The organism is Halomarina litorea (assembly GCF_024227715.1).
In the GTDB taxonomy this organism is placed as follows: domain Archaea; phylum Halobacteriota; class Halobacteria; order Halobacteriales; family Haloarculaceae; genus Halomarina; species Halomarina litorea.
In genome coordinates this window covers 169481-281363 of the sequence record NZ_CP100449.1, presented here as the reverse complement: position 1 = coordinate 281363, position 111883 = coordinate 169481, and the positions used below count along the sequence as shown (strand labels likewise).

The following is a 111883-nucleotide window of genomic DNA, read 5'->3' as shown; positions in this document are numbered from 1 at the left end:
GCCGATGATGAGGGCGGTGAACGCGATGATGTCCCACCCGATGAACGGGAGGGCGGTGTAGCCGCTGGCGACCCACCGCGAGAACATCATCACGATGTAGGCGACGCCGAGGCCGGTCAGGGCGAGTCCGAAGGCCGCGCCGTGTTCGAGGCTGAAGCGTTCGAGGATGCCGTCGACGATGGGTGACTCGGCGCGGCGGATAGGGTCGGTGGCGACGGCGCTGAACAGACCGAGGCTCCCCACCTGGAAGCCGATGACACAGAGGAACCCGCCGGCGACGAGCGTGTGCGTCCCGAAGTTGAGGCCGGCGAACCGCTGGCCCGTCAGCGACACCACGATGGTGAGGACGCCGAGGAGCGCGAACCCCACTGCGGGTGCCAGAAAGAGGTACCCCGGGGAGTTCTTGAGCATGAACTTCACGTGTCGCCAGCCGTCGTGGAAGCTGTCGAGGGTGGCGTCGCCCTCCCGTCGCGAGTAGGTGATGGGTGTCTCGGCGATGGTGAGGCCCTTCGTGCTGGCGTCCATCACCATCTCGCTCGCGAACTCCATCCCGTTGCTCGTCAGGTCGAGGCGGTCGAGGGCGTCGCGGGTGAACACGCGGAACCCGCTGTGGGCGTCGGAGACGTCGGCGTCGTAGAAGGTGTTGAGAAAGCGCGTCAGCATCGGGTTGCCGACGTAGCGGTGGAGCGCCGGCATCGCCCCGGGTTGGATCTCCCCCTTCAGGCGACTTCCCATCGCGATGTCGGCGTCACCGTCAGCCACGAGGGCGAACAGCGCCGGGAGTTCCCTGAAGTCGTATGTCGTGTCGGCGTCGCCCATCACGATGTACTCGCCCCGGGCGTGCTCGAAGGCGTAGCGGTAGGCGTAGCCGTAGCCCGCGCCGTCGGGTTCGACGACCCGCGCCCCCATCGCCCGTGCGATGGCGGGGGTGTCGTCGGTCGAACTGTCCGAGACGATGATCTCGCCCGTCACGTCCAGTTCCCTGAGCGCCGACTGCACGGACGCGATGCACTCCCGGATGCCCCGCTCCTCGTTGAGTGTCGGGAGGACGACGCTGACGAGCGGGGCCTGGGCGCTCTCGGGGGGGAGTAACGGCCAGTCCGTGTCGCTCGTCTCCTCGACCACTCGGTCGCCGAGCGGGACGTCCACGGGTTTCGGTGTTGGGTTCTCTGTCGCCATGTGTGTAGTGTGGGTAAACGAGACGCAGTCCGACCGGCCGGCGGAGCCTTCTACCGCCCTCTCAGCGCGTGATAGCGGCACGGTGCCGCCTCCGCCACACCGCGTCGTCTGGAATCGTCGGTCAGCCAACACCATCTCCGCACACCATATGAACGTTGTGACGGTTGCACACGAAGGACCGGCAGACGGGGACGAAAAGCGACACTGCCTCCGGTCACCGCCGCCCCGAGGTGGGAAATCCCCGGTTGAGACGCCCCGGTGCGGCCGAATGTCACGGGGAGCGGCCGCCGAGAGCGCGAACCGGGGCCGGCAGTCGCCCGGCCGGTACTGTCACGTGCTAACACATATTTCCCCGGGGAAAGGGGTCATTTCGCTCGTCCGTCACGTTCTCGCCCGAATCCCTCGTCGACCGGGAGCGTCGTATAGAGGGCTTGCACGCCGTCGTTCCGGTCGGACGGGCGGGAGACGACAGCACGGACGAACGGGAGCACCGTCGCGTGCGGGGTGTACGAGGGTCGTGAACCACCTCATACCGACGGAAGTGTGAGTCGACTGCGCACGCGCGCGAGGAACCCACCAGTCTGCCGGGGCGAACGACGGCCCCCGACCGGGAGTCCCGGGGCGGGTCAAACCGGACGGGTCGGTGCCACGCTCGCTGGACGGCCGGCGACCGCCCGTTCGGACTCGGACCCGTGCCCCACTGCGAGTATCGACGACGGGCGCCGTCGTCTGAAGTCCGGAGCGTCGGTGGTCGGCCGCTCCGTGACAAGCATAGCGCTGTAATCTCTGGGACCGCCGGAGGGTGACGTATCGACCGTCCGCTGCGAGCGCGTGTCAGATCGTAACGCACCCGTTACACCGCCGAGACGCACAATAACCGCCCCTCGTCCGTCGATTCGGGTGAGCCGGATCCGTTTCCACGGGCCGGCGTTTAGTGTAATATTTCTAACAAAGTCTGCCGGTCGGACGGACCGACGCACCGTCCGCCGCCGCGGACAGTTCGGTGAAATCGCAGGTTACTCGGCGTGCTCGGCGGACGACGCCGTCGACGGGCGGCGGAGGGAGGAGAGGAGGGGGACCGTACGGGTGTTCGTCCGAAGTGCCGGCGTCAGCGGGAGAGGTGGGGGCGGGCGGAGTAGAGGCTGGTGACGAAAATGGCCAGCAGGCAGGCGAAGAGGGGCCAGCGAACGTCGATGGAGCCGACGACCGGCGGTCCCAGCGCGATGAGGACGACGAACACCATCCCGGCACCGCTCAGCAGGGGCGGGACGACGGTGTACCGGTCCAGGCTCGCGTCGTCGACGTACCGCGCGAGTTCCTCGAAGTTGTGACCGGGGGCGACGCGTTTCGCCTCCTCGTCGTACCGGATGACCTCGAAGTCGACGAGTTTCGGGATGTGGTGTTGCTGGAGGGAGACGTAGATGGGCCGGTAGCGGTCTTCCGCCGAGCGGTCGTCGCCCGTCGCCGTCTCGGCGATGTGCTGTGCCACCGTCGAGACGGGGAGTCCCTCGTCCGCTGACGCGAGCAGGTGAATCAGCTTCCGCCGACGGCAGTTGCCGAGTATCCCGTAGGCCTCGTCTTTCGTCAACCCCGGAGGCTCCCGACCGCGAGGCTCTACACCACTCTCCTCCCGTGAATGAACTGCCGCAGTCACCCGCATGGGAGAGTTGTTAGAACATCATCATATGTCTGTTCACCTTTGCATCGGAACGAGTTTATCTACTCTCCGCTTCGAGAGCGGCGGCGGAACCCCCGTCTCACCGCCGGACGCCTTCGATTTCGAGCCCTCCGTCACGCCGAGTCGGTCGCCGTTCGGCCCGCCCGAACCGCTCCGTTCGTCACCCCCGGTCGTGGGGCGACCAGTCGTTCACCGTGTAGTAGACGACGACGGCGACGACGAGCAACGAGAGCGCCACGGCCAGTTCCAGTCGGGCCTCGGGGCCCTCGTTGGCGTCGAGGACCTGGTGGAACCAGAAGACGTTCGCGAGGACCGACCCGTGGACGGCGTGGCCGAGGGAGACGCTCACCAGGCCGAGTTCGTAGGCGACCCACCAGCCGTCGGGGAGGAGCGCCCAGAACCCGCTCGCGAACGTCGCCAGGAACGACCGTCGTTCGTCGACCCCCACCGCGGCCAGCACGAAGAGCGCACCGGCGACGCCCACCGCGAAGTGGACCATCGCCTTCATCGCATCACTGTCGAGGGAATCATCAGTCGACTGGTGGTTTTCCGCGGAGCCGCAAAGCACTTGCTGCCGAGACGGACGCCCCTCGCCAGTAGTGCTATGTGAGTGGGGCACATTGCTCCTCGCGGAGATAGTTCTTTGTGTCGCGTTACGGCCACCGATCCGTCCGGAAGCGCAACGACTTCCGACGCCGGGCCCGTCCTCCCGGGTGATGGACGCACGCTCGCCACCGACCGACCGCCCCGCCAACCACCGTGAGGTGGCCCGCAGTGGGTGAGGGCGTTGACCCGCCGACGGCGGACGAACTGTTCGAAGCGGCGGTCCCCGAGGCCGACGACCCGCGACCCCTGCCGGACCTCGTCGCGGGACTGATGCAGACGCAGGGTGTCTCGGCCCCGGAGGCCGAGCGACTCCTCGAGGAACGGTGGACGCCGGGGCAGGCCGAGACCGTCATCCGACGGCACTGGACCGAGCGCTCCCGGTGGGAGTGAGGGGTACTCGACGACGACCCGCCCGTCGAACTCAACGACGCCGTCGCGGTCCGACAGGGAGGAACCGTACCGTCACGTCGAGGGCGGGGTCGGTGCCGGCGAACAGGCCGTCCGGCGCGTCCCGGTCGACCGGCCCGAAGCCGACGTCACCGGCGTGCGCGCCCGGGTCGACGTCTCCGAGGACGACGATGCTCACGGGCGTCCCACTCACAGGGTCGTCCGCCGATGTCCGAAACGAGGCATCACTGTCGGCCCGTGGGGGCGGCGGCCCGCCAAGTGCGGGTCGTGAAGGTATCCGAGCGTCACCAGCTATATCCGGACGGGGGGTGTACAGCCGTTCGACACGTTAGATGGCGATACACCCGAAAGACGGACCACCGGGAGAGGAGGAACGTCCACGCACGGGAGGAGGCGACGGACCGGCGGTCGTCCACTGCGACCTCGGGGCGGTCGACGAGCCGTCGGCCTCGGTCGTGAAGGCAGTAGCGACGGCGGTGGCCGTCGACCCGCTCGACCTGCTGGGTCCACTGTCGGACACTGTCGACCCCGACGCGCTCAACGACCTGTTCGTCCCCGAGCGGTCGGTCGCGGAGTGCGTCCGGTTCGCCTTCGCCGGCACGACCGTCGAGGTCCGGAGCGACGGGCGAGTCACCGCGAGCCCCCACCGGAGCGAGTGACGGACCGTCGGTGCCGCGCCGGGTGAGGCGGGCGGGAGTCGGACGGCGCGCTCGCGCGGGTCAGCGGAGGTTCGAGACGGACCCGACCACGCTGGCGGCCGTCGACGCGACCGCGCGGCCGGTCCGTCGCTGTGCGGCCCAGAGGTAGTGTTTCGCCGACCGCGGGATGGGTTTGCGCCGCCCGTGGATGCGCGTCGAACCGTTCTTGATGGCGCGGACGACGTGCTCGCTCGTCAACTCGCCGTTCGACAGGTCGGTGTCGAGTTCGATGTCGGTGTACGCCCGCCCGATGAACGCCGCGTCGTGGGCGTCGCTGGCGGCCACGTCGGGGTAGCCGCGAGCGCGGGCGAACGTCCGCGCCCGGCGATTGCGGTAGCCAGTGAACAGCCAGGAGTTGTACACCTCGACGGCGTCGCAGTCGCCGATGTGGCGCTTCCTGACCCCGTGGCGCGTGCGCTGGAAGGGATGAGGGACCACCGCCGCCCCGCCCAGGTCGCGGACCCGTTCGACCGTCTCGTCGAGTGGCTGGTAGGACGCCGGGCGCTCCTCGACGCCGACGGCGAGGAGGTGACCCTGCGCCGTCGACACCTCCACGCCGGGGATGCCGACGAGGTCGTACTCCGGGGCGATGCGGGCCGCCCGGAGCGACTCCGTGATGCTGTCGTGGTCCGTGACGACGATGGCGTCGAGGCCGATGTCCGCCGCCTGTTCGAGGAGGAGTTCGACCGGGTCCCCCGCGTCGTACGAGCCCTCGCTGTGGACGTGCATGTCGACGCTGACGGTCCGGGCCATGTGTTGTTCAGGAACAACGGTCCTGCGAGTATAAAGGCGGCGTCAACAGACTGAACGGGCGTGTCGGCTGTGAGCGCGCCTCACTCCAGCAGGACCGTAAAGCCCCACGTCCCCGAGGTGCCGCTCTTCGCCTCGGGCGTCGTCTCCCCGCGCATCGCCTCGTAGGTCGTCTCGAAGCGGAACTCGCCGACCGGGAGGCAAGCGTCCTCGCCAGGCGTCGCGTACAGGTCGAGCGACTGCTCGACGGTCTGGCCGGGGGCGAGGCGCGTGATGCGGTACTCCTCGGTGACGGCGATGGGTTCGGTGAGCCGCCAGCACCCCGCCTCCGCCGGGTACTCGCCGTCTGCGGGCAGGAGCACCAGGTGGCCGTCGGTGTCCTCCCGGTAGGCGAACACCACGGCGCGACCCTCGCCCACGTGGAGCGTCGAGTCCGTCGTGTTCGTCACCGACACGCGGACCTGCGGGGGCGCGTCGTCGGTTGCCGCCTCGCGGAGCACCTCGACGCGGTGCTCGATGGGTCCCGTCACGTCGTCGGTGCCGGCGACGAAGACGCCCGGGCCGCCGGTGCCGCGGGGTCGGGTCTCACCGGATCCGTTGGACCCGTTGCCGCCGGCCCCCGGGAGTCCGTCGTCGGTGGGCGAGGCGGTGGGTGTCGGGGTCGGCGTGGGGGACCCGGTCCCGTTCGCCGCGCCCGGACCGGGGCTGTCTGACTGGGGGTCCTCGCCGATACACCCTGCGAGACCGGTCGCGGTGGCGAGGGCGGCGAACTTCAGGAGGGTGCGTCGTGTCGGGTTCACGGGAGAGAGGAGGACCGCTCGGGTATTAGCGACAGCGGAGCGTCAAATACCCGTTTGCTGCTTCGCGGGAGTCCGTCATGGTTGTCGGAAGCACCCGAACCGGTATGTCGCTGGCGACTGACCCCCCGTCATGGGACTCGTACGTACACCAGAGGAACGCCTCGACGACCTGCCCGGCTACCCCTACGACCCCGCGTTCGTCGAGGTTGGCGAGGACGACGCGCGGATGGCCTACGTGGACGAGGACGGCGGCGCCGAGGAGACGTTCCTCTGTCTCCACGGCGAACCGACGTGGGGCTACCTCTACCGGAAGATGCTCCCGACGCTGGCCGACGAGGGACGCGTCGTCGTCCCCGACTTTGTGGGGTTCGGCCGCTCGGACAAGTACGACGAGGTCGAGGAGTACACCTTCGAGATGCACTACGAGTCGCTCGTGGCGTTCGTCGAGGCACTCGACTTACAGAACGTCACCCTCGTCTGTCAGGACTGGGGGAGCATCCTCGGCCTGCCCGTCGCGGCCAACGAGTTCCCCGAGCGGTTCTCCCGCATCGTGGCGATGAACGCCGTCCTCGCCGACGGCACCGTGGACATGCCCGAGGTGTGGTACCGGTTCAAGGAACTCGTCGAGACCACCGACGACTTCCAGGTGTCCCGCCTCGTCCAGAGCGGCTGTGAAACCCCGCTCTCGCCCGGGGTGCGGGCGGCCTACGACGCCCCGTACCACGACGACGCCTCGAAGGCCGGCGCGTACGCGTGGCCGCCGATGGTCCCCCGCGACCCGGACGCGCCGGGCGCGGCCCACCTCCGGGAGGCCCGCGAGGCCCTCGGCGAGTGGGAGAAGCCCTTCTTCGCGCTGTTCGGCGACGCGGACCCCATCACGCGCGAGTTCCGTACCCTCCTGCGTGACCTCGTCCCCTCGGCGACCGAGCAACCCGACGTGTGGGTCGAGGGGGCAGGACACTTCATCCAGGAGGACGCCGGCGGCCGGACCGCAGAACAGATCGTTGAGTTCGTCCGACGGACCCGCTGACGGGAGGCGAGGAACCGTTCCGGGACCACAACCTTCCTGTCCTCGCCGCACCACCCGTCGGCGATGCCCCCACTGGACGAACTCGACCACGAGTCCCACGTCGCGGAGACCATCGACCTCGCCCGCGAGGCGGGCGAACGCGGTGACGGCCCCTTCGGGTCGCTCCTCGTCGTCGACGGCGAGGTGGTGATGGCGGAGACGAACCGCGAGTACACCGACGACGACATCACCAGCCACCCGGAACTCACCATCGCGCGCCGCGCGGCGCGAGAACTCACCGCCGAGGAACGCGCACGGGCGATCATGTACACTAGCACCGAACCGTGCCCGATGTGCTCGGGCGGTATCGCCATCTCCCCCCTCGGTGCCGTCGTCTACAGCGTCTCGGGCGAACGGGCGGCCGAGGAACTGGGCGGCGCGCCGGGCGTCCCCTGTGACGAGGTGTTCGAGCGTTGGGGCGTCGAAATCGAGGTGGTCGGCGGCGTCCTCGAAGACCGGGGCCTCGACGTCAGACGGGCGTTCCAGTAGGACACACTCACCCCGAGTCAGTACGACAGGACATCGCCCTCGGGGATGCGCTCGATACGAGTGAACAAGAACCCGCCGCCCGTTCGCCCCCGTCACGCCACCTCCACTAGCGCCTCGTCTCTCGGACGGACCCGCATCGGTTCCGTCTCGACCGCGAACGCCGCGGCTTCCTCCAGTTTCGAGCGCTTCTCGGCGTGGACGGTGAACAGGTCGTCACCCGCGTTCACCGTGTCGCCGACCCGGTGGTGGAGCGAGAGGCCCGCGCCGTGGTCCTTCGGGGCACCGGCCCGGCGGGCGAGTTCGCTCACGAGGCGGTTGTCGATGTGGGTGACGACGCCCTCTCGGTCGGCGGTGACCGTCGCGGTGTGCGGTCCGGGAACGAGGTCGTCGACGGTGACGGCCGGGTCTCCACCTTGCGCCCCGACGATGGCCCGGAAGGCGTCGAGGGCGCGCCCGGAGTCGAGGACGTCGACAGCGTCCTCGTCCACCCCGCAGGCGTCGAGGAGCACCTGTGCGAGCGTGAGGCTCTTGAGGCGCAGCGAGGTGGGGCCGCCGCCCTCGAGGACCGCGAGGACGTCCCGCGCCTCGAGGACGGGACCGATGCCCCGGCCGATGGGTTGCTCACCTCGGGTGATGGTACAGTCGATGGCCATCCCGAGGTCGGCCCCCACGCGCCCGAAGTCCTCGGCCATCTCGCGGGCGGCGCGGAGACTCGCCACCTTCGCCCCCTCGCCGTAGGGGATGTCGATGACGACGTGGGTCGCCCCGGCGCTCTTCTTCTTCGAGAGGACGGAGGCGATGACCTGCCCCGGCGGGTCGAGCGAGAGGGGTGTCTCGACCCGGATGATCTTGTCGTCGACCGGCGAGAGGTTCACCGCGCCGCCCCACACCATACATCCGCCCGTCGCGTCCACGATCTCGCGGATCTCCGCCAGCGAGAACTCCACGTCGCAGAACACCTCCATCGTGTCGGCGGTGCCCGCCGCGGAGGTGACCGCCCGGGAGGAGGTCTTGGGGACGGTCAGACCCGCGGCGACGGCGATGGGGACGACGACGGGCGTCACGCGGTTGCCCGCGACGCCGCCGATGGAGTGCTTGTCTGCGATGGGCGCGTGCCCCCAGTCGATGGTCTCGCCCACGTCGACCATCGCCCGCGTGAGACAGCGAATCTCCTCGCGCGAGAGGCCGTGGGCCTGCACGGCGCTGACGAACGCGCTCGTCTCCACGTCGTTGAGTCGGTCCCGGTCGATGTCGGCGACGATGGCGACCATCTCGGCGTGTTCGAGTTCCAGCCCGTCGAGTTTCTTCGTGACGAACGAGACGGAGGCCGGTTTCGGGGCGATGGTCACCTCGACCGACCCCGTGAGGTGGTCCAGCGGTCGAGTCACGCCGAGGACGCCGCGCTCGACCAGTTCGTCGGTTATCTCGACGATGCCGGTCGCCACCCGGTCGGCGTGGTGGAGTTGGACGCGGTCCAGCGGGTGGACGCCGAGTTCGCTCGCGTCCGCTACGTTGAGGAGTACCGTGGGTGTGTGCGTCCCGATGTCCACCGCCCGAGCGACGAGTTCCATACCCCACCGTTCGTTCCGGGAGACTATCAGCAGGCGGTCGGTCGCGGAGTCCCCGGTGAGGAACCCGGAACGCGGCCCGTCCCCTTCGTAGCGTCGTCCGACTTCGAAGTGTACATAGATTTTATAGACTACCAAATATCCGTATGCTACGCAGACTCCGGGCTGTGTCGCCGTACCACGACTCTTGGCCATTGCGCCTACTCGTGTGGCGGGACCCCGTGTGAGTCGGGCGCGCGGCGACCCTGTCGTGCCCGGCGTGTCGACCGGGGTGTCACGACGACGGAGCTATCGTCCCTCCGTCGCCCGTCGGTCGCCGCCCTCGCCCGTCGGTCGGGAAGTCACGTCACGATGACAGACGAACGGAGGGGAGAGCAACGCACGGGCGACCGTCCCGATTCACGTCACCCGAATCGGGACCATCTGTAACCTCGGCAAAAATATTTATTCAGGATGTGACGAAAGGAGCGGGCGAGCGACCCCCCACCGCTCGTGGTACGATATGGCATCAAGACACCCCGACATCACCGTCACCTGTTACGTCAGACCGTCGTTGCTGCTGGAACCAGTCGACTCGCACATCAGGACGCTCCGGGAGGCAGAGGCCGACGGACAGATCGACGCGCTCCTCTTGCGCTCGTGGTCCGACCAGATAACGCTCACGCGCGCCGGCCCGGCGAGCGAGGGCGTCGAGGCGTTCGAACGGTTCACCGAGTGGGCCTACGCGGAGGGCGTGAGCATCCAACCGCCGTTCGACGTCCGGCGGCGCGACTCCCTCATCACCGGGGAGTGCCGGGAGGTGCTCGTCACGCCCCTCTGTTGTCTCGCCGTCTACGTCGGGAGCACCCTCGTCGGCGTCTACCCGCACGTGGACGACGGCGAACCGCGGAGCGTCACCGACGCCATCGCCGCGCTCAGAACCGGCGAGTTACGCGAGGAGGCCGCCGCACTCCCGGCCACCTCCACCGAGGACTGCCCACGCTGTGGCGGCGTCCTCCTCAACGGCCAGGGGGTCTTCGGCTGTTCCGAGGCGGACTGCGAGTGGGTCGGCCTCCGCGACGAGGAGGGCGCGTTCGTCGACATGACGCCACTCCGCGACGACGCGTCCCCGACCGACCGAGAGTCCGCGCGCCGTCCACGACGGACGCTCACACAGCGGCGTTGACCGCCGTCTCGGACCCCGTCCGGGACGCGCCCGCCGTCCGGCCGAGAGAGCCCGCCTCCTTGCTGAGATGACTGGTTCCGGTTCGCTTATCGTGATTCCGGGGGGCGAACGAGTATCGTGGAGTGGCGTACAGCAGGGGCCGGAACGAGGCCCGACGTTGCACGCGAAGCCCTGTCGACGGGGCCGTACACACCTGGAGGTCGGAGGAATCCATGAGCTACCGACCGACGGGTTCTGCTTCCCGGTCGACACCGCCGCCACCCTCGACACCGCTGCCGTCCGCATCGGCCAGTACGTCAACGTCATCGTCCGCGACGAGTCGGCGAGCGTCGTCGCGGAGGCTCCCAACCGCGAGTCCGTCACCGTCCCCGCGGGGTCGGGGCCCTACACCGTGGAGGTGGAGAGCCAGCCGGTGAAGCTCTACCGGAGTATCGACGGCGCCCTCACGACGAGTCATCTTAACATATGAGATATTATATTAGTGCAATTTACCCTATCGGCAAGTTCGAGAAAGTCCCATACACTACACACATACACCGAAGGTTAAATCTAGGACGTTCGTTATCGATTTCGATGATGTTTCGAGTGGGCGGTGCGAACGACGCCACCGCGGTCGGTGTGCGCGCGGCGGGCGGCTAGTTCGGTTGGGAACAGGGCGGCCGCGGAAGCGAGTGGTACTCAGAGTGCGCGACGGGCGTCCTCCAGGTCTTTCAGGGCCTCCTCCAGTTCGTCCTCGGCGTCGCTGAACGCCCCGTCCTCGACGTCGTTCTCCGCACGCGATATGGCGCTCTGGACGCGCCGGACCGCGTCGCGGGCGTCGTCGAGGGCCTCTTCCTCCTCGTTCTCCAGGTCGTCGGCCCGGAAGGCGTCGCCCACGGCGTCGCGAGCGTCGTCCGCGCTCTGGTCCGCGTCCGCGAGGCCTTCGAGGGCGTCCGCGACGGCCTCGTCCGTCCGTTCGCCGGACTCGTCGAGCGCCACCAGCGCCTCCTCCAGTTCCCGGATGGCGTTCCGGATGGCGCGCGCGCCGTCGTCGACGGCGTCGTCGCGTTCGTCCGGGTCGCTGCCGTCCGCGTCGTCGAGTGCGTCGTCGGCCTCGTCGATGAACTCCTCAGCGTCGGCGAGACGGTCGAACGCCTCGTCGACGTCGACGTCCTCTTCCTCCAGTTCGACGCCGTCTTGGACCGCCGACAGCGCCCGCCGCACGTCGCGTTCGAGCGCGGAGAGTTCGCTCCGGGCGCGTCGGAGGGCGCGGCTGGCGCTCACGTCGTCGTCATCGTCGTCATCGTCGCTCTGAGCGACGGCCCCCCCAATCGGCAGGAGGAGCAACGCGCCCCCCGCCGACACCGCCTGCAGGAACCGCCGCCGGTCGAAGGCGAGTTTCCTGATTCCCGTCGCGACGGTCGGTGCCGCCGGGATGTCGTCGTCCCCGCGTTCTACGAGAGCCATGGGCGTTCGTACGACGCGCGAGGGAATATCGGTTGTTGGATACTTTCTAACCCCGTGGGAACGCGGTTTCGACCGGGTTACCCGTCGCCTCAGAGCGAGAGGTGCGAGGTGGAACTGGGCCCGTCGTCGTCCTCGATGCCACCCTCGTGGAGGAACTCGACGGTGCGGTCGGGGAGGTAGACCACACCGTCCTCTACGGCCACGTTGACGCCGACCAGCGTGGACCCCGCCGCCTTCCCGTTGTCGCAGTGCCCCGAACAGGCGTCGAGCATCGACCCGTGTTTCGGACAGACGATCTCGCCGCCACCAGAACCCTTGGTTCTGGTTGGCTCACGAGACTTCACCAGAGTCTCGAGAACGTCGCGCACTACCGCCCCGAACCCGCGGTCCAGTCGCTGGTCGGTCTCGTACTGGCAGTAGTTCCGCCACGCCGCCACCGGCCGGGGGTCCTCCCCCTCCGGGTCGCAGAGCGGGTCCGTTCGGGTGACGAGGATGACCACCTCCTCGGAGCCGTCGGCCTCGCGTACGGTGAACCGGTACGACCTGTTCTCGGGGACGCCCTCGACCGCCGTCAGTCGCGTCGTCCATACCAGACGCTCCACGCCCCGGGGGAGTTCGTTATCGGTCTCCGCTCGGAGCCCAGATTCCGTGACACCCCTCGCGTACGCGCGCGAACCGAAGACCGCAGCGCCGGGGTCGCACCCCGTGTACCCTTCGTGGCCTACGTAATCTTTGTAGTCTCAATAGACTACACAATCTACAGAGCGCGGAGAGCGTGGGAACCCGCTCGCGGGCCGCGATTCGTGAAGCGTCCAGTCGGGCTCGGCCGCCTCAGGGCATGAACGCCTCGCCGTGTTCCAGCGGGAGGCCGACCCGGTCGGCGACGTCGCCGTAGGTGGCCTCCGCCTCGGCGAGCAACTCCTCGGGTTCGGCCTCGATGGCGAACGCCGCGAGCATCTCGTCGGTGACGAGGTCGGTCATCTCCTCCCACCGCTGTTCCTTCGAGAGTTCGTGGAGTTCCTCGCCGACCGCCTTCCAGCCGTGGTGGTCGAGGACGTCGTGGTAGGTGCGCGTCGACCCGTAGAAGGCGATGCGGCGTTTCGCCTCCCGCCGACTCGCCTCCCACTCCGCCTCGGTCTCGCCCGTGACGACGAACGGACTGGCCGAGAGCGTCACCTCGTCCATCGACCGGCCCGCCCGGTCTGCACCCTCGCGGACCAGCGGCGCGACGACCTCCTCGGTGTACGAGGGGGTGTTGAACGCGTGCATGTCGAGGCCGTCGCAGAGTTCGCCCGCCAGTCGGACGTTGTACTCGTTGACGCCCGCGACGAAGATGGGGATGTCCGGGTGGTCGATTGGACCGGGGTCGAACGTCTCGGTCATCAGCGAGAAGGAGTAGAACTCCCCGTCGTAGTCGAGGGGCGTCGGCTCCTCTGCCTGGAACACGTCCCAGATGTGCCGGATGGACTCCACCACCTCGCGCAGTCGGGGGCCGGGCGACCCCCACTCCACGCTGAAGCGACGTTCGTTGTGGCCCTTCACCTGCGTCCCCATCCCGAGGACGAACCGCCCGCCGGAGAACTGCTGGAGGGCCCACGCCTGATAGGCGAGGACCATCGGCGACCGGGTGAACGAGAGCGTGATTCGCGTGCCGAGGTCCACGGACTCCGTGTGGTCCGCGACGACGGGCAACGGGAGGACGGCGTCCTCGACGGTCTCGGAGGTCCAGACGGCGTCGAAGCCCAGTTTCTCGGCGCGCCGGGCGGCGTCGGCCGCCCCGTCGTGCAGCCCGGGGACGTGCGTGTCGATAGATAGCTCTGACATGGTTCACCAGTCGTGCGACGGAGTATCAATGTTCGCCCGCGCTCACTCCAGTCGCGCCTTGATGACCTTGCCGGTGGGATTACGGGGGAGTTCGTCGCGGAACACGACCTCGCGGGGCTTCTTGAAGTCCGCGAGGCGCGCCTCCACGAATGTCGTCACCTCCTCGGTGGTGACCTCGTGGCCCTCTCGGGGGACGACGACGGCCTTGACGCGTTCGCCCCACTTCTCGTCGGGCACACCCACCACCGCCACCTCCGAGATGGCCTCGTGTTCGTGGAGAACCTCCTCGATTTCGGCGGGATGGATGTTCTCGCCGCCGGAGATGATCATGTCGTCGTAGCGCCCCACGAAGTAGACGAACCCCTCCTCGTCTCTGCGCACGAGGTCCGAGGAGACGAAGTACCCCTCGTCGTCGAACACTTCTTCAGTTTTCTCGGGCATCCCCAGATACTCCCGGAAGGCGGTGGGACCCTTGTACGCCGCCCGCCCGATTTCGCCCTGTTCGACCTCCTCGCCCGCGTCGTCGACCACCTTCAGCGTCACGTTGATGACGGGTTTGCCGACGCTGTCGGGTTTGTCGAGGGCGTCCTCGGGGAGTAACAGAGTGGTGACGGGCGACATCTCCGTCTGCCCGAAGGCGTCGTAGAGGTCCGCGCCGAACGACTCCATGATGGTCTCCTTGAGTTCGCGCCCCGAGGGGGCCGCGCCCGTCATGTAGTGGCGGAACGACGAGAGGTCGTAGGACTCGAAGTCCTCGACGTCGAGGAGGGCGCGACTCATCGTCGGCACGAAGAACGAACCCGTGATCCCGGCCTCCTCGATGACCTCCATCACCCGGACCGGGTCGAACTCGTCCACGAGGTAGACCGCGGACCCGGTGTAGAACGTATCGCAGAACAGCGCGAACGCCGCGACGTGGAACAGGGGCGTGACGACGAGGAAGTTGTCGGCGTTCTCCTCGAAGCCCGAACTGTACACGGTGTTGACCGCGTTCTGGACGACGTTGTCGTGCGTGAGGACACACCCCTTCGGCTTGCCCGTCGTCCCGGAGGTGTACATGAGGGCGGCGTCGTCCAGTCGGTCCGGGACCACCTCGACTCGCTCCGCCGACGCCGCCTCGCGTGCCTCCCGGAAGTCCTCGGCGTACTCGGGGACGTCCTCGCCGACGAAGAAGAACCGGTCGAGGGGCGTCTCACCCCCCTCGCGGACGGCCTCGACCGTCGGGGCGGCCTCGCGGTCGAACACCATCGTCCCCGCGCCGCTGTCGCGGACGACGTAGCCCACCTCCTCGTCCTTGAAGCGGTGGTTGACCGGAACCGGGAGCGCCCCAAGTTTCATCGCGCCGAGGTACGTCTCCAGCGTCTCCGCGTTGTTCTGTGAGTACACCGCCACCCGGTCGCCCTCTCCCACCCCCCGGTCCCGGAGGAGGTGGGCGACCCGGTTCACCCGCCCGTCGAACTCCGAGAACGTGAGGTGTTCCTCGCCCACCGCCGTCTCCGTGACCAGACAGGTGTCGTCGGGGTACTTGCGCGCGTTCGCCTCCGCGACGTGACCGAAGGTCAGCCCTCGCATGTCACGTGATGACAGGTCACGACACATAACTGTGTGCGGTGGTCCGGGGACTCGGCCGAGGGGCCGGTGCGGACCCCGGGTTACCCGAGGTAGCCGAACAGGTGGCCCGCGACGCGCCGTTTCTGTATCTCCTCGGACCCCTCCGTGATGCGGTAGCGGCGGTGGTGGCGGTAGATGTGTTCGAAGGGCTTGGCCCGACTGTACCCCATCCCCCCGTGGACCTGGATGGCCTGGTCGGCGGCCCGGCAGACGAGGTTGTTCGCGGTGTAGTTGACCATCGACACCTTGTCGCTCCCGGAGAACTTCCCCTCCTGGTCCAGCATCCACGCGGTGCGGTAGACGGTGTTGCGCAGCATCTCCGCCTCCGTGTGCAGGTCCGCGAGGGGGAACTGGATACCCTGCCGGTCGGCCAGCGGTTGGCCCCACGTCTCGCGTTCGTTGGCGTACTCGACGGCCTCGTCGATGCAGAACTGCGCCGCGCCGAGACTGGAGGCGGCCTGCCGGATGCGGTTCTCGTAGAGGAACGCCTGCGCGAGTCGGAGGCCCTGACCCTCCTCGCCGACGATGGCGCTGTCGGGGACGCGCACGCCGTCGATGTCCACCTCGGCGTGGTCGGTGGGCATGTTGAACGTCCAGTGGTAGAACTCCACCTCGAAGCCGTCGGCGTCCGTCGGGACGAGGAAACCGGTGATGCCCTCGTGGTCGCCGTCCTCCCCACTGGTGCGGGCGAACACGAGGTCGTACTCCGCGACGTGCATCCCGCTGTTCCAACGTTTCGCGCCGTCGATGACCCACTCGTCGCCCTCCCTCTCCGCCGTCGTGTCCATCCACGTCGCGTCGCTCCCGTGGTCGGGTTCCGTGAGGCCGAACGCGACGGGCGTCTCGCGCGTGATGATGTCCTCCAGCATCTCCTTGTGATGGTCGGCCCCGAACCGGTGGATGGCCTGCGCGATGGGGAAGTTGCCCACGATGGACGCCTCCTGCTGGAGGACGTTGTGCAACCCGATACCCCGGTGGGCGAGGTGTTCGCGGACGTGCGCCATCGCGAGGTTCGACCCCCCCTGCCCCCCCAACTCCTCGGGGAGCGCGAACCGGTAGAAGCCCGCCTCGTCGGCCCGCCTGCGTTGTTCGTCCAGCAACGCCTCCCACTCCTCGCGGGGGACGCCGCCGTTCTCCCAGTCCGTGCGGGCGTACTCGCGTCGTTCGTCGAAGTACTCCGGGTGCTCTTCCTCCAGCGGGCGTATCTCCGACTCGATGAACTCGTCCAGGTCGTCGAGCAACGTGGCTATCTCCGGGGGCGTCTCGAAGTCCATACACCCCACATCGGGCGGCGGAGCAAATACCTAGGGGACTGCTGACACTCTCCGTGCCGAACTGTGCCGCGAGATCACTACCCATACGTATTTGGGCGGACGCCCCACATCGGGTGGTATGCCCTATCTCGAACCGGCGGCGGTTCTCAGGCGGTTCTCGGCGTTCGCGCTGGAGGAGGTCAGACCGGCCGTCCCCGAGGACGAGCGTTTCGTCCGCGGACAGGTCGGGTCGATGGCGAGCACCCTGCGCTTCCTCGCGGGCGAACTCGACGCGGGCGAGGCGTCGGTGGAGCGACAGGCCGACGCCTTCCGCGAGGCACTCGACGGTGCCGAAGCGATACTCGACGCGCACGACGGCACCGCACCCGGCGTCCGCGACGCGGTGGAGGACGCCCGCGCCGCCCTCGACGCGGATGGGACGACGCGGGAGCGCGAGACCGCACTGCTCGAATCGTGCGAGGGCCTGCTCGCGACGGTGGACGACGAACTGGACGGCGAGGCGGCCCGTGCCGTTCGCCGCCCGCTCTACGGCTTCCTCGACGCGCGCCTCGACGCGCAACTGGCGATGCTCGGCCGGCGGAGTGGTCCCGATGAGTGACGTCACCGAGGGAGCGCTAGCGACGTTCCTCTCGGACCGACTCGACGCGGACGTCTCGGTCGATGACCTCCACGAGCACGTCGAGGGGTGGTCGCGCGACACGGCGTCGTTCACCGCGCGGTGGGAGGAGTCCGGCGAGACGCACGAGCGCAGACTCGTCGTCCGCGCCGAGAGCGACGCGCAGGTCGAGGGCGACGCCACCGGCGAGGGCAACGACGTCGAGACGGAGTTCCGGACGATGGACGCCGCACAGGACGCCCCCGTCCCCGTCCCCGAGACCCACTGGTTCGAGGGCGACCGGTCCGTTCTGGGCGGGCGCTTCTTCGTCGTCGACTACGTCCCCGGCGACGCGCCCGTGACGTGGGACCGCGACCAGCGTCAGCGACTCTACGACGCGTGGGACGAACGCGACGGCGAGTCGAGTCTCCCCTCGCAGTTCGTCGACTGCGCCGTCGGCGTCCACACCCTCGGCCCGGGGGACGTCCCGGAACTGGACGACTGCCCGCCCGAGGACGTCGTCGAGCGAGAACTGGACCGCTGGGTGGGCCAGTACCGCGACAGCGTGGTGCGGCCCGAACCCGCCGTCGAGGAGTGCATCCGCTGGTTTCGGGCGAACGCGCCCGAGGTACCCGAGACGACGGTGGTCCACGGCGACTTTCGCATCGGGAACATGCTCGTCGACGGCGACGACGTCACCGCGCTGCTGGACTGGGAACTCGCCCGCATCGGCGACCCGATGTACGACCTCGGCTACGCCTCGACGTACTACTTCGCCGGGAAACTCGTCGACCCCATCGAGCGGCCCGAACTCGCCTGTTCCCTCCTCGACCGGGAGTGGTTCTACGACGAGTACGAACGTCGGTCCGGCCGGACGGTGGACCGCGAGCGGGTGCGCTACTGGCGGGCGTTCTCCGCGTTCGTCATGATGACCATCGGCCTCTCCGGGGTGGACCGCTTCCGGTCCGGCGAGACCGACGACGTGCGCGCCGCGTGGTTCCAGTACATCGTCCCCGGCCTCGTCGAGGACATGCTGGGGGTCGTCCGCGAGGACCGACTCTAGCTACCTGCCCTCGAACTCCGGCGTCCGCTTCTCGCCGAACGCCCGGACGCCCTCCTTGAAGTCCTCGGTCTTCGCCGTCCGCGCGATGGTGTTCGTCTCCGCCGCGAGTTGCTCCTCGATGCCCCGCGAGGTGCTCTCGGTGAGGAGTCGCTGGGTGCGCCCGAGGGCGACGGTCGGTCCCTCCGCCACCTGCCCGACGACCTCGTCCAGTCGGTCCGCGAAGTCGGCCTCGGGGACGGCCTCGGTCGCCAGTCCCAGTTCGACGGCTTCGTCGGGCGCGATACGTTCGTTCAGGAGGGCGATGCGCTTGGCCTGTCGGAGTCCCACGACGCGCGGGAGGAAGTACGTCGAGGAGCCGTCGCCCGTCGCGCCGATGCCGGGGTAGCCGAACTGGAAGTACGACTCGTCGCTGGCGAGGACGTAGTCGCCGAAGATGCCGAGGCTGAACCCGGCACCGACCGCAGCGCCGTTGACGCCCGTGACGATGGGTACCTCCGCCTGGTGGAACTGGACGACGGCGTCGTGGAGCATCGACGCCCCCTTGCGCATCCCGGCGGACGCCGACTCGTTCACGAAGTTGCCCACGTCGCCCCCGGCACAGAACACGCCGTCGGAGCCGGTGAGGACGAAACACCGGACGTGGTCCTCGTGGAGGCGCACGGCGAGTTCCAGCAGTTCCTCGGACATCGTCCGGTTGAGCGCGTTCATCTTCGAGGTGCTGTGTATCTCCGCGCGGAGCACGCCGTCCTCGAACGTCGTCACGAAGTTCTCGTAGTCGGGGTCGACCATGGTCCGCACTCCGGGGGAGGGGGCAAAAGCGTTCTCCCGGACCGAGGTGAGAGACCGGGTCAGTCGTCGGTGCTGCCCTCGCCGTCGTCCGAGCGCAGGTCCCCGACGACGTCCCAGACCGAGCGCGCCTCGCCCTTACCCGTGAGCAGGCCCGCGATGCCGTGCGGGACGAACAGGACGAACAGGACGTAGACGACGCCGAGGACGATGGGCCAGCCCTCGACGATGCCCGTCAGGAGTTCGCGCGCGCCGAGCAGGAAGGCGGCACCGACCGCCGCGCCCCAGAGCGTACCCATCCCGCCGATGAGCGTCACCAGCAGGGCGTCACCGCCCGTCGACCAGTACAGCAGGTCGGGGGTGACGATCTGCAGGTACAGCCCCTGCAAGAGGCCCGCGATGCCCGCGAACAGGCCCGCGACGACGAACACGCCGAGTTTGTACCGGAAGGTGTCGTAGCCGAGGAAGCGGGCGCGCTCCTCGTTCTCGCGGATGCAGACGAGCACGCGGCCGAACGGCGAGTTCGTGAGCCGCCGCATGGCGAGAAAGGAGACGAGGACGACCCAGAACACGAGGTAGTAGAACGTCACGTAGTCGCCGAGGGGGAGGCCGAGCAGGTCCGGCCGGAAGACGAGCAGGCCGTTGTCGCCGCCGGTGATACCCGTCGACTCGAAGACGACGAAGTAGCCCACCATCGAGAACGCCAGCGTGAGCATGGCGAAGTACACTCCCGAGAGCTGGAAGGCGAGCCAGCCCGTGATGAGCGAGACGAGGACCACCGCCACCAGCGCCAGCACGACGGCCACCGGGAGGGAGAGCCCCGCCTCCGGGATGCCCGGCAGGGGCCGTCCCGACATGGCGATGCCCATGAAGTACGCCCCCACGCCGTAGGGGAGCGCGTGGCCGAAGGAGACGACGCCCGTGAAGCCGATGAGCAGGTCGTAGCTCGCGGCGAACAGCAACAGGATGAGGAACTCCACGACGAGGCCCGTCTCGAAGTTCGAGAGTACCTGCGGGAGGAGGGCGAACGCCGCGACGCCGAGGAGCGCGAGGCCGAGGCGGAGCGCGGCGGTCCGGTCCTCGAACCGGTCGGCCAGTCCGACCGCCATCAGTGTTCCACCTCCGGGTCACCGAAGAGGCCGCCCGGACGCACCAGCAACACCACGACCATCAGCGCGAAGATGATGATAGAGGACGCCGCCGGGACGTAGTAGCTCCCGAACGACTGGGCGAGGCCGGCGAGCAACGCACCGACCACCGATCCTCGGAAGCTCCCGAGGCCGCCGATGACGACGACGACGAACGCCTCGATGACCATCTCCAGCCCCATCGCGGGGTGGACGCTCAGCATCGGCCCGGCGACGACGCCGCCGACGGCGGCCATCCCCGCCCCGACGGCGAACATGATGGTGAACGCCCGCTTGACGTTGATGCCGCTCGCCTCCACCATCGTCCGGTTGGCCGTCCCCGCGCGGACGACCAGTCCGTACCGGGTCCGCTGGAGGAAGGCGTAGAGACCGACCGCGACCACCGCCCCGAGGACGATGACGAACAGGCGGTAGGCGGGGAACGCCGCGCCCGCCACGTCGAGGACGCCCTGCGCCCACGCCGGAGTGGTGAAGTCGAGGGCGTTCGGCCCCCAGACGAGCACCACCAGTTCGTCGAGGATGAGCGCGATGCCGAACGTGAGGAGGATCTGATAGAGCGGGTCGCGCCCGTACAGCGGTCTGAGCGTGAGGTACTCCATGACCATCCCGATGCCCGCGACGAGGAACGGGGCGGCCAGCAGGGCGAGCAAGAACACCCCGGTCCGGTCGAACAGGACGAGGCCGAAGTACGACCCGAACATGTACAGCGACCCGTGTGCGAAGTTGACCACGCCCATCAGCCCGAAGATGAGTGAGAGGCCCGATGCGACGAGCAACAGCAACATCCCGATGGCCAACCCGTTGAGTACGATACCGACGATTGTGCTAACGTCCGCCATATTGTCCTGACACGAGCACGGGAGGCGAGAGGGTTAAACTTATGCATCGGGACACCACACCTCGTGGTACTCGCTAGCATGAATAGACGGGCCACCGGTAGGGCGGGCGCGGGGCACAGATGTCGATACTAGAGACAGACGGTCTCACGAAGCACTTCGGAGGGGTGACGGCCGTCGACGACGTCGACCTCTCGGTCGAGGAGGGCGAGATAACGTCACTCATCGGGCCGAACGGCGCGGGCAAGACGACGCTGTTCAACATGCTCGCCGGGGCGCTCGAACCCTCCACCGGCGTCATCACCTTCCGCGGCGAGGACGTCACCGGCCTCGCGCCGGAGGCCATCGCGCGCAAGGGCATCGCCAAGTCCTTCCAGATTACGAACGTCTTCGGCGGCATCTCGGTACTGGAGAACGTCCGCGTGGCGGTGCAGGCGCGCCACCGCGGCGGGTGGAACGTCCACCAGCACGCCGACAGCAAGGCCGAGTACACCGAGGAGGCCGAGGACATCCTCTCCTTCGTCGGCCTCTCGGAGGAGCGCGACCGACCGGCGAACGTCCTCTCGCACGGGGACAAGCGCTCGCTCGAAATCGGCCTCGCGCTGGCCATCGACCCGGACCTCCTCCTCCTCGACGAACCCGCGGCGGGGATGAGCCAGATCGAGATCGAGTCGATGCTCGACCTCATCGAGGAACTCGCGGGCGAGTACACCATCATGCTCGTCGAACACAACATGGACATCGTGATGAACATCTCCGACCACGTCGTCGTGTTGCACAACGGGGCCGTCATCGCCTCGGGCCCGCCGTCGTCGGTACAGGCCGACGAGTCGGTACAGGAGGCGTACCTCGGGGGAATGGCCTGATGGCGCTCCTCGACGTGGAGAACGTGGACACATTCTACGGGCAGAGTCAGGCGCTCCACGATGTCTCGCTATCCGTCGAGCAGGGCGAGGTCGTGACGCTCCTCGGGCGCAACGGCGCGGGCAAGACCACCACCCTGCGGACCGTCGCTGGGATCACCCCGCCTCGGAGCGGGACGATCCGCTACGACGGCGAGGACATCACGGGCGAGTCGACCTACAAGATCATCCAGCGCGGACTCGGCTACGTCCCCGAGGACCGGCAGGTGTGGCCACAGCTCACCGTCGCCGAGAACCTCGAGGTTCCGGCGGGGCGCGGCGGCGACTGGACCGTCGACGACGCCTACGACCTCTTCCCGAAACTACACGATCTCTCGAACGCACAGGCGGGCGACCTCTCGGGAGGCGAACAGCAGATGCTCGTCATCGCGCGGGGGCTCCTCGGCGGGACGCGCCTCCTCCTGCTCGACGAACCGAGCGAGGGGCTGGCGCCGCAGATCGTCGCCGACGTGCGCGACGCCATCCTCGAACTGAAAGACGACCTCACCATCGTCCTCGTCGAGCAGAACGTCCGCCTCGCGCTGGACGTTGCCGACCGCGTCTACGTCCTCGCCAACGGCCGCGTCGTCCACGAGGACGACGCCGAGGGGCTGACGCCGGACGACCCGACGCTCCGCGAACACGTGGCCGTCTGAGGCGGGTCGACGCGTCGAAAAACTGATTCTCCCGTCGCCGGTCAGAGGTTACAGCCGGTCTCCTCGCAGGGCCGGGAGTTCGTCCCCGAGTCGTGCTTCTTGAATATCTTCGGGATGGGGTAGTCGAACTCGGTCCCCTCCGGCGAGACGAGTTGCGACGACCAGACCGCGTTCGTCGCCTGGTGGTCGCAGGCACGGATCTCCATCGGTCCCTTCGGCCCGTCGTGGGAGATGCCCTCCAGTGCGTCGACCATCGCCGCGCCGTCGGTCGACCCCGCCTCGACGACGGCCTTCCCGAGGAACCACATCCCCATGTACGACGAACAGGAGTAGGTGCTCGGGTCCGAGCCGTCGCCTATCTCGCGGTAGTCGGCCACGAACTTCTCGTTCTGGTCGTTGCCCGTCTGCTCGCTCGTGAGCGCGGCGTGGTACGGGACGCCGCCGTAGTTGCCGACGGCCGCGTCGCCCGCCCCCTGCGCGACGATGGTCGTCTGGTTGGTGATGATGTCCATCTGCTCTTTGAGGCCGAAGGAGGCGATCTGCTTCGCCGATTTGACCCCGTCCGCGCCCGAACAGCGCACGAGGAGGAACTCGGCGTCGGAGTCCGCCACCTTCTGAATCTCGGAGGAGTAGTCGCTGGCGCCGAGTTTGGGCCAGACCTGTTCGACGACCTCACCGCCGTTTGCTTCCGCGACCTCCACGAACGCCTTGACGCTGGCGCGCCCCCACGAGTAGTCCGCGCCCATCGTGGCGAACGTCGTCCCGAGGTTCTCCATCGCGTACTCGGCGTTCGGCTTCTGGTTCTGGTAGGTGTGGGTGTTCGACCGGAAGGTGAACTTGTTGCACTTCTCGCCGGTCAGTGCCTCGTCGGTGGCGACGGTGAGCATCAGCGGCACCTGATTCTGGTTCGCGTAGTTGGCGACCGCTGCCGCCACCGACGAACTCGCGATGCCGATGAGCGCGTCCACGCTCTCGCGTTCGACCAGTTCCCGGGCGCGACGCAGCCCCTCCTCCGGGTTCAACTGCGTGTCGGCGAACGTCTCCTCGACCGTGAGGTCGACGCCCTCCTCTTCTATGTGCTGGAGGGCGACCTTCACCCCGTCGCGCTGGTCGACGCCGAGCGCCGAGTACGGCCCGCTCGTGGCGAACAGGCCGCCGAGTTTGAGCGTCTGGGACCCGCCACCGCCGCCGGTCGTCCCGCCACCGGAGCCGTTCCCGTCGCCGTTGCCGCCACCACCGCCGCCGCCACCGTCGCCGCTGTTCTCCCCGCTGGTACAGCCGGCGAGGCCCGCCACCCCGCCAGCGAGGACGCCCGCACCGACCTGCTGTACGAACCCTCGTCGTGTCTCGCGTGACTTCCGCCCTGTCATGAGCTACCAAAGGACGGGGGAGCGAACCCTTAAGCCTTACTGCACGACGCGGCGTCACGACCGACCGCGCGCCGCGACCGGCGCAAACGGTATCCGGTACCAGTGCGCACGGTGGGACGTATGTCTACGGACACGGCGACTGGTGAATGGAACCGAACGCGGAACGGACGGGCGACGGGGACGGCGTGAGCGGCGACATCGACGATACCGACGACACCGGCGACGCGGTCCGGCCCTTCGAGGTGTCGGTGGCCGACGACGACGTGGCGGACCTGCGGCGACGGCTCGCGGCCACCCGCTGGCCCGACGACCCCCCGGCGGACGACTGGTCGTACGGGACCGACCCGGAGTACCTCCGGACGCTCTGTGAGTACTGGCGCGAGTCCTACGACTGGGACGCCTTCGAGCGACGGCTCAACCGCTTCGACCAGTACGTGACGACCATCGACGGCCAGCGGGTCCACTGTTACCACGTCCGGTCGCCCGAACCGGACGCCACGCCCCTGCTCCTGAGCCACGGGTGGCCGGGGTCGATCGTGGAGTTCCTCGACGTCCTCGGGCCGCTGTCGGACCCGGCGGCCCACGGCGGCGACCCGGACGACGCCTTCCACGTCGTCGCCCCGTCGCTCCCGGGCTACGGCTTCTCGGGGCCGACGACGGGGGCGGGGTGGGACGCCCGACGTATCGCAGAGGCGTTCGCCGAGTTGATGACCCGCCTCGGGTACGACCGTTTCCTCGCGCAGGGCGGCGACTGGGGCGCACTCGTCACCGCGATTCTCGGGGCGGAGTACCCCGACCGGGTGGCGGCCATCCACACCAACCTCCTGTTCTTGCGCCCCTCGGCGTTCGAGGACCCGATGGGGATGCTCGACGAGGAGGGGCGGGCCGACTACGAGGCGACGAAGGCCGCCCGCGAGGGGGAGACGGGCTACCAGGCCATCCAGTCGACGAAGCCCCAGACGCTCGCCTACGGCCTCACCGACTCGCCGGCGGGCCTCGCGGCGTGGGTCGTCGAGAAGTTCCGGACGTGGAGCGACTGCGACGGCGACGTGGAGTCGCGCTTCGACCGCGAGCGACTGCTCGACAACCTCGGCGTCTACTGGCTCACAGGGACCGTCAACGCCTCCATGCGCCTGTACTACGAGACGACGTTCGAGGACGTCGTCCCCGACTCCGTCGACGTCCCGACCGGCCACGCGCGCTACCCCGTGGAGGTGTCGCGCACCCCCCGCGCGTGGGCAGAGGCGGTGTACGACATCGAACACTGGGTGGAGATGCCCGAGGGGGGCCACTTCGCGGCGATGGAGGTCCCCGACCTGTTCGTCGAGGACCTGCGGACCTTCTTCGGGAACTACCGCGGCGCCGGGACCGACGCGGGTGGGACACCCCACGCCTGAGTCGGCGGCGACGGCCCGGCCACCGCACGGAGCCGTCACCTACGGGGCCGCCGTCCGCCGCCCCGCGACGGTCCCCCGCCACCCGGTCCAACCCTGTCGAACGGCGAGCCGAGGCGTGGAGCGGACGCGGAGTCCGTCTCCCGGTTCGTCACGGCTGTTCGTCGCCCCGTCTCACCGTTCGACCCGATTAGACGAACGGACGTGGAATCGTGTGAGCGAAGGACGTTTGCCAAATATCTGACCGAAAACGCCGTGGTATGACAACGCTATCGTTGTCATCACGTCACGGCTCACGGGGCGGTCATGTTGACCTCTATCTGGTTCGCCGCGCCGAGCAACTGGTTCGGGAGGTCCGACCCGGAACGATCGCCGCTGAGGCGCATCGCCGTGCCGAAGACGGTGATGGCACCCTGTATCTCCCCGGACTCGCCGAGGACGGGGACGCCGACGGAGGCCACGCCGCGGGCGTACTCCTCGTTGCTGTAGAACACCCCCTCCTCGCGCATCGTCCGCAACTCCTCACACAGTCGCCCGCGGTCGACGATGGTGTTCTCCGTAAAGCGCGGTTGTCCCCACCGGTCGAGAATCTCGTCGACGCGTTCCCTGGAGAGGTGCGCGAGGATGGCCTTTCCGGCCGACGAGGCGTGCATGTAGGTGTGGGTCCCGACGCGGACGCTCGTCTGGACCGCCCGGCGGCCCGCCCCGGAACAGATGGCCGTCGCCAGCCCCTCCTGTTCGACCATGCAGAACGCCAGTTCGCCCGTCTCCGCGGCGAGGTCCTCGACCGTGGGGTGGGCCACGTCGTACAGCGGTTGTGCTCGCTTGACGTACTCGCCGAAGTTGAGAAAGCGCAAGCCGAGTTCGTAGCGGCCGTCCGTCGAGACGACGTACCCCTTCCGTTCGAGCGTCAGCAGGTGGACGTGGACGGTGCTCTTCGAGAGGCCGAGGAACTCGGCGAGTTCGGTGACGCCGGCGCCGTCGAGTTTCCAGAGCGCCTCGACCACCTTCAGGGTCTTCTCGACGGAGGCGATGGTCTTCGGTTCGTCCGACATGCACGCTACTGTGGGACACGGTACCATAAGTCTGTTCGATGGTGTCGAACGTCTCGCTCGCCTGCGGCGCACCCGCGTCGACCACCGGACGGGGCGATTCGGGCACTCACTCCGCCGGAACGTTCACTACCCCGAGCGCACACGTCGTACCATGACGGGGTTCGTGCGAACCGCAGCGGAGGTCGCGGAGATTCGAGACCGGATGGCGGAGAACCGCTTTCTCGACGCGCGGTCGGTGTCGGTCAGGTACCTGACCCGACCCGGAGTCGTCGAAGCCGTCCTCCCGCCGGGGCTGGAACCGACCGACGACCCGGTGGTCGAGGCAGAGGTCGTGGTGGTGGGCGAGAGCAACTGCGTCGGGTCGTTCGCGGGCGGCGGCCTGTACGTGCAGGCCCGCCACGGGGACGTCGTCGGGCAGTACTGCCTGGCCATGCCGATGTCGACGGACGCCGCGGTCCGCTGGGGGCGAGACCTGTTCGGCGAACCGAAGAAGCGGGCCGCGGTCCGACTGGAGCGCGAGGGACCGACCGTCGCCGGGTCCGTCGCCCGCCACGGCGAGGACCTCCTGACAGTCGAGGCGACGCTGGAGCGCGAACGAGACGTCGACCCCGCGACCCGGACGGTGTTCCACTACAAGGCGCTGCCCGACGTGACCGGTCGGGGCTTCCAGTTCGACCCGGTGCTGGTGCGCGTCGACTTCGAGAGCGACCTGCACCGCTTCGAGACCGGCCCCGGATCGGTGACGCTCGGACGGACCGCCCACGACCCGTGGGCGGACCTCGCCGTCGAGGAGGTCCGCGGCGCCGCGTACGTCGAGGCGGACCTCGCGTCGAACCAGACGGAACTCGCGACGGTCGACCCCGAGGCGTTCGCGCCGTACGGCCTCGCGCGCGGGGCCGACGACTGGCTGTCGCCAGACACCCTCCCCGCCGACGCTGCCTCGTCCGGTAGAACTATGGACCGGATGTGACATCATCAGCCATGGAAGAGTTCGAGACGGTCACCGCGGAGTTCGACGCCGAGACGCACGTGGGCCACCTGACGCTGAACCGCCCGGACGCGCTGAACGCGCTCAGCGACCAGTTGCGACGGGACGTCGTCAGCGGCCTGCAGTGGCTGGAATCGCAGGGCGAGGACGACGAGGGAATCGCGCTCCGCGCCGTCATCGTGGAAGGGGCGGACGGGAACTTCTGTGCGGGGGCGGACATCACCGAGTTCAGCGACGCCGCGCCCGGCGAGACCTCTGAACGCCAGCACTACGACTTCATTCGGCAGTTCCCCGTCCCGGTCATCGCGAAGATACGGGGCTACTGCCTCGGCGGCGGCCTCGAGACGGCAATGTCCTGTGACTTCCGGTTCGCCCACGAGGACGCCCGACTGGGCCTCCCGGAGGTGAACCTCGGCATCATCCCCGGCGCCGGCGGCGTCCAGTTCATCAGCCGCCTCGCCAACCCCTCCGCGGCGATGGAGGTGGCGATGACCGGCGACCACATCTCCGCCGAGCGAGCCCACGAACTGCGCATCGTCAACCGGGTCCACAGCGACGACCTCGACGACGCCACGCAGGCGTTCGCCGAGAAGATCGCCGCGAAACCGCCCCTCGCCATCCAGGCCATCAAGGACGCCGCCCGCATCTCGACCGAGACGGGCCTCGACGAGGGCCGCAAGTACGACCGGCGGCGCTTCGAACCGCTCCTCGACACCGAGGACCACGAGGAGGGCGCGCGGGCGTTCGCGGAGGACGACTACACCCCCGAGTTCGAGGGTCGCTAGGCGCCTACTCCTCGCCCTCGACGATGCGCTTCGCCCGCCGTGCGAGCAGGGGCACCCGCTCTTCCATCAGCGGGTAGGTGTCGTCGTCCGCGTTCCCCTGCAGGTGCCGGCGGAAGAACATCTCGCCTAGTGCGCCGAGTTTGTACACCGCCAGCGCGCGGTAGAACCGCCCGTGCTCGAACGTGAACCCGGTGGCGTCCTCGTAGCGCGCGACGAGTTCCTCACGGGTGGGGTAGCCCTCCCGCGTCAGGTAGGCGGCGTCGCCCGCCGTCCCCACCGACGTGGAGCGGTCGCCGGCGTCGGGCCAGTACGACAGGAGCCACCCGAGGTCCGCAAGCGGGTCCCCGAGCGTGGACATCTCCCAGTCGAACACCGCCTCGACCGCCGGGGGTGCCGCCGCCGAGAACATGACGTTGTCCAGTTTGTAGTCGCCGTGGACGAGGGTCGCGGGCGAGTCCTCGGGGACGTTCTCGCGGAGCCAATCGGTCAGGTCGTGGACGACGGGCACCTCGCGTTCCTCGGCGGTGACCTCGAAGGCCCACTCGTACTGGCGGTGCCAGCGGTCGACCTGTCGCTCGACGTACCCGTCGGGGCGGCCGAACTCGCCCAGTCCGACCGCCTCGTAGTCCACCCGGTGGACGTCCGCGAGCGTGTCCACCAGTTCCTCGCCGAGACGCCGGCGGTGGGCAGGGTCCGCGAACTGCTCCGGTTCCTCGCCCCGGACGACCACGCCGCGTTCGCGCTCCATCACGTAGAAGTCGCTCCCGATAACGTCGTGGTCCTCGCAGGCGAGCACCGTCGTCGGGACGCTGACCGCGGTGTCCTGAAGCGCCTCCAGGACGGTGTACTCCCGAATCACGTCGTGGGCGGTGTCGGCCGTCTCGCCCGGCGGGGGTCGACGGACCACTAGTTCCCGGTCGTCCCACGCGACGAACAGCGTCTCGTTGGAGTGACCGCCCGCGTGGCGTTCCACCTCGAACTCCTCGGCCGACCCGAGGTGGGCTTCGAGGTACGATTCCAGCGCCTCGACGTCCACGAGGCGGTCGAAGTACGATTCGTCCGATTCACTCATTGCGAACCTCCGGTCGGTGCATACGGGCCGTGTGTGAGCCACCCACATAAACGTGGACGCCGAACGGGGCGCCATCCGTCGTCCGCCGCCCGGCGCTCCGTGCTCGGAACGCCGAACCCGACCCCCTCAGCCGAACCCCGCACCCGTCCACCCGCCGACAGACCTATTACCCGATGCCCGGGTTGACACGGTATGTCGTGGCAGGACCGGTACGAGTTCTACGAGCGGGAGTGGGAGCGCTACGAGGACCTCCGGGAGTGGTTCGAGTGGGAGGTCCCCGAGCGGTTCAACATGGCCCACTACGTCTGCGACCGGTGGGCCGAGGACGGGGACGAGCGCGTCGCGTTCTACGCCGAGTCCGCGTCGGGCGAGCGCCGCGACCTGACGTTCCGCGACCTGCGAGCGCGCGCGAACCGCCTCGCGAACGCCCTGTCGGCGGCGGGCGTAGAGCGCGGGGACAGAGTGGGCGTCTGCCTCCGCCAGCGCCCGGAGGCGGCCGTCGCCCACGTCGCGGCGTGGAAACTCGGCGCCGTCTCGGTCCCCCTCAGCACCCAGTTCGGCGAGGACGCACTCGCCTACCGCCTCGGGGACTGCAGGGCGACGGCGTGTGTCGTCGGCGAGGCGAGTGTGGACACCCTCAGAGCCGTCCGTCCCAGTCTCGACGCACTGGAGGCGACGGTTACGGTCGGGACGGCCGCCGACCAGAGCGCGGGCGAGACTGACTGGGACGACGTTCGAGACCGCTCCCCTGAGTTCGAGACAGAGGGGACGGACGCCGAGGAAGACGCGCTCATCATCTACACCTCGGGGACGACGGGCGATCCGAAGGGCGTCCTGCACGCTCACCGGACGCTGCTGGGCCACCTCCCCTCGTTCGCCGAGAACTTCCTCGCGAGCGGGACCGAGGGGACGGTGTTCTGGACTCCCGTAGAGTGGTCGTGGATCGGGTCGCTGTTCTCGGTGGTGATGCCCGCGCTCTACTACGGGCGACCCGTCGTCGCCCGCGAGGCGGCGCGCTTCGACCCAGAGGAGGCGTTCTCCCTCCTCGAGCGCTACGAGGTGACGAACCTCGCCACGCCGCCGACGGCCCTCCGGATGATGATGCAGGTGGAGTCGCCGGCCGACCGCTACGACCTCGGCGCGATGCGGTCGGTCGGCGCGGGCGGCGAACCCGTCGGCGAGAGCGTCGGCGAGTGGGTGGCGGAGACGTTCGACGCGCCCCTCGAGGAGGCTTACGGCCAGACCGAGGCGAACCTCGTCGTCGGCGACTGCGCGGCGCTGGCGGACCCGCGACCCGGGATGATGGGCCTCCCCGTGCCGGGCCACGACGTGGCCATCGTCGACCCGCAGACAGCGGAGGCGACGGTCGAGACCGGCGAGGTCGGCGAGATAGCGGTCCGCTACGAGGGGAACCCGGTCTGCTTCGTCGAGTACTGGAACGAGCCCGAGCGGACGGCCGAGAAGGTCCGCGACGGCTGGTTGCTCACCGGGGACCTCGGGTCGATGGACGAGGACGGGTACGTCACCTTCGAGGGACGAACGGACGACGTCATCCTCACGTCGGGCTACCGGGTTAGCCCCGAGGAGATAGAGGAGACGCTGGCGAGCCACGAGGACGTGGTCGCAGCCGGGGTCGTCGGGATTCCCGACGACGAACGCGGCGAGGTCCCGAAGGCGTTCGTCGTCGCGAGCGGGGGGCGGGCGGCTACCGACCTTCGGTCGGCGCTGATGGACCGCGTCAAGCAACGACTCGCCCCCTACGAGTACCCCCGCGAGGTGGAGTTCCTCGACGAACTGCCGACCACCTCGACGGGGAAGGTGCGCCGCGAGTCCCTCCGGGAGCGGGAGGGGGCGGGCGGGACCTGACAACTGGCGGGGTGATGCAAAGAGTTTAGTCGCGCTGCCATTTGGTATGTCACGACCATGCAGACACGGGACAGTTCGAGACGGTCGGTACTGCGACGAATCGGCGCGGGGGTAGCGGGTGGCGGGCTGGTCGGACTCGCCGGGTGTACGAGCGGCGAGGACGGCGACGGCGGCGGTGGAGGAGGAGGGGGCGGCGGAGGAGGAGGTGGGCCGAACGGCTCGGGCGGCAACGGGAGCGGGGGCGGGCCGGCGACGCTCCGCGTGGGCTTTCTCTACCCGACGAGCGGCCCCTACTCCGTCCTCGGCGAGTACCAGGTGGGCGGGACCGAGGTGGCACTCGACCGCATCGCCTCGGAGATGGACATCGAGATAGAGAACGTCGGCATCCTCGATACGAAACTCGACCCGCAGGAGGGACTCCGGCGGGCGCGCGAACTCACCGACAAGGAGAACGTGGACCTGATGGTCGGGGTGAACAGTTCGGCCGTGGCGACGGCGGTGGCCGAACACGCGAAACAGACGAAGACGCCGCTCGTCGTCACCGGGGCGGCGGCGGAGTCCGTCACCGGCGAGAACTGCAACCGGTACACGTTCCGCACCATCGGCAACACCTACCAGAACACGAAGGGGCTGGCGGAGTACGCGATGGAGAACCTCGGGACGACGGTCGCCACGATGGGCGCGGACTACTCGTGGGGGCGCGCCAGCGTCGGCGGCTTCGTGGAAGTCGCGGAAGCCAACGGCGGCGAGGTGGTCGAACAGGTCTGGCCCAAACTCGGCGCCAGCGACTACTCCTCCCAGATCCAGAAGCTCTCCGACGCCGACGCGGACATCGTCTGCGTCCGCACGGCCGGCGCCGACGCGGTGAAGTCGACCAAGCAGATCGAGAGCTTCGGGCTGATGGACGAGACGAACGTCCTCGTCCTCAACTCGGTGGACGTGATGAAGGGCGCGGGCGAGGCCGCCGTCGGCACGTACGGGGCCGGCTACTACTTCGAACAGGACACCGAGGCGAACCGGCAGTTCGTGGAGAACTACATGGAGAAGCAGGACGGGGCGGTGCCCGACCTGTGGTCGATGACCGCCTACAACGCGACGCTGGCGGCGGCACAGGCGGGGACGGAGGCGGACGCGTCGGCGGGGTCGGGCGACAGCGCGGCGCTCGTCTCCGCGCTCAGCGGGATGTCCGTCGAGGGCCCCACCGGCGAGTCAACGCTCCGCGAATGCGACCACCAGGCGACGCACAACATCGCCGTCACGGAGACCGTCGAGAGCCGGGAGGGCTGGTGGGGGAAGAAGGACTTCCCCACCCGCGAGATTCTCGCCGTCTCGGACGCCGGGACGAACGCCCGCCCGTGCGGCGAGAACGGGTGTGACCTCTCCGGGTGATGGAAGTACCACCCGGCGACGGTCGGGAGCGATTCCTGTCGGTGTCAGTCCTCCCGCTCGTAGCCGTACACCTCGCGGGCGCGCTCCTCGGAGACGAGACCGCGCACGACGTCGGCCTCGACGCGTTCGGGGTCGCGCTCAGTCGGGTCGCCGAACCCGCCCGGTGACGCGGAGATCAGCGTGAGCGTCTCGCCGGGCGCCAGTACACCGGGGCCGTTGGGCGTGACGTCCTCCCCTGAGGACTCGACGGTCGCCCGCTTCCCCGGCGACCCGCCGCGGAACCCCGAGGGGTCGCGGTCGGCCCGGCCGGACGTGAGCGAGAAGTACACCGGCCGGTCCGTCGGGTTGGTGTAGGTGGTGCGCATCGCCGGGCCGGAGCGGTGTTCGCCGGCCCCCTCGCTGTCCGGGACGAGCGCCGTCTCCTCCCACCGGAGCGGGCTGTAGCGCTCGAACATCTCGATTGGCGTGTTCTGCCCGTTGTACGGGAAGAACACGCCGGGGATGCCGTCGGTGGAGGCACTCGGCGGGAAGCCGCCCGCAGTGCCCCCGACGGCGATGAACTCCTCGCCGCTCTCGTCGGCCCCGGAGAACGGCGCCAACTGGATGCCTGCCATCTCGGCGAGCGCCGACTCCGGCACCACCTCGCCCAGCGCGCGGATGAGTGCGTCCTCCGCGTGCGAGTAGGTGATGTGGCGGGCCATCGTCGCCGCCGGCCGCTCGCAGTTGAGCACGGACCCCTCGGGCGCGGTCACCTCGATGGGGCGGAAGAAGCCGTCCGTGTTCGGCAGGTCGGGGACGAGCATGCACTTCACGATGTACTCGGTGACGGTGACGACGTTCCCGAACGGGCAGTTGACGCCGCCGTCGACCGCCGCCGAGGTCCCCGCGAAGTCGACGCGGAGGGAGTCGCCGTCGACGGTCGTGGCCACCTCGATGCGGATGTCGTCGTCCCCGACGGTGAACTCGATTTTCCCCTCGGTGGTCTCGTCGGGCAGGTCGGCGAGTCGCTCGCGGAGCGCGCGCTCCGAGCGGTCGAGGATCTCCTCGGAGACGCGGTCGAACGTCCCGACCCCGTAGTCGTCGATGGTCTCGACCAGTCGGCGCTCCCCGACGGTGTTGCCCGAGCGAAGCGCCTCGAGGTCCCCGAGCGCCTGCTGGGGGATGCGGACGTTCCCCCGGACGATGTCGTCGACGACGCCGTTGCGCTCGCCGGCTTCGTAGAGCTTCACCGGGGGAATCAACAGCCCCTCCTCGTAGACCTGCCCGGCGTCGGTCGACCACCCGCCGCGGTTGCCGCCCACGTCGTCGGTGTGGCCCAGGCTCCCCGTGATGCCGACGAGGTCGCCGTCGTGGAACACGGGGTTCAGAACGACGACGTCCGAGAGGTGGCCGCCGCCGATCCACGGGTCGTTCGTGATGACCGTGTCGCCCGGCTCCAGTGACTCCGGCGGGAAGTGCTCTTCGAGGACGATGCGCGTCGTGCGGGACAGCGCCCCCGAGAGGACCGGGACTGACTGATTCGAGAGGCCGACCGCGTGGCCGTCGGCGGTCATGACTGCCGTCGAGGCGTCGGCCGCCTCCCGGATGGAGAAGGAGTAGGCCAGTCGCTCGGCGGCGTCGTACATCTCGTCTGCGGTCGCCTGCAGGCGATTCCACAGCACCTGGGTCTCGAGACCCACGGCGTCGTCGGTCGTGTCGTCGTGGTTCATAGCTGGATGGTGAGGTCGAAGTCGTCGGTCACGGTCACGGTCGCGTCGGGGTCGGCGACGACGGTGGTCTGGTCGGCCTCGACGACGACCGGCCCCTCGACGGTCGCTCCGGCGTCGAGGTCGTCCCATCGGTGGACGGCCGTCGCCACCTCGCCGTGGTCGGGTCCGAAGTAGACGTCGCGGGTGGTCGGACCGCCCGAGTCGCCGTCCGGCGTCGCCAGCCGGGCGGTCCCGTCGTCCCGCTCCCCCTCGCTGAGTTCGAGGCGGTAGGTGAGGACCTCGACGGGGAACTCCAGGGTCTCGCGGTTGAACGTCTCCTCGTAGGTTCGCTCGAACGCCTCGCGCACCACGTCGGGCGTCACGTCGGCCACGTCGCAGTCGCCGAGGCCGACTTTTATCTCGTGGCCCTGGTCGACGTGGCGCATGTCGAGGCCGAGGCTCGTCTCAGCGTCGGCGGGGTCGATATCCGCCCGGTCGAGGACGCCGGCGGCCTCCTCGCGCAGCGCCGCGAACTGCTCGCGGAGCGCCTCCGCGGAGAGCGTCGAGAGGACGGCCTGACTCGTCGAACTCGCCTCGTACATCCGCGGTGCCTCGATGAGACCGATGGCGGAGCCGACGCCCGCCCCGCGGGGACAGACCACCTCCTCGATGCCGAGTTTCCGGGCGACGCGGAAGGCGTGTGACGGGCCGGCACCGCCGAGCGCGGTCATCGAGAGGCCGCGCGTGTCGATGCCCCGCGAGGCGGCGTAGCGGCGGAACGCGGTCGCCATGTTCTCGTTGACCACCTCGAAGACGCGCCAGGCCGCCTCGGTGACGGAGACGCCGAGCGGCTCGGCGAGCGAGTCCCGAAAGACCTCGCGGGTCCGGTCGGCCGCGAGGTCCATCCGCCCGCCGTAGAACGTCTCCGGGTCGAGGTAGCCGAGCAACAGGGAGGCGTCCGTCACCGTCGGGCGCTCACCGCCCTGATTGTAACAGACCGGGCCGGGATCGGACCCCGCCGACTCGGGACCGACCTCGACAAGACCGACGTCGCTGACCGACGCGACCGACCCGCCGCCCGCACCGATCTCGGTCAGGTCGATGTGCGGCGAGACGAGGTCGTAGCCGCTGCCCTCCTTGAACCGGTGGACGCGGGCGACGTCGGTGGCGTACTTCATCCGGACCGCGCCGTCTTCGACGACGGACCCCTTCGCCGTCGTACCGCCCATGTCGAAGGTGAACACGTCGTCGTGGCCGTGCGCCCCGGCAAAGATGCGCGAGGCGAGGACCCCCGCCGCGGGACCGGACTCGACCAGTCGAATCGGTTCGGCCGTCGCCGTGGCGACGTCCACGACGCCGCCGGAGGACGTCATCATGTAGACGTCACCCTCGAACCCCGCGGCGCGGAGTTCCGACCGGAGGTACCCGAGGTAGTCCGCGACCACCGGGGCCACGTAGGCGTTGATCGCCACCGTCGACGTGCGCTCGTACTCCCTGATGACGGGCGCGACCCGGGAGGACAGCGAGACGTTCAGGTCGGGGTACTCCTCGGCGATTACGTCGGCGACGCGTCGCTCGTGTCTGTCCGACTCGTAGGCGTGGAGGAGCGAGACGGCCACGCTCTCGACGCCGTGGTCTTCCACGAGCGTACGGACCCGCTCTCTGATTTGGTTCTCGTCCAGCGGTTCGACGACGCTCCCGTCGTCGGCCAGTCGCTCGTCGAGTTCCAGCCGGCGCTGGCGGGGGACGAGCGGGTCGGGGTACGACATCTCCCAGTCGAACATGTCGTAGCGCGACCCGCGGCGGAGTCGGAGGACGTCTCGCACCCCCCGGGTCGTGAGCAGTCCCGTCGTCGCGCCCGTTCCCTCGATGAGGGTGTTCGAGACGAGCGTCGTCCCGTGGATGACCGTCTCCAGGTCCCCGAACGCGACCCCGGTGTCGCCGAGGAGGCGACGGGCACCGGTCAGCGCCCCCTCCGCGGGGTTCGACGGCGTCGTCGGTTCCTTGTCGGTGGTGACCGTCCCCGACCCCCGGTCGACGAGCGTGAAGTCGGTGAACGTCCCACCGATGTCCATGCCAAGTGTGTACATGCGTCGTTCGGAATCCACGACCCTCCCGAAAATAGATTGTGGTCGTCGCTGACAGTTTCCCGAGCGGGTGACCGTCGCGGACCGCCCCCACTCAGACGTACCCCGCGTCCACCTTCATCGCCCGCCCGGTGACGTAGGAGGCGTCCTCGCTGGCGAGGAAGGCGACGCAGGCGGCGATCTCCCCCGGGTCGGCCCACCGCCCGAGCGCCGTGTGTCGCCGCATCTCCTCGCGTTCCTCCGCGGAGTACCACTCGTCGGTCATCGCGGTGCTGACGAGGCCCGGGCAGACCGCGTTGACGCGGACGCCCGACCGGGCGAACTCCCCCGCCACGGAGCGCGTGAAGTGGAGCACCGCGGCCTTCGTCATCGCGTAGGTGGTGATGGGCGCCGGGTGCCACCCGGCCATCGACGACGTGTTGATTATCGCGCCGCCGTCGCCCTCCTCGAGAATCGGGAGCGCCGCGTGACAGCCGTTCCAGACCCCGTACAGGTTCACCTCGACGAGGTCGTCCCGGTGGTCGGGCGTCGTCTCGCGGAAGGAGCGCGCTTCGCCGACGCCGGCGTTGTTGAAGAGGACGTCCAGTCCGCCGTGGCGGTCCGCGGCCTCGAACAGGACGTCCTCGAACTCGCCGTACTCCGAGACGTCGAGGTGGCGGAACTCGGCCGTCGCGCCGACGGCGTCGTCCGCCTCGATTCGACGGACCGTCTCCTCGCCGCCCGCCGCGTCCACGTCCGTCACGACGACGTCGCACCCCTCCTCGGCGAGTCGGTGACAGGTCGCGCGACCGATACCGGACGCCCCGCCCGTGACCACTGCCGTCTTCCCCTGAAGTCCCCGCATATCGTCGGCCGACGGGGGCCACCGACATGAAAGTACGTGTATCGTGAGCGATCCCCACGCGCAGTTCGTTCACCTCCCGGGACCGGTCGGCGTACCTTTATATCGACCACCCCGCCACTGTGAGACGTGTACGCATGACACGAGACATCACCGTCGACGACGCGACGGCGAAGCGCCTCTTCGAGGAGATGCTCCGCATCGACGTCTTCGAGGAGGAGACGAAAGCCCGCTTCGGCGAGGGGGAGATACCCGGGTTCGTTCACCTCAGCGGGGGCCACGAGGGGTCGCACGTCGGCATGGGCGCGGCGATGCGCGAGGACGACTGGCTGGCCGTCGGCGGCGCGCGCCTCATCGGCCAGTACATCGCGAAGGGCGTCCCGCTGACCGAGATCATGGCCGAACTGTACGGTCGCGTGGGCGGGTCGAACAAGGGGTACGGCGGGCAGATGCACGTCGCCGACGTCGACCGGAAGCTGTACGGCCACGCCGCGACCATCGGGTCGGGCCAGAACCCGGCGGTCGGCCTCGCACTCGCCGAGGAGATGCAGGGGACGGACAACGTCGCCGTGACGACCATCGGCGACGGCGGGACGAGTCGGGGGTCGTTCCACACGGCACTCGTCTTCGCGTCCTACTGGGACCTCCCGGTGGTGTTCGTCATCGAGAACAACGAGTGGGCCATCTCGACGCCGTCCACGTCGCTCTCCCCCGACCACCTCTCGGACTACGGGAAGCCACACAAGCTACCGACGGAGAGCGTCGACGGGAGCGACGTGGAGGCGGTGTACCACGCCGTCTCCGAGGCCATCGACCGCGCCCGCGACGGCGGGGGACCGACGGTCATCGAGAGCCGAGTCGCCCGCCTCGTCCCGCACTTCGAGGGGGACAAGCAGACCTACCGCGACAGCGAGGAGTACGAACGGCTGAAAGCCGAGAAGGACCCCATCGCGAACTACCGGGAGCGCCTCCTCGACGCGGGGGTGTTGACCGAGGCCGACGTCGAGGAGCTGACCGCGGAGATACTCGCGGAGGTCGAGGAGGCCGTCGAGTTCGCCCGCGAGAGTCCGGAACCGAACCCGGAGGCGGCCTACGAGAACGTCTACCAGCTGCCCCTCTACGGGCAGGGTGAGTGACCATGACGAGAGAGATCACCTACGTAGAAGCCATCGCGGAGGCGCTCGACGAGGAACTGGCGCGCGACGACGACGTCGTCCTGTTCGGCGAGGACGTCGAGGAGTTCGGCGGTAACTTCGGCGAGACGGAGGGGCTGTACGAGAAACACGGGCGCGACCGGGTTCGGAACACGCCGCTGTCGGAGATCGGCATCGCGGGCATGGCCCTCGGCGCGGCCGTCGGTGGGATGCGCCCCGTCGCGGAACTGCAGTTCGCCGACTTCGCCGCGACGGCCGGCGACGAGGTGTTCAACCAGATTCCCAAACAGCCCTACGTGAGCGGCGGGCGGCTCACCGCCCCGCTGACCATCTTCGCACCGTCGGGCGCGGGCATCGGCGCTGGCGCACAGCACTCCCAGTCCGTTCACTCGTGGCTCGGGAACGTCCCCGGGTGGGTCGTCGTCACCGCGACGACGCCCTACGACGCGAAGGGGCTGTTCAAGAGCGCCATCCGCGACGACAACCCCGTCTTCTTCCTCCCGCACAAGTTCCTGAGCGAACAGCGCGGGGAGGTGCCCGAGGAGGAGTACACCCTCCCGCTCGGCGAGGCGGCCGTCGAGGTGGAAGGCGAGGACGTCACCGTCGTGGCGACACAGCTCATGTTCCACCGAGCGAAGGAGGCCGCCGAGCAGGTGGACGCGGACGTCGAAATCGTCAACCCGCGGACGTTCGCCCCCCTCGACACCGAGACCATCGCGGCGAGCGTCCGCAAGACCGGGCGGCTGGTCGTCGTCGACGAGACGGTCGAGCGCTACGGGACGCAGGGTCACATCGCCAACGAGGTCGTCGAGAGCGACTTCTTCAGCCTCGACGCGCCGCCGAAGACCATCGGCGTGAAAGACACCCCCATCCCGCTCAGCCCCGTCCTCGAACAGGAGGTGCTGCCGTCGGCCGACCGCATCGCGGCGGGCATCGAGTCGCTGTTCTGAGCGACCGGTGGGCACGGCACCGACCCGCCACCTCCCGCCCCGGGGCGCTCGCCCCGAGGTGATTTATACCAGTGGTCCGAGGCACCACCACACAATGGCAGAGGCAGTCAGGATTCCGAAGCTCGGGCTGAGCGACTACGGCGACCTCGTCTCGTGGGAGGTCGCCGTCGGCGAACGCGTCGAGGCCGGGGACGTGGTGGCGGTCATCGAATCCGACAAGGCGAGCGCGGAGATCGAGGCGCCCGTGAGCGGGACGCTCCTCGAACAGTACGTCGCCGAGGGCGAGGAACTCGCCATCGAGGTGGGCAAGCCGCTGGCGGCAATCGGGGAGGCAGGGGAGTCGGTCCCCGCGCTGTCGGAACTGGAAGACGGAGGCGCGCCGGCCGCCCCGGACGTGACCGGGGGCGACGGGTCGAAGTCCGCGGTCACGCGGGCCGACGACGCGGGTGACGGCGCAGCCGAGGGAGGCATTACGGCCACCCCGCGCGCGAAGCGTCTGGCCAACCGGGAGGGCGTCGACCTCGGCCCCATCGACGGGACCGGTCCCCGGGGGGCGATCAGCGAGGCCGACGTGGAGGCGTATCTCGACGACGGTGACCCGTCGAAGGCCTCGAGAGCGGGCGACGAGGCGGACGTGAAGGCGATGCCCCGCGCGAGGCGTCGCGCCGAGGAGGCGGGCGTCGGCCTCTCGGGAATCGAGGGGACCGGCCCGCAGGGCGCTATCACCGAGTCGGACGTGGAGGCATTCCTCGACGCGGAGAACTCGGGCGGGAGTGCGAGAACGGATGAGTCGGACACGTCCTCGTCGGGCGGAGACGGCCTCACCGTCACGGAGTCCCGGCCGCTCACCGGGACGCGAAAGACCATCGCCGAGCGCCTGAGCGAAAGCGCACGCGAGAAGCCACACGTGATGGGGACCCGCGACATTGGTATCGAGCGACTGGAGGAGGTGCGGGACCGACTCGCGGCGAAACGGGACCTCGACCTCTCGCTCAACGACCTCGTCCTCCACTTCGTCGGACGGGTGCTGGAGGACCTCCCTGCGTTCAACGCGCACTTCGATGACGGCGAACACCGCCTGCTGGAGGAAGTGAACGTCGGGTACGCCGTCGAGGGCGAGCGAGGACTGGTCGTCCCGGTCCTGCGCGACGTGCCGGGGCGCAGTCTGGCGGACCTCTCGGCGGAGCGACGGCGACTCGTCGACGCCGTCCTGGGGAACGACCACACCGCCGCCGACCTGCAGGGGGGCACCTTCACCGTCACGAACGTCGGCGTCTTCGACATGGACGTCTCGTACTCCATCATCAACCCGCCGGAGGTAGCCATCCTCGCGATGGGCCGGCGCAAGCCGGTCCCCGTCGAGCGGAACGGCGAGGTGGGCTTCGAGCGAGCCATCACGTTCAGCCTCACCATCGACCACCGCGTCCTCGACGGCGCGGACTCGGGGGCCTTCCTCGACCGACTCGCGGAGTACCTGGAGTTCCCTGGGCGGGCCTTCGATGCCGTCTGAGTACCGGTACCGCCGAGGACTTTACGACCCTCGGCCGATACGAGCCGACAGGATGATGCACGCCATCTACCTGCACGGTCCCGGCGACCTGCGCATCGAGGACGTGGACCCGTACCCCGACTCGGCGGGAACGGTGGCGGTCGACGTCGCGTACACGGGCATCTGCGGGTCGGATCTCCACGAGTACGAGGTCGGACCGATCCCGATACGCGCCGAGGCGACGGACCACGCGATTCCCGAGTCGGCGTGAGACGGCGAGGGCGTCGACGGGGTGAGCGAGGGCGACCACCTGCTGGCCGACGGACGAATCGACCCCGAACCGCTGGTCACCGACACGGTGTCGCTCGAGGGCGTCGAGGCGGCCTTCGAGTCGCTCCGCGACCCGGAGAGCGACCAGATAAAGGTGCTCGTCGAACCCTGACCCGCCGGGTCAGGACACCGAGCGACGGACGCCGCCTACTCCGGGCGCGAGAACTCGGGGTCGAACATCTGCGCGGAGGTGGGCGCGGGGTCGCCGGGCGTGCAGTTGTACTCCGAGAAGTCCTCGACGCCCGCCGCGCGCAGGACCTCCTCGTCGTAGACGGCGTTGCCCGTGAACTCGTCGGGGTCGCGCTTCAGGAGTTCCATGACGGTGTCCGAGAGGATTTCGGGCTTGCGCCAGTCGTCCTCCGTCCCGAGGCCGAAGTACCGCGTCGCGCGGGTGTCGATCGCCGTCACGGGCCAGAAGGCGTTGGCCGCGACGCCCTCGCCGCGCAGTTCCTCCGCCAGCGAGCGGGTGACGAACGTCATGCCCATCTTCGACCACGAGTAGGCGGCCTTGCCGGGCGCACTCCCCATCTTCACCGGCGGCGCGTTCGTCAGGATGTGTCCCTCGCCGAGTTCCTTCAGGTGGGGGACGAACGCGCGGGAGGTGGCGTACGTCCCGCGGACGTTCACGTCCGTCACGAGGTCGAAGCGGTCGACGGGCATGTCCTCGACGGACGCGAGTTGGATGGCGCTCGCGTTGTTGACGACGATGGGAATCTCGTCGAACACGTCGAGGGCCTCCTCGACGGCGGCCTCGACCTGTTGCTCGTCGCGGAGGTTCACCTGGATGGCGTGGGCGTCCACGCCGCGGTCCTCGCAGGCCTCGGCGGTCTTGTGGATGGTCCCGTCGAGGTCGGAGTCGCTGTCGTCGACCGTCTTGCCCGTCGAGACGATGTCGCAGCCCGCGTCGGCGAGTGCGAGGGCTATCTGCTTGCCGATGCCGCGCGTCGTGCCGGTGATGAACGCCGCCTTCCCGCTGAGGTCGGGGGGGTCTCGGGCCATACCCCACGCTCGGACAGGTGGGATTTCAAGCTTGTCCTCCCAGCGACCCGGGAGCGGGCGTCGTGCGGGCCGACGGTCCCCTCACCCGCGGATGTACCCCCCGTTGACGCTCAGCACCTGCCCGGTGACCCAGTCGGCGGCGTCGCTACAGAGGAAGACGACGGCGTCGGCGATGTCCGAGGGGTCGCCGATGCGCGAGAGAGCGTACGAGCGGAGGATGCCCTCCTCGTGTTCGTCGATCCAGTCCTCGGTGGCGGGGGTGCGCGTCGTCCCCGGCGAGACGCAGTTGACGCGGACCCCGTCGTCGCCCACCTCGTTCGAGAGCGTCTTCGTGAACGAGACGTTCGCGGCCTTCGCCGCGCCGTAGACGGCCAGTCCCGGGTCGTTACCTTTGAACGAGTCGCTGGCGAAGTTGACGATGACGCCCGACCCGCGTCCGGTCATGTGGTCGAGGGCGGCGTGCGAGCAGTTGAGCGTCCCGTAGTGACAGACGCCGATGGTCCGGTCCCAGTCGTCGGGGTCGGTCTCGGCGAAGGGTTTGCTCTCGCCGATGCCGGCGTTGTTGACGAGGCAGTCCAGTCGGCCCAGTTCGTCGACCACCGTCTCGACCATCGCCGCCGCGTCCTCGTACTCCGAGACGTCCGTCTCGACGGCCACCGCGTCGACGCCGAAGTCGGATTCGAGGTCGGTGGCGACCGACTCGGCGGCGTCCGCCGCCACGTCCACGACGGCCATGTCCGCGCCGAGGGCCGCGAACGCCTCGCAGACGCCCTTCCCGATTCCGCTCGCGCCGCCGGTCACCGCGGCGACCCGGCCGGTGAAATCCATCCGCGCTGCCGTACTCGCGTCTGACATACGTGCTACCATCCGTCAGGGGATACAATAGTCTATGGATTCGGGCGGAACGAGTGAGCGTCGGACGCTGACGGGTCCCCCTAGCGCCCCTCGAACTCCGGTTCGCGGCCCTCGATGCGCGCGCTGAACCCCTCCTTCCGGTCGTGGGTCTCGTAGAGGGGCGAGGCGAGGTAGCCCTCCACGTCGAGGCCGTCGTCGAGGGGGACGTCAAGCGCGTGGTCGAACGCCCGGAGCGCCCGTTCCATGCCGAGAGGCGCGTTCTCGGTCAGTGTGTCCGCGAAGTCGCGCGCACGGCCGTCGACTTCCTCGTCGGGACACACCTCGTTGACGAGGCCGATGCGTTCTGCCTCCTCGGGGTCGATGTACTCGCCGGTCAGGACGAGTTCCTTCGCCCGCGCGAGGCCGACGAGTCGCGGGAGGCGCTGGGTGGACCCGCCGCTGGGGAAGACGCCGAGTTTCACCTCGACGACCCCGTACGAAGCGTCGGAGCCGATGATGCGGAAGTCGGCCGGCAGGGTGAGTTCGAACCCGCCCGCGACGGCGGCGCGCTTGATGCCCACCACCACCGGGCAACGAAACCCGTCGATTCGGTCGAACAGCGCCCGGAGTTCCTCGCCGACCTCCTCGTGAGTCTCCCGGTCGCCGTCGCGCATCATCGGGAGGTCCATCCCGGCGCAGAACACCGGGCCCTCCCCGAGGAGCGCCACCGCACGCACCTCCTCGTGGTCGTCCACGCGGTCGAACGCCTCCGTCAGGTCGGCGATGACGGCGCGACTCATCGCGTTTCGCTTGTCCGGGCGGGAGAGAATCACGTCCGCGCGGTGGCCGTCGATTTCGACGCGGGCGAAGCCGTTCGACATCGCAATCTTGTCGTCAGGTGACATAGCTCACATCACGGGCGACCGACGGGAAAAGTGCTCCGCCGCGTTCGACGTCCGACGGTGTCGAACGGGCGTGACGACGGTTCGACGAAAGCGGGTCGGGACGCCCCTCGGACCCTCAGACCCGTTCGACGAGCGTCGCGATGCCCTGACCGAACCCGATGCACATGGTGCAGACGCCGTAGCGCCCGCCGCACTCCTCGAGCTGGTAGGGGAGCTTGCCGAGCAGTGCCGCACCCGTCGCGCCCAGCGGGTGGCCGTGAGCGATGGCCCCGCCCCAGACGTTCGTCTTCTCCCAGTCGGCGCCCGTCTCGGCGAGCCACGCCGCGACGACGGAAGCGAACGCCTCGTTGACCTCGAAGCGATCGACGTCGTCGACGGTGAGGTCGTTCTGGTCGAGCAGTTCGTTCGTCGCCGGAATCGGCCCACGGAGCATCGTCAGCGGGTCGACGCCGACGACGTGGGTGTCGACGATTCTGGCCTTCGGCTCCCAGCCGTGCTCCTCGCAGGCATCGCCGGAGGCGACGAGCGTGGCGGCCGACCCGTCGACGATGCCCGAGGCGTTCCCGGCGTGGATGACACCCTCGCCCTCCTCGCGGAAGGCCAGCGGGATGCCCGAGAGCGTCTCTAGGTCGGTCTGTGGGCGGGGGTGTTCGTCCTGCTCGACGGTGACCGACTCGCCGTCGAGTTCCACGTCGACGGGCACGACCTGTTCGTCGTACTTCCCGGCGTCGGCCGCCTCGCCCCAGCGGTGCTGGGAGTCGACGGCGATGCCGTCGAGGTACTCCCGGGAGAACCCGCCGTTCTCGGCGATGCGCTCCGCGCCCTCGCCCTGGTTCGTCAGTTCGTCGAAGTGCTCGAAGTAGGTGTCCGTGATGCTGCTCCCGGCCGACCCCATCGGGACACGCGTCATGTGTTCGACGCCGCCCGCGACGAGGACGTCGTGGAAGCCCGCGCGGACCTGCCCCGCGGCGAAGTTGATGGCCTGCTGGCCCGACCCGCACATCCGGTCGAGTTGGACGCCGGGGACGTCGTCGCCCCACCCGGCGACCATCGGTGCGAGGCGGGCGATGTTGTTCGCCTGCTCGTCGGTCGGCGTCACACAGCCGTAGACGACGTCCTCGATGTCTTCGCGCCCCAAGAAGCCGTTCCGTTCCTCCAGCGCGAGCAACGGTTCCGCTGCGAGGTCCTGCGGGTGGGTGTCCCGGAACGAACCCTCCCGCTTCCCGAACGGGGTGCGGATGGCGTCGACGATGTACGCGTCCTGCATGCCCCACCCTTCCTGTGGACGGACTTCAGTGTTCGTGTTCCACGTGGTGACTGTCACCGCCCAACATCCGACGGCGACTCGGGATGCCGGGTGACTCGACTCACCACCGACCCGACCGCAGAGCACAGAGTTATGTATGCGGTAATACAACACGACTCACAGCCATGGCAGACGCAGCAGGTGACGCCTCCGGCGTCGCGTTCGACACCGACGAGGAGACCCGCCTCATCCTGGACAGCCTCGACGACTTCGTCGACCGCGAGGTCGAACCGATCGCGGACGACCTCGGCGAGACGCTGACGAACCCGAGAAAGCGCCACGAGGACGACGGGCGAATCGTCGAGGAGGTCCGCGAGGCAATAGGTGAGGTGCGACGGAAGAGTGCCGAGGCGGGCTTCTACGCGATGAACCTTCCCGAGGAGGTCGGCGGCGAGGGCGTCTCGTACGTGACGTGGTATCGGGCGAACAAGCACCTCGCGCGGCGGGACACCCCGCTCTCCAACCAGGTGCTCGCCGGCCCCGCCGGCCCGAAACCGTTGCTCGCACAGGCCGAGGGCGAGCAAGTCGAGCGATTCCTCGAACCGACGATGCGCGCCGAGAAGACGACGGGGTTCGGGCAGACCGAACCGGGCGTCGGGTCGGACTCGCCGAACATGGAGACCACCGCGGAGCGGGTCGACGGCCCCGCAGGCGACGAGTGGGTCATCAACGGCACCAAACAGTGGATCACGAACGCGCCGTACGCCGACTTTCTGCAGGTGTTCGCGCGCACCACGCCACAGGCGGAGGCGGGGCGTTACGGCGGCATCACCTGTTTCCTCGTCGAGGCCGACGAGTACGAGGTCGGGAGCTTCAACAACGCCGTCGGGTCGGTCGGCCGGCAGGCGGAGGTCCACCTCGACGACGTCCGTGTGGGTGGGGACAGAGTCCTCGGGGAGGTTGACGAGGCGTTCTACGAGGCGATGGGCTTTCTCGGTCTCGGGCGCGTCGAAATCGGCGCGCAGGCGGTCGGGAGCGCCGAGTACCTCCTCGAGAAGGCGACCGAGTACGCGAACGACCGCGAGGCGTTCGGGCACTCCATCGGGTCGTTCCAGGGGGTCTCCCACAAAATCGCCGAGGGGCGAGCGAGGACCTACGCCGCCGACACGGTCGGTCTCCGGTGTGCGTGGGCGCTCGACCAGGGCGAACGGGCCATCGCGGACTCATCTATCCTCAAGTACTTCGCGACGAACGTGTTCTGGGACGTGGCCGACGACGTGGTCCAGATTCACGGCGGGAACGGCCTCGCCGAGGAGAACCGCCTCATGGACCGCCTCCACCAGGCGCGCATCTTCCGCGTCGTGGAGGGCACCGACGAGATTCAGCTCAACACTATCGCCAAGCAGTACGGCGTCGAACAGTAGGCGTCGTGACGGTCAGTACGAGCGGGGGAGGCCGAGATGGTGTTCGGCGATGTAGTTCTTCGCCATCTCGTTGGAGACGGGCACCGTCTGGGTGACGCGGGCGTTCTGCCAGATGTCGTACACCTCGTACTCGCGGGTGAAGCCGTTGCCGCCGTGGGTCTGGACGGCCCGCGAGGCGGCCTCCGTGCTGAACTCGCTCGCCAGCAGTTTTGCCGCGTTCGCCTCCATGCCGCAGTTCTCGCCGCGGTCCCACTTGTCGGCGGCGTCGTACACCAGTTGGCGGGCGGCCAGCAGTTTCGCGTAGGAGTCGGCGAGGGGGTGCTGTATCCCCTGGTGCGCGCCGATGGGCTGGTCGAACACCCGCCGGTCCTTCGCGTACTCCACCGCGAGGTCGACCGCGCGCAGGCCGCCACCGAGTGCGCTCGCCGCGCCCGCGATGCGTTCGGTGTTGAGCGTGTCGAACAGGAGGCGCAGTCCCTCGTCGACGGGACCGAGCGTCCGGTCGGCCGGGACGCGCAACCCGTCGAAGGTGACGTGGTACTGGTCTTCGAACCACGGGACGGCGGTGTCGAGCACCGACGTGGACACCCCGTCTCGCTCCGACGGGTCCGGGACGAGGAACATCGTGACGCCGTGGGTGGGGTTCGACGGGTCGAACTCGGAGGTGCGGGCGACGAGCAACATCTCGTCGGCCGTCTCGACGCTGCTGATGAACGTCTTCTCGCCGTCGACGACGAACGAATCACCGTCGCGCTCGGCGGACGTGTCGATGTTCAGCGTGTTCGTCCCCGCACGCGGTTCGGTCAGCCCCATGCAGAAGCGCACGTTCCCGTTCGCGATGGCCGGGAGGTAGTGTTCCTTCTGTTCTTCGGTGCCGTGACGGGTGATGCCGATGCCGCCGAAGACGGGCGTGAGGATGTAGATGATGCCGCCCTGGCCGCCGCCGCGGGCGAGTTCCTCGATGACCATCGACATCTCCAGCATCCCCATCCCCTCGCCGCCGTACTCCTCCGGGATGGCGACACCGAGCCAGCCGTTGTCGGCGAGTTCCCGCCAGTACTCCTCGGGGAAGCGCTTCTCGTCGACGTGTTCGCGCCAGTACGCCCGGTCGAACTCCGCTGAGATGTCCCGGACCGCCCCCCGAATCATGTCGTGTACCTCCGTCTCGGCAGCGACCATGGCACGGCCTTACGACGAACGGGTATAAATCATGCGCGCAGGGGGAGCCTGCGGGCCACGCAACCGCCGCCGGCATCCGTTCGACCGTGTAGAACAGAACGGCGACGGACTCTCCACCCTCACGATGGAGTCCAGACGATTCAGAGACGGCTGTCGACCCGATTTCGCCGTTCGTCTCGCTCGAACGATTCACCCGAGGAGGGGCCGGACACTCGCGGGTGGACACGATGGGACGGCCGCCCGACGGCACGACGGCACGACGGGCCGAACGTGTCGACTGGTCGAATCGTCGGCCCGCACGGTCGTCGCGTTACACGACTATGGCTGTCATCCACGGACACTGCCACCCTGCGGCGCCGCGGGCGACAGTGGACTCTCACGGAGGCAAACGCCCGCTCGAAGCGGCTACGGACCCGACGGAGGCCGACGGACCGTCGCGGGCACCGAACGGCGGGTGAGACGGGGACCCCTCTCGACGCCGTTCAATCACATCGAACAGCGTCGTCGGCCGCGGCGAGCGACGGGACGTCTTGAGAGAGTGCGCTTCGGGACTCACTCGACGAGGAGCCAGCCCCAGCGGCGCTCCCAGAAGTCCGCGTCCGGGTGCTTCTTGGTCCGGGCGTAGGTGCGGTCCTCGCGCAGGCGTCGGCGGAGCGCATCGCCCGCGTCGCCGAGGGCGGCGCGGGCACCGTAACCCTCGCCGGAGACGACGTAGAGCCCTCGGTCGGTCTCCAGTCGGATGCGAGCGAGGAGGAGGGGCGTCCCCCGGTGGCGCTCGTCGTGTTCGTGCAGGTGGATGCGCGCGCCGAGGACCGCCGTGTCCCCGTTCGCGGTATCGAAGCCGTCGACCATCGCGACCACGTCGTCGTAGCTCGCGTCGTCGAGGTGGTCGACGCCGTACACCTGGACCGCGCGGTTGCCGCGCACCTCGCGCGTCAGCGCGCGCAACACGTCCGACTTCGTCACGATGCCCGTCGGGTGCTCGTCGCCGTCGACGACCACGAGCGACGACCCGCCGATGGCGAACATCTCCTCGAGGGCGTCGGCGAGCGACTGATCGGGCAGGGTCGTGCGCGCCGGCGAGACCATCACGTCGCGGACCGGCAGGTCGAGCAACCGGTCGCGGTCGCCCTCGCGGGCGCCGAACCCGCCGTGCGAGCGGTAGCCGCCGCCCGACCCGGCCCCCCCGTGGCCGTCGAAGCCCGACGGAACGCCCCCACGGCTCCGTCTGACCGCGCGCGTCGTGACGCCCGTCAGGTCGTGGAGGCTGAGGACGCCCACCGCCCGGCCCCCCTCAACGACCGGCAGGTGGGTGATGCGGTGCTCACGGAGCGTGTTGAGCGCCGTCCCGACCGTCGTCTCCGGCTCGACGGTCAGCAGGTCGTCACTGGCGGCGTCCCCGACCGTCACCTCGGTGAGGGCGTCCTGAACGGCGCGCAGGAGGTCGTCGGCCGTGACGACCCCCCGGAGGTGCGGACCCTCCGCGACGGGCAGGAGGCGCGCGTCGCTCGCGAGCATGAGCCTGGCGACTTCGCGGACGTCGGTCGTGGGTTCGACCGTCGGCACGTGCCAGACGAGCGACCCCACCTTCGCGTCGGGGTGACGGTGCGAGGCGGCGAGTTGCCGGCGGGTCACGACACCGGTCGGGATTCCGTCGTCGACCACGACGACGCCCGGAACCGAGGGGTCGTCGAGGGCACCGGCGAGTTTCGAGACCGGCATATCTGGCGAGAAGTCCACGTAGTCAGTCGAGACGATGTTTCGTACGTCCATTGTCCTGTGCTGTCTGGTCCACGGTAGCCGGACGCCCGGACCGTCCTGCCGCCACCGGCGCAGTACATCGGCAGAGGGTAGGACGCGAGAGGAGAAAGCGATTGAGCCTTCGCGGCCACCGTCGAGTCAGTCCTCGAGGACGCGGGCGATGACCTCCTCCGGGTCGGAGGGATCCCCGCGGAGCGAGAGCCAGGACCCGACCGCCTCGCCCGCCAGCCCCACCCCGACGACGCCGAGCAGGGCCGCCGCCGTCAGCGCGAGCGCCGTGTAGCCGGCGTCCTCGAACAGCGCGGAGGGATAGACCCCCCGGAGGAGACCGTACAGCGTCGTTCCGAGGAGTGCCGCCCCGCCGAGGAAAAAGAGGGCGACGTGGAGGTGTCGCCGGCGCGCCGCCCGGAGCGAGCGCGACGTGGCGAGGCCGGCCGTCCACGCGGCGAGCGCGACGGCGCCACAGCCACCCGCGAGAAGGGCGTCTCCGGCGGTCGCGGCGAGTGCGGTCGCCCCCGTCCCGGCCAGCGAGACGGCGAGGGACCCGAGGAGCCGACGGTGGGTCGCGTCCCCCGTGTCGACCCACGAGACGAGTTCGCGCAGGCGCATCGGTTCGGTCATACCCGACGTGGCGGGGGGCCGCCGAAGGTCGCTGCCACAACACTCCTAGCGTCGAGGGACCGCCGGGACGATGTGTATAGCTCCGGACGGGACCGTCGCTCTGCGGTCGGTCGCGAAGAAGGGAGCAGCCCCGTCGCTCAGGGCCGTTGCAGGACGTTGACGCAACTCACTGCGCCGGTGGCGTTGCGCCCGATGCCGATGTTGTGCTGGAGGCCGACCTGCGGGTCGTCGACCTGCACGTCGCCCGCCTCGCCGCGCAGTTGCTCGTATATCTCCGCCACCTGCGCGACGCCCGTCGCGCCGATGGGATGGCCCTTCGATAGCAGGCCGCCCGAGGGGTTGACGGGCGTGTCGCCGTCGAGCGCCGAGCGGCCCTCTTCGACGAACTGCCCGCCCTGCCCCTCCTCGCAGAACCCGAGGTCCTCGTAGGTGACGAGTTCCGTGATGGAGAAACAGTCGTGGACCTCCGCGACGTCGACGTCGCCGGGCGCGATGCCCGCCATCTCGTAGGCCGCCCGCGAGGCGTGCCGGGAGGCCGGGAAGTTCGTCAGCGCCGCGTCGCCGCCACGCTGGAAACTGTCCGAGGACAGGCCGAAGCCGGCGTGTCGGATGGGGTCGTCGGTGAACTCCCGGGCGCGGTCCTCGTTCGCGACGAGGACGGCACACGCCCCGTCGGTGACGGGACAGCAGTCGTAGAGGTTGAGCGGGTAGCTCACCGTCGGTGACTCCGTGACGTCCTTGACGGAGCACTCGAACTGCTGGTGGGCGTGGGGGTACTTCGTCCCGTTCTCGTGGTTCTTGACCGAGACCTGTGCGATCTGCTCGCGCGTGGTGTCGTACTGGTCCATGTGGCGCGTGGCGCGCATCCCGAAGTAGGCGGGCATCGTCACGCCGCGCCCGCGCCAGAGGCGTTCGAGCGCCGCGCTCCCGATGAGGCCGGCGGTGTCGTCGAGCATCTTCTCCGCGCCGATGACGAGGGCGACGTCCGCGGCGCCCGCGCGCACCGCGAGCGAGGCGTTGCGGAAAGCGTCGCTCCCGGTCGCACACGCGTTCTCGACGCGCGTGATGGGCTTCTCGAAGAGGCCCGTCGCGTGGGCGACGGACGCCCCCGAGGACCCCTCGCCCGCGATGTCGATGGTGCCGTACCACGCGGCGTCGATGTCCGCCTGCGGGTCGATGCCGTGGTCGACGTCGTCCAGCAAGGCGAGGTACGCCGACTCCAGCAGGTCGTCGAACGACTGGTCGTAGTGCTCGCCGAAGTCGATCATGCCCGCGCCGACGACGTAGGCGTCGTTCACTCGCCGTCACCCCCGTCGCCGGCCTTGTCGGCACGTGGGACGCTGAACTTGAAGGAGTTGACCGGGCGCGTCCCGTCCGCGAACATCTCGCGGAAGCGGGCGTCCACCTCAGTCCCGACGTCTATTTCCTCCAGTGACGACTCGGTGAGCAGACCGTACACCCGCGCTGCCTCCCCTTCGCCGTCGACCTGTGGCAGGTCCACGACGGCGACCGGTTGTGGCGTCTCGATGTCGTCGGGGAGGTACTGCTGGACGACGAACGTCTGAATCTCGCCGCGCGTGGCGAGGGCCACCTCCTCGAACTCGGCGGGGGCCGCCCCGCAGGATTTGCAGGTACGCCGTTCGTCGGGGTAGGCGACCCACCCGCAGTCGGTGCACTCGAAGCCGACGAGTCGCTGGTCCTGCGCTCTGGTCCGGTGGTAGCGCGGGCCGCTCATGCCCCGCTCACCCCCTGGTACTCGACGGGTTCGCGGTACTCCAGATGCTTCGCGTAGGTGACGTACTCCTTGGCGTCGAGGAGGTCGGCGACGGTCAGCCCCTCGGTTCGCTCGACGCCCCTTCCCGTCTCCAGGGCGAGGGCGTCCGCACCGCCAGCGCCGTAGTTCACGGCGAGGACGGACTCGCCCTCCCCCGCGGTTTCGAGGAGGTGGACGAGGTCGAGTGCCACGCCCGCGCACCCGGCGAACCCGATCGAGTCGAACGTCGAGACCGTCTCGGCGTCCACGCCGCGGAGCGCGGTCCGTGCGAGGCGCGTCGAGGGTGCGCCCGCGACGGCCTTCTCCGGGGCCTCGCTCCCGTCGAGGGCGCGGTCGATAGCCGGGGCGACGGCGTCGGGGACGCCGTGTCGGCGCTCGAAGCGGGCGTCACCCTCCTCGGCAACCGCGCCGTGTTCGCGGTGGCGCTCGACGAACCCGGTCGTCTCGCTGCCGGCACCCGTGACGGTCGCCACGGGGTCGGTCGCGTCCTCGCTGAGAACGAACGCCGCCGCGCCCGCCCCTGCCTCCGGCGACCCGTCGGCGACCGGGTCGGCGGGGAGGACGTCCACCGCGACGGCCATCACCGTCTCGCCTGCGTCCGCGAGCGTCCGGGCCGCGCCCAACGCGTCCGTCGTCGCCCGCGTCGTCGCGCGGAAGTCGCCCGTCCGCAGGTCGCCCGTCGCCGCCAGTCGGTAGGCCACCTGCGCCGCGATGCCGTGTTCGGCGAACCGGTCGGTGATGCTCGCGGAGAACACCGCGTCGAGGTCGGCCGCCGACGCCGACGAACGGGCGAGCGCCGTCTCCGCCGCCTCGCAGGCCATCGTGACGTGGTTCTCGTCGCGTGCGGGCACCGCACTCTCGCCGCTGGCGGACCCGCCGAACTGTTCTGCGACCGCCGAGCGCTCGACGCGGTACAGCGGGACGTACCCGCCGTGACCGTCGATTACCGCCACTCGTCCGCCCTCCGATACCGTCGCGTGTGTCGTGGTACCATTGTGACCGATGCTCTGTCCCCGCGTGCTAATAGGTATCGGTCGGCGCAACCCCTTCCACAACCGGATTCCCACCGCCGGGCAGGTGCGCGGCCGGACCGGCCGGGACGTCAGTGAGTCTCACCCGTGGTCAGTGACAACTCGTCACAAATTCTCATCAGCATCCATTAGTAAACACGCGCCAGTATCAGGAATCCGTATATTATCACCTGTCGGTTAGGACGAGCGCGGATCCACCGCCATCGGGGGGATTTCCGCCACGCGGTACGTGATAACTTCGTCGGATGTGGCAGGAAAGTTTGCACCGTTCGACGTAATTATCGACCATCTGGTCACAATTGGTTCGGAAACGTTCTGATACCTGTCGAATATCGGGCGAGCACGCTCCGACGTACGGTGTTACAACCGTATCGCTGTAAGACCCGGCAGTATTCCCCCGAATAAACTGACGGTGAGTTGGAGTGTGGAGAGGCGACCGACGGACGGCCCCGTCGGTGGGGGGAGGACAGGAGAGAACGGCGGGACGCCCCGCGACTTCACACGTCGTCGTGGGTGAGGAGCGTTCGCTCGTGGGCCGGGTCGGGCGCGTCGTACGTGACGACTTCGAGGAGGTTGCCGTCCGGGTCGAGGAAGTAGAACCCCTCGAAGTCGCCCCAGTCGTAGGGACCCTGCTTGGGGAACTGCCCGTCGAGTTCGGCGACGAGGGACTCGTAGTCCTCGCGGTCCGTCGCGAACGCGACGTGGGCCTTGTCGAGGGGGTGGTCGAGTCCCCGTTCGTCCCACCCTTCGGCGCGGCCCGTCTCCGCGAGGGTGACGACGGTGTCGCCCGCCTCGAACATGGCGTGGTCGCCCTCGAAGTCCGAGGGGGGGCGGAGCAGTTCGAGGCCGAGCACCTCGTCGTAGAACTCGTAACAGTCGTCGAGGCGGTCGACGTCGAGGTTGATGTGGTCGACGGCGTCCATGCACCCCCCTCGGCGGGAGGACAGTTGAAGCTTCGCCGACACGCGGAAGCGTTATTCGCGTGTGGTCACTCGCCTGACTCGATGTTGCACGCGACGGGACCACTGCTGACTGTCGACGTGGGGACCGGGGAGACACACGAGTCCGACGTGGACCACGTCCTCGAACGGTTCGTCGGGGGACGCGGCGTCGGCACGCGCCTCGCCCACGAGCGCATCCCGTTCGACGCCGACCCGTTCGGTGCCGAGAACCGCCTCGTCTTCGCGACGGGACCGCTCCAGTCCTCGCGGACGAGTTTCACCGGCCGGCTCTCGTGTACCGGCCTCTCGCCGCTGACCGGCGGCCTCTGCTCCTCGAACGCGGGCGGGTTCCTCTCGCGGAACTTCGGCGCGACGGGCTACAGCGCCGTCGAACTCGTCGGCGCGAGCGACGAACTCGTGGCGGTCCACGTCCGCGACGACGGGGTCCGGGTCGAACCGGTCCCTGACCTGCGGGGGGCGCTCACCTCCGAGGTGACCGACCACGTCGAGGAGCGCCACGGACAGGGGGCCGAACACGTCGCGTGCGTCGGCCCCGCCGGCGAGAACCGCGTCCGCTTCGCCGCCGTCATGACCAGCGAGTCCCGCGCGTTCGGGCGCGGGGGACTGGGCGCCGTCCTCGGCGCGAAGAACGTCAAACTCCTCACCTTCGACGGCGACTCGACGCCGGACGTCGACGTCGGCGGGGAGGTGAGCGAGGACGATGAGAGCGGCGAGGCGGTAGCCGATGCCGTCCACCGGGGGGCCGCGACCAGCGACAGCGTGATGCGTCGGCAGGGGACGGCCGGGTTGACGACGTACGCCGACGAGGTGGGTGCGCTCCCGACGCGCTACTTCTCGGAACTGGCCTTCGAGGGGGCCGCGGACGTGGGGGGAGACGCCGTCGAGGCCAAGAAGTACAGGAAGGGCACCTGCTCGCAGTGCGCGTTCGCCTGCAAACTCCCCACGAGAGACGAAGAACGCGGCGTCGAGACGGAGGGGCCGGAGTTCGAGACGGTGATGGCGTTCGGGTCGAACGCCGGCGTGGACGACGTCGTGGACGTGATGCACGCCAACGACCTGTGCGACGAATTCGGGATGGACACCATCTCTTGCGGTGACACCGTCTCCGCCTACCTCGCCAGCGAGGGGGCGTTCGGGGACGTCGACCTCGTCACGGACCTCGTCGGCAAGATCGCCCGTCGCGAGGGGGTCGGCGACCTGTTGGCGGAGGGTGTCGACCGCGCGCACGGGCGACTGGACGTGGAGAACTGGACGGCGAAGGGGATGGAATTCGCCGCCCACGACGGGCGCACCCTGAACGGGCAGGCGCTCGCGTTCGCCACGTCGAACCGGGGTGCGGACCACCTCTACGGGAGCATGTACGTCTACGAGTACCCGCTGGTCGGCCCCGACGACGCCCTCGACCCGACGGGGTTCGCGGGGAAGGCCGAGCGACTGGTCGAGACGGAGAACCGGAACGCCGTCCTCGACTCGGCCATCTGCTGTCGGTTCTCGCGGGACGTGGTTGGCGAGGACCGACTCGCCGCCCTCCTCGATACGGACGTGGACTCGCTGCAGGCCGTGGGCGCGCGGGTCGTCGACCTCGAACGGCACTTCAACAACCGGCGCGGGTTCGACCGGCGCGACGACGCCCTCCCCTACGACCTGCCGGGGTTCGAGGCGGCTCTCGACGAGTACTACGAGAAACGCGGGTGGGACGACGACGGCACCGTCCCCCGGTCGCGCGTGGAGTGAGTGAGGAGAGCGCTCAGTCGTCGGACCCGGCGATGGGCGGTTCGCGCTCCCCCTTTCCCCAGTCCGGTTCCTCGCGCGGGGGGCTGAGGACGCCGATGCCGACGGCCGGTTCGTCGCCGCGGTTCTCCGCGCCGTGACGCTCCCCGCCCGGGAAGACGTAGGAGTCGCCGGGCCGGAGCGGTCGTTCCTCGCCCTCGACGAGAGCGGTCAGCGTGCCGCTGATGACGAACCCGACCTGCTCGTTCTCGTGGTCGTGGACCGGGAGGCGCGCTCCCGGTTCGACCCGCCAGAACTTCATCGACGCCCGTTCGCCCCCCGCGAGGTCGGACAGGAAGACGTCCTGTGCCACCTCGGTCGGGTCGCGATCGTCCTCCGTGACGATATTCATGGTAGCACCTGCCACACAGATGTCTCAATGTCATAAAGGTTCCTGCAGAACCGTTAAGTGGCGCTAGTGGTAGCTAGTAACTCGCATGACATCCAGTGGCACAGTTCGACTGTTCCACCTCCCGTTCTCGTTCATGCTCCCTCAGCGGGTGGCGAGCGAGCGGGGGTACTTCGAGCGTGAGGGCCTCGACGTGGAACTGGTCGAACGCGAACGGGAGGAGGTGGACTGGAAGTACATCCCGGCGGACGAGACGCTGACCGGCGACTACGACGTGGACGTCTACCCCGTCTGCAAGTGGGAGTCGCTCAAGCGGACGTGGGAGATGGGCGACGGCCGCATCGTCGCCAAGGGGACGTTCGCCGACCAGCCCTACGCGGTGTTTACCCGGCGCGAGGACATCGAGGGGCCCGAGGACCTCGCGGACGTCCCGGTGGGCATCAACGAACGGACCGGACAGGAGTACACCGCGATGCGGGCGCTGGAAGAGCACGTCCCCGAAGACCGCATCGACCTCGTCCACGAGGGGATGCCGACCGACCGCCTGCGCGCCCTGCGCGGGGGGGAGGTGGACGCCGTCACCCTCCTCGAACCCCAGAGCACCCTCGCCGAACACCTCGGGTTCCGTCGCATCATGGAGTTCGAGAACCACATGGGCGTCGTCGGGGGCGACGGCCTCTCGGACGAGGAACTCGCCGCCTTCCTCCGGGGGTACGCACGGGCCGTCGAGGACATCAACGCCGACCCCGCCGCCTTCCGCGAGGAGTACCTCTCGATGCTCCGGGCCGACGAGTCCGTCGCTCCGGACCTCTTCGAGGGCGTGGACGTCGACGCCCTGCGCGAGGACATCGAGGTGCCGACCTACGAGACGCCGGAACTCGCCGACCGGAACGAACTGGACACCCACCTGCGGTGGATGCAAGCGCGTGGCCTCGTCGCCGAGGACGCCGACATCCGGGCCATCGTCGCGGGGGGCGAGCGATGAACGTCGAGACACAGCAGACCGCCCTCGACGCCCACCACGGGAGTCGGGGGGACCTGCCGGTGATGCGGGCACGCTTCGAGCACAACGGCAGCCCCCGGTACATGCTCTACACCATGAAGCGCCTCGGCCTCGACCACGAGCACGGCTTCCACCTCGACGTGCAGTTGGTCTCTGACGCGCTGGAGGGGGGGATGGAGACCGTGGAAGCCCGCCTGCAGGACGGCGAGGCCGACCTCATCGACATCGACTACATCTCGACGGCACGCGAACGGGCGGAGGGTGCCGAAATCGTCGCCGTGCACCCCTACGGTCGGACCGTCGGCGGACTCGTCGCACCCGAGGATACCGACATCGAGGGGCTGGCGGACCTCTCGGGCCACCGAATCGGCGTCGTCCGCCGCCTCGACAAGAACTGGATACTCGTCCGGGCGGCCTGCCGGGAGTACCACGGGTTCGACCCCGACGAGACGGCCACTCCGGTCGAGGCCGGGTCGAAGGTCGGTCTCACCGAGATGCTCCACGACGGGGAGGTGGACGCCGTCCTCCAGTTCTGGCCCATCGTCCCCGAGATAACCGAGAACGGCCCCTACGAGGAGGTGTTCCCGGTTTCGGACCTCGTCCAGCGACTCTCGGGGACCGACCGAAAGCTCCCGATTTCGACGTTCCTCACGAGCGAGTCGTTCCTCGACTCGGACCGGGAGACGGTCCGGGCGTTCACGCGCGCCTACCGCGACGTGGTCGACCGACTCGTCGAAGAGGACGAACACTGGGAGGTCGTCGGCCGCGAGCTGATGACCTACGACGACCCCGACGTCGTCCGGGCGGTGCGGGACGGCTGGCGGGACATGGTCGTCCGCGACTGGAACGGCGAGACGGTCCGTGGGATGGAGCGGCTGTTCGACCACCTGCTGGAGGTGGGCGGCCCGGCGGCACTCGGCGTCGACCACATCCCCGAGGGGACCTTCCACACCGACCCATGACGGCCGTCGACTTCCAACTCAACTGGGAACCGAACGGCTTTCAGGCCCCGTACTTCCTCGCCCGGGCGCGGGGGTTCTACGAGGCGGAGGGACTCGACGTGCGCTTCGTGGAGGGCCACGGGTCGCCGTTCGCCGCCGAGGAGGCCGCCCGCGGGCGGGCCGACATCGGGCTGGCGGGGGCGAGCGCCGTCCTCGCCAAGCAGAGCGAGGGGTTCGACCCGCTGGCCGTCGCCGCGGTGACGAAGAAGACGCCCGCCGCCATCTACACCCTCCGGGACGTCTTCGGGGAGGAACTCGACTCGCCCGAGCAACTGGCCGGGCGGACCGTCGCCCCCTCCGCGACGAAGACCCGCATCCTCGCCGCACAGCTACTCGAATCGGCGGGAGTCGCGGACGAGGCGGACCTGAAGGACGTGGACCCGAACACGCACCACCGCGTCCAGCACCAGGTGCTCGACGGGTCGGTTGACGCCGCCGTCGGCGTCGTCACGAACGGCCTCGAACTCGAACGGGAACACGGGCGGACCGCCGACGAACTCCCCGTCGGCGACCACCTCGCCGTCTACGGGATGACACTCGTGAGCAACCGGGCGTTCGTGGGCGACCACCCGGAGGCGACGCGGGCGTTCCTGCGCGCGACGGCCCGCGGGTGGGCGGCGGCGACGAACGACCCGGAGGCCGCAATCGACGCTCTCGTCGAACGCAACGCCACCCTCGAACGCCGCCGGGAGATAGCGACCCGCAAGTTCGAGGCGGCCGCGACCGACCTCCAGTACACCGACCACGTCCGGCGGGCCGGGTGGGGCGCCCACGAACCCGACCGGTGGCGTCGACTCGCGGGGATGCTCGCCGAGACGGACCTCCTCGACGGCGGCGTCGCGCCGAACGCCCTCTGGACGAACGACTACCTCGACGACGACGCGCCCGAAATCGGCGACTACGCGGCCCGCATCGGGCGGGGCGGGGAGGGGACGGGCCCGTGATTCCGCCGTCCGTCCTCGTCGTCGCCGCCCTCCTCACACTCGCCTTCACACTCTGGGCGGGGTACGCGACGGTCCTCGGGACGGGCGGGGACGGGACGCGCCCCGTCGGGCGGTCGATGCCCTCGCCGGCCACCGCCGTCGGGGGATGGGTCGGCGACGCGAGCGTCGTCTGTCCCCACTGTCGCACCGAGAACCGGGTGACAAACGCCCACTGTGCCGGCTGTCGCGCACCGCTCTCCCCGGAGTGGCCCGTCGAGTAGCCGGGCCGGTCGGGGGCGACCCGCGCCAGCCACGGAAAGATATACAACAGCGACACCGCAGTCCCTAGACGGACCATGGCAGACCGAGACACGCACGACTTCCTCATCCTGCGCGAACTGGACGAACCGATCACCCGGGAGGACCTCTCGGCGGCCGCCGACGCCTCCGGGGAGACCCTGGAGGCACTCCGCGAGGAGGGCAAGGACATCCACTGGGTGGACTCGGAGGTGCTGACGGACGACGAGGACCGCGTCGTCGGGACGTTCTGCCACTACCAGGCGCAGGACGAACAGACGGTACGGGAACACGCCGACCGCGCGGGCCTCCCCGCGACGAAGGTGACGCGACGCGGCGACCCGCTCTCGGGCGAGTAACGCGTCCGGCCTCGCGGCGCATGTACTACTTCGGCATCTACCACTGGCGGCGACGCGGGCGAGCCATCGCCCTCGGTACCCTCTCCGTCGTCCTCGGGGGTCTCCTCGCCGTCCGTCCGGGCCGATCACTCCGTCGGCTGGCCGGACTTGGCGCGGCGTGCTGGGGGGCGCGGTCCGGGGGACGGGCACTCCGTCGACTCGCCGGGTCGCCACCGTGGCACGTCGAGACGGCGAAGTACGAGGCGCTGGCAGCACTGCTCCCGCTCGACGACGCCGACGCCGTCCTCGACGTCGGTTGCGGGACGGGTCGGTCGCTCGTCGGACTGGCGGGGGCGCTGTCAGCGGGGACGACGCTCCTCGGACTCGACGTCTTCGACGACCGGGTCATCCTCGGCAACGGGCCGGCGCTTGCCCGCCGGAACGCGCGACTCGCCGGTGTGGACCCCGCCCTCCTCCGCGGTGACGCCGCGCGACTCCCGGTCGTCGATGGCGGCGTCGACGTCGTGACGGCCTGTCGCGTCCTTCACGACCTGCCTCGCGAGGCCGCGCGTCGGGCCGTCAGGGAGGCCCACCGCGCCTGTTCGCCGGGCGGGACCCTGGGCGTCCTCGAACTCCCCCTCCCGCACGACGCGGACGCGGACCCGGCGACGTACTGGCGTGACCTCGTCCGGGAGGCGGGGTTCACCGTCGACCACTGCGAGGAACGGACCGTCGACGGCCGGGAGTACGTCCTCGTCGTCGGGCGCGCGTGACGACCACACCTCGAACGGTTAAGGCCCCCGCGCGGGAGGGTGGGACATGGCAATCGGCGACGTCGAACGCGTCACGGCGGGCGGGTGTAGCGACCTCTCCTACGTCGACACGGGAATGTACGACACGGCGGGCTACGGGTCGGTGTACGTCCTCGACGCCGAACGACCCGCAATCGTGGAGACGGGCACCGGGGCCCACCACGACCGCATCCTCGACGCCCTCGTCTCCCTCGATATCGACCCGGCGTCGGTCGAAGTCCTCGCGGTGACGCACGTCCACCTCGACCACGCGGGCGGCGCGGGCCACCTCGCACGCGCGTGCCCGAACGCGGAGGTGGTGGTCCACGAGGCGGGCGCACCCCACCTCGTCGACCCGTCGCGCATCGCCGAGGGCACCCGGGCGGCCGTCGGCGACCTCTGGGCGTTCTACGTCGACCCGGTCCCCGTCCCGGAGTCGCGGGTCAGGGCGGTCGCCGACGGCGAGCGCGTCGACCTCGGCGACCACCAGCTGGAGGTCCACCACGTGCCCGGCCACGCGCCGCATCAGGTCATCTACCACGACCCGGCCAACGAGGCGGTGTTCACGGGTGACGCCGCGGGTGTCTGGGTGCCCTCGCTCGGGCGGACGGAGAAAACTACGCCGCCGTGGAGCTTCGACCTCGAACAGTCGCTCGCCGACCTGCGGACGATTCGGGACCTCGACCCCGAGACGCTCCTGTTCTCCCATTTCGGGCCACAGTCCACCCCCGAGGGGACGCTCGCGGACTACGGGGGGGCGCTGCGGGAGTGGGTAGAGGAAGTCGATGCGGCCCGCGCGGAACTCGGCGACGACGAGGCTGTCGTCGACCACTTCGTCGAACGGACCGAGATGGACGCCGTCTGGGACGAGCGTCTGGCCCGCGGGGTAGCCGCCGTCGACGCGCGCGGCGCCCTCGACTACCTCGACGGGCGGGGGGCGTAGCTCGCGGGGTCAGGTCCCGGGGTCCCTGCTCCGGTGGCCGTCCCCAGTGTTGGCGTCGACCACCTCCAGCGCAGCGTCGAAGTGGTCTGCGGTGAGGTGGATGTCCTCGACGTGGCCGCCGTCGTGAACGAACTCGCGGACGGCGGTCGCGGCGGCCTCTCGGCAGACCGCTTCGAGGTCCGCGCCGACGTAGCCCTCCGTGCGGGCCGCCAGTCCGTCGAGATCGACGTCGTCTGCGAGGGGTCGGTCGCGGGTGTGGACGGTCAGAATCTCGCGGCGGGCGGTCTCGTCCGGCGTGCCGACGTGGATGTGACGGTCGAAGCGGCCCGGCCGGAGGAGGGCGTCGTCCAGGAGGTCACGACGGTTGGTCGTGGCCACGACCACCACGTCCTCCAGTTCCTCCAGGCCGTCGAGTTCGGTGAGCAGTTGGGAGACGACCCGCTCGGAGACGCCGCTGTCGGCGGCCCCGCCCCCGCGTTCTGCGGCGAGGGCGTCGATTTCGTCGAAGAAGACGACGGTGGGGGCGTTCGCGCGGGCCTTCTCGAACACCTCGCGGACGCCCTTTTCGGACTCGCCGACGAACTTATCGAGCACCTCGGGGCCTTTCACCGAGATGAAGTTCGCGTCGGACTCGCTCGCCACCGCCTTCGCCAGCAGGGTCTTGCCGGTCCCCGGCGGGCCGTAGAGGAGCACGCCCTTGGCCGGCGTCAGGGCCACCCGGTCGAAGGCGTCGGGGTACGCGAGGGGCCACTGGACCGTCTCGCGCAGGCGCGCCTTGGTCTCCGCCAGTCCGCCGACGTCCTCCCACGTCACGTCGGGCACCTCCACGAACACCTCCCGCAGCGCCGAGGGTTCCGTGTCGCCGAGGGCCGCCTCGAGGTCGCCCGCCGTGAGGCGCAGGTCGGTCAGGTCGGCGAGGAAGTCGGCGTCCGAGAGGTCGGCGTCTTCGGGGAGCGCCGCGTCCTCCCCCCGGACGCGCCGGATGGCGCACATCGCGGCCTCCCGCACGAGGTGTGCGAGGTCCGCGCCGACGTAGCCGTGGGTCCGGTCGGCCAGTCTCCCGAGGTCGACGTCGGCGGCGAGGGGGACCCGCCGCGTGTGGACGTCGAGAATCGCCCGGCGGTCGTCCCGGTCGGGGACGCCGACGGCCACCTCGCGGTCGAAGCGGCCCGGACGGCGCAGGGCGGGGGCGACGGCGTCGGGGTCGGTGGCCGCGCCGACGACCACGACGCTCCCGTCGTCCGCCACCCCGTCGAGCAGCGAGGCGAGGTGTGCCGCGACGCCGTCGCCGGGGCCACCGTCGGAGTCGCCGGGGGACCCGAATGCGTCCAGGTCGTCGAGGAGGAGGACCGCCCGGTCGTGGACGGCCGCTTCCTCGAAGGCTGCCCGAAGGCGCGCTTCGGCCTCGCCGCGGTGTCCCGAGACGAGTTCCGACCCAGAGACGGCCGCGAAATGGGCGTCGGTCCCGCCCGCGACGGCTCTGGCGAGCATCGTCTTGCCCGTCCCGGAGGGGCCGGTGAGGAGGACGCCCGTGGGCGGGTCGACCCCGAGGTGGCGAAAGAGGTCCGGGTGGCGCAGGGGGAGGTCGACGAGTTCGCGGACCGCGCCGAGTTCGCGGTCGAGGCCGCCGACGTCGGCGTAGGCGACCCCCGTCCGTCGCGACGGGCCGTCCTCGACGGACACCTCGTCTGCCGCCCCGGTGTCGACGCGGATGCTCGTCCAGTCGCGGACGACGACGGCGTCCGTCGGGGTCGTCTCGGTGACCGTCACGGGGAGGTACTCCGGCGCGTCGGTCGCCGGGTCGGACTCGACGAGGACCGTCTGGCCCGCGACGACGGCCTGTCCGACGAGTCGGTCCCGGAAGTAGAGCGCGAGGTTCCCCTCGACGTCGAGGTGGGGCGGCATCGCGACGGTGACTCGCTCCGCGGACTCGACGTCGACGGCCTCGACCGGGACGCTGTCGCCCGCCGCCACGCCGGCGGTCCGCCGCCGCCGGTCGTCCAGCCTGACGACCCCCGCCTCGCCGTCCGTAGGGACGACCTGTGCGACGACCGGCCCCTCGTGGCCCCGGACGACGACGTAGTCCCCGCTCGCGATACCTAGTTCGGTCAGCGCGCCGCGCGAGACGGTGGCGAGGCCCGCCCCGATGTCGCTCGCCTCCGGCGGTCGTACGGTCAACTCCATCGGTTCGTGCGACCACCACTCACGCTCCGAGGGGCATAAAGCCACCCCGCCCGGGGCCGGCCGAGTCGAGAGCCGGGACCCGAACTCACCCCGCCGCCCGCGCGACTCACCGCCGGAAGGCGGCCAGTCTATCCGAGTCCGTAACTATCTTTCGTAAATCAATTTCACCCGTCACGAATGGTGTGGTAAACTATATCATGGAATGCAGTACCTAGTGACCCATGGTGATTGCATGGTCGATGTGAGTACACCGCAGGTGACGCACGAGGACGAGGAACAGCTGACGAGGACGCTCGGCATCGAGGCCGGGGGGAAGTCGTTGAGTATCGGGGAGATGCGCGACGCCGTCGAGGCGGAGGCCGACCCGGCGTTCGCCTCGCTCGGCGAGTCGACCCGGCGCGACCTGGAAGGGGAACTCGACGCGGACCTCCTCGAACGCGAACTGGAGAACATCGTCGAGCAGGTGGCCCGCCTCCCCTCGATACGGGAGGTGGGCATCCCCGACGGGGACCGGGAACCCGAGGTGCTGTATCGGGCTGTCGCCGAACCGGGCTGGCGGGTGTACGAACACCTCCTCGACGTCGGGTTCTTCGACAGCGTCGACGTGCACTCACCACGCTTCTCGAGCGACCACATCAGACACACCGCGCAGGGACTCGTCGAGTCCGAGACGCTCACGGACGAACTGGCCGACGCCGGCTTCGACGAGCGCGAACAGACGGTGTTGATGATGAACGTGACGAACAACGACGACCGGCTGGCGCGATGGGTTCCCACTGCCCAGATCCCGGACGGGGTCGAGTTCAACGTCGAGGACGTCCCGCCGCTCCAACAGCGGGCGATGGGCGGGGCGCTGCTGTGGATACAGACCCTCGACGTCCACCTGTGGCAGAAGCAGGTGCTCATCACCGAGACGATTCTCGACGACGCCGTCTGGGACGTGAAGGCGATGCTCGGCGGGCTCTACCTCCTGACGAGGGCGGCCCTCGAGATCGCGGACGGCGGCACGGACGAGTTGACGGACAGCCAGGCGACGGCGGCGCTCACGGCGGGCACCGCCATCGCCATCATCAATCAGCAGGAGATCTGCCGGGACGCCTACCGTATCACGGACGAGATGCGCGCCCCGAGCGAAGTCAGATAATACATGTCAATCGAAGAAGACAGGGCCGTCAAGGCCGCACAGGACACAGTCGTACGGGAGACGGACAACGGGTATCGCGTGCTGGGGTCGCCGGACAAGTCTGTGACACACCAACACGACGTCGACCGCATCCCCCAGAAGGACGTCACCCAGGAGATGCTGAGCAACTCCGGGGAGAACGAGGAGGCGTGGCTGATGTACGGCGGGAACTACCATCAGCACCGCTACACCACGGCCGACGTCATCACGAAGGAGAACGTCGACCAACTCGAACTCGAACACGACCTGGAGGTCGGGGCCGGGTCGAGCATGGAGGGGTCGCCGGTCATCGTGCCGGGCGACCCGCCCATCATGTACCAGTCGAACGGCCCGAACCACCTGAAGGCCATCGACCCGCGCGAGGGCGACGTCCTCTGGAGTTACACCTACGCCGTCCCCTCGGAGGTCATGCTCTGCTGTGACGACAACAACCGGGGCGTGGCCGTCTACGAGGACAAGGTGTTCATGATGACCCTCGACTCGGGGGTGCAGGCCCTGAACCGCTACACCGGCGAGGAGGAGTGGTACCACTCGACGGCCGACCACGAGCGCGGCTACTCGGCGACGTGGGCGCCCATCGTCCACGAGGGCACCCTCTACACGGGGAGCGCGGGCGGCGAGTACGGGGTGCGCGGCTTCCACACCGCCATCGACTGCGAGACGGGCGAGGAGAAGTGGTTCACCCGCACCTGCCCCGAGGAGGAGTGGGTCGGCGACTCCATCAACCAGGCCGCCGGCACCAACTGGATGACGGCCACCTTCGACGAGAAGCGCAACCGCCTCTACTTACCAGTAGGCAACCCCGGCCCGGACTTCGACGGATCGGTGCGCCCGGGGCCGAACCGCAACACCTGCGGGACGCTCTGTCTCGACGCCGAGACGGGCGAACGACTCTGGTTCCACCAGGAGTCGCCCCACGACGTTTGGGACTACGACTCCGCGTGCCCGCGCGTGTTCATCGAGGACCTCGAGATATCCCACCGCAACCAGACCAAAGACGTCGTCGTGGACGCGGGCAAGACCGGGTGGGCGTACACCGTCGACGCGGAGACGGGCCAACTCATCGAGCGCTCCGAGCCGGGGGTCCAGCAGCTGAACATGTTCAGCATGATTCCCCACATCGACGAGGGACGCCGCGGGACGTTCATGCCCGGTGGGATGGGCGGCAACGACTGGCAGCCACCCACCTACAACCACGAGACCGGGCTCATCTACTACAAGATGCACAACAACGCTCAGGAGGCGTGGTGGCGCTTCGAGGAGTTCGAAGAGGGCAAGAAGTACTGGGGCGGCATCCTCGAAGACGAGACCGAGGCGATGCCCGACGAGTACAACGGCCACATCGCCTCCATCAGCGCCATCGACCCCGAGACGGGCGAGCGGGTCTGGCGCGACTGGATCGACAGCGAGACCTACCTCTGGGGCGGGACGATGTCCACGGCGACGGGCCTGATGTTCACCGGCACGCAGAACGGGAACGTCATCGCCTACGACGCCGAGAACGGCGAGCGACTGTGGGAGTTCGACACGGGCGACGCGCCCATCTCCTCCAGTCCCGTCAGCTGGTACGACCCCGGGACGGACAAGCAGTACATCGCGTTCCAGATCGGCGGCAGCGGGTGGCTCCGTCGCGGCAAGCGCGACACCCGGCTGGCCATCTTCTCGATGTCCGCCTGAGGCCCGACCCCCGACCGAGTTCGCCTTTTTTGCCGCGCGACGCGGCACCGACAGCGACCGCGCCGTCCGCCGCACGTCGCCCGGTTCCACGACCCGACCAAAGGTATTTGGAGCGTCGTGCCAACCGTGCGCACATGTCACGAGCGTACCGACAGACCCCGGACCGCAGCGACGAGCGCGAGGCGACCGACCGCGACGGGACGGCCGAGGACCCCGTCGCGAAACAGCGGGTGGGACGCGACGGGCGGGACGCGGGGGGCGAGGACGTCGGGTCGACGTTCGAACAGCTCGTCGAGGAGATGATTCAATCGCGCATCGGCGAACTCGAACGCGAGGTGGAGGCGCTCGAACGGCAACTGGAGGAGGTGGACAACTTCGCGCGCATCAGCCTCAACGAGCGCAAGATCAAACAGGCCGAGGGGAACCTCTCGGAGTTCTCGGACTCGCTGACCGGGTTCGCCGAGAAGGCGTTCGACGACATCAACGAACTCGAAGCGCGGATGGACTCGCAGGCGCTCTTACTGTCGGCCGTCCTCGAGGGGTTGAGCGAGGAGGACATCGACCTCGACTTGAGCGAGGTCGAACGCTACCAGCAGGACCAGGTGGTCGTAAACACCACGCCGGAGGAGCGACTGGAGGCGGCCGTCCAGCGGTTCTGACCACTCCGTCCCTATCCACCCTGCCCCCGTTTCACACCTCCCGCACGCCGATGACCCGGTCGCGGAGATAGTCGAGGTGCTGGGCGTTGTAAACGATCCCCACCCGGTCGGTGACCGCGAGGCTCTGACAGGTGAGGATGATTCCCTTCTCTTCGACCTCCTCGTCGGTGAGGATGAGGTCCATGTCCATCGTCACCTCGCCCTCGACGAGGATGGCCGCGCAGTTCGCACAAGAGGCCGCGCGACACTCGAAGGGCCACTGGTGGCCCTGGTCCTCAGCGGCGTCGAGAATGTAGCGGGTCGCCCCGGCCTCGAACGTGCCGTGGTCGGCGTCGTCCAGGTCCGCCTCGGCCGCCTTCTCGAAGAGATCGTCGTCCTCCAGCGTCCACCCTCGCTCCGTGAGGACCTGGTAGTTCAGATACTCGACCGTCCGGGTCGCTTCGGGTTCTTCGTCCGCGGCGTCCGCCTCGGCGTCACGACCGACCTTGACGTTCGGCAACTGCGGCTGCGGGCACATGCGTCGTCGAACGGGGGCGAGCGGTTAGAAGGTTGCTACTAGATAGCATCCGACACTTACTGGTCAGGCGTCGAGCACTCGGCGACCGGGGGGCGTCCCGTCGTCCTCACCGCGGACGGTGGCGCTGGCGATCGGCGTCTCACAGTCCGTGCAGGCCGCGTCGTAGGCGGTGTACTCGGGCTGACAGCAGGGGTCGTCGGTCAGCGTCTCCGTCTCGACGGGGCCGTCGCAGGCCGGACACGTCACGAGGGAGAGTCGGAGGGCCGTGAGGAGGTCCTGTCGGGTCGACCGGTCGAGCATCTCCCACCCCTCGATTCGCGCGCGGAGTTCGGCCCCCGCGGTCACGTCCGCGAGGAGGGCGGCCCGGGAGGGCCACCGGACCATCGCGTTCCCGTCGACGACGAACGACCGCTCGCTCTTGGCGTCGACCGACTCGGCGTCGAACAGGCGGGCCACGCTCTCCTCCGGGTCGCCCCCGTCCCACGCCGCCATCCGGTCGTGCCACGCCGCGCGGAAGCCCTCGGAGAGGGGGGGAGCCGTTCCATCGCGCGTGAACACGCCGGCGTCGGTCAGGAGTTCGACGCCCGCCTCGCGGTCGGTCGCGTCCGCCCGGACCGTCGGTTCGACGCGCTCCTTCCCGAACAGGGCGAGTACCGACGCGGGCAGGTAGCGCTCCGTGAGTTCCGGGGTCCCCGGGACGAGGTACCCCCGGAGGTAGACGACGACGAGCGACGCGAGGAAGGCCCCGACGCCGACCACCGGGGTCAGCGCCGAGAGCGCGACGCCGAGGGCGGCGGCGAGAAGGACGTTCACGACCGTACAGGGGAGACACCGGTTCTCCCCGGTGTACTCGGGTCGGCTGACCCGTCCGAGGCTGTGAGAGACACGCATGCAGTCGTCGACACCTTCGGGTCGAGGGACATAAACTCGGCGGGCCGTCACGGCCCATCCCTATAAGGTGACCCCGCCGCTGATCCGACCATGCAGTTCGGCGCGCCCGGAGTCCTCGTCGGTGCCGTCGTGTTCCTCGTCGGCGTCGTTCTCGTCGTCGAGAGCGTCGAGACGTTCGTGGAGGCCATCGCCGAGAGCGCCGTCGCGCTGGGCGTCTCGGCGTTCTTCCTGACGGTCCTGCTCGCGGGGACGGACCTCGAGAACGCGGTGCTCGGGTTGGCCGCCGTCCTCGACGGCCTCCCCGCGGTCGCACTCGGCACCGTCTTCGGCGAGGCGCTGTTCATCTTCGGGGTGGCCGTCGGCGTCGCGGGCGTGGTCACCCCGTTCGAGACGCGGGTCCCCCGGCCGTACCTCCTGCTCTTTCTCGGGACGCCGGCGCTGTTCTTCGCGCTGGCGATGGACGGGACGCTCACGCGATTCGACGGCGTCGTCCTGACCGGAGCGTACCTCCCGCTGGTGGTCGCCGTCTACGTCCTCGAAGCCGGGTCGTCGACGCGCTACCTCGCCAGCGAAGAACTCGGCGAGGGCGTCGCGGCCGGAGACGGAGGACGGGAGGAGGAGGAGGGAGAGGGGGACGGGGACGACGAGGACGAGGGGGGGTTCGACCTCGACCTCGACCTCGACGACGTCGTCGAGAGCGAGCGACTGGACGCCCTCCGGGAGCGCCACGAGGGGTGGTACCGCCTCGGCGTCGCCCTCCTCGCGATGGCCGGGATGACCGTCGGATCGGAACTCGCCGTCTCGGGCGCGCGGGGGTTGCTGTCGGCGTTCGACCTCTCGGGGCTTGCCTTCGGCGCGACCGTGATGAGCTTCGTCGCCTCGCTGGAGGAACTGGCGCTGACCGTCGAACCCGTCCGGCAGGGCCGCCCGCACCTCGGGGTGGGGAACGTCGTCGGGAGCGCCCTCTTTTTCGTCACCGCCAACGCGGGCGTCCTCGCGCTCGTCCGCCCCATCGACACGGGCGGGGCGGTGTTCACCGTCCACTGGCCGTTCTTCCTGCTCACGCTGGTCGTCGTCGCGGGCGCGTTCCTCAGGGGGCGCGTCGGACGACCCGTCGGCGTCCTCCTGCTCGGAACGTACGCCGCCTACTGGGGCGCGAACTACCTGATGTAATCACAGTGTGCGTTCAGCCACCGAGCGGGACGCCGCCGAAGAGGGCGATGGCGACCACCCAGTAGGCGACGTAGAGGCCGCCGAGCAGGTAGCCGTGCCAGCGTTCCAGTCGGCCCTCGTGGAGGAAGTACGCCGCGAGCGCCGTCACGAGCACCACGACGGGGAGGTGGAAGGTGAGCACCGACCCCGAGATGTCGAGTTCGCTCAGGAGCATGATGACGCCGACGTTGCCCGTCAGCGAGAAGAGGACACTCCCGATGACGTTCCCGACGCCGATTTCGGGGACCCCCCGGCGGACCGGTTCGAGCGTGAGCATGATATCCTCGAACGTGAGGATGGCGGTGAGCACCGTCGCGCCGAACACCGTCTGCTCGATGCCGAAGCCCTCGACGACCACCTCGGACCCTACCTCCAGCAACATGGATGCGAAGACGATGCCCGCAAGTGCGAGCACCGCGAGCACCAGCCAGATGGCCCCCGACCCGGTCCGCCCGCCGACGAACCGGTCCTCGGGGATACGCGAGACAGCCTTGGGGAGGGCGACGCCGCCGTCCGCCTGCACCCGACCGCCGACGTCCGTGTCCCAGAACACCCGCGAGTCGCGCTGGAACTCGCGGACGACGATGTAGCCGAACATGAGGACGAACGCTCCGAGGAGGAGCAGCCCGTGGACGAACGTCAGCGTCCCCGCGAGGACGAACGGGACGAGGAGCAGCGGGGAGAGGCCGAACAGGGCCACGTAGTCGGTCGGGAGGTCGACCGGGAACGGCTCGACGATGGCCGCGAGCGCCAGCGTCACGCCGACGATGGCCAGCCCCGTCCCGAGCGCCGTCCCCAGCGCCGCCCCCTCCAGGTCACCCGCCGAGAGGACCAGCGCGAGGATGGTGTCGTCGAACTCGAAGCCCGTGAAGACGACGGCGAGGGCGAACAGCGACACCTGCAACCCGAAGGCCGCGCGCGTGAGGTAGCTGATGAGTTTCTCGACGCACGCCGTCAGGAGGAGCATCCCCGCGACGAGGACGAGCACCGCCCCCACCAGCCCCTGTCCCTCGACGAACCCGGCGAGCATCCCCTCGATACCCCCTTCCTCACCTTCCTCACCGGCCTCGCGTGCCTCGTCGGCCTCCTGTGCCACGACGCCGCCGGCCGCGACCACCCCCAGAAGGACCACAGCGACCAGTACGACACCTAGTGGCCTGCTACCGAAGCGCATATCACTCCAATCGAGGGCTGGTAACTATACGTTACCCTTCGTGTAGGGCCCTTCGTTGAACGACGGTACACGGTAGCCGGGTCAGTCGCCGGCGCCCTCGCTCTCGGCCCCCTCGCCGGCCGTGGCGTCACTGGGTGTCGGCTTCTCGTCGGCGTGCTGGGCGTGCAGGACGAACGTCCGGTCCGGCGGCGGTGCCGCCCGCAACTCGACCGTCTTCGCGAGGCGGTAGTACTTCCGCCGACTCACCCAGTAGCTCGTGACGACGTCCGCCTCCTCCAGCACCGAGAGGTGGTGGACCGCCGTCTTCCCGTCCATCCCGACCCGCTCGGCCAGTTCCGAGACGTACCGGGGTTCGGACGAGAGCTCCTGGAGAATCCGCAGGCGCGCCTTGCTCCCGAGCACGTCGAACAGCGACATACCCCCACGTCGGCGTCCGCCGAGAAGTAACTGGCGACGTGAACACGGCTCACGGGAGCGCGTGACACCCAGTGTTTATGCGGGTCGGCGCGAAGGGCCGGCCATGCCGAACCTGCCAGGCGACGGTGACGAGGGCCGGACGGTTGTGACGGAGGGGTACTTCGAACGCGAGGTCCACCTCTCGCGGACCGACACCGCGGCGTTCCTCCGAGAACTCGCCGACCAACTGGACGCGGGCACCGAACTCACCGTCGCCAGCGACGAGTGGGAAGTCCCCTTCTCGTTCCGCGAACCCATCGAGGTGGAAGTCGAGTTCGTGAGCCACGAGGAGGGGGAACTGGAGATCGAACTGGAGTTCACCGGCGGGGCGGCGGACGGCCTCAGCGTCGAGTAGGCCTCCCTATTTGAACGTTCCACCCGATGTTTTAACTTACCGTGGTGATAGCTACCGGTAGACATGAGCTACCCTCGGAGAGCGTTCCTCTCGGCGGCAGGGGTGACCGTGGCGTCCGGGTGTCTCGGCATCGGTGGGCCGTCCGGCGACGGGGACGGTGACACCGGGAACGGGACGACCGACGGCGGGGCGACCACGGAGACGACGGCCGGGAACGACACCGCCTCGGGGACGCCCGACGAGGCGACGCCGACCCGGTCGGACGTGTCGCTTCTGTTGAACTGGAAGCCGAGCGGCCTGCACGTCCCCTACTACGCGGCGCGCGCCGAGGGGTTCTACGAGGCGGAGGGGCTGACGCTATCGAGCATCGAGAGCGGGCAGGGATCGGACTTCTCCGCGAAGCAGGTCGGCCTCGGCAACACCCCCTTCGCCGTCACGAGCGCCGACCAGGTGCTCAACGTCAACAGTCGCGAACTCTCACCGCGGTCGGTCGGCGTCGTGATGCAGCGGAGTCCGGTCGTCCTGTTCGCCACGCGCGAGTCCCTCGGCGGGGAGTTCACCGGCGTCGAGCAGTTGCGGGGCAAACGACTCGGGACCGGCCCCGGCATGGTCCGCCTGCTCTCGACGCTCCTCCTGGAGGAAGCCGGTGTCCGCGAGGAGGTGGAACTGGTCGACACGGGGTTCGACACCGTCCAGCGCCTCCTCACGGGCGACATCGACGCCGCGGGGGGCGTCTTCGGCGACGTGGTCGACGCCCGCCACCAGGGGGCGACCGTCGACTCGGTGCCCGTCGCCGCCGAGATACCCTCCTACGGGCACGTCATCGCCACCCCGCCCTCGCTCGGCGAGGAGCACCCCGAGACGGTACGGGCGTTCCTGCGCGCGACGGCCCACGGGGCGGCCTGGGCGACGAACAATCCCGAGGCGGCCACCGACCACCTCGTCGAGGCGGTGCCGGCGCTGAGCGAGTCGCGCGACCGCCAGCGCGACAAGTGGGAGCTGATGAGCCGCGAGTTCGTCCTCTCGGGGGCGGTCCGCGAGCAGGGGTGGGGGTGGAGCCAGTCGGACCCGTGGGCGACGATGCACGAGACCCTGACGGGCGCGGACTCGCTGGGCGGGGAGGTCGACCCGGCGAGCGTCTGGACGAACGACTACCTCGACCTCGAGGCGACGTACGTCGGGTCGTACGCCGAGCAGGTCGGGGACTGACATGGGCGAGTCCCGGCGGGAACAGGACCACGACCCGGTGGTCGGGGACGTCTCGTGGCGAGTGGACGAAGCCCGCCGACTCGCCGGTCGGTACGGCCCCGCCGCACTCCTGTTCGTCTCCGTCCTCGCGGCATGGGAGGCCGCCACCGTCGTCTACGCGATACCGACCGTCGTCCTCCCCTCGCCGACCGACGTGGGGGCGGAACTCGTCGCGTCGTGGCGGGTGTTGCTCGGCGACGCCGCCGTCACGGGTGCGACCGCGGCGCTGGGACTGCTCGGCGGGGTGGTCGTCGGCCTCCTCGTCGCCTTCGGGATGACCGTCTCGCGGACCGTCGAACTCGTCGCGCGCCCGTTCGTCGTCGGCCTCCGTATCGCGCCGCTGGTCGCCATCGCCCCGCTGCTCTTTCTCTGGTTCGGGCGGGGCCTCCCCGCCCGCGCGCTCCTCGTGACGACGCTGACGCAGTTCCCCGTCGCCGTCGCCTCAGTCGGGGGACTCCGAGCCGTCCCCGACCCGTACCTCGACCTCGCGCGCTCCGTCGACGCCTCGCCCCTCCGGACCTTCCTGCGGGTGCGCGTCCCCGCCGCCGCGCCGAGCGTCCTCGCGGGGGTGAAACTGGCGGCGGCGCTGTCGGTCATCGGGACCGTCGTCTCCGAGTTCGTCACGCTCACCGCCGGCCTCGGCTACCGCGTGTTCGTCACCTCGACGGCGCTCCGGACCGACCGGACGTACGCCGCCCTCGCCGCGCTGGTCGCACTCGGCCTCGCGTTCTACCTCCTGCCCGCCTGGCTCGAACGGCGGACGGCCGCCCGAGGACCGACGGACGTGTAGCGTCCTCCCCCGGTGGCCCACGTTTATCCCGCCGCCCCCCTACCTCACGGGCGCATGCGAAACTATCCCGCGACGCTCGTTCGCGTCTTCGAAAACAGGGTCGAGGACGGGGCAGACACCGACGAGGACGTCACCTTCGACAAGGCCGACCTGCAACGGGCGACGGACGAACTCGACATCGACGTCCGCGAGGTGACCGAAATCGCGTCGGCGTACAGTTCCACGCGCAACCTCCCCGACGAGATCGCGGCCCACGGCTTCGGGGACATCGAACACGTCGAGGGCGACACCTACCGGTTCGTCAGGGACTGAGCGACGACCCGCGCTCGGTTTCTGCGGCGCTCGGTTCGGACGCTCGCGCCCCCGAGCAGGCCGATAGCGCGAGCGCTGGCGACGATCGGGCCAAGGTATATCCGTGAACGTGAGTACCATGGCACATGGACATCGAGCTGCCCGCAGTCGGTCCGGGCGTCGAGACGTCGGAAGCGGACTCCGAGGACCTCCCCCCGGCGGAGGTGGAGTACCTCGACTATCGGGTCGTCCAGCGCAACGGGTGGGACCTCGAGGAGGACGACGTCTTCGAGAAGGCGGCGGCCCTCGACCTGAGCGACCTCGACTACGGGCGGATGGAGGTCGACCGGAACGAGACGCTGTTGCGCTCGGCGGAGGCGAACGACCTCAAGTGGGGGTCCCAGTGCCGGTCGGGGACCTGCAACGTCTGTACGGCCGTCCTGCTGGAGGGGGAGGCGGAGATGGACATGAATCTCGCGCTGACCGACGAGGAGGTCGAGGAGGGGAACATGCGTCTCACCTGCGTCTGCAAACCGGAGAGCGACCACGTTCGGGTCGTCTTCAACTCCCTGCCGAAACTGGCCGCGGACCGGGGGGCGGACGACGGGCGGCCGGTCGAGTCGGCGACCGACGACTGACCCACCCGACCGACTCACCCGTTCGCCGAGTGCAGTTCGCGGAAGGTCCGCGCGGCGTCCCTGACGCCCTCGCCGACGCCGCGGCGGGGGTCGGCGTCCACTTTCGCCTCCAGCGCTTCGAGGTCAGCGAGCACCCGCGCCGGGTCCGAGACGGCCCCGGGGTCGGCGCTCGCCACCCGCGCTATCGCCTCGGCGGCGAAGCGGGCCATCGCGTCGTCCTCGTCGGCGACGACGGCGGCGTAGGCCGCCACCGTCTCGGGAAACTGCCGCGGGTCCTCGGCGACGGCCCGGACGAACCACTTGCAGATGACCGTCCGCGTCGGGAACGTCGCCTCGCGGAACAGGGCTGCCACGACGGGGTCGGCGTCGGTGACGGCCGCGGGGTCCCGCATCCCGACCCGGCCGAGCGTGCGGACCGTCGCCTCCTCGATGGCCGGCGCGACCGTCTCGTCGAGGAGTTCGACGAGTCGCGGGACGGCTCGGAGCACCCGCGGGTCCTCGGGCGCGAGGCCGGCGTACTCGGCGACACCGATGGCCCCCGAGAGCTGCAGGGACCCCTGCTCGGACGAGAGGAGGGCCACGAGCGTCTCGACGTGCGGTTCGACCAGTTCGGGGTCGTGGCTCGCCGCGGCTCGCAGCGCCCGCCCCGCGTCGAGGCGGTCGGTCAGGTCCTCGCCCGCGAGTCGGGCGTCGATACGGTCCGCGATGTCGGGGAGGACGGTCGGGTCTGCCCGGACCGCTCGTTCCAGGTCGTCGACCGCCTCGATGTCCTTCGGTGGCATGTCTCTGTCGAGTGTCGCTGTGGGGCCGCGCTCCGCCGAAATACTGGGTGGTCGGGTCGTTACTTCGCCAGCGAGAAGACGGCGAGTCGGTCGCCGCGCGGGCCGCGGCCGACGAATCCGCTGCCGCCCACCTGGATGGCGACGTACTGCTTCTCCGTGTCGGGGTCGTACCAGCTGACCGGGTCGCCGGAGACGGCCTTGTCCGAGAGGTCGAACTCCCAGCGTCGCTCGCCGTCCTCGGCGTCGTAGGCGACGAGCTGGCCGTTCTGCGTCCCGGCGAACAGCAAACCGGTGCTGGTGGTCATCGAGCCGCCCCAGAGGTACCGGTCGCTGTCGATCCAGTCGCGCCACTTCACCTGCCCGGTGGTGGGGTCGACGGCCGCGATGCAGCTGATGTGGCCGTTGTACTCGTCCGGGATGTCCTCCTCGTCGGGTTCGACGTCGACGATGCCGCCCCAGAACTTCTCGCCGGGGCGGTACTCCTCGTTGCGCCACGCCACAGAGTGGGGCGTGTTGAGCACCTTGTGGTAGCACAGCCCGGTCTCGGGACTGTAGGAGGCGGGCTGCCAGTCCTGACCGCCCAGCAGGCCGGGGAGCATCACGTACTCGCGTTCCTCCTCGACGTGGGGCACCTGCCGCATGAAGTTGAGCTGCTGGGTGAGGGGCTCACCCCGGACCAACAGGTCGCCCGTGTCGGGGTGCATCGTGTACGACCACGACGTCTTCCCGGCGTTGTAGACGATGTCGCCGGAGTAGTCGAGGTGGTCTATCTCCACGTCGCGGATGAGCATGCGCTGCATCGCCGAGTCGTAGTCCCAGATGTCGTGGGCCGACTCCTGGTGCGACCAGACGACGTCCCCGGTGTGGATGTCCACCGCGATGGTCGAGCAGGTGTTGCGGTTCGGGCCCGGCCTGACGGTGCCGTTGAAGTCGGGACTCGGGTTGCCGACGTTGAAGTACAGCAGTTCGCGCTCGGTGTCGAGCGTCGGACTCATCCAGTTGGTCCCCCCCGACTGCTTGATGGAGTCGCCGATGTACTCCTCCTCGGGGCAGGGGTGCATCCGCCAGAGTTCCTCGCCCGTCTCCGCGTCGATACAGCAGTGGAACCCGCGAACGCCGTACTCGCCGCCCGCGCTCCCCGTGAACAGTTTCCCGTCGTAGACGATGGGCGCCCACGTCGCCGAGTAGCCCTCCTTGTAGTCGGCCGTGGAGGTGTACCAGAGTTCCTCGCCGGTGTAGCGGTCGAGCGCCTGCACGCCCGAGTCCAGCGAGGTCATGTACACCTTGTCCTCCCAGACGGCCACGCCACGGTTGTTGTCGTCACAGCACAGCACCGCGTCCTCGGGTGCCGGGTAGGTGTAGCTCCAGAGCACCTCGCCCTCGCGGGCGTCGATGGCCTTGACGTGGCTCGGGCCGTTCGTCTGATACATCACCGGCGGGTCGCCCGGCACGATGACCGGCGAACCCTCCATGCTGGAGTTCGCGCCGACCTCCATCTCGTATTCGAGTTCCAGCCCGTCGACGTTCTCGGGCGTGATGACGTCGGCCGTCGTGTAGCGGTGGGCCTCGTAGTTCTTGCCGAACATCAGCCAGCTCTCGGGGTCCTCGCCGGCGTCGTCGAGCATCTCCTGTGTCACGTCGAACTGGGGGATGCGGTCGGTGTCGTGCTGGTGGAGCACGGACTCGTCGGGCGCGTTGAACACCTGGTAGCCGAGTTCCGTCTCCTCGACGATAGTCTCGCTCGCTGCCTGGATCGCCTTGTCTTCCTGGTTTGTCGCCATTGATAGTCGTCGCCGCGTTACCTCGCCCGGGTGGGCGCTCGTTTCTCCTCGGTGAGCCAGTACGCCTCGCGCATCAGCTCCTCCTGGTTGACGATGGTGATGGCCGCGCCCCCGCTGAGGCCCGCGACCAGCTGCTCGTCGGTCTGTTCCGGTTCGTCGCTGGCGACGTCGCGGGCCGCCCGCAGGAACACGGCCACCCCGCCGAGGATGGCCTTCGCCCGCCAGAAGGCGTCGTCGAGGACGTCCTCGGTGAGGAGAATCTCCTTCTGGACGAGGTGCCGGTCGAGCGACTTCACCCAGAGCAGGCCCCCGCCCACCGCGCGGTGGTACAGCGGCGGGACGTAGTCCACGTTGAACTCGACGCCCTCCGGGATGTCGGCCGTCGGGACCCACCGCGAGAGGCGGGTGTCGTTGTTGACGACGTCCATCAGGAGGGCCGTCCGCTCGCGCTCGTCGAACCCGACGTCCGCGAGGTCGGTCGCCAGCGCGTCGGCCGTCAGCAGACCCCGCGCTGTCCCGTCGATGTGCTCGGGGGTGAACGCCGGGAGGTTCGACGAGAGGCTCTCGAAGAACCCCACCTCGACGAGGTGGTCGTACGCCTCCCAGACGGGGGCGATGAGCTCCCGGTAGGCCTCCGGCACCCCGGCGTCCCCCTTCCCGACGCGCTCGGGGACGCCCACCTCGCGGACCTCCTCGGCCCGACGGAGCTGTTCGTCCAGTCCGGCCAGCGCCTCGTCGATACGTTCCGCGTCCAACTGCCCCCGGAGGTCGGCTCTGATGGCCGCCCCCATCGAGGCGAACTGCGGGTCCGCACCCGCAGCGACCGCCGCTCTGAGGTCGGCGAACGTCGCCTCGCCATCGGCGGACACCTCGGGGGTGCCGAGGTCCGCCGCCAACCGCTCCCTGTCGCGAGCGGTGACCCGGGGCTTGTATGTCTCTCCCATGAACCGTGTCAGCACAACGCTTAGGCGTTATTAAATGTTGCCGACCGAGACGGACGAGGATACCCCCGCGGGGTCGAGCGTCGCCACTCCGGAGGGCAGGCCGATACCGGTCGTTCGCACCCACGCCTTGATATGCGTTGGGCCGTGACACGATTGCGATGGAGTTGACCGTCAAGGGTGCGCTGGGGTCGACCGCCGCCGGCGAGGCCGACGTCGCCGCCGGGACGATACGAGCGCTCGGTGTCGAGGACGGCGAGTCGGTTCGGCTCGAATCCGACGGTGCCGTCGCCGTCGCGACGGCCCGCGTGGGGGCGGGCGCGACCACCGGCGAGGGCGTCGCCCGCCTCCCGCGTGCGCTCCGCCGGACGCTCGACGTGGGTGTCGGCGACACCGTGACGGTCCGGCGCGCCGACCCGGCCACCGCCGAGCGGGTGACCCTCTCGCTCCCGGCGGCCGCCTCCGAGTCCGCGGCGTTCGACCTCAAGGACGCGCTGGTCGGGCGGGCAGTCGTCGCCGGACAGACCCTCGCGCTCGGACGGGACGCCGGCGGGGCGGGGGGCGGCGGCCACACCGCGGACGCGGACCACGCCGTCCCGGTCCACGTGGCGGAGACGGCCCCCGAGGGGCCGGTCGTCGTCCGCGATTGGTCCGCCATCCGCCTCTCGGGGACGGCCACGGACGGCCCCGGAACCGTCCCGCTCGACCGGGCACGGGCGATCGGGTACGACGACGTGGGCGGGCAGACGGACGCCGTCGCCAGCCTCCGGGAGTTCGTCGAACTCCCCCTCGCGCACCCGGAGGTGTTCCGCGCGCTGGACGTCGACCCCCCGAACGGCGTCCTGTTGCACGGCCCGTCGGGGACCGGCAAGACCCGTCTGGTCGAGGCGCTCGGGAACGAGGCGGGGGTGCCGGTCGTCCGCATCACCGGCGCGGAGGTGGTCTCAGCCGATGCCGGCGACGCCGACCCCGTCGGGGCGGCGCTCGCCGAGGCGACCGAGGCGGCCCCCGCGGTGCTCTTCCTCGACGACCTCGACGCGCTGGACGAACACCGGGGGGAACGGGGTCGCCGTCGCGTCGCCCGCCTCGTGTCGCTGCTCGACGACCGCGAGACGGACGACCGGGTCGCCGTCGTCGGGGCGACCGACCGACTGGATGCCGTCGACCCGGACCTGCGGCGGGCCGGTCGCTTCGACCGCGAGGTGCCGGTGCCGGTCCCCGACCGGAGCGGCCGCCGTGCGGTACTCGACGTGCTGACGCGGGACGTCCCGCTGGCCGACGACGTCGACCTGGACCGCGTGGCGGGGCGCACTCACGGGTTCGTCGGGGCCGACCTCGAACGACTGGTCCGGGAGGCGGCGCTGCGGACGGTGCGGCGACACGGCCTCGGCCCGGACGCCGAGCGACCCGTCGAGGCCGCGACGCTGGCGGACCTCACGGTCGACGCGACGGACCTGGACGACGCCCTGACGAGCGTCGACCCGTCGGCGCTGCGGGAGGTGTTCGTGGAGGTGCCCGACGTGACGTGGGACGACGTCGGCGGCCTCGAGGAGACGACGTCCCGCCTGCGCGAGACGGTCCAGTGGCCCCTCGCGTACCCCGACGCCTTCGAGCGCGTCTCGTTGCGCCCGAGCAAGGGCGTGCTCCTCTACGGCCCGCCGGGAACCGGCAAGACCCTCCTCGCCAAAGTCGTCGCCAACGAGTCCGACGCGAACTTCATCTCGGTGAAGGGCCCCGAGGTGCTCGACAAGTTCGTCGGCGAGTCCGAGAAAGGGGTCCGCGAGGTGTTCGAGAAGGCCCGCGCGAACGCCCCCACCGTCGTCTTCTTCGACGAAATCGACGCCCTCGCCGCAGAACGCGGGGGCGGGGCCGCCGACAGCGGCGTCTCCGAGCGAGTCGTCTCGCAGTTGTTGACGGAACTCGACGGCCTGGAGGAACTGGAGGACGTGGTGGTCGTGGCCACGACCAACCGTCGTGACCTCCTGGACGACGCCCTCCTCCGGCCGGGCCGCTTCGACCGCCACGTCCACGTCGGGACGCCGGACGAGACCGCCCGCCGCGAAATTCTGACCGTCCACACCCGCGACCGACCCCTCGCAGACGACGTCGATCTCGACGGACTGGCGGCCCGCACGGAGGGCTACGTCGGCGCGGACCTCGAAGCGGTCTGCCGAGAGGCCGCCGCGACCGCCGTCCGCGAGTTCGTTCACGACGGCGGCCACGTCGAGGACATCCACCTCACCGCAGACCACTTCGAGGCGGGACTCGCCGCGGTGCGGGACGACCGCGACGGGGCCGTCCCGTCCGGCGGGGACCCGACCGACGACACGCGCCGCGACGACTGACGCGGCGCTCCGTCCCGGAGTCGGTCCTCCGCGTCTCACGTCTCCCGGGGACGCATTCACGCCCGCGAGCGGCGTGCGTGCCCGTACGCCCAGAGGACGTGCCGTTCGAGGAGGGCGACGAGGCCGTACAGCGCGAGTCCGAGGGCGAACAGGACGACCAGCGCCGCCAGCAGCACGTCCGTCTGGACGTCTTCCAGGGCGAACAGGATCAGCGCGCCGAGGCCCTCCGTGGAGACGACCCACTCCGCGACGACGCTCCCGACGACGGCGAGCGTCGTCGCCTGCTTCAGCCCCGCGAAGGCGTCGGGGAGGGCGTGGGGAACGCGGAGGTGGAGGAACGTCCGAAGCGGGCCGGCGTCGACGGAGTCGAAGAGGTCGTGGTGGGTCGCCGGCGGGCGCTCCAGTCCCGCGACGGTGCTCACGACCATCGGGAAGAACGTGACCAGCGCGACGAACACCAGCCCCGTCGTCGCACCCGTCCCGAGGTAGATGAGCAACACGGGCGCGACGGCTATCTTCGGGAGGACGCGCGCGGCGACGAGGTACGGCACCAGCGCCCGCCGGGCGACCGGGACGTGGACGACGAGCACCGCGAGGCTCGCCCCGACGAGGACGCCGACGCTCCCCCCGAGGAGGACGCGACGGGCCGTCGCGAGCGCGTTCGTCGCGTACAGTCCCGGACTGTCGAGGAGGCGCGCGGCGACGGCGACCGGCGAGGGGAGGACGTAGGCCGGGAGCGCGAAGGTGACCGTTGCCGCCCACCAGCAGGCGACGGCCGTGAGGAGGGCCGCGCCGGGGAGCGTCAGGCTCGGTGCGGGGACGCGCTCGGCGACGCTCATCGAACCGGGGCCTCCTCGCCGCCGTCCTCGCGGCCCGTGAGCGCCGAGCGGACCGTCGCCACCCGCTCGCGGAACGCCGCGGAGTCGAGGACCGCGCGGTCCCGCGGGCGCGGCAGGTCCACGTCGAACGCGCCGACGACCCGTCCCGGCTGTCCCCGGACGACGACACACCGGTCGCCGAGCAGGACGGCCTCGGGGATGCTGTGGGTGACGAACACGACGGTCTTCTCCGCCTCGCGCCAGACCCGGCGCACCTCGATGCCCATCGTCTCGCGGGTGAGTTCGTCGAGTTCGCCGAACGGTTCGTCCATCAGGAGCACGTCGGCGTCTAAGTGGAGCGCCCGGGCGATTGCGACCCGCTGGCGCATCCCGCCCGAGAGTTCGTCGGGGCGGGCGTCCTCGAACCCGCCGAGGCCGACCCGGTCGAGCAGGGCGCGGGCCGCCTCCGGTCGCGGCTCCTTCCCCGCCAGTCGCCGGAGGAAGGTGACGTTCCCCAGTGCGCTCTTCCACGGGAGCAGGGTGTGACGCTGGAAGACGAACCCGACGTTCCCGCGCTCCTGTGCCCGTTCGGGAGGGTCGCCCGCCACCCGGACCGACCCCTCGGTCGGCGCTTCGAGGCCTCCCACCGCCCGCAACAGCGACGTCTTGCCACAGCCGGAGGGACCGATGACGGTCACGAACTCCCCCTCGGCCACGTCGAGGGAGACCCCCTCGACCGCCGTCACGTCGCCGTAGGCGACCGTGAGGTCGGACACACCGATGGCCGTCCGGCTCACGCGCGCCCCCCGACCAGTCCCGCCTGCCGGAGCGCGGTCGTCAGCCGCCGCCACTCCTCGGGGCGGTGCCACCCCCACCCGTGGTCCGCGACGGCGGCGCTCTCGCCGAAGCGTTCGGTCGCCTCGCGGAGGTCCGCGGCCCGCCGCTCCGCCCGCCCGGCCCCGCCGACCGCGAGGGTTGCGACCGCACGGACCGCCCGCTCGGGGTCCGTCACGACCACCTCCTGACCCCGGAGGACGCCCGCGAGGAACGCCACGAGTTCCCCCGGGCGCGCCTCGACGGCGTCCTCGGTCGTCACGAGCGTCGGACCGTACAGCGGGAAGTGGTCGGCGAGCGTGAGGACGTCCACCCGGTCGTCCGCCGGGAGCGCACCCGGGTCGCGGAAAGTGCCGGTGACGACGTCGGCGTGGCCCGCTTCGAGCGCCGTGCGCTCCTCGCCCGCGACGTCGACGACGGTGAGGTCGTCGAGGACCCCCGACTGCGAGAGGAACAGGCGGCCGAGCAGCCCCATCTCCGACCCCTCGGGGAGGCCGACCCGCCGTCCCCGGAGGTCCTCGACGCTGTCGAGCGGTCCGCCGAACACCTCTCGCGTGGTGTAGAGGACCGTCATCGCCCGCTGGTAGACGGGGGCGAGCGGGACCAGTTCGGCTCCGGTCGCGCGTGCGCCGACGGCCGTCGCCGCTCCGCAGACCGCCACGGCCACGTCGCCGGCGAGGAGGGCGTCGATGGCCAGCCCGGACCCCTCGAAGGGGTCGACCGAGACCGACAGGTCGCGGGCCGCGAACCCACCCACCTCGCGGGCCGCGAGTATCGGCGCGTGGAGCACGTTGGGCCGCCAGTTCAGGCCGACGGCGAGGTCACCACCGGCGGGGCGGGCGCCGGCGACGCTCCCGGCGTCGAGGGCCGTCGACCACGTCTCATCGGTGACGGCGACGCCCCGTTCGAGGAGCGACGCCGCGTGAGTCGCGTAGAGGTGGTCGAGCGTCTCGCGGGTCCCCCACTTCGCCCGCCACGCTCGCGGCGGACGGCCCGACCGGTCGCGGTCGACGGTCGTGGACGTGACCAGCCCCCGGTCGTCGAGCGTCGAGAGGGCGTCCGAGACGGCGCTCCTGCTGGCACCCGTCCCGACGCGGATGTCCAGTCGAGTAGCGGGGTCGCCCGCGAACGTCGGGTCCGACTCGCGGAGGAGCAGGTAGCCGAGGACGCGGGCGGCCGACTCGCTCGTCCCGAGGGCCAGTCGGTCCAGCAGCGGGCGGTCCTCCTCGGCCAGCACGGGGCACTCGCGAGTCTGCATACCTACCACCTGACGCCCTCTCCGAAATAAGTCTCCCGCCCGTCTTCGCGATAGGCACTCCTCAGGCGTCCGACTCGCGCCCGTCGGCCGGTCGGTCCGCACGGGCGACTCCCTCGTGGTCGGCGAGCGTCGTCATCCGACGGTACATGGCGACGCGGTCGACCCCCCGGAGTCGGTGTCGGTAGTAGGCGTACCCGAGCAGGAACCAGCCGACGAGGACGACGCCCACCGTCGGCAGGCGGACAAGCGTGACGACCCAGAACGCCCCCGTCGCGAGGGCGCCGCCCAGCACCGCGAGCGGGAGGCCCCGGTCGCGGCGGAGGCGGAACGGGGCCGCCGCGTAGTGGGCGGGGAACTCGCGGGGGAGGTTCCAGAGGCCGACGGCGCTGAAGAAGTACGCTGTGAGGCTCGCCAGCCCGATGAACGCCGAGAGACCGACCACGTCGTCCGCGAGGGGGACCAGCAGGAAGGGCGGGCCGCCGAGGACCAGCACCGCGACCCACGGCGTGTCGAAGCGGGGGTGGATGCGCGAGACGGACTCGGGGAGGATGCCGTCGCGCCCGGCGCGCATGACGGTGCGCGAGGCGACGAGCACGGAGGTGTTGACGCTCGTGACGACGGCGAACAGCGCCCCCGCCGCGACGAGCGAGACGCCCCACGGCGGGAGGAACCGGCGTGCCGCGAGCGCCACGTCCGCCGGGTGGCCGAGTTCTCGCCACGGGACGACGCCGACGAGCACCGCGATGAGCGCGACGTAACAGACGGCGACGACGACGATGCCGATGCCGAGTGCGAGCGGGATGGTCCGACCGGGGTCGTCTATCTCCTCGCCGAGTTCCGTCAGCAGGCCGAACCCGAGAAACGGATAGAACAGGGCGACTGCGGCGACGCCGAACGCGCCCGCGTCGGGGAGAACGGGGGTGTAGTTCGCGGGGTCGACGGCCGTCGCGCCGGGGACGACGAACGCGAGGAGGGCGAGGGCGAGGCCCGCGACGAACAGCGCCTGCGCCTGCACGACGAGGCGCAGGCCGACGACGTTGAGGGCGACGACGCCCGCCAAGAGGACGTACATCAGCACGATTGCGGGCACGTCCACGAAGAAGCGGGCGTACTCGGCGAACCCCGTCGCGGTGACGAGCAACGTCGCCCAGACGACCAGCGGGAGCGTCCACGGGACGAGGAAGCCCCAGAACGGGGCGGTGAGCCGCGAGATGTAGACGTAGAGGCCGCCCGCGACGGGGACCGCAGAGCCGAGCAGGGCGTTGTAGAGCACGACGAACCCCGCCGGTATCGCCGCAAGCACCGCCGCGAGGACGACTGCCGGACCCGCGCCGAGGCCCTCCCCGCCCGCGAGTGGGCCGGAGAGGACGTAGATGGGCACCGAGACGGCGTTCCCGACGAGGAGGACGAGGACCGCGGGGAGCCCCACCCGGTCGGTGAGTCGGCCGTCAGTCCCGTCGTCACTCCCCCCGTCGCTCGTGCCGTGACCCCCGTCCCCACCTCCGGCCGGCCCGGCCGGGGGACTCATCGCTCGACGTCCCGGTCTCCACGATGGCGCGCGAGCAGTCGCGCCCGGTACCACCGACCGGCGGCGAACCCGCAGAGGGCACCGACGAGGGGACCAAGGGCGACGAACGCCGGGGCCACGAGGAGCGGGAGGGCGATGCCGAGACCCATCCCCGCGACCAGCCCTCCCTCGGGGTACTGGGCAGCCGCGACGCGACACTCCACGTCGTCCATCTCCCCCGGTACGTCCCGGTAGCGTCCGATAGCCATGGTATGGACAACCATGACGTGTCGCTTATAGCTTTCGCCGAGCTGTCAGGAACTGTCGGGGGTCGCCGCCGGACGTTCAGTCCGCGCTGATGTCCCGTCCGCCCTCGACGTGAACGAGGTCCTCGACGGGCGGCAGGTCCGCCTCGCTGTCCGTGATTATCTCGATGCGCCGCTGGAGTTTCTCGCTCGCGTACTCCACGAGTTGCGTGGTGTCGCCCTCCGCCTCGGGGTTGTCGACGGTGCCGGCGACCAGCGGGAGGAGTTCGCCGAGGGTACCCTGGACGATCTCGGGGTCGACGCCCTCCTCGGCGATGAGTCGCTGGACCTCGTGCATCCCGAAGCCGACGTGTCGCCCCTCGTCCGAGCGCACCCGCGTGATGCCCTCGATGAGCCCTTCGAGGTGGACGGGTTCGCCCGGCGTCGGCATGTCGGCACCCGTCGGACTCCACGTCGACTGGATGCCGTAGTAGCCCGTCTGGGCGAGGACGCTCTCGACGACGAGGTGGTAGTGACAGAACGCCCGTGCCAGCGCCTCGGGGCTGTCGTCCTCCAGTAACGCGTACATCGCCGCCTCGGTGCGGTCGAACAGTTCGACGTACGGGTCGGGGAAGTAGCGGTCGTCGGTCGGTGCGGTCACCTCGAAGCCGCAGGCCTCCGCGACGGGGTCGACGACCTCCCGCCAGTAGCGGTCGAAGAACTGCGTGTGCTTCGCCTCCTCGTAGAGCTGCGAGGTGAGAAACAGCTGCTTGTCGACGTCGTCGAGCGCGATGGCCATCGGGGCGAGGTCCTCGGTCACCGCCTCCTCGCCCGCGCCGAACAGCGCGAGCGTCCGCCGGAGTCCGTCGAACTGTGCTTCCGTCTGCTCGCGGGCGACGAGTCGCTCACGGTCCTGTTCGAGCAGTTCCTGTGGGATGTCCTCGATGGGGTCCCAGTGGCGGTACACGGCGTTGCGGAAGTAGCCGTTGGCGAAGGAGTCGGGGTCGAGTCGGTGGGTCCTGGAGGTGTCGCTGTAGCGGTTCATCGGTGTCGGTCGTGCGTGACAGACCCACATAGTCCTGTCGGCGGTTCGACCCGTCTCCCCGGTATCAGCGGCTCTCAACGACGCCCTCGAAGAGGTCCGCGAACCCCGACAGCGTCTCGTCGTCGGGGTCGCCCCCCGGCAGGGTGAGCGGCGAGATGCTCACCCGGTCGGCCGCGATGGCCCGCCGGTCGGTCCCCGACGGGTCCGGCAGCGACTCGGCGGCCATCTGCGCCCACAGCGGGTTGTGCAGGCGGAACCGGCCGTCCTCGAACTTCGCGTCCATCTCGTAGACAGGCGTCGGCCGGGTCACGGAGACACCGTCGAGGGGGCGGTCGGGCCGGGGGACGTTCACGTTCAGGTAGTCGACCGTCTCGAACGCGTCCCCCTCGATGGCCCGCGAGACGACGCTCGTGGCGACGTCACAGGCCCGCTCGAAGTCCTCGGGGGCGCGTTCGCCCGTCATGCCGAGCGTGTCCATCGAGACGGCGACGCCGGGGACGCCCAGACTCGCGGCCTCCGTCGCGGCGCTGGCCGTCCCCGACCGGGGGAGGACGTGGACGCCGAGGTTCGCGCCGGGGTTGCACCCGGCGACGACGACGTCCGGACGCTCGAACGCCCCCGCTCCGAGGATGACGCAGTCGCAAGGCGTTCCGTGGACAGCGTACCCCAGTTCGTGTTCCTCGTGGGGGATGGTCACCGTGAACTCCTCGTCGGCGCTCAGCCCGAAGTCCCCGCCCGCCCGCGACACGTCCGGCCCCATCCGGCCGTACGAGAGGCCGCGCCCGACCGCGCTCTGGTTGGTCGCCGGGGCGACGACGGTCACGTCCCCCAGTTCACCGAGCGCCGAGGCGAGCGCGCGGAGCCCCGGCGCGTCGATGCCGTCGTCGTTCGTCAGCAGGACGTTCACTCGCTCCCCTCTCCGCTCCCGGCCCGCCTGCCGTCGTCGTCGTTCATGTGCGGCGGTGACACCCGCGAGCACAAAACCGTTCGGCACAAGGTTCATTGTCGGCTCACGGTACCACTGGTCATGCACATCGACGACACGGACCCGAGCGTCCACTCGGGGAACGTCGCTCGGCTGTTCGACGAGACGGCCCGACACCACGGCGACGCCCTCGCCATCGAGGTAGACGGCCACCGCATCACGCACGACGAACTGCAGGCTCGCACCCGGTCGTTCGCGGGGGGCCTCCGCGAGGCGGGCTTCGAGGCGGACGACGTCCTGATGGTCTACCTGCCGAACTGCCCCGAGTACCTCGTCGCCGCCATCGGCGCGTTCCGCGCTGGCGTCGTCGTCTCCCCGGTCAACCCGCAGTACAAGTCCCGCGAACTCTCCTACCAGCTAGACGACGCGGGCGTGGCGGGCGTCGTCACGCACTCCGCGCTCCGGGAGACGCTGGGAGAGGCCGTCGCCGAGGCGGACGCCGACCCGACGGTCCTCACCGTGGGCCCCGAACGCGCCGACGGCGACCTCGCGTTCGACGACGTTTCGGGCGATCCCCTGACCGTCGACCGCGAGGACGGCGACGTGGCGCTCCTGCCGTACACCTCCGGGACGACGGGCCGCCCGAAGGGGGTCCGACTGACCCACCGCAACTTCGCCGCGCAACTGCTCTCGGTCCTCGCGGGCCACGACCCCATCGACGACGAGGACGTCCGGAGCCTGCTCTACCTGCCGCTCTACCACATCACCGGCTTCACCCACGTCGCCATGCAACCGCTCGTCCGCGGCGGGTCGCTGTTCCTCCGCAACCCGACGAACTGGGACGCCGAGGCGGCCATGCGCACCATCGAGGCGGAGGGCATCAGCCACTTCGTCGGCGTCACTGCGATGTACGTCGACATGGTCAACGACGACTCGTTCGGCGAGTACGACCTGAGCAGTCTCGTCCGGGCCTCGGAGGGCGGCGCGAAGATGTCCGTCGCCGTCCAGCGCGAGTTCGAGGCGGTCGCGGGCGTGGCGATGACCGAGGGGTACGGCCTCACCGAGACGAACGGCGCGACCCACTCCCAGCAGAACTCCACGTTCGGCCTCCGACACGGCACCATCGGCCAGCCGCTCCGGATGGTCGACTGCAAAATCGTCGACCACGACGACGAGGAGGTGTCCATCGGCGAGGAGGGCGAACTGCTCGTCCGGGGCCCGCAGGTGATGGCGGGCTACCACGGCATGCCCGACGCCACCGACGAGGCGTTCACCGAGGGCGGCTACTTCCGCACCGGTGACATCGCCCGGCGGGACGTGGACAACTACTTCGAGATCGTCGACCGCAAGAAGCACATGATCGTCTCGGCGGGCTACAACATCTACCCGAGCGAGGTCGAGGAGTTCCTCCACGAACACGAGGCCGTCGCGGAGGCGGCCGTCGTGGGCGTCCCCGACGACCGGCGCAACGAGGTGCCCGTCGCCTACGTCGTCCCCCGTCCCGGCGTCGCGGTCGGCGAGGACGTGACGAGCGAGGGCCTCAAGCAGTACTGTCTGGACAGCATCGCGGAGTACAAACACCCCCGCGAGGTCTACTTCGTCGAGGAACTCCCCCGGACGGCAAGCGGGAAGATACAGAAGTTCAAACTCGTCGAGGACCACGACGAAGCCGACGACTGACGGAGCGGGCGGGAGGAGAGCCGACCGACCCCACGATTTATGCGGTGTCTTGTCAACAGGTGACGTATGACGTACGACAGCGCCTACGACGCCGTCTCCGACCTCTACGACCCGGAAGCGGGGTGGGACGACCTCGTGACCGTCGGCGACCGGACGGGACTCAACCTCGGCGAGGAGGCCCTCGGCCGCCACGGCGACTCCGACCGGACCGGCCTGCGCATCCGCGACTTCGAGTCGGGCGAGACGGAGACGTACACGTTTGCCGAACTCGACGCGGCCGCCAACAGGGTGGCGAACTATCTCGTCGGACACACCGAGCGCGGCGACCGGGTGGGGGCGATGCTCCCCGCGCGACTCGAACTGTACGCCGTCGTGTTCGGGACGCTGAAGGCGGGCCGGGTGTACGTCCCCCTCGCGCCCGTCTTCGGGCCGGACGCGCTGAACTACCGCCTCGACGACTCGGGGGCGGCGGTCCTGTTCGCCGAACGTGCCGGACTGGAAGCGTTCGACCCCGAGGCCGCCCCGTCGCTCGACCGGGTCGTCCTCGTGGGCGACGGGGAGGGGACCAGAGGCGGCGACATGGGCGGGGCGACGGTCGAACCCTATCCCGTCGTCGAGGGACACGGGGACGAGTTCGACGCCGTCGACACCCACCCCGCGGACCCCTTCACCGTCACGTACACCAGCGGGACGACCGGCCAACCGAAGGGCATCCCCTCCGCGCACCGCTCGCCGGTTCGCCTCCACTCGTACATCCGGCACGTCGTGGACCTCAGGTCGGACGACGTCTACTTCGTCGCCGCCTCGCCGGCGTGGTCCTACGGTCTCCAGATGGGGACCATCGCGGCCGGACTCGTCGGGACGGCCATCGGCTGTTACCGGGGGCGGTTCGACCCGGACGCCTTCTTCGGGACGCTCGACGACTTCGGCGTGACGAACGCGATGGTTCCCCCCACGGCGCTCAGACAGTCGCGGGGGGCGGGCGTCGACCTGCGCGAGTACGACGTCGACCTCCGGGTGCTCCTGTCGGCCGGGGAGGCGCTGGACGCCGAGACGGTCCGGTGGTGCGAGGAGGGCCTCGGCGCGCCGCCACAGGACGCCTACGGGCTGACGGAAGCGGGAATGCTCGTCTGCAACTACGCCTTCGGCGACTGGGAGGTCAGACCCGGGAGCATGGGCAAACCCATCCCCGGCCGGACCGTCGCACTACTGGACGAGGCCGGCGACCCCGTCGAACAGGGGGAAGTCGGTGAGGTGGCAGTCGAGCGCCACCCGGAGGACTCGGGCGAGTACTGGGGGCGGCCCGCCGCCAGCGCGCGGCGCTTCGGGGGTCGGTGGCTCCGGACCGGCGACCTCGCCCGCGAGGACGAGGACGGCTACTGGTGGTACGAGTCGCGGGCCGACAACGTCATCGTCTCGGCGGGCTACCGCATCGGCCCCGAGGAGGTCGAGTCGACGCTCATGAACCACGAGGCGGTCGTCGAGGCGGCAGTCGTGGGCGTCCCCGACGAGACGCGCGGCGAACGTGTTCGGGCGTACGTCACCCTCAGAGAGGGCGTCGCGGGCGACGAGGAACTCGCGGAGGAGGTCGTCGGCTTCGCCCGGCGCGAACTCTCGAAACACGAGTACCCCCGCGAGGTGCGGTTCCTCGACGAGTTGCCGAAGACGGCGACGGGGAAGATTCAGCGGGCGGTCCTCGCCGACCGCGCCGCCGCAGAGGACTGACGGCGGCCCGTCCCGACCCGGAGCGGTTATTCGCCCGCCCCGAGTGAGTCGGACCATGACCGACCACCCGACCGTCCTCCTCGCCCACCCCATCTTCGGCGACGGGACCGAACCGCTGGCCGCGGCCATCCGCGAGCGACTCCCCGACGACGTCGACCTCCGGGTCGGCCACGACGAGGCGGAGACGCACCGCCACGCGCCCGACGCCGACATCCTCGTCACGCACCGCCTCGACCCCGAACTCCGCGAGACCGCACCGGTCCGCTGGGTACAGACGCTCTCGGCGGGCGTCGACAGCTACGACCTCGACGCGTTCCGCGAGTCCGGCGTCGTCCTCACGAACGCCTCCGGAATTCACGCCCGGCCCATCGCCGACCACGTCCTCGGCGCGTTGCTCCACTTCGAGCGACGCTTCGACCGGGCCGTCGCCCAGCAACGCGACCGGGAGTGGGCGCGCTACGGCGCGGGCGAACTCGCCGACCGCACCGTCTGCGTCGTCGGCGTCGGGGCCATCGGGTCGCGCGTCTCGGAACTGTGTCTCGCCCTCGGGACGGACGTGGTGGGCGTCAAGCGCGACCCGTCGAGCGCACCCGACGGCGTCGACTGCGTCACCCCCGACGAACTCGGCGAGGCACTCGCCCGGTCCGACCGCGTCGTCCTCGCCTGTCCGCTGACCGACGAGACGCGCGGGCTGATAGGGAGGGAGGAACTCGACGCCCTCGGCGAGGACGGCGTCCTCGTCAACATCGCTCGCGGCGAGGTGGTCGACGAGGGAGCACTCACCGAGGCACTCCGCGACGACCGTCTGCGCGGTGCCGCTCTCGACGTGTTCGAGGAGGAACCGCTCCCCGAGGACTCCCTGCTGTGGGGGATGGAGAACGTCCTCGCGACGCCCCACGTCGCGGGGACGACGCCGCACTACTGGGAGCGTGCCGCGGACATCTTCGCGGAGAACTACCGGCGCTACCGGGCGGGCGAGGACCTGCGGAACCGCGTCGTCTGACTACTCCTCCCCGGCCGGGCGTACGCGGTAGCGTCGGGGGCCGTCGTCGCCCTCTGCGCCCGAGTCGACCCGTTCGACCCGTCCCCGTCGTTCCAGCGCCCCGAGGGCACCGACCGTGTCGAACAGGCGCGCGAGGTGTTCGTACTCGCCGACGCGTTCGCGGGTGAGGTCGTACGGCGAGGCGGGGCCGACCGCCCGGACCGCGTCGAGCGTCCCCGCGAGGAGGGAGTCGAGGTCGGCCCGCGAGTCGGCGAGTGCGCCCGCCGCGTCCTCGAAGACCGGGCCGTGGCCGGGGAAGACGCGGTCGAACTCTCGACCGTCGAGACGGTCGTAGCCCGCGTAGAAGTCGTCGACAGCGCCGTACGCGCCGTCGTCGAACCCGACGTTGAGGGCGGCGGCGCGGAACGTCGCCACGAGGGCGTCGCCCGAGAACAACAGGTCCTCGCCACCGACGCCGACCGCGAAACTGGCGTGGTCGGCCTGGTGTCCCGGCGTGTGGACGGGGTCGAACGCGAGGCCGCCCGCCTCGAACGACTCGCCGAACGCGAAGGCGTGGTCGATGCCGTCCGGGTCGAGCAGTCGGCGGTTGCGCCGAAGGGAGTCCAGCGCCCGGTCGATCTGGTCGGGGATCTCCCCGTCCGGGAGGCCGACACCGCGACAGACCCGTTCGACGGCGGCGGCGAGGTCGTCCGGGTCGCGGCGGAGTCGCTCGCGGGTGGGACGGGCGGCGACGACGCGCGCACCCGCCTCTCGGAGCGTGGGCACCTGTCCGAGGTGGTCCGAGTGGGGGTGCGTGAGGACGACGTGGCCCACGTCCGCGGGGTCGTAGCCGTACTCCGCCAGCCCATCACGGAGTTCCGCCTCGCCCTCGTCTCCGGGGACGCCGGCGTCGACGAGGACCGGGTCGTCGGTGGCGACGAGGTAGGCGGCGGCCGTCCACGGCGGCCACTCGAGACCGAACTCGAGGCGGTGAATCGGCACGGGGGACGTCGAGAGGTCCGTCCCGCGGCCGGTCTGACAGTCCATGACGGGTGGGTGCGGGCGACGGACATAAATCGTGGTATCGTGGCACGTTCTCGTGTCAACCAGAAGCTAGTGTTAAGTGCTACCGCCATTCACACTCCAGTCGTGAGTCACCCGTGAAGTTCGGCGTCTTCTACGAACACCAGTTGCCCCGCCCGTGGGACGACGGCGACGAACACCGCCTCTACCACGACGCCCTCGACCAGGTCGAACTGGCCGACGACCTCGGCATCGACTACGCCTGGGAGGTCGAACACCACTTCCTGGAGGAGTACAGCCACTCCTCGGCCCCCGAGGTGTTCCTCGCCGCCGCCGCACAGCGGACCGAGGACATCCGCCTCGGGCACGGCATCAAACTGATGCCGCCCGCGTACAACCACCCGGCGCGCGTCGCCGAGGCCGTCGCCACCCTCGACATCGTCTCCGACGGGCGCGTCGAGTGGGGGACCGGTGAGTCCGCCTCCCGGACGGAGCTAGAGGGGTTCGGCGTCCCTCCCGAGGAGAAAGGCGCGATGTGGGCGGAGTGCACCGAGCAGACCGCCCACATGCTCGACATGGAGCCGTACCCGGGGTACGACGGCCAGTACGTCCAGATGCCGGCGCGCAACGTCGTCCCCAAGCCGGTCCAGCGCCCCCACCCCCCGCTGTGGATGGCCTGTTCGAGTCGCGAGACCATCGAGGAGGCCGCCCGCAACGGGGTGGGCGCGCTCTGTTTCACCTTCGCCGACCCGGAGGAAGCCGAGTCGTGGGTCGACACCTACTACGAGACGTTCGAGGAGGAGTGCGTCCCCGTGGGCCGGGCGGTCAACCCCAACGTCGCGATGGTGACCGGATTCTCCTGTCACCCGGACCGAGAGGTGGCGCGCGAGCGGGGTGCCGAGGGGTTCGCCTTCTTCCAGTTCGCGCTAGCACACTACTACTTCGAGGGCGTCCACGAACCCGGCGAGACGGACATCTGGCAGGCGTTCCAGGACGCGGGCGGCGTCGACGCCTTCGAGGAGTCCATCATCGGGAGCGCCATCGACACGCCCGATGGCATCCGCGAGCACCTCCGCGGGTTCGAGGAGGCGGGCGTCGACCAGGTCATCTTCATCCAGCAGGGCGGGAAGAACCGCCACGAGCACATCTGCGAGTCGCTCGAACTGTTCGCCGAGCGGGTGATGCCCGAGTTCCACGACCGGGAACCGGCGCGACTGGAGCGCAAGCGCGAGCGACTCGCACCCGCGGTCGAGGCGGCGATGGACCGCAAGCAGTTCCCCGAACCGCCGGGCGACGGCGACCGGACACACGTACCTGCCTACCCCCTCGACGCGGAGGGCGAGGCCGGCGACTGAACGCGACCCCGACGGGACCGGAACCGGGTCAGACGAGTTCGCGGGCGATGGTCCGGCGCTGAATCTCGTCGGTCCCCTCGAAGATGCGGAGGACGCGCGCAGAGCGGTACTCCCGTTCGATGGGCGTGTCCTTCATGAACCCGGCCCCGCCGTACACCTGCATGGCGACGTCGGCGGCGCGGTTGGCGAGTTCCGAGCCCCTGAGCTTCGCCATCGACTCCTCCTTGCGGGCGCGTTCGCCCTCCTGAATCTTCCAAGCGGCGTAGCGGTAGAGCTGACGCACCTGCTCGATGTCCGTCGCGAGGTCCGCAAGCTGGAAGGAGACGCCCTGCCGGTGGCCGATGGGCTTGCCGAACGTCTCGCGGTCGCGGGCGTACTCCACGGCGAGGTCCAGCAGGAACTGCGAGGTCCCGACGGCGTTCGCGGCGATCTTGATGCGCCCGCCGCCGATCCAGTTCATCGCCGTCTGGAACGCCTGGTCGACCTCGCCGAGGACGCGGTCCTCGCCGATCCGGCAGTCGTCGAAGCGGAGTTCCGCCTGCCCGCCGGGGGTCAGCCCCATCGTCCGGTGGACCTTCTCGACGTGGTAGCCCGGGTTGTCGCTCTCGACGAGGAAACAGGTGATGCCCTCGTAGTCGCCCTTCTCGCCCGAGGTGCGGGCGAACACCATCGCGAAGTCGGCGTACGGCCCGTTCGTTATCCAGTACTTGTTGCCGTTGATCACCCACTCGTCACCCTCCTTCTCGGCGGTTGCGTCCATGTAGTGAGGGTCGCTCCCGTGGTCGGGTTCCGTCAGCGCGAAACAGGTCGTCACCTCGCCGGCTATGAGGGGTTCGAGGAACTTCGCTCGCTGGTCCTCGTCGCAGGCGAGGAGGACGGGCGTCGGCCCGCCCGCCCCGCCCATGATAGCGCTGTGGAACCCCGGCGGCCGGTTGGCGAGGTGTTCGGTCACGATGGCGTCGGTGAGCAGGTCCACCCCCCCGCCGCCCACCTTCTCGGGCATCCCCATGCCCCAGAAACCCGCCTCGACGGACTTCTCGCGGATGGTCTCGACGATATCTCGATACTCGGGGACCTGGTAGTGGTCCTCGTCGACGATGTGGCGCTGGTAGTCCTCGCCGAGGAACTCGGGGTGCTCGCTCTCCAGGGGTTCGACCTCCCGCTCGACGAAGTCGTCGAGCGCCTTCTGTATCTGGACGGCCTCCGAGGGGACGCTGAAGTCCATGGCACATGGTATCAAACATTACACATAAGGGTTGGGGTCACGGTGTCGAGCCATCCCGGTGCGAACCGGTGCAGTTCGACCGAAGGCGGCCGATATCGCCCGGTTCCGAAACGACAATGGGGATGAGACCAACCCGGATACTTATTACCCCGTAGTCGTACCGTGTTGTGTAGACAATGGTTAACAACGACCACGAGAGTAGTGAGCACGATGAGTTCGGCGACCTCGACGGCGACTGGTCAGTGACGCGGCGTCACGCCCTCGCCCTCGCGAGCGCGAGTGCAGCGGGCCTCGCGGGCTGTCTCGGCGGTGGGGGCGGGAACGACAGCGGCGGTGGTGGGAACGGGGACGGGAACGGGAGTGGTGGCGGGCCGGGCGGCGCGGCCGTCCACGTCATTACCGACTACAACAACGAGGCCTGGCAACAGAAGTGGGAGGAGAGCCTGGTTCCCGCCTTCCAGGAGGAAACCGACTGGAAGGTAGAGATGGAGTACTCCGGGTTCTCCGGGAACCAGGAGAGTCGCCTGGCGAACCTCATCCAGGCGGGCGATCCGCCGGCGATCAACTCCTCGACCTTCGAGCAGGTCGGCGACATCTGGGCCTCCGGCGGACTCAGGGACATCGGAGACGCGGTCGCCGCCGCACAGGAGAACAGTGGAACGCTCATCTCACAGCCCTATCACAACGGAGAGTCCTACTGGGAGATGCCACACGGTGCTTACACGGGGACGTTCATCTATCGCCAGGACGTCTACGACGAACTCGGCCTGTCGGTTCCGACATCCTTTCAGGGCGTCCTCGAGAACGCCAAGGCCATCGACGAAGCCGATATGGGGATCCGCGGGTACGGCCTCGCCGGGCAGAAGACCGGGAAGGCCCAAGACGAGTTCCAGACGTACCTCGCGAACATGGGCGTCCAGGAACTCCGATTCAAGGACCGCACGAAACAGGAGGAAGTCGAGGTGTGGTTCCCCGAGGAGGAGATCGTCACGCTGCTCCAGTACTTCAAGGACCTCTCGCAGTACTCGCCGGACCCGACCGGCATCGGCTGGGGGTCGTCGCTGCGCAACTGGGTCGGCGGACAGTTCGCCCAGCAGTACCACCTCAACATCTGGCCCGCTGGCGTCGCCGCCGGGGCGAACGACGAGGTTGCGAAGAACACGGCCGTCGCTCCGATGCCCCTCTGGGAGGAGGGCGGCATCACCAAGGAGGACTCCTACCTCTCGAACCCGACGCCCGACGGCCACCACGTCTTTTCGAACTCGGACAACCCCGAGGGGGGCGCGGCGTTCCTCAGGTGGCTCTACGCCGAGGACGGGGAACGCGCGGCACGAATGTACGAGACGGAGCCGACGCGCTTCCTTCCCATCTACAGCGACATCATCGAGACGGACACGTTCACCGGCTACGACTACTGGCAGCAGTACCCGCGCCAGCTGAAGATGCTCGAGAAGGTCCAGAACGAGATCGTCGCCGAGTACTACGACAACATCGAGGGGGCGTCGGTGCTGGCGAACAGCCCCATCGGCGTCTACTACTACCGCTTTTTCTTCCAGGCGGAGATGGTCAACCAGGTCGTCACCGACACGCTCTCGCCGCAGAAAGCCTACGAGCAGGGACTCCAGCGGGCGAACGAGATCGTCGGGGAGGCGCGCGAGCGGATGTCGGACCGACTGGACAACTGATGATGACACCGAACGACACAACAGGGAGGGGAGGACGTGGCGGGTGAGACCATCGAGCGGGAGGACACCCGCCGGATCGGCTCGCTACTGGACAGAGCGCCGGTCGACGCGGAGACGCTCATCGGCATCGGGACCATCCTCCCGGTTATCCTGCTGTACCTCATTATCTCCATCATCCCGGTCGGCTTCGCCGTCTGGGCGTCGCTCCACGAGATTCCCCTGCTGAACCCCAACTGGACGTACATCGGCCTCTCGAACTACGCGGAGGTGCTCCGAATCGACCGGTTCTGGGCGTCGCTGTGGCGCGGGGTCGTCTTCATGGTGGGCTCGACACTGCTCCAGCTGGTCGTCGGGCTCTGGATCGCGCTGACGCTCAACCAGATCAAGGTCGCCCAGAAGCTGATGACTGCGGTCGTGTTCTCCGCGTACCTCATCCCGACCATCGTCGTCGCCCTCGGTGGCCTGTTCATGTTCGACACCTTCGTCGGCGTACTCCACCAGATCGGCAGCGAGACCCTGGGGCTGTGGGGGGAGAACACCTTCGCGCTCGGCACCCACCAGTGGGCGATGCCGCTGGTGGTCCTCATCGGGAGCTGGAAGTTCTCCATCTTCATCACCATCTTCGCGCTCGCCCAGCTTCGTGCCATCCCGATGCGGTTCTACGAGGCAGCGAAGATCTGTGGCGCAAATCGCTGGGAGATGTTCCGTGATATCACGCTCCCGCGCATCCAGGGGGTCATCCTCGTCGCGGTCCTGCTCCGTTCCATCTTCATGTTCAACAAGTTCGACCTCATCTGGATCCTCACGAACGGGGGTCCGGGCTACGCGACGACGACGCTGCCCGTGCTGGCCTACCGGGAGGCCTTCGAGGCCGCCAACTACGGGCTGGCCAACGCCATCGCAGTCGTGATGTTCGTCTTCCTGGCGCTCGGTGGCGTCGCCTACTTCAAGGTGTTCAACCCCAGTGACGAGGTGGAGACCTGATGGGAACCAAGACAGAGAGCGACCGGAGCGGAACGTTCGGCCTCGACTTCCGGACGGAGGACAAGTTGTACCGTGTCGCGCTCGGCATGAGCGCGTTCATCTTCTTCGTCTTCATCGTCTTCCCCATCTACTGGGTGTTCCAGAGCTCGCTGAAGACGCGCAACGCCATCCAGACCGGAGGCATCACGTGGTTCCCGTCGTCCGAGGGGTTCACGCTGTCGAACTACGAGGTGCTGTTCAACAGCGACGTCGGCCTCTACCTCCTCAACAGCGTCATCGTGACGCTCGGGACCGTCCTCTCGGTCATCGTCATCTCGCTGGTGGCGGGCTACGGCCTCGCGCGCATCCAGTTCAACCACAAGGCGAACTTCGCCCGGTTTCTCCTGTTCGGGTATATGTTCAGCCCCATCGTGCTCGGCCTGCCGCTGTACCTCATCTGGCAGGACCTGGGCCTGCTGAACACCCGGATCGGACTGATCATCGCGCTGACGGCTATCTCGATGCCGTTCTCGGTGTGGCTGATGTGGAAGTACATCCAGACCATCCCGCGGGCGATGGAGGAGTCGGCGTGGGTCGCCGGCGCGTCGCGCTGGCGGACGTTCCGCGACGTCGTCGTCCCGCAGACCCAGCCGGCGATGATCGCGGCAGCACTGTTCGCGTTCGCGCTGGCGTGGAGCGACTTCACGTTCGCGCGTATCCTGCTGCCCCAGAACTCCGCGACGACGTTCGCACCCGGTATCCTCCGGCTCATCAACCAGTCGTACAGCTTCGCCTGGAGCGACATGATGGCGGCGTCGATGCTGATGACGATTCCGCCGCTGCTGTTCGCGTACTTCCTCCAGAGCTATCTGCTGAAAGGCTTCCAGATCCGTTCACTATGAAAGTTCACCTCGAAAACCTACGACGTGTGTTCGGCGACGGTGACGGCAAGACCGTCGCCGTCGACGGTATCGACCTGACCATCGACGACGGGGAGTTCGTCACGCTCGTCGGCCCCTCGGGCTGCGGGAAGACGACGACGCTGCGCTGTGTGGCGGGCCTCGACACGCCCACGGGCGGGGCCATCCGCTTCGGCGACCGCGACGTGACGGACCTCCCGCCCCAGCAACGCGACATCGCGCTGCTGTTCCAGGACATCGCGCTGTACCCCCACATGAGCGTCCGCGAGAACATGGCCTACGGGCTGAAGATCGCGGGCGTTCCGAAGAAAGAACGCTACCGGAAGGTCGAGGACGCCGCCGACCTGCTCCAGATCTCGAACCAGCTCGACAAGAGCCCGGTCGACCTCTCGGGAGGCCAACAGCAGCGCGTCGCCCTCGGGCGGTCGCTGGTTCGGGACCCCTCCGTCTTCCTGTTCGACGAACCGATGAGTGACCTCGACGCCAAACTGAAGCGCGAACTTCGGCCCGTCGTCCAGCAGGTGACCGAACGCATCGGCTGCCCGACGCTGTACGTCACCCACGACCAGGAGGAGGCGATGACGATGTCCGACCGCGTCGCGGTGATGAACGACGGGGAACTCGAACAGGTCGGCCCCCCGAAGAAGGTGTACGACAACCCGGCGACGGAGTTCGTCGGGTCGTTCATCGGCCAGCCGACCACCCAGTTCTTCGACGGTCGGCTCGAAAGGACGGACGACGGCGTCACGCTCCACATCGGCGAGTACGAGTACCCACTGGGGCGGGGCGCGGAGCGCCTCGACGGCTACGTCGGTCAGTCGGTCCGCGTCGGCATCCGCCCTCAGCACCTCGACGCCGAACGGCGGATCGACGGACATATCCCGGCGACCCACCTCCTCGACGAGCCGCTCGGGGACGCCACGCACAGCTTCTTCGATACGGAGTTCGGCGAGGTGACCGTCGTCACCCACCCGGACTTCGAGGGCGACCGCGAGGAACACGGCATCGTCGTCGACCCCTCGCAGGTGATGCTGTTCGACCCCGAGTCGGGCGTCCAGATCGGGACCGCACCGGCGGTACGGGCCTGACAAACCCACGCGCGTCTTTTTCACTGCTCGCGACGCTCGACGGCGCTCAACGAGTGCGGACCACGACCGTCCCCGCGAGTCGGTCGCCGAGGCGCTGGCCCGACACCGACCACAGCGCGCTGACCGTCCCGACGAGGAGGGGGGGAACGCCCACCCCGTCGACGTACCGCAGGAGGTTCCGGACGGCACTGGCGCGCAGCGACGGCGGGCGGCCGTCCGTCGTCGCGGTCGTCAGGTCACGCCAGACCTTCCCCGGGGTGCGAGCGTAGCGCCACTCGAAGGCGAACGAGTAGGTGACGTAGATCGGCGCGAGCAGGACGACCGACAACAGCGGGACGCCGGGCACGTCGAGGAACCTCCCTCCGGAGAGGGTGTCGACGAGGGAGAGGAGGGGCGCCTCGACGAGGACGAAACAGACGAGCAGGTCAGCGAGCGCGGCGAACCACCGGTCGTACAGGACCGCCCGCTCGCCGGCTGTGTCGAGCGCAGGGGTGGGCGGCTGACTCGTCGGGTAGAGGTCGAGTACCCGGCTCAGCGCCGACCGCGCCCGTCCAGCGCTCCCTGGCCTCTGAACCATACCCGGGGGTCGGAGCGCGCCGACCAAAAGGTTGCCTCGCGCTGGACTTTTATGTCCCGCTTCCCCTGGTAGATGATGTATGTCACAGGACTCGGCCACCATCGGCGACCACGACGAGTACGATTACCCGGACCACCTCGACCGACACCCGGCCGTGCGGGTCGTCGCCTCGCGCTGGAAGCACGCGGTGGTCGCCGTCGTCCTCGCAGTGACCGCCTGGGCGCTCTACAACGTCGCCGGAGGTTGGTCGCTCGACGCGACCGTCTTCGCGATCGCGACGGCCGCATTCGTCGGCTACAGCACCGTCACGCTCCGGACCGACCTGGAGTAACGTGGACCACGGGTACTCCTCCCACCTCGGCGTCGCGCCGCCGACCGGGTCGGCCCCGTCAGGTGTCAGCCGGTGAGCGACGGCTACGACGTCAGGAAGGTCTCGCTGGCGGTCGTCGCGGGCGTGTTCTTCGGCGGCATCGCGACCGGCGTCGCCTTCCCGACGCTCCCCCTCCTCGACGACCTGCTCGGCATCAGCGCCGTCATGCTCGGCCTGATCCTCTCGGCCAACCGCTTCGCCCGCCTCCCGATGAACGCCCCTGCAGGGACCATCATCGACCGGGTGGGGTCGCGCCGCCCGATGATCGTCGGCCTGTTCGTACAGGGACTGGCCCCCTTCGGCTACCTCGCGGGCCTGCGCGTCCCGTCGGGGACGGCCGCCGACCTGCCGCTGGTCGGGCCCGTCTCGAACGCCGCCGTCGTCTTCCTCCTCGCGCGGGCGATGTGGGGCGTCGGGAGCGCGTTCGTCTTCATCGGCGCGTTCGCCACCGTCACCCACGTCACCGACCGGTCGAACCGCGGGAAGTGGCTCGGGTACATGCGTGGCGGCCAGTCGCTCGGCTTCCCGACGGGCCTCGTCGTCGGCGGCCTCGTCTCGGACCTCCTCTCGGTGGAGGCCGCGTTCCTCCTCGCGGGCGTCCTCGCGGGCGTCGCGGGCGTCGTCGGCTACCTCGTCTTGCCCGACGTCAGGCCGGAGACCGACCGGCGGACCCGCCTGCGCGACGTCCCCCAGATGGTCCGCGACGAACCGCGCGTCGTCCCCATCGGCGTCGGGAACATGACCCTCCGGTTCATCTTCGGCGGCGTCCTCCTCGCCACGGTGGCGAAGTACGCCGAGTCGACCGGCGTGTCGGTGTCCGCCCTCGACGCCGCCGGCATCAGCGGACTCGTCCTCGGCGTGGGCGTCGTCGCCGCCAGCGGGGCGACCGTCGTCACCGGCCGGGTGTCGGACGGCCTCGACAACCGGGCCGTCCTCCTCCTGCCGACGTTCGTCGCCATCGCGACGGGACTGACCGTCCTCGCCGGGGTCCCCACGCTCTCCGGACTGTTCGTCGGGGCGGCGCTCATCGGGGCGGGGACGGGCGGGGCCGGCCCCGTCCTCATGGCGACCCTCGGGGACATCACGCCCGGCGACGAGGTCGGACGGATGGGCGGCGTCTACAACGTCATGGGCGACGTGGGCCTGAGCCTCGGCCCGGTGCTCGCCGTCCCCATGGTCGACGGCTGGTTCGGCTTCGCCACGACCTACGCCCTCTGTGCCGCCGCCGTCGTCTGTACGCTCCTCGTCTCCGTCGTCCCCCTCGTCCGACAGGGCCGGACCGCCCTCCCGACCACCCCGTGACCGGCCCGCGACCGTTCCCGACGCGTGCCGTCTCCGGAGGACGAACCCACAGAACGTTCGTCATCGTAGAACAACAGTTAACTACCGTCGTTCGGTACCACCACCCATGACAGTGCAGGACGGGCGGGACCGTCGCCTCGGGTCGGTCGTCCGCGTTTTCGACATCGTCGAACACCTCCGGGCGGTCGAGTGCGACGGCGTGACGAACATCGCCGAGTCGGTGGGTGCGGCCAAGAGCACCGTCCACGCCCACCTCGCGACGCTCGAGTCGAAGGGCTACGTCGTCCGCGAGGGCGAGGAGTACCGTCTCGGCATCCGGTTTCTCACCCTCGGCGAACACGTCAGGGCGGCCGAACCGCTGGCGCAGGCCGCCCGGCGGCCGGTCGAGGACCTCGCCGAGGAGACGGGCGAACACGTCGTCGCGATGACCATCCAGCATGGACTCGGCACCGTCGTCCACGTCGGCGAGGGCGACCGGTCGGTCCCCAGCGACATCACCGTCGGCACGCCGGTGTACCTCCACTGCTCGGCCGGCGGGAAGGCCGTCCTTGCGACGTACCCGCGGGACCGGGTCGACGGCGTCGTCGACCGCTGGGGCCTCCCCGCGTTCACGGACGCGACCATCACCGACCGCGAGTCCCTCCACGAGGAACTCGCCGACGTCCGGGAGTCCGGCGTCGCCACGAACCGCGAGGAGTACCTCGACGGCGTCGTCGCACTCGGGACGGCCGTCCACGCCCCCGACGGGACCGTTGAGGGAGCTATCACGCTCTCCGGGCCCGCCCGTCGGCTCTTCGGGTGCGGACGCGAGGCGGACCTGCGGGACAGCCTCCTCGCGAGCGCCAACGCCATCGAGGTGAACCTCATGTTCCATTCCTGAGCGTTCGACGAACCCGAACGAGACGTCCGAGGAGTCGTAGCGGTGCCCGTCGCCTCGCTCCCCGTCACGTCCCACCCACCGGCCCGACTTCCCTGTCGTTCGGCCGCCCCGTCCGTTCGGCTCTGGCGAACGGTATCCCCGTCGTGCGGTTCGTCCGTGAGTGACGTCCTCCGTGCAGTCAGCAAGTCATATACCGTCTCGGCCCCTGGCACAGGTAATGAACGACCGGAGTGAACAGCCCACGACGAGTGGCGATGAGTAAGGTCGCCCGACTCATCGACGACTACGAACTGACGGGGATGGGTGCCGACTTAGAGGCGCGCTGGACCGACGAGGAGGGCGACCGGATGAGCCTCCGCGAACTGGCCGACTACTTCAACCGTCGCCTGCTGGCGGCGGCGATGGAGGACGCCCGGATGCGACCCGTCGACGGCGAGGTCGAGAACACCTACCGCCTCCTGACGGCGAAGGACGTCGACGCCGGCAACCGGACGACGGCCCGCCGACGACTGGAGCGCGAGGGCGTCGACGTGGAGTCGCTCGACCACGACTTCGTCTCCCACCAGGCGGTGTACACCTACCTGACGGGCGAACGCGGCGTCGAGAGCCCCGAACGCGGCGGCGACCCGCTGGAGTCCTCTCGCGAGACGCTCCAGAAACTCCAGAGCCGGACCGTCGCCGTCACCGAGAACACCCTCGAACGACTCAAGCGCGCCGACTACATGGGCGCGGGCGACTACGACGTCCTCGTCGACATCCGCGTCGTCGACCGGGACACCGGCCGACAGGAGGACGTCCTCTCCCTGCTCGACCAGTTCGACGAGGGTGAGGCCTCCTCGTCCGACTGAGCGCACGTGACAACGGTAGTGGTGTCACGACGACGTGCACGAGGAGCGCCGGGGGCGGGCGAACTGCCGCCGCTCAGCGGTGTCTGCAGTCGCTGGTGAGTTCGCCGATACCCTCGACGCCGACCGTCACGCGGTCCCCGTCGTCGAGGTGAATCGGCGGGTCGCGGAACGCGCCGACGCCCGGGGGCGTGCCCGTGAACACGAGGTCGCCCGGCGAGAGCGTGAACGCGCGCGAGCAGAACGCGACGAGTTCGGCGACGCCGAACACGAGGTGCTCCGTCGAGGAGTCCTGCAGTCGCTCGCCGTTCACGTCCGTCCAGATGTCGAGTCCCTCCGGGTCGGCCACCTCGTCGCTGGTGACGAGTTCGGGACCAGTAGGCGCGAACGTGTCGAGGCTCTTGCCCCGGACCCACTGGCCGTCGTCGAACTGCAGGTCGCGCGCCGAGACGTCGTTACCGACCGTGTAGCCGGCGACGTGGTCCATCGCGTGGTCCTCGCTCACCTCACGGGCACGGTCGCCCACGACGGCGACCAGTTCCGCTTCGAAGTCCACCTCGTCGGTGAGGTCCGGGTCCCACGCGATGTCGTCGTCCGGGCCCACGACCGACGTGGGAAACTTCGAGAAGAGGACCGGTTCCTCCGGCGGGTCCTCGTCTGTCTCCTCGACGTGGTCCGCGTAGTTCAACCCGACGCAGACGACCTTCTCCGGGGCACCGACCGGCGCGTGCCGGTCGAGTTCGTCGTGGTCGTAGCGTCCCACGCCCGTCTCGAGGGCGGAGTCGACCGCGAGTCCCGCCTTCTCCTGCCAGCGCCACTCTCCGAGCAACGCGCGGGTCGAGCGTGGCAGGTCGATGCCGACGGCCGCGCCGGCGGACCGCAGGTCGACGACCGATTCTTCCCGCCGAACGCCGACCCACGGCGCCTCGTCGCCGTGTGAATATCTCCCGATTCGCATGGCAAGGGGTTGTGAGAGCGGTCACAAATAGCTGTGCGTGGCGGCCGACGCTGCCAGTCGGCCGTCGGGGTCGTCCTCCCGTCGTCGGGGAATCGTACCGGGGACCGTCCCGCTCGGACACCCTACCGGAGGTCGCTCAGCCTGCTGTCCCGGAGGACGGACTTCAGGACGACGTCGGTGTCCTTGACGAGGCGGTGTTCGAGGTAGCTGCCCTGCCCGCGCCCACCGCCGGTGCGACGGGACTCGACGACGCCGAGGAACGCCTGCTCCTTGAGGAGTTCGTAGACGCGGTGCTCGCCGAGGACGTTCGCGCCGAGGGTGTCGCAGGTGTCGCGGTAGCGCTCGTAGATGCGACTCGTCGAGAACTCCTCGCCGTCGGAGGCCTCGGTGAGCGTCGCGAGCGCGTAGAGGATGAACTTCACTTGCGTCGTCGATCCGCGGAGCAGTTCCTCGAAGCGGTCGATCTCAGCCCACTCCTGTGCGTCGCGGACGTGGTCTTCCGTGACGTGTTCGTCGCCCCGGCGCTCCGCGAGTTCCCCGGCGTGGCGGAGAATCTCGATGGCTTTGCGCGCGTCGCCGTGTTCCTGTGCGGCGAACCCCGCCGTGAGCGGGATGACCTCCTCGGTGAGGACGCCGTCGCGGAAGGCGTCGCGCCGGTGGTGCATGATGTCGCGCAACTGGTCGGCGTCGTACGGCTGGAAGACGAACTCCTCCTCGCGGAGACTCGACTTGACGCGCTCGTTGAGGCGGTCGCGGTACTCGATCTTGTTGCTGATGGCGATGACCCCGAGGTGGCACTCGGCCTTCCCAGACTCGCGGGCGCGCGAGAGCTGCATCAGAACGTCGTCGTCGCTCAGGCGGTCCACCTCGTCCAGGATGACCACGACCGCGTCGTACCGTTTGTCGAGTATCTCCCAGAGGTAGTCGTAGTACTCCCCGCTCCCGATGCCGGCGCGCGGGATGGAGAGGCCGGTGACCTCCTCGTCGTTGAGCGTCCGGGTGATGGTGCGTGCGACGCGGGTCTGCGTGTTGTGCTGTGCGCAGTCGACGTACACCGTCCCCGCGGCGACGTTGTTCGCGACGGCGGCCCGCCGGGCGCGCTCGGTGACGTGGCGCGCGACGAGCGACTTCCCCGTCCCGGTCTTCCCGTAGATGACGACGTTGTTCGGCGGATCGTTCTGGACGATGGGGCGGAGTTCTGCGGCGACCGACTCGATCTCCCCGTCTCGACCGACGATGCGAGTGCTCTCCGGGACGTGTCCGACCTTCAGGAGTTCCTTGCGTTCGAAGACGCCCAGTCGGCCCCGCCCCTCGTCCTCGGCGGCGAACAGGGGGTCCTCGGACGGGTCGTCGTACGCCCCGTCGAAGTCCGAGAGCCGCGTGGGTTCGTCTGCCATAGTCACTCGCGGAACGCCTCCCACATATATCTGTCCCTCCCCGTCCAGAGTGTATCTACACGGTATTCACCGCGTTCGGACGACCTCCGACCGGACAGGTCGAATCCCTGACCGACCGCGAACAGAGTGTATTCGGCGGGCTGACTGCTCGTACTGCCGGTTCCCCACACCCCTCGTCCAGAGTGTATCGAGTGACAGGAGGTGGACCGTCGGGGGTCCGAGACGGAGGGAACACACACCCCTCGTCCAGAGTGTAAACCGCGCGGGAGGGAGAGGGTGTCGAGGAGCGTCCCGATAATGTGTCCGTTCGTGTGCGATGTCGGCACACGTTCTGTTCGTCTGTCGAACGCTGTTCACTCGTCAGACGCGCGTCCGACACCCCCGGCACAGAGTGTATCCGTCCGAATATCGGCCGTAGAGACCACGAGAGCCGGTCGTCGGTGAGTACATGGGACGGGTCTCGGACACCCCTCGTCCAGAGTGTAACTGCGCGAGAGCGGGTCGGAGATGAGAGAGACAGGAGGGGGTGCAAGGACGGAAGAGGGTGCAGAGGCGGGAGGCAGTACAGAGACAGACCATCACCCGTGACGGCGAACCATTACCCGCACCGGGTCGACATTACTCAAGATGGGTCGACCTCATCCACCGGGTCGAGGAGTCGAACGACTCCCCGGTGGCCGTCAGTTCGCGTCGGAGTTCGGCCCAGCCGACGGGGACTGTCGATGGGGCCGAGGGGACACACACACCCCTCGTCCAGAGTGTAACTGCGCGAGAGGGGGTGGGGGGTGTAAGGAGGGAGGTGCGTCGAAACGGAGCGGTGGGTCAAGGTCGAAGTCGGTGTATTGTCGCCGGACGACGGCGGTACTGACGTCTCGCGGCCTCCTGTGCCGTCTCGTAGTTCGATACACGACACTCCTCGAGAGAGCAGCGAGGGGTGCGTCCGAATCACAGTCCACACCACTCTCCACGCGACCTCTCATCCGACGATACTGTTCTGCCCCTAGATTTAATAGCTACTCCAGCGAACATCCCGCCAAGCTAGATTAAGCAAGTCGACAGACAGCCGAGCGTAGACTCGGCTGCTTCGGCGATTCGACGGGAAACGGTGGTCTAGCGGGTTCGAGAGGGGTTCTGTTTTGGCAGTCACTGCAGTACACGCTCCGCGCCTCACGAGTCGGTTGGCCTCGATAGCGGGAAACGTCTCCACTGACCGACACCTCCGCTTCCCCTCCCCCCACCCTCGTTCCCGTTTACACTCTGGACGAGGGGTGTGTGTGTGGGGGGACCCTCACCCATCTGCGACACCGAGGTGTCCCTACTCCCGACGCCGACCGGACGACCTCGTTCCCACCTCAGTCGACGACCCCGTCCCGCCGCAGGTCGTCGACGGTCTCCGGATCGTACCCGAGGTCCGAGAGGACGTCGTCCGTACTCTCCCCGAGTTCCTCGGGCGGCGTCCCGAGGTCGGTGACGAGGTTGGTGAAGTGGACCGGGTGGTCGATGACCTCCGCGTCCGGCCGCCCCTCGCGTTCCATTGTCCGCCGGAGGTTCCGCTCCCGGACGTGTTCGTCCTCCCAGACCGACGCGGTGTCGTGGATGGGCCCCGCGGGGACGTCGTGTTCGCGCAGTCGGGCGACCAGTTCGGCCACCTCGTAGTCGGCGAACACCGGTTCGAGGGCGGCGAGCAGTTCCGTGCGGTTCTCCACCCGGTCGTCCATCGTCGCGAATCGGTCGTCCTCGGCGAGGTCCGGGCGGTCGACCGCCGCACAGAGCGCCTCCCAGAGACTGCCGGTCCCGGCCGCGACGACGACGGTACCGTCGACCGCGTCGAACAGTCCGAACGGCGCGATAGAGGGGTGGTGGGTCCCGTGACGGGGGAACGGTTCGTCCGTCCCGAAGGTGTAGCCGGCGCGCGAGGTGAGCCACGAGACGGCGGCGTCGAACATCGGCACCTCGACCCACTCCCCCTCGATATCGCCGCGCTCGCGGGCGTAGAGCGCCGCGAGGACGCTCTGGACGGCGTACGACCCGGCGATGAGGTCGCCGCTCGGGAGTCCCGACCAGAGGGGCGTGCGGTCGGGTTCGCCTGTCATGCTCATGATGCCGCTCATCCCCTGGATGAGCATGTCCCACGCGGGGAGGTCCTGATAGGGGCTGTCGGTCCCGAACCCCGTGATGGTGCAGTAGACGATGTCGGGGTTCACCTCACGGACCGTCTCGTAGTCGAGGCCGTAGCGGTCGATGCGGCCGGGCTTCGTGGACTCGACGAAGACGTCGGCGTCGGCCAGCAAATCCAGTGCGACCTGCTGGCCGCGTTCGTCCTTCAGGTTGAGCGTGACGCTCCGCTTGTTCCGGTTGATGGTGTCGAAGTACTCGGGCACCGGCTGAATCGACCGGCTCCGGTCGCCGCGACCGACCGCCTCTATCTTCACCACGTCGGCCCCGAGGTCCGCGAGCGTCATCGTCGCGAACGGGCCGGCGACCACCTGCGTCAGGTCGACGACCGTCACCCCCGACAGGGGGAGGCGGCCGCCGGTCGACTCCTCGGTGCGCATCGACTGTCTCTGTGTCCCTCCCCGAGGTAAGCGTTTGGGAGCGCGAGCCACGACCCGTCGTCTCCGGGGTCACTGTCTCGTCGGTCCGCCGAAACGTCGCTTCCGCTGCTCGACCCCGATTTCGCCCTCACGCCTCGACCAGTCACCTCCCCACAACAACACTTAACACGACGCCGCACTCTCTGTCATGCGATACCACGAACCGCTGCGAGAGAGGGGGAGTCCTCGTAGCCTCGCCAGCGTCGGCGTCCGCCGTCCGGCGGGTTCGGTCGGCCACGACACCCCCGCTGGAGACACCATGCACCGTCACGTCGTCGCCCCCGTCCGAACCGCCCGCGACCTGCTCCGCGAAGAGCGCGAGCAGGTGGCCGCCGAGCGAGCGGCGTTCCGTCGGTTCGAATCCGGCGTCGAGGACCTCTCGCTCCCGGGGTCGACCAGCACCGGGCCGTCCGGCGTGCCCTCGATGCGGACGACGACGCTGTCGACGTCCGTGGGGGGGTCCTCCGACCCGCTCGCGGCCGTCAGGTGCGTCTACCGGGAGACGGTGATGGCCGTCGACCACTTCGGGTCGGTGTACGACGAGTCGCTCGCCGAGCACCTCGCCTCGGAACTCGGCCAGGACATCGCCACGGGCGTCGTCTGCGGCGGTCCCTCGACCTTCACCGAGTCGTTCAGGGAGACCCTGCTGGGGGCCGCCCGGACCGCACGGACCTCCCGGGAGGGACTGATCGACGCGCTGGACGTCGAGTCGGCGGCGCTCGACGACGCCGACCGAACCCTGCGGGACATCGTCGAGGCGGCCGACGACCTGCGGGGGACGACCCGCTCCGGCCCGCTCCCGGCGAGGAGGGAGGACGACGGCCCCGAGTGCCCCTGTACGCGCCTCGCGGCCCTGCAGGAGCGATGCGAGACGACGGTGACCGACCGCCAGCGCCGCCTGGGGGACCCGGTCGTCGACAGTCACTCCCTGGACGGCCATGCCCTCTGTCGGTACCTCTACCACGACGCCGACTGGACCTACCCGGTGTTGACGGCGGCGACGACGCTCGCGGACGACCTCACGGCCCTCGCGCGCACCCTCGACTGCGAGGAGTGAGCGCCTATCCGGGTGCGGGCGCCGGCGCGAGTCGGAGGGGGAGTGAGGGTCAGAGGGGGAGTGAGGTGGTGACGCACGCGCGAACCGGACACACTTTTCACACCCCACGCCAACGAGCGAGCATGACGCTCGAATCAGTCGAGGACGTGGAGCGCACGGCGGTCATCGGCGCCGGCGAGATGGGTCGCGGCATCGCCGCGGTGCAGGCACTCGCGGGCTACGAGGTCACCCTGCAGGACATCGACGCCGAACAGGTCGAGGCCGCCGAGGGCCACATCGAGTGGAGCTACGACAAGTCCGCCGAGAAGGGCCACATCTCCGAGGAGGAGGCGAGCGCCGCGCTGGACCGCCTCTCCTTCGAGAGCGACCTCGAGACGGCGGTCGGCGACGTGGACTTCGTCACCGAGGTGGTCCTCGAACAGCAGTCCATCAAGGCGCAGGTGTTCGACCAGCTAGACGAGCACACGCCGGACCACGCGATTCTGGCGACGAACACCTCGGGGCTGAACGTGACGAAACTCGCCGAGGGGACCGACCGCCCCTCGCAGGTCATCGGTACGCACTGGTTCAACCCGCCGATGCTGATGGACCTCGTCGAGGTCATCGAGACGGAACACACCGACCCCGTCGTCGCCGACCTGGGTGAGGCCCTCGTCGAGGACTGGGGCAAGACGCCCATCCGGTGTCGCAAGGACGTCCCCTCGTTCATCGTCAACCGCTGCATGCGACCGTACGGCGAGGCCGCCGCGTGGATGGCCTACTACGGTGAGGCCGAAATCGAGGAGGTCGACTCCGCGATGAAGTACAAGGAGCGCTTCCCGATGGGGCCGTTCGAACTCGCGGACTTCACCGGCGGCATCCAGATTCGCGTCGAGGCCGAGGAGGACCACCTCACGGACGACCGACTGCTGCGCTACGACACGCGGGTCTGCCCGCTCCTGCACGAACTGTACGACCGCGGGCACTACGGCCGGAAGGCCGACCACGGCTTCTACAGCTACGAGGACCAGGACGCGCCCGACATCGACGCCCGCGCCGGGCGCGACGTCGACCCCCTCGACGTCTGGGCGCCGGTCATCAACGAGGCGGCGAAGATGGTCCAGCACGACGTCGCCACCGTCGAGGACGTGGACACCGGGGCACGCCTCGGGGGCAACTGGCCGATGGGTCCCTTCGAGAAGGCCGACGAGGTGGGCGCGAAGGCCGTCGTCCGCCGCCTCGTGGAACTCGCCGACCGCCACGAACCGTTCGAGAAGTCGATGGAGACGCTCCCCTGCGATCTCCTCGTCGAGACGGCGAAGGCGAACGAGACGTTCTACTGACCGAATCGCGGTCGTTCTCTCCTTTCCTCCTGCTTCTCATTCCTCCCGTTTCGCTCTTCTCCCGTTTCGCTCTCCTCCTGTCTCGCCCTCCTCTACTCACTTCGGTCGTGGACCGGCCGGGCCGCGAAGAACGCCTCGCCCGAGAGGTCGCCGCGGTCGAACCCCTCGTCGTACTCCGTCGCGACGAGTTCGACCGCCTGCCCGAGTTCGAGGTCGCCGTACTCGCCCTCGATAGCGCACAGCACGCGCGGGCCCTCCGCCAGTTCGACGAGACCGAGGAGGACCGGCGCATCGAACCCCGGCGGCGCGGTGTGCTGGCGGGTGAAGGAGTACAGCTCCGCTTCGCCGCTGGCCTCGACCCACTCGACCTCCGTGGCCCCGCAGTGCGGACAGACCGGCGCGGGCGGGAAGAACGCCCGGTTGCAGTCCCGACACTCGTGGACGAGGAAGTCGCCCTCGGAGAGTGCCGACCAGAACGGGCGGGTGTAGCGCCCGATTTCGAGCGCGCCACCGCCGTCACCCGAGTCGTCGGGGTCGGACGACCCGTTCATCGCCCACCCCCGAAGACGGTGGCCGTGGCACCGTCGACGTGGCCGTGTTCGCTCGTCGTGAGGACCGTCTCCGCGCCGTCCACCTGATTGTGGGCGGTCCCCCGGACCTGTCGGACGGCGGCGACGTGGTTCAACAGCGGCGTCACCATCGCGGGGTGCCCCCGGCCGAGACACCCACCCGAGGGACTCACCGGGTGTGCGCCGTCGAGGGCCGTCTCGCCACGGGCGCAGGCGGCGACACCCTCGCCGCGGTCGAACAGGCCCGCCTCCTCCGTGAGGATGGCCTCGACGTGCGGGAACGGCGCGTACGGTTCGAGGACGTCCACCGACTCGACGTCGCATCCCGCGTCCCCGAGTGCGTCCTCGACCGCCCCGCCGACCGCGGGAAGGTGCGCGAGCGACCCGTCGCGCGTCCCAACGAGATGGCTCGACGCGTGGTGGGCACCGAGTCCCGCTACCGGAACCGCC

The 111883-nt window shown here is 69.4% G+C and carries 109 protein-coding genes (2 of these 109 cut by a window edge); 53 read left to right on the top strand and 56 right to left on the bottom strand.

Annotated features, from left to right (window positions below):
* The 3 genes from NKG96_RS18540 to NKG96_RS18530 form a co-directional block, all read right to left on the bottom strand.
* Positions 1 to 1179, bottom strand: partial view of a glycosyltransferase family 2 protein gene (locus tag NKG96_RS18540; RefSeq protein ID WP_254538268.1) — the 5' portion only. It extends 54 nt beyond the left edge of the window; 1179 of the gene's 1233 nt are visible here — the first part of the coding sequence; its start codon is at positions 1177 to 1179; its stop codon lies off the left edge, out of view.
* A gap of 1108 nt (positions 1180 to 2287) precedes the next feature.
* Entirely contained in the window at positions 2288 to 2767 is a 480-nt protein-coding gene (locus NKG96_RS18535; protein WP_254538267.1) for a DUF7344 domain-containing protein, read from the bottom strand.
* Between the two features lie 250 nt (positions 2768 to 3017).
* Positions 3018 to 3365 carry a hypothetical protein gene (locus NKG96_RS18530; RefSeq protein WP_254538266.1) on the bottom strand — a complete coding sequence of 116 codons (348 nt, stop codon included), beginning with the start codon at positions 3363 to 3365 and terminating at the stop codon, positions 3018 to 3020.
* 266 nt (positions 3366 to 3631) lie between these two features.
* Here NKG96_RS18530 and NKG96_RS18525 point away from each other — a divergent pair, with 266 nt between their 5' ends.
* The gene (locus tag NKG96_RS18525) at positions 3632 to 3853 is read left to right on the top strand and encodes a hypothetical protein (protein WP_254538265.1); all 222 of its coding nucleotides are present in this window, start codon (positions 3632 to 3634) and stop codon (positions 3851 to 3853) included.
* Between the two features lie 31 nt (positions 3854 to 3884).
* On the opposite strand, the gene NKG96_RS18520 is transcribed toward NKG96_RS18525, so the two are convergent.
* The gene (locus NKG96_RS18520; protein ID WP_254538264.1) at positions 3885 to 4064 is read right to left on the bottom strand and encodes a hypothetical protein; all 180 of its coding nucleotides are present in this window, start codon (positions 4062 to 4064) and stop codon (positions 3885 to 3887) included.
* 139 nt (positions 4065 to 4203) lie between these two features.
* Here NKG96_RS18520 and NKG96_RS18515 point away from each other — a divergent pair, with 139 nt between their 5' ends.
* Positions 4204 to 4530, top strand: a complete 327-nt coding sequence (locus NKG96_RS18515; protein ID WP_254538263.1) for a HalOD1 output domain-containing protein — start codon at positions 4204 to 4206, stop codon at positions 4528 to 4530.
* Positions 4531 to 4590: 60 nt separating this feature from the next.
* On the opposite strand, the gene NKG96_RS18510 is transcribed toward NKG96_RS18515, so the two are convergent.
* Together NKG96_RS18510 and NKG96_RS18505 are read right to left on the bottom strand one after the other, a co-directional pair.
* A complete protein-coding gene (locus NKG96_RS18510) occupies positions 4591 to 5322 on the bottom strand; it encodes a CehA/McbA family metallohydrolase (RefSeq protein WP_254538262.1) in 732 nt (243 codons plus the stop codon).
* An 80-nt stretch (positions 5323 to 5402) separates the two neighbouring features.
* Complete coding sequence (locus NKG96_RS18505) at positions 5403 to 6119, bottom strand: hypothetical protein (RefSeq protein ID WP_254538261.1); 717 nt, start codon at positions 6117 to 6119, stop codon at positions 5403 to 5405.
* A gap of 130 nt (positions 6120 to 6249) precedes the next feature.
* Here NKG96_RS18505 and NKG96_RS18500 point away from each other — a divergent pair, with 130 nt between their 5' ends.
* Both NKG96_RS18500 and NKG96_RS18495 read left to right on the top strand, forming a co-directional pair.
* On the top strand, positions 6250 to 7149 hold the full coding sequence (locus tag NKG96_RS18500) for a haloalkane dehalogenase (protein ID WP_254538260.1): 900 nt from the start codon (positions 6250 to 6252) through the stop codon (positions 7147 to 7149).
* Between the two features lie 63 nt (positions 7150 to 7212).
* Entirely contained in the window at positions 7213 to 7677 is a 465-nt protein-coding gene (locus tag NKG96_RS18495) for a nucleoside deaminase (protein WP_254538259.1), read from the top strand.
* A 92-nt stretch (positions 7678 to 7769) separates the two neighbouring features.
* Here NKG96_RS18495 and NKG96_RS18490 read toward each other — a convergent pair whose 3' ends face one another.
* Positions 7770 to 9248, bottom strand: coding sequence for an AMP phosphorylase (locus NKG96_RS18490; protein WP_254538258.1), 1479 nt, complete (start codon positions 9246 to 9248; stop codon positions 7770 to 7772).
* Positions 9249 to 9747: 499 nt separating this feature from the next.
* Between NKG96_RS18490 and NKG96_RS18485 the strand changes: the two genes are divergently transcribed.
* Together NKG96_RS18485 and NKG96_RS18480 are read left to right on the top strand one after the other, a co-directional pair.
* The gene (locus NKG96_RS18485) at positions 9748 to 10410 is read left to right on the top strand and encodes an HTH domain-containing protein (protein ID WP_254538257.1); all 663 of its coding nucleotides are present in this window, start codon (positions 9748 to 9750) and stop codon (positions 10408 to 10410) included.
* A 157-nt stretch (positions 10411 to 10567) separates the two neighbouring features.
* Positions 10568 to 10879, top strand: coding sequence for a hypothetical protein (locus NKG96_RS18480; RefSeq protein WP_254538256.1), 312 nt, complete (start codon positions 10568 to 10570; stop codon positions 10877 to 10879).
* A gap of 209 nt (positions 10880 to 11088) precedes the next feature.
* Here the strand turns inward: NKG96_RS18480 and NKG96_RS18475 are convergent, their stop codons facing one another.
* The 5 genes from NKG96_RS18475 to NKG96_RS18455 form a co-directional block, all read right to left on the bottom strand.
* On the bottom strand, positions 11089 to 11856 hold the full coding sequence (locus tag NKG96_RS18475) for a hypothetical protein (RefSeq protein ID WP_254538255.1): 768 nt from the start codon (positions 11854 to 11856) through the stop codon (positions 11089 to 11091).
* Between the two features lie 89 nt (positions 11857 to 11945).
* Positions 11946 to 12449: a Rieske (2Fe-2S) protein gene (locus NKG96_RS18470; RefSeq protein WP_254538581.1), complete on the bottom strand. Its 504-nt coding sequence runs from the start codon at positions 12447 to 12449 to the stop codon at positions 11946 to 11948.
* Between the two features lie 238 nt (positions 12450 to 12687).
* On the bottom strand, positions 12688 to 13680 hold the full coding sequence (locus tag NKG96_RS18465; RefSeq protein WP_254538254.1) for a TIGR03617 family F420-dependent LLM class oxidoreductase: 993 nt from the start codon (positions 13678 to 13680) through the stop codon (positions 12688 to 12690).
* A gap of 42 nt (positions 13681 to 13722) precedes the next feature.
* Positions 13723 to 15252 carry a class I adenylate-forming enzyme family protein gene (locus NKG96_RS18460; protein WP_254538253.1) on the bottom strand — a complete coding sequence of 510 codons (1530 nt, stop codon included), beginning with the start codon at positions 15250 to 15252 and terminating at the stop codon, positions 13723 to 13725.
* A gap of 80 nt (positions 15253 to 15332) precedes the next feature.
* A complete protein-coding gene (locus NKG96_RS18455; protein ID WP_254538252.1) occupies positions 15333 to 16565 on the bottom strand; it encodes an acyl-CoA dehydrogenase family protein in 1233 nt (410 codons plus the stop codon).
* A gap of 118 nt (positions 16566 to 16683) precedes the next feature.
* On the opposite strand from NKG96_RS18455, the gene NKG96_RS18450 reads away from it, so the two are divergent.
* Together NKG96_RS18450 and NKG96_RS18445 are read left to right on the top strand one after the other, a co-directional pair.
* Entirely contained in the window at positions 16684 to 17163 is a 480-nt protein-coding gene (locus NKG96_RS18450) for a hypothetical protein (protein ID WP_254538251.1), read from the top strand.
* The gene (locus NKG96_RS18445) at positions 17156 to 18223 is read left to right on the top strand and encodes a phosphotransferase family protein (protein WP_254538250.1); all 1068 of its coding nucleotides are present in this window, start codon (positions 17156 to 17158) and stop codon (positions 18221 to 18223) included. Before NKG96_RS18450 ends, NKG96_RS18445 begins: the two co-directional genes overlap by 8 nt.
* Here the strand turns inward: NKG96_RS18445 and NKG96_RS18440 are convergent, their stop codons facing one another.
* From NKG96_RS18440 to NKG96_RS18430, 3 genes are read right to left on the bottom strand one after another with little or no spacing between them, the layout of a single operon-like run.
* Entirely contained in the window at positions 18224 to 19012 is a 789-nt protein-coding gene (locus tag NKG96_RS18440) for an enoyl-CoA hydratase/isomerase family protein (protein WP_254538249.1), read from the bottom strand.
* A 59-nt stretch (positions 19013 to 19071) separates the two neighbouring features.
* The gene (locus tag NKG96_RS18435) at positions 19072 to 20118 is read right to left on the bottom strand and encodes a branched-chain amino acid ABC transporter permease (protein ID WP_254538248.1); all 1047 of its coding nucleotides are present in this window, start codon (positions 20116 to 20118) and stop codon (positions 19072 to 19074) included.
* A complete protein-coding gene (locus tag NKG96_RS18430; protein ID WP_254538247.1) occupies positions 20118 to 20996 on the bottom strand; it encodes a branched-chain amino acid ABC transporter permease in 879 nt (292 codons plus the stop codon). Before NKG96_RS18430 ends, NKG96_RS18435 begins: the two co-directional genes overlap by 1 nt.
* A gap of 119 nt (positions 20997 to 21115) precedes the next feature.
* On the opposite strand from NKG96_RS18430, the gene NKG96_RS18425 reads away from it, so the two are divergent.
* The gene (locus NKG96_RS18425; protein WP_254538246.1) at positions 21116 to 21859 is read left to right on the top strand and encodes an ABC transporter ATP-binding protein; all 744 of its coding nucleotides are present in this window, start codon (positions 21116 to 21118) and stop codon (positions 21857 to 21859) included.
* Positions 21859 to 22551 (top strand): ABC transporter ATP-binding protein, encoded by a 693-nt coding sequence (locus NKG96_RS18420; RefSeq protein ID WP_254538245.1) that lies wholly within the window; start codon positions 21859 to 21861, stop codon positions 22549 to 22551. The genes NKG96_RS18425 and NKG96_RS18420 overlap by 1 nt, the downstream gene beginning before the upstream one ends.
* A 41-nt stretch (positions 22552 to 22592) precedes the next feature.
* On the opposite strand, the gene NKG96_RS18415 is transcribed toward NKG96_RS18420, so the two are convergent.
* Positions 22593 to 23921 carry an ABC transporter substrate-binding protein gene (locus NKG96_RS18415; protein WP_254538244.1) on the bottom strand — a complete coding sequence of 443 codons (1329 nt, stop codon included), beginning with the start codon at positions 23919 to 23921 and terminating at the stop codon, positions 22593 to 22595.
* 146 nt (positions 23922 to 24067) lie between these two features.
* Between NKG96_RS18415 and NKG96_RS18410 the strand changes: the two genes are divergently transcribed.
* Complete coding sequence (locus NKG96_RS18410; RefSeq protein WP_254538243.1) at positions 24068 to 25318, top strand: epoxide hydrolase family protein; 1251 nt, start codon at positions 24068 to 24070, stop codon at positions 25316 to 25318.
* 290 nt (positions 25319 to 25608) lie between these two features.
* Here the strand turns inward: NKG96_RS18410 and NKG96_RS18405 are convergent, their stop codons facing one another.
* The gene (locus NKG96_RS18405; protein ID WP_254538242.1) at positions 25609 to 26370 is read right to left on the bottom strand and encodes an IclR family transcriptional regulator; all 762 of its coding nucleotides are present in this window, start codon (positions 26368 to 26370) and stop codon (positions 25609 to 25611) included.
* 151 nt (positions 26371 to 26521) lie between these two features.
* Between NKG96_RS18405 and NKG96_RS18400 the strand changes: the two genes are divergently transcribed.
* Both NKG96_RS18400 and NKG96_RS18395 read left to right on the top strand, forming a co-directional pair.
* On the top strand, positions 26522 to 27340 hold the full coding sequence (locus NKG96_RS18400; RefSeq protein ID WP_254538241.1) for an acetoacetate decarboxylase family protein: 819 nt from the start codon (positions 26522 to 26524) through the stop codon (positions 27338 to 27340).
* 11 nt (positions 27341 to 27351) lie between these two features.
* Positions 27352 to 28143: an enoyl-CoA hydratase/isomerase family protein gene (locus NKG96_RS18395; protein ID WP_254538240.1), complete on the top strand. Its 792-nt coding sequence runs from the start codon at positions 27352 to 27354 to the stop codon at positions 28141 to 28143.
* A gap of 4 nt (positions 28144 to 28147) precedes the next feature.
* On the opposite strand, the gene NKG96_RS18390 is transcribed toward NKG96_RS18395, so the two are convergent.
* Positions 28148 to 29215, bottom strand: coding sequence for a phosphotransferase family protein (locus NKG96_RS18390; RefSeq protein WP_254538239.1), 1068 nt, complete (start codon positions 29213 to 29215; stop codon positions 28148 to 28150).
* Positions 29216 to 29407: 192 nt separating this feature from the next.
* On the opposite strand from NKG96_RS18390, the gene NKG96_RS18385 reads away from it, so the two are divergent.
* A complete protein-coding gene (locus NKG96_RS18385) occupies positions 29408 to 31081 on the top strand; it encodes an acetate--CoA ligase (protein ID WP_254538238.1) in 1674 nt (557 codons plus the stop codon).
* Positions 31082 to 31138: 57 nt separating this feature from the next.
* Positions 31139 to 32470, top strand: a complete 1332-nt coding sequence (locus tag NKG96_RS18380) for an ABC transporter substrate-binding protein (protein ID WP_254538237.1) — start codon at positions 31139 to 31141, stop codon at positions 32468 to 32470.
* Positions 32471 to 32514: 44 nt separating this feature from the next.
* On the opposite strand, the gene NKG96_RS18375 is transcribed toward NKG96_RS18380, so the two are convergent.
* The 3 genes from NKG96_RS18375 to NKG96_RS18365 all read right to left on the bottom strand — a co-directional run bounded on the left by NKG96_RS18375 (position 32515) and on the right by NKG96_RS18365 (position 37089).
* Positions 32515 to 34179 (bottom strand): hydantoinase B/oxoprolinase family protein, encoded by a 1665-nt coding sequence (locus tag NKG96_RS18375; RefSeq protein WP_254538236.1) that lies wholly within the window; start codon positions 34177 to 34179, stop codon positions 32515 to 32517.
* A complete protein-coding gene (locus NKG96_RS18370; RefSeq protein WP_254538235.1) occupies positions 34176 to 36248 on the bottom strand; it encodes a hydantoinase/oxoprolinase family protein in 2073 nt (690 codons plus the stop codon). Before NKG96_RS18370 ends, NKG96_RS18375 begins: the two co-directional genes overlap by 4 nt.
* A gap of 91 nt (positions 36249 to 36339) precedes the next feature.
* On the bottom strand, positions 36340 to 37089 hold the full coding sequence (locus NKG96_RS18365) for an SDR family NAD(P)-dependent oxidoreductase (RefSeq protein WP_254538234.1): 750 nt from the start codon (positions 37087 to 37089) through the stop codon (positions 36340 to 36342).
* Positions 37090 to 37223: 134 nt separating this feature from the next.
* Here NKG96_RS18365 and NKG96_RS18360 point away from each other — a divergent pair, with 134 nt between their 5' ends.
* The 5 genes from NKG96_RS18360 to NKG96_RS18340 all read left to right on the top strand — a co-directional run bounded on the left by NKG96_RS18360 (position 37224) and on the right by NKG96_RS18340 (position 41121).
* Positions 37224 to 38222, top strand: a complete 999-nt coding sequence (locus NKG96_RS18360) for a thiamine pyrophosphate-dependent dehydrogenase E1 component subunit alpha (protein WP_254538233.1) — start codon at positions 37224 to 37226, stop codon at positions 38220 to 38222.
* 2 nt (positions 38223 to 38224) lie between these two features.
* A complete protein-coding gene (locus NKG96_RS18355; protein WP_254538232.1) occupies positions 38225 to 39190 on the top strand; it encodes an alpha-ketoacid dehydrogenase subunit beta in 966 nt (321 codons plus the stop codon).
* Between the two features lie 94 nt (positions 39191 to 39284).
* Complete coding sequence (locus NKG96_RS18350; RefSeq protein ID WP_254538231.1) at positions 39285 to 40700, top strand: dihydrolipoamide acetyltransferase family protein; 1416 nt, start codon at positions 39285 to 39287, stop codon at positions 40698 to 40700.
* Positions 40701 to 40752: 52 nt separating this feature from the next.
* Complete coding sequence (locus tag NKG96_RS18345; protein WP_254538230.1) at positions 40753 to 40950, top strand: alcohol dehydrogenase catalytic domain-containing protein; 198 nt, start codon at positions 40753 to 40755, stop codon at positions 40948 to 40950.
* Between the two features lie 21 nt (positions 40951 to 40971).
* Complete coding sequence (locus tag NKG96_RS18340) at positions 40972 to 41121, top strand: hypothetical protein (protein ID WP_254538229.1); 150 nt, start codon at positions 40972 to 40974, stop codon at positions 41119 to 41121.
* A 35-nt stretch (positions 41122 to 41156) separates the two neighbouring features.
* On the opposite strand, the gene NKG96_RS18335 is transcribed toward NKG96_RS18340, so the two are convergent.
* The 4 genes from NKG96_RS18335 to NKG96_RS18320 all read right to left on the bottom strand — a co-directional run bounded on the left by NKG96_RS18335 (position 41157) and on the right by NKG96_RS18320 (position 45014).
* Positions 41157 to 42008, bottom strand: coding sequence for an SDR family oxidoreductase (locus NKG96_RS18335; protein ID WP_254538228.1), 852 nt, complete (start codon positions 42006 to 42008; stop codon positions 41157 to 41159).
* Between the two features lie 81 nt (positions 42009 to 42089).
* Positions 42090 to 42863 (bottom strand): SDR family NAD(P)-dependent oxidoreductase, encoded by a 774-nt coding sequence (locus NKG96_RS18330; RefSeq protein WP_254538227.1) that lies wholly within the window; start codon positions 42861 to 42863, stop codon positions 42090 to 42092.
* 80 nt (positions 42864 to 42943) lie between these two features.
* Positions 42944 to 43747 (bottom strand): enoyl-CoA hydratase/isomerase family protein, encoded by an 804-nt coding sequence (locus NKG96_RS18325; RefSeq protein ID WP_254538226.1) that lies wholly within the window; start codon positions 43745 to 43747, stop codon positions 42944 to 42946.
* Positions 43748 to 43862: 115 nt separating this feature from the next.
* On the bottom strand, positions 43863 to 45014 hold the full coding sequence (locus NKG96_RS18320; RefSeq protein ID WP_254538225.1) for a thiolase family protein: 1152 nt from the start codon (positions 45012 to 45014) through the stop codon (positions 43863 to 43865).
* A gap of 164 nt (positions 45015 to 45178) precedes the next feature.
* On the opposite strand from NKG96_RS18320, the gene NKG96_RS18315 reads away from it, so the two are divergent.
* Complete coding sequence (locus NKG96_RS18315; RefSeq protein ID WP_254538224.1) at positions 45179 to 46417, top strand: acyl-CoA dehydrogenase family protein; 1239 nt, start codon at positions 45179 to 45181, stop codon at positions 46415 to 46417.
* A 12-nt stretch (positions 46418 to 46429) separates the two neighbouring features.
* Here NKG96_RS18315 and NKG96_RS18310 read toward each other — a convergent pair whose 3' ends face one another.
* From NKG96_RS18310 to NKG96_RS18280, 7 genes are all read right to left on the bottom strand, one after another.
* Entirely contained in the window at positions 46430 to 47596 is a 1167-nt protein-coding gene (locus NKG96_RS18310; RefSeq protein WP_254538223.1) for an acyl-CoA dehydrogenase family protein, read from the bottom strand.
* 552 nt (positions 47597 to 48148) lie between these two features.
* Positions 48149 to 49369, bottom strand: a complete 1221-nt coding sequence (locus NKG96_RS18305; RefSeq protein WP_254538222.1) for a CBS domain-containing protein — start codon at positions 49367 to 49369, stop codon at positions 48149 to 48151.
* A gap of 126 nt (positions 49370 to 49495) precedes the next feature.
* Positions 49496 to 49978 carry a hypothetical protein gene (locus tag NKG96_RS18300; protein WP_254538221.1) on the bottom strand — a complete coding sequence of 161 codons (483 nt, stop codon included), beginning with the start codon at positions 49976 to 49978 and terminating at the stop codon, positions 49496 to 49498.
* Positions 49979 to 50115: 137 nt separating this feature from the next.
* A complete protein-coding gene (locus NKG96_RS18295) occupies positions 50116 to 51276 on the bottom strand; it encodes a thiolase C-terminal domain-containing protein (protein ID WP_254538220.1) in 1161 nt (386 codons plus the stop codon).
* Positions 51273 to 51713 (bottom strand): OB-fold domain-containing protein, encoded by a 441-nt coding sequence (locus NKG96_RS18290; protein WP_254538219.1) that lies wholly within the window; start codon positions 51711 to 51713, stop codon positions 51273 to 51275. The genes NKG96_RS18295 and NKG96_RS18290 overlap by 4 nt, the downstream gene beginning before the upstream one ends.
* Positions 51710 to 52705 carry a hypothetical protein gene (locus NKG96_RS18285; protein ID WP_254538218.1) on the bottom strand — a complete coding sequence of 332 codons (996 nt, stop codon included), beginning with the start codon at positions 52703 to 52705 and terminating at the stop codon, positions 51710 to 51712. Before NKG96_RS18285 ends, NKG96_RS18290 begins: the two co-directional genes overlap by 4 nt.
* A gap of 575 nt (positions 52706 to 53280) precedes the next feature.
* Complete coding sequence (locus NKG96_RS18280; protein WP_254538217.1) at positions 53281 to 53706, bottom strand: VOC family protein; 426 nt, start codon at positions 53704 to 53706, stop codon at positions 53281 to 53283.
* A gap of 81 nt (positions 53707 to 53787) precedes the next feature.
* Between NKG96_RS18280 and NKG96_RS18275 the strand changes: the two genes are divergently transcribed.
* Positions 53788 to 55479, top strand: a complete 1692-nt coding sequence (locus NKG96_RS18275) for an aldehyde ferredoxin oxidoreductase family protein (protein ID WP_254538216.1) — start codon at positions 53788 to 53790, stop codon at positions 55477 to 55479.
* A 13-nt stretch (positions 55480 to 55492) separates the two neighbouring features.
* On the opposite strand, the gene NKG96_RS18270 is transcribed toward NKG96_RS18275, so the two are convergent.
* Positions 55493 to 55867 carry a cupin domain-containing protein gene (locus NKG96_RS18270; RefSeq protein ID WP_254538215.1) on the bottom strand — a complete coding sequence of 125 codons (375 nt, stop codon included), beginning with the start codon at positions 55865 to 55867 and terminating at the stop codon, positions 55493 to 55495.
* An 85-nt stretch (positions 55868 to 55952) separates the two neighbouring features.
* Between NKG96_RS18270 and NKG96_RS18265 the strand changes: the two genes are divergently transcribed.
* The 7 genes from NKG96_RS18265 to NKG96_RS18235 all read left to right on the top strand — a co-directional run bounded on the left by NKG96_RS18265 (position 55953) and on the right by NKG96_RS18235 (position 61160).
* On the top strand, positions 55953 to 56849 hold the full coding sequence (locus NKG96_RS18265) for an ABC transporter substrate-binding protein (protein ID WP_254538214.1): 897 nt from the start codon (positions 55953 to 55955) through the stop codon (positions 56847 to 56849).
* The gene (locus NKG96_RS18260) at positions 56846 to 57829 is read left to right on the top strand and encodes an ABC transporter substrate-binding protein (RefSeq protein WP_254538213.1); all 984 of its coding nucleotides are present in this window, start codon (positions 56846 to 56848) and stop codon (positions 57827 to 57829) included. Before NKG96_RS18265 ends, NKG96_RS18260 begins: the two co-directional genes overlap by 4 nt.
* Positions 57826 to 58812, top strand: coding sequence for an ABC transporter substrate-binding protein (locus tag NKG96_RS18255; protein WP_254538212.1), 987 nt, complete (start codon positions 57826 to 57828; stop codon positions 58810 to 58812). Before NKG96_RS18260 ends, NKG96_RS18255 begins: the two co-directional genes overlap by 4 nt.
* Complete coding sequence (locus NKG96_RS18250) at positions 58809 to 59072, top strand: hypothetical protein (protein ID WP_254538211.1); 264 nt, start codon at positions 58809 to 58811, stop codon at positions 59070 to 59072. Before NKG96_RS18255 ends, NKG96_RS18250 begins: the two co-directional genes overlap by 4 nt.
* Before the next feature lie 75 nt (positions 59073 to 59147).
* Complete coding sequence (locus tag NKG96_RS18245; RefSeq protein WP_254538210.1) at positions 59148 to 59447, top strand: DUF4242 domain-containing protein; 300 nt, start codon at positions 59148 to 59150, stop codon at positions 59445 to 59447.
* Between the two features lie 20 nt (positions 59448 to 59467).
* On the top strand, positions 59468 to 60199 hold the full coding sequence (locus tag NKG96_RS18240; protein ID WP_254538209.1) for a class I SAM-dependent methyltransferase: 732 nt from the start codon (positions 59468 to 59470) through the stop codon (positions 60197 to 60199).
* A 46-nt stretch (positions 60200 to 60245) separates the two neighbouring features.
* On the top strand, positions 60246 to 61160 hold the full coding sequence (locus NKG96_RS18235) for an MBL fold metallo-hydrolase (protein WP_254538208.1): 915 nt from the start codon (positions 60246 to 60248) through the stop codon (positions 61158 to 61160).
* Positions 61161 to 61169: 9 nt separating this feature from the next.
* Here the strand turns inward: NKG96_RS18235 and NKG96_RS18230 are convergent, their stop codons facing one another.
* On the bottom strand, positions 61170 to 63344 hold the full coding sequence (locus NKG96_RS18230; protein WP_254538207.1) for an AAA family ATPase: 2175 nt from the start codon (positions 63342 to 63344) through the stop codon (positions 61170 to 61172).
* A 232-nt stretch (positions 63345 to 63576) separates the two neighbouring features.
* On the opposite strand from NKG96_RS18230, the gene NKG96_RS18225 reads away from it, so the two are divergent.
* From NKG96_RS18225 to NKG96_RS18215, 3 genes are all read left to right on the top strand, one after another.
* The gene (locus tag NKG96_RS18225) at positions 63577 to 64488 is read left to right on the top strand and encodes a hypothetical protein (protein WP_254538206.1); all 912 of its coding nucleotides are present in this window, start codon (positions 63577 to 63579) and stop codon (positions 64486 to 64488) included.
* 3 nt (positions 64489 to 64491) lie between these two features.
* On the top strand, positions 64492 to 66204 hold the full coding sequence (locus NKG96_RS18220; RefSeq protein ID WP_254538205.1) for a pyrroloquinoline quinone-dependent dehydrogenase: 1713 nt from the start codon (positions 64492 to 64494) through the stop codon (positions 66202 to 66204).
* 134 nt (positions 66205 to 66338) lie between these two features.
* On the top strand, positions 66339 to 66863 hold the full coding sequence (locus NKG96_RS18215; protein WP_254538204.1) for a hypothetical protein: 525 nt from the start codon (positions 66339 to 66341) through the stop codon (positions 66861 to 66863).
* 31 nt (positions 66864 to 66894) lie between these two features.
* Here NKG96_RS18215 and fer (NKG96_RS18210) read toward each other — a convergent pair whose 3' ends face one another.
* Both fer (NKG96_RS18210) and NKG96_RS18205 read right to left on the bottom strand, forming a co-directional pair.
* Positions 66895 to 67380 (bottom strand): ferredoxin Fer, encoded by a 486-nt coding sequence (gene fer, locus NKG96_RS18210; RefSeq protein WP_254538203.1) that lies wholly within the window; start codon positions 67378 to 67380, stop codon positions 66895 to 66897.
* 63 nt (positions 67381 to 67443) lie between these two features.
* A complete protein-coding gene (locus NKG96_RS18205) occupies positions 67444 to 68271 on the bottom strand; it encodes a DUF8054 domain-containing protein (protein ID WP_254538202.1) in 828 nt (275 codons plus the stop codon).
* A 90-nt stretch (positions 68272 to 68361) separates the two neighbouring features.
* Between NKG96_RS18205 and NKG96_RS18200 the strand changes: the two genes are divergently transcribed.
* The gene (locus NKG96_RS18200) at positions 68362 to 69444 is read left to right on the top strand and encodes a sodium:calcium antiporter (RefSeq protein WP_254538201.1); all 1083 of its coding nucleotides are present in this window, start codon (positions 68362 to 68364) and stop codon (positions 69442 to 69444) included.
* A gap of 13 nt (positions 69445 to 69457) precedes the next feature.
* On the opposite strand, the gene NKG96_RS18195 is transcribed toward NKG96_RS18200, so the two are convergent.
* Both NKG96_RS18195 and NKG96_RS18190 read right to left on the bottom strand, forming a co-directional pair.
* On the bottom strand, positions 69458 to 70657 hold the full coding sequence (locus NKG96_RS18195) for a sodium:calcium antiporter (RefSeq protein ID WP_254538200.1): 1200 nt from the start codon (positions 70655 to 70657) through the stop codon (positions 69458 to 69460).
* An 81-nt stretch (positions 70658 to 70738) separates the two neighbouring features.
* The gene (locus NKG96_RS18190; protein ID WP_254538199.1) at positions 70739 to 71074 is read right to left on the bottom strand and encodes an ArsR/SmtB family transcription factor; all 336 of its coding nucleotides are present in this window, start codon (positions 71072 to 71074) and stop codon (positions 70739 to 70741) included.
* Positions 71075 to 71177: 103 nt separating this feature from the next.
* Between NKG96_RS18190 and NKG96_RS18185 the strand changes: the two genes are divergently transcribed.
* From NKG96_RS18185 to fer (NKG96_RS18165), 5 genes are all read left to right on the top strand, one after another.
* Positions 71178 to 71468, top strand: a complete 291-nt coding sequence (locus NKG96_RS18185; RefSeq protein ID WP_254538198.1) for an amphi-Trp domain-containing protein — start codon at positions 71178 to 71180, stop codon at positions 71466 to 71468.
* Between the two features lie 63 nt (positions 71469 to 71531).
* The gene (locus tag NKG96_RS18180) at positions 71532 to 72677 is read left to right on the top strand and encodes an ABC transporter substrate-binding protein (RefSeq protein WP_254538197.1); all 1146 of its coding nucleotides are present in this window, start codon (positions 71532 to 71534) and stop codon (positions 72675 to 72677) included.
* Between the two features lies 1 nt (position 72678).
* Complete coding sequence (locus NKG96_RS18175; protein ID WP_254538196.1) at positions 72679 to 73506, top strand: ABC transporter permease; 828 nt, start codon at positions 72679 to 72681, stop codon at positions 73504 to 73506.
* Between the two features lie 54 nt (positions 73507 to 73560).
* Entirely contained in the window at positions 73561 to 73818 is a 258-nt protein-coding gene (locus tag NKG96_RS18170) for a hypothetical protein (protein ID WP_254538195.1), read from the top strand.
* Between the two features lie 125 nt (positions 73819 to 73943).
* A complete protein-coding gene (gene fer / locus NKG96_RS18165) occupies positions 73944 to 74435 on the top strand; it encodes a ferredoxin Fer (protein WP_254538194.1) in 492 nt (163 codons plus the stop codon).
* A gap of 14 nt (positions 74436 to 74449) precedes the next feature.
* Here fer (NKG96_RS18165) and NKG96_RS18160 read toward each other — a convergent pair whose 3' ends face one another.
* The 3 genes from NKG96_RS18160 to NKG96_RS18150 are packed head-to-tail and all read right to left on the bottom strand — an operon-like array spanning position 74450 to position 77942.
* Entirely contained in the window at positions 74450 to 75217 is a 768-nt protein-coding gene (locus NKG96_RS18160; RefSeq protein ID WP_254538193.1) for a hypothetical protein, read from the bottom strand.
* 59 nt (positions 75218 to 75276) lie between these two features.
* Positions 75277 to 76998, bottom strand: coding sequence for a pyrroloquinoline quinone-dependent dehydrogenase (locus tag NKG96_RS18155; protein WP_254538192.1), 1722 nt, complete (start codon positions 76996 to 76998; stop codon positions 75277 to 75279).
* Positions 76999 to 77015: 17 nt separating this feature from the next.
* Positions 77016 to 77942, bottom strand: coding sequence for a hypothetical protein (locus NKG96_RS18150; protein ID WP_254538191.1), 927 nt, complete (start codon positions 77940 to 77942; stop codon positions 77016 to 77018).
* A 158-nt stretch (positions 77943 to 78100) separates the two neighbouring features.
* On the opposite strand from NKG96_RS18150, the gene NKG96_RS18145 reads away from it, so the two are divergent.
* The gene (locus NKG96_RS18145) at positions 78101 to 80284 is read left to right on the top strand and encodes an AAA family ATPase (protein ID WP_254538190.1); all 2184 of its coding nucleotides are present in this window, start codon (positions 78101 to 78103) and stop codon (positions 80282 to 80284) included.
* Between the two features lie 56 nt (positions 80285 to 80340).
* Here the strand turns inward: NKG96_RS18145 and NKG96_RS18140 are convergent, their stop codons facing one another.
* The 7 genes from NKG96_RS18140 to surE form a co-directional block, all read right to left on the bottom strand.
* Positions 80341 to 81123 carry an ABC transporter permease gene (locus NKG96_RS18140; RefSeq protein ID WP_254538189.1) on the bottom strand — a complete coding sequence of 261 codons (783 nt, stop codon included), beginning with the start codon at positions 81121 to 81123 and terminating at the stop codon, positions 80341 to 80343.
* The gene (locus NKG96_RS18135) at positions 81120 to 81884 is read right to left on the bottom strand and encodes an ABC transporter ATP-binding protein (RefSeq protein ID WP_254538580.1); all 765 of its coding nucleotides are present in this window, start codon (positions 81882 to 81884) and stop codon (positions 81120 to 81122) included. The genes NKG96_RS18140 and NKG96_RS18135 overlap by 4 nt, the downstream gene beginning before the upstream one ends.
* Before the next feature lie 11 nt (positions 81885 to 81895).
* Positions 81896 to 83194 carry an ABC transporter substrate-binding protein gene (locus tag NKG96_RS18130; RefSeq protein WP_254538188.1) on the bottom strand — a complete coding sequence of 433 codons (1299 nt, stop codon included), beginning with the start codon at positions 83192 to 83194 and terminating at the stop codon, positions 81896 to 81898.
* Between the two features lie 61 nt (positions 83195 to 83255).
* The gene (locus NKG96_RS18125; protein WP_254538187.1) at positions 83256 to 84722 is read right to left on the bottom strand and encodes an APC family permease; all 1467 of its coding nucleotides are present in this window, start codon (positions 84720 to 84722) and stop codon (positions 83256 to 83258) included.
* On the bottom strand, positions 84719 to 84970 hold the full coding sequence (locus tag NKG96_RS18120) for a hypothetical protein (RefSeq protein WP_254538186.1): 252 nt from the start codon (positions 84968 to 84970) through the stop codon (positions 84719 to 84721). The genes NKG96_RS18125 and NKG96_RS18120 overlap by 4 nt, the downstream gene beginning before the upstream one ends.
* A gap of 76 nt (positions 84971 to 85046) precedes the next feature.
* On the bottom strand, positions 85047 to 85991 hold the full coding sequence (locus tag NKG96_RS18115; protein WP_254538185.1) for a ferritin family protein: 945 nt from the start codon (positions 85989 to 85991) through the stop codon (positions 85047 to 85049).
* A 64-nt stretch (positions 85992 to 86055) separates the two neighbouring features.
* Positions 86056 to 86994, bottom strand: coding sequence for a 5'/3'-nucleotidase SurE (surE, locus tag NKG96_RS18110; RefSeq protein WP_254538184.1), 939 nt, complete (start codon positions 86992 to 86994; stop codon positions 86056 to 86058).
* 24 nt (positions 86995 to 87018) lie between these two features.
* Here surE and NKG96_RS18105 point away from each other — a divergent pair, with 24 nt between their 5' ends.
* The 3 genes from NKG96_RS18105 (at position 87019) to NKG96_RS18095 (ending at position 91324) form a co-directional block, all read left to right on the top strand.
* The gene (locus tag NKG96_RS18105) at positions 87019 to 88596 is read left to right on the top strand and encodes a class I adenylate-forming enzyme family protein (RefSeq protein ID WP_254538183.1); all 1578 of its coding nucleotides are present in this window, start codon (positions 87019 to 87021) and stop codon (positions 88594 to 88596) included.
* Positions 88597 to 88662: 66 nt separating this feature from the next.
* Positions 88663 to 90321 (top strand): acetate--CoA ligase, encoded by a 1659-nt coding sequence (locus tag NKG96_RS18100; RefSeq protein ID WP_254538182.1) that lies wholly within the window; start codon positions 88663 to 88665, stop codon positions 90319 to 90321.
* 55 nt (positions 90322 to 90376) lie between these two features.
* A complete protein-coding gene (locus tag NKG96_RS18095; protein WP_254538181.1) occupies positions 90377 to 91324 on the top strand; it encodes a D-2-hydroxyacid dehydrogenase in 948 nt (315 codons plus the stop codon).
* Here the strand turns inward: NKG96_RS18095 and NKG96_RS18090 are convergent, their stop codons facing one another.
* Positions 91325 to 92350, bottom strand: a complete 1026-nt coding sequence (locus tag NKG96_RS18090; protein WP_254538180.1) for an MBL fold metallo-hydrolase — start codon at positions 92348 to 92350, stop codon at positions 91325 to 91327. It lies immediately after the preceding gene.
* 113 nt (positions 92351 to 92463) lie between these two features.
* Here NKG96_RS18090 and NKG96_RS18085 point away from each other — a divergent pair, with 113 nt between their 5' ends.
* Complete coding sequence (locus tag NKG96_RS18085; RefSeq protein ID WP_254538179.1) at positions 92464 to 93681, top strand: LLM class flavin-dependent oxidoreductase; 1218 nt, start codon at positions 92464 to 92466, stop codon at positions 93679 to 93681.
* 28 nt (positions 93682 to 93709) lie between these two features.
* Here NKG96_RS18085 and NKG96_RS18080 read toward each other — a convergent pair whose 3' ends face one another.
* Entirely contained in the window at positions 93710 to 94906 is a 1197-nt protein-coding gene (locus NKG96_RS18080) for an acyl-CoA dehydrogenase family protein (protein WP_254538568.1), read from the bottom strand.
* 176 nt (positions 94907 to 95082) lie between these two features.
* Here NKG96_RS18080 and NKG96_RS18075 point away from each other — a divergent pair, with 176 nt between their 5' ends.
* From NKG96_RS18075 to NKG96_RS18060, 4 genes are read left to right on the top strand one after another with little or no spacing between them, the layout of a single operon-like run.
* Positions 95083 to 96591: an ABC transporter substrate-binding protein gene (locus NKG96_RS18075; protein ID WP_254538567.1), complete on the top strand. Its 1509-nt coding sequence runs from the start codon at positions 95083 to 95085 to the stop codon at positions 96589 to 96591.
* A gap of 36 nt (positions 96592 to 96627) precedes the next feature.
* Positions 96628 to 97575: a carbohydrate ABC transporter permease gene (locus NKG96_RS18070; protein WP_254538565.1), complete on the top strand. Its 948-nt coding sequence runs from the start codon at positions 96628 to 96630 to the stop codon at positions 97573 to 97575.
* Complete coding sequence (locus NKG96_RS18065) at positions 97575 to 98456, top strand: carbohydrate ABC transporter permease (protein ID WP_254538562.1); 882 nt, start codon at positions 97575 to 97577, stop codon at positions 98454 to 98456. Before NKG96_RS18070 ends, NKG96_RS18065 begins: the two co-directional genes overlap by 1 nt.
* Complete coding sequence (locus NKG96_RS18060) at positions 98453 to 99562, top strand: ABC transporter ATP-binding protein (RefSeq protein ID WP_254538561.1); 1110 nt, start codon at positions 98453 to 98455, stop codon at positions 99560 to 99562. The genes NKG96_RS18065 and NKG96_RS18060 overlap by 4 nt, the downstream gene beginning before the upstream one ends.
* Positions 99563 to 99608: 46 nt before the next feature.
* On the opposite strand, the gene NKG96_RS18055 is transcribed toward NKG96_RS18060, so the two are convergent.
* Positions 99609 to 100139: an RDD family protein gene (locus NKG96_RS18055; RefSeq protein WP_254538559.1), complete on the bottom strand. Its 531-nt coding sequence runs from the start codon at positions 100137 to 100139 to the stop codon at positions 99609 to 99611.
* A 79-nt stretch (positions 100140 to 100218) separates the two neighbouring features.
* Here NKG96_RS18055 and NKG96_RS18050 point away from each other — a divergent pair, with 79 nt between their 5' ends.
* From NKG96_RS18050 to rdfA, 4 genes are all read left to right on the top strand, one after another.
* Complete coding sequence (locus NKG96_RS18050; RefSeq protein ID WP_254538558.1) at positions 100219 to 100470, top strand: hypothetical protein; 252 nt, start codon at positions 100219 to 100221, stop codon at positions 100468 to 100470.
* 72 nt (positions 100471 to 100542) lie between these two features.
* Complete coding sequence (locus tag NKG96_RS18045; RefSeq protein WP_254538556.1) at positions 100543 to 101811, top strand: MFS transporter; 1269 nt, start codon at positions 100543 to 100545, stop codon at positions 101809 to 101811.
* 106 nt (positions 101812 to 101917) lie between these two features.
* Positions 101918 to 102691, top strand: a complete 774-nt coding sequence (locus NKG96_RS18040) for an IclR family transcriptional regulator (protein ID WP_254538554.1) — start codon at positions 101918 to 101920, stop codon at positions 102689 to 102691.
* A gap of 254 nt (positions 102692 to 102945) precedes the next feature.
* On the top strand, positions 102946 to 103539 hold the full coding sequence (rdfA, locus tag NKG96_RS18035) for a rod-determining factor RdfA (protein ID WP_254538553.1): 594 nt from the start codon (positions 102946 to 102948) through the stop codon (positions 103537 to 103539).
* A 73-nt stretch (positions 103540 to 103612) separates the two neighbouring features.
* Here rdfA and NKG96_RS18030 read toward each other — a convergent pair whose 3' ends face one another.
* The 3 genes from NKG96_RS18030 to NKG96_RS18020 all read right to left on the bottom strand — a co-directional run bounded on the left by NKG96_RS18030 (position 103613) and on the right by NKG96_RS18020 (position 108446).
* A complete protein-coding gene (locus NKG96_RS18030) occupies positions 103613 to 104494 on the bottom strand; it encodes a fumarylacetoacetate hydrolase family protein (RefSeq protein WP_254538552.1) in 882 nt (293 codons plus the stop codon).
* 122 nt (positions 104495 to 104616) lie between these two features.
* Positions 104617 to 105891, bottom strand: a complete 1275-nt coding sequence (locus NKG96_RS18025) for a Cdc6/Cdc18 family protein (protein ID WP_254538551.1) — start codon at positions 105889 to 105891, stop codon at positions 104617 to 104619.
* A 1352-nt stretch (positions 105892 to 107243) separates the two neighbouring features.
* Positions 107244 to 108446 (bottom strand): CaiB/BaiF CoA transferase family protein, encoded by a 1203-nt coding sequence (locus tag NKG96_RS18020; protein WP_254538549.1) that lies wholly within the window; start codon positions 108444 to 108446, stop codon positions 107244 to 107246.
* Between the two features lie 298 nt (positions 108447 to 108744).
* On the opposite strand from NKG96_RS18020, the gene NKG96_RS18015 reads away from it, so the two are divergent.
* Both NKG96_RS18015 and NKG96_RS18010 read left to right on the top strand, forming a co-directional pair.
* Positions 108745 to 109542 carry a DUF7260 family protein gene (locus tag NKG96_RS18015; RefSeq protein WP_254538548.1) on the top strand — a complete coding sequence of 266 codons (798 nt, stop codon included), beginning with the start codon at positions 108745 to 108747 and terminating at the stop codon, positions 109540 to 109542.
* A 122-nt stretch (positions 109543 to 109664) separates the two neighbouring features.
* Positions 109665 to 110864 (top strand): 3-hydroxyacyl-CoA dehydrogenase, encoded by a 1200-nt coding sequence (locus NKG96_RS18010; RefSeq protein ID WP_254538546.1) that lies wholly within the window; start codon positions 109665 to 109667, stop codon positions 110862 to 110864.
* A gap of 92 nt (positions 110865 to 110956) precedes the next feature.
* On the opposite strand, the gene NKG96_RS18005 is transcribed toward NKG96_RS18010, so the two are convergent.
* Positions 110957 to 111415, bottom strand: a complete 459-nt coding sequence (locus tag NKG96_RS18005; protein ID WP_254538544.1) for a Zn-ribbon domain-containing OB-fold protein — start codon at positions 111413 to 111415, stop codon at positions 110957 to 110959.
* Positions 111412 to 111883 carry the end of a thiolase family protein gene (locus NKG96_RS18000; protein WP_254538542.1) on the bottom strand. It continues 683 nt past the right edge of the window, so 472 of the gene's 1155 nt are visible here — the last part of the coding sequence; its start codon lies off the right edge, out of view — the gene reads right to left on this strand; it ends in the stop codon at positions 111412 to 111414. The genes NKG96_RS18005 and NKG96_RS18000 overlap by 4 nt, the downstream gene beginning before the upstream one ends.

Excerpts from the sequence above, each read along its gene's own strand:
- NKG96_RS18530 (WP_254538266.1), bottom strand. The coding sequence starts at position 3,365 with ATGAAGGCGATGGTCCACTTCGCGGTGGGCGTCGCCGGTGCGCTCTTC.
- NKG96_RS18515 (WP_254538263.1), top strand. The coding sequence starts at position 4,204 with ATGGCGATACACCCGAAAGACGGACCACCGGGAGAGGAGGAACGTCCA.
- NKG96_RS18510 (WP_254538262.1), bottom strand. The coding sequence starts at position 5,322 with ATGGCCCGGACCGTCAGCGTCGACATGCACGTCCACAGCGAGGGCTCG.
- NKG96_RS18500 (WP_254538260.1), top strand. The coding sequence starts at position 6,250 with ATGGGACTCGTACGTACACCAGAGGAACGCCTCGACGACCTGCCCGGC.
- NKG96_RS18495 (WP_254538259.1), top strand. The coding sequence starts at position 7,213 with ATGCCCCCACTGGACGAACTCGACCACGAGTCCCACGTCGCGGAGACC.
- NKG96_RS18490 (WP_254538258.1), bottom strand. The coding sequence starts at position 9,248 with ATGGAACTCGTCGCTCGGGCGGTGGACATCGGGACGCACACACCCACG.
- NKG96_RS18485 (WP_254538257.1), top strand. The coding sequence starts at position 9,748 with ATGGCATCAAGACACCCCGACATCACCGTCACCTGTTACGTCAGACCG.
- NKG96_RS18475 (WP_254538255.1), bottom strand. The coding sequence starts at position 11,856 with ATGGCTCTCGTAGAACGCGGGGACGACGACATCCCGGCGGCACCGACC.
- NKG96_RS18465 (WP_254538254.1), bottom strand. The coding sequence starts at position 13,680 with ATGTCAGAGCTATCTATCGACACGCACGTCCCCGGGCTGCACGACGGG.
- NKG96_RS18460 (WP_254538253.1), bottom strand. The coding sequence starts at position 15,252 with ATGCGAGGGCTGACCTTCGGTCACGTCGCGGAGGCGAACGCGCGCAAG.
- NKG96_RS18455 (WP_254538252.1), bottom strand. The coding sequence starts at position 16,565 with ATGGACTTCGAGACGCCCCCGGAGATAGCCACGTTGCTCGACGACCTG.
- NKG96_RS18450 (WP_254538251.1), top strand. The coding sequence starts at position 16,684 with ATGCCCTATCTCGAACCGGCGGCGGTTCTCAGGCGGTTCTCGGCGTTC.
- NKG96_RS18445 (WP_254538250.1), top strand. The coding sequence starts at position 17,156 with ATGAGTGACGTCACCGAGGGAGCGCTAGCGACGTTCCTCTCGGACCGA.
- NKG96_RS18440 (WP_254538249.1), bottom strand. The coding sequence starts at position 19,012 with ATGGTCGACCCCGACTACGAGAACTTCGTGACGACGTTCGAGGACGGC.
- NKG96_RS18435 (WP_254538248.1), bottom strand. The coding sequence starts at position 20,118 with ATGGCGGTCGGACTGGCCGACCGGTTCGAGGACCGGACCGCCGCGCTC.
- NKG96_RS18430 (WP_254538247.1), bottom strand. The coding sequence starts at position 20,996 with ATGGCGGACGTTAGCACAATCGTCGGTATCGTACTCAACGGGTTGGCC.
- NKG96_RS18425 (WP_254538246.1), top strand. The coding sequence starts at position 21,116 with ATGTCGATACTAGAGACAGACGGTCTCACGAAGCACTTCGGAGGGGTG.
- NKG96_RS18420 (WP_254538245.1), top strand. The coding sequence starts at position 21,859 with ATGGCGCTCCTCGACGTGGAGAACGTGGACACATTCTACGGGCAGAGT.
- NKG96_RS18415 (WP_254538244.1), bottom strand. The coding sequence starts at position 23,921 with ATGACAGGGCGGAAGTCACGCGAGACACGACGAGGGTTCGTACAGCAG.
- NKG96_RS18410 (WP_254538243.1), top strand. The coding sequence starts at position 24,068 with ATGGAACCGAACGCGGAACGGACGGGCGACGGGGACGGCGTGAGCGGC.
- NKG96_RS18405 (WP_254538242.1), bottom strand. The coding sequence starts at position 26,370 with ATGTCGGACGAACCGAAGACCATCGCCTCCGTCGAGAAGACCCTGAAG.
- NKG96_RS18400 (WP_254538241.1), top strand. The coding sequence starts at position 26,522 with ATGACGGGGTTCGTGCGAACCGCAGCGGAGGTCGCGGAGATTCGAGAC.
- NKG96_RS18395 (WP_254538240.1), top strand. The coding sequence starts at position 27,352 with ATGGAAGAGTTCGAGACGGTCACCGCGGAGTTCGACGCCGAGACGCAC.
- NKG96_RS18390 (WP_254538239.1), bottom strand. The coding sequence starts at position 29,215 with ATGAGTGAATCGGACGAATCGTACTTCGACCGCCTCGTGGACGTCGAG.
- NKG96_RS18385 (WP_254538238.1), top strand. The coding sequence starts at position 29,408 with ATGTCGTGGCAGGACCGGTACGAGTTCTACGAGCGGGAGTGGGAGCGC.
- NKG96_RS18380 (WP_254538237.1), top strand. The coding sequence starts at position 31,139 with ATGCAGACACGGGACAGTTCGAGACGGTCGGTACTGCGACGAATCGGC.
- NKG96_RS18375 (WP_254538236.1), bottom strand. The coding sequence starts at position 34,179 with ATGAACCACGACGACACGACCGACGACGCCGTGGGTCTCGAGACCCAG.
- NKG96_RS18370 (WP_254538235.1), bottom strand. The coding sequence starts at position 36,248 with ATGTACACACTTGGCATGGACATCGGTGGGACGTTCACCGACTTCACG.
- NKG96_RS18365 (WP_254538234.1), bottom strand. The coding sequence starts at position 37,089 with ATGCGGGGACTTCAGGGGAAGACGGCAGTGGTCACGGGCGGGGCGTCC.
- NKG96_RS18360 (WP_254538233.1), top strand. The coding sequence starts at position 37,224 with ATGACACGAGACATCACCGTCGACGACGCGACGGCGAAGCGCCTCTTC.
- NKG96_RS18355 (WP_254538232.1), top strand. The coding sequence starts at position 38,225 with ATGACGAGAGAGATCACCTACGTAGAAGCCATCGCGGAGGCGCTCGAC.
- NKG96_RS18350 (WP_254538231.1), top strand. The coding sequence starts at position 39,285 with ATGGCAGAGGCAGTCAGGATTCCGAAGCTCGGGCTGAGCGACTACGGC.
- NKG96_RS18345 (WP_254538230.1), top strand. The coding sequence starts at position 40,753 with ATGATGCACGCCATCTACCTGCACGGTCCCGGCGACCTGCGCATCGAG.
- NKG96_RS18335 (WP_254538228.1), bottom strand. The coding sequence starts at position 42,008 with ATGGCCCGAGACCCCCCCGACCTCAGCGGGAAGGCGGCGTTCATCACC.
- NKG96_RS18330 (WP_254538227.1), bottom strand. The coding sequence starts at position 42,863 with ATGTCAGACGCGAGTACGGCAGCGCGGATGGATTTCACCGGCCGGGTC.
- NKG96_RS18325 (WP_254538226.1), bottom strand. The coding sequence starts at position 43,747 with ATGTCACCTGACGACAAGATTGCGATGTCGAACGGCTTCGCCCGCGTC.
- NKG96_RS18320 (WP_254538225.1), bottom strand. The coding sequence starts at position 45,014 with ATGCAGGACGCGTACATCGTCGACGCCATCCGCACCCCGTTCGGGAAG.
- NKG96_RS18315 (WP_254538224.1), top strand. The coding sequence starts at position 45,179 with ATGGCAGACGCAGCAGGTGACGCCTCCGGCGTCGCGTTCGACACCGAC.
- NKG96_RS18310 (WP_254538223.1), bottom strand. The coding sequence starts at position 47,596 with ATGGTCGCTGCCGAGACGGAGGTACACGACATGATTCGGGGGGCGGTC.
- NKG96_RS18305 (WP_254538222.1), bottom strand. The coding sequence starts at position 49,369 with ATGGACGTACGAAACATCGTCTCGACTGACTACGTGGACTTCTCGCCA.
- NKG96_RS18300 (WP_254538221.1), bottom strand. The coding sequence starts at position 49,978 with ATGACCGAACCGATGCGCCTGCGCGAACTCGTCTCGTGGGTCGACACG.
- NKG96_RS18290 (WP_254538219.1), bottom strand. The coding sequence starts at position 51,713 with ATGAGCGGCCCGCGCTACCACCGGACCAGAGCGCAGGACCAGCGACTC.
- NKG96_RS18280 (WP_254538217.1), bottom strand. The coding sequence starts at position 53,706 with ATGGACGCCGTCGACCACATCAACCTCGACGTCGACCGCCTCGACGAC.
- NKG96_RS18275 (WP_254538216.1), top strand. The coding sequence starts at position 53,788 with ATGTTGCACGCGACGGGACCACTGCTGACTGTCGACGTGGGGACCGGG.
- NKG96_RS18270 (WP_254538215.1), bottom strand. The coding sequence starts at position 55,867 with ATGAATATCGTCACGGAGGACGATCGCGACCCGACCGAGGTGGCACAG.
- NKG96_RS18265 (WP_254538214.1), top strand. The coding sequence starts at position 55,953 with ATGACATCCAGTGGCACAGTTCGACTGTTCCACCTCCCGTTCTCGTTC.
- NKG96_RS18260 (WP_254538213.1), top strand. The coding sequence starts at position 56,846 with ATGAACGTCGAGACACAGCAGACCGCCCTCGACGCCCACCACGGGAGT.
- NKG96_RS18255 (WP_254538212.1), top strand. The coding sequence starts at position 57,826 with ATGACGGCCGTCGACTTCCAACTCAACTGGGAACCGAACGGCTTTCAG.
- NKG96_RS18245 (WP_254538210.1), top strand. The coding sequence starts at position 59,148 with ATGGCAGACCGAGACACGCACGACTTCCTCATCCTGCGCGAACTGGAC.
- NKG96_RS18240 (WP_254538209.1), top strand. The coding sequence starts at position 59,468 with ATGTACTACTTCGGCATCTACCACTGGCGGCGACGCGGGCGAGCCATC.
- NKG96_RS18235 (WP_254538208.1), top strand. The coding sequence starts at position 60,246 with ATGGCAATCGGCGACGTCGAACGCGTCACGGCGGGCGGGTGTAGCGAC.
- NKG96_RS18230 (WP_254538207.1), bottom strand. The coding sequence starts at position 63,344 with ATGGAGTTGACCGTACGACCGCCGGAGGCGAGCGACATCGGGGCGGGC.
- NKG96_RS18225 (WP_254538206.1), top strand. The coding sequence starts at position 63,577 with ATGGTCGATGTGAGTACACCGCAGGTGACGCACGAGGACGAGGAACAG.
- NKG96_RS18220 (WP_254538205.1), top strand. The coding sequence starts at position 64,492 with ATGTCAATCGAAGAAGACAGGGCCGTCAAGGCCGCACAGGACACAGTC.
- NKG96_RS18215 (WP_254538204.1), top strand. The coding sequence starts at position 66,339 with ATGTCACGAGCGTACCGACAGACCCCGGACCGCAGCGACGAGCGCGAG.
- fer (WP_254538203.1), bottom strand. The coding sequence starts at position 67,380 with ATGTGCCCGCAGCCGCAGTTGCCGAACGTCAAGGTCGGTCGTGACGCC.
- NKG96_RS18205 (WP_254538202.1), bottom strand. The coding sequence starts at position 68,271 with ATGCGTGTCTCTCACAGCCTCGGACGGGTCAGCCGACCCGAGTACACC.
- NKG96_RS18200 (WP_254538201.1), top strand. The coding sequence starts at position 68,362 with ATGCAGTTCGGCGCGCCCGGAGTCCTCGTCGGTGCCGTCGTGTTCCTC.
- NKG96_RS18195 (WP_254538200.1), bottom strand. The coding sequence starts at position 70,657 with ATGCGCTTCGGTAGCAGGCCACTAGGTGTCGTACTGGTCGCTGTGGTC.
- NKG96_RS18190 (WP_254538199.1), bottom strand. The coding sequence starts at position 71,074 with ATGTCGCTGTTCGACGTGCTCGGGAGCAAGGCGCGCCTGCGGATTCTC.
- NKG96_RS18185 (WP_254538198.1), top strand. The coding sequence starts at position 71,178 with ATGCCGAACCTGCCAGGCGACGGTGACGAGGGCCGGACGGTTGTGACG.
- NKG96_RS18180 (WP_254538197.1), top strand. The coding sequence starts at position 71,532 with ATGAGCTACCCTCGGAGAGCGTTCCTCTCGGCGGCAGGGGTGACCGTG.
- NKG96_RS18175 (WP_254538196.1), top strand. The coding sequence starts at position 72,679 with ATGGGCGAGTCCCGGCGGGAACAGGACCACGACCCGGTGGTCGGGGAC.
- NKG96_RS18170 (WP_254538195.1), top strand. The coding sequence starts at position 73,561 with ATGCGAAACTATCCCGCGACGCTCGTTCGCGTCTTCGAAAACAGGGTC.
- fer (WP_254538194.1), top strand. The coding sequence starts at position 73,944 with ATGGACATCGAGCTGCCCGCAGTCGGTCCGGGCGTCGAGACGTCGGAA.
- NKG96_RS18160 (WP_254538193.1), bottom strand. The coding sequence starts at position 75,217 with ATGCCACCGAAGGACATCGAGGCGGTCGACGACCTGGAACGAGCGGTC.
- NKG96_RS18155 (WP_254538192.1), bottom strand. The coding sequence starts at position 76,998 with ATGGCGACAAACCAGGAAGACAAGGCGATCCAGGCAGCGAGCGAGACT.
- NKG96_RS18150 (WP_254538191.1), bottom strand. The coding sequence starts at position 77,942 with ATGGGAGAGACATACAAGCCCCGGGTCACCGCTCGCGACAGGGAGCGG.
- NKG96_RS18145 (WP_254538190.1), top strand. The coding sequence starts at position 78,101 with ATGGAGTTGACCGTCAAGGGTGCGCTGGGGTCGACCGCCGCCGGCGAG.
- NKG96_RS18140 (WP_254538189.1), bottom strand. The coding sequence starts at position 81,123 with ATGAGCGTCGCCGAGCGCGTCCCCGCACCGAGCCTGACGCTCCCCGGC.
- NKG96_RS18130 (WP_254538188.1), bottom strand. The coding sequence starts at position 83,194 with ATGCAGACTCGCGAGTGCCCCGTGCTGGCCGAGGAGGACCGCCCGCTG.
- NKG96_RS18125 (WP_254538187.1), bottom strand. The coding sequence starts at position 84,722 with ATGAGTCCCCCGGCCGGGCCGGCCGGAGGTGGGGACGGGGGTCACGGC.
- NKG96_RS18120 (WP_254538186.1), bottom strand. The coding sequence starts at position 84,970 with ATGGCTATCGGACGCTACCGGGACGTACCGGGGGAGATGGACGACGTG.
- NKG96_RS18115 (WP_254538185.1), bottom strand. The coding sequence starts at position 85,991 with ATGAACCGCTACAGCGACACCTCCAGGACCCACCGACTCGACCCCGAC.
- surE (WP_254538184.1), bottom strand. The coding sequence starts at position 86,994 with ATGAACCTTGTGCCGAACGGTTTTGTGCTCGCGGGTGTCACCGCCGCA.
- NKG96_RS18105 (WP_254538183.1), top strand. The coding sequence starts at position 87,019 with ATGCACATCGACGACACGGACCCGAGCGTCCACTCGGGGAACGTCGCT.
- NKG96_RS18100 (WP_254538182.1), top strand. The coding sequence starts at position 88,663 with ATGACGTACGACAGCGCCTACGACGCCGTCTCCGACCTCTACGACCCG.
- NKG96_RS18095 (WP_254538181.1), top strand. The coding sequence starts at position 90,377 with ATGACCGACCACCCGACCGTCCTCCTCGCCCACCCCATCTTCGGCGAC.
- NKG96_RS18090 (WP_254538180.1), bottom strand. The coding sequence starts at position 92,350 with ATGGACTGTCAGACCGGCCGCGGGACGGACCTCTCGACGTCCCCCGTG.
- NKG96_RS18080 (WP_254538568.1), bottom strand. The coding sequence starts at position 94,906 with ATGGACTTCAGCGTCCCCTCGGAGGCCGTCCAGATACAGAAGGCGCTC.
- NKG96_RS18075 (WP_254538567.1), top strand. The coding sequence starts at position 95,083 with ATGGTTAACAACGACCACGAGAGTAGTGAGCACGATGAGTTCGGCGAC.
- NKG96_RS18065 (WP_254538562.1), top strand. The coding sequence starts at position 97,575 with ATGGGAACCAAGACAGAGAGCGACCGGAGCGGAACGTTCGGCCTCGAC.
- NKG96_RS18060 (WP_254538561.1), top strand. The coding sequence starts at position 98,453 with ATGAAAGTTCACCTCGAAAACCTACGACGTGTGTTCGGCGACGGTGAC.
- NKG96_RS18055 (WP_254538559.1), bottom strand. The coding sequence starts at position 100,139 with ATGGTTCAGAGGCCAGGGAGCGCTGGACGGGCGCGGTCGGCGCTGAGC.
- NKG96_RS18050 (WP_254538558.1), top strand. The coding sequence starts at position 100,219 with ATGTCACAGGACTCGGCCACCATCGGCGACCACGACGAGTACGATTAC.
- NKG96_RS18040 (WP_254538554.1), top strand. The coding sequence starts at position 101,918 with ATGACAGTGCAGGACGGGCGGGACCGTCGCCTCGGGTCGGTCGTCCGC.
- rdfA (WP_254538553.1), top strand. The coding sequence starts at position 102,946 with ATGAGTAAGGTCGCCCGACTCATCGACGACTACGAACTGACGGGGATG.
- NKG96_RS18030 (WP_254538552.1), bottom strand. The coding sequence starts at position 104,494 with ATGCGAATCGGGAGATATTCACACGGCGACGAGGCGCCGTGGGTCGGC.
- NKG96_RS18025 (WP_254538551.1), bottom strand. The coding sequence starts at position 105,891 with ATGGCAGACGAACCCACGCGGCTCTCGGACTTCGACGGGGCGTACGAC.
- NKG96_RS18020 (WP_254538549.1), bottom strand. The coding sequence starts at position 108,446 with ATGCGCACCGAGGAGTCGACCGGCGGCCGCCTCCCCCTGTCGGGGGTG.
- NKG96_RS18015 (WP_254538548.1), top strand. The coding sequence starts at position 108,745 with ATGCACCGTCACGTCGTCGCCCCCGTCCGAACCGCCCGCGACCTGCTC.
- NKG96_RS18010 (WP_254538546.1), top strand. The coding sequence starts at position 109,665 with ATGACGCTCGAATCAGTCGAGGACGTGGAGCGCACGGCGGTCATCGGC.
- NKG96_RS18005 (WP_254538544.1), bottom strand. The coding sequence starts at position 111,415 with ATGAACGGGTCGTCCGACCCCGACGACTCGGGTGACGGCGGTGGCGCG.